Source organism: Stenotrophomonas maltophilia, assembly GCF_013464485.1.
In the GTDB taxonomy this organism is placed as follows: domain Bacteria; phylum Pseudomonadota; class Gammaproteobacteria; order Xanthomonadales; family Xanthomonadaceae; genus Stenotrophomonas; species Stenotrophomonas maltophilia_AW.
This window is the reverse complement of sequence record NZ_RAUX01000034.1, coordinates 1-102,500: the sequence shown is the minus strand read 5'-3', so window position 1 is coordinate 102,500 and position 102,500 is coordinate 1. Positions and strand designations below refer to the sequence as shown.

Genomic DNA, 102,500 nt, shown 5'->3' with positions numbered 1-102,500 from the left:
AAGGGTTTGACGCGGTTTTCTCAGGTGTCTATGGTAACCGGCGATCAGGCCCGCGCTCCCGGGCTGCCAGGAAAAAACCGCCGATGCACAATTCCGAACAAGGGCGCGCACGCAAGCAGCGCTTCCAGGAACGCCTTCACGTCCTGCACGACAACGCCCTGCATCGGAAGCTCAGGCAACACCTGCCAGCCGCCTTCAATGAGCGCTGGACCCGCCGCCATTGGATGCACGCCAGCCTGTTCGCGACCATCGGCGCCCTGGTGGCGACGATCGTCCCCGGTTTCTCGCACACCATCGATGCGCCCTTCGCCGACAGCCACACCAGCCTGGCGCTGCCGTTGCCGCCGCTGGCCCTGGCCCGCCAACAGCAGGTTCCCGGCGACAGCTGGCAGGTACTGCGGGTGCAACGCGGGCAGACTCTGAGCGATCTGTTCGACAAGGCCGGCATTCCTGCCACCACCCTGCACCGGGTGCTGGACCATCCCGGCGCGCGCGAGGCGCTGACCAAGCTGCGCCCGGGCGCCGAGATCGCCTTCGACATGCCGCTGTCCGGTGACCTGCGCAGCATCCGCTTCGACCGCGATGCCGACAACCGGGTGGAGCTCAGCCTGGCCGGCGATGACATCAAGGAGAAGGTGACCCAGCGCGAGACCTCCACGCGCACCGTGGTCACCAGTGGCGAGATCACCAGCTCGCTGTATGCCGCGGCCCGGCGCGCCGGGCTGTCGCCGTCGGCGATCGCGACGATGACCGACGACATCTTCAAGTACGACATCGACTTTTCCAAGGACCTGCAGCCGGGCGACCGCTTCAGCGTGGTGATGGATGAAACCTGGCGCGAAGGCGAGAAGGTGGACACCAGCAAGATCCTGGCGGCGACCTTCACCACCGGTGGCAAGACCTATTCCGGCTTCCGCTTCGACCGCAACGGCAAGTCCGAGTACTACGACATCAATGGCCGTTCGCTGAAGAAGAGCTTCATCCGCATGCCGATCCCGTTCGCGCGGCTGAGCTCGACCTTCGGCGCGCGCAAGCACCCGGTGCTGGGCAAGATGCGCATGCACAAGGGCGTGGACTACGCCGCGCGCACCGGCACCCCGATCATGGCCGCCGGCGACGCCCGCGTGCAGTTTGCCGGCGTGCAGCGTGGCTACGGCAACGTGGTGATCCTCGACCATGGCCGCGGCCACACGACGCTGTACGGGCACATGTCGCGCTTTGCCAACATCAAGACCGGCCAGCGCGTGGCGCAGGGCACGGTGATCGGCTATGTCGGCTCGACCGGCCTGGCCACCGGCCCGCACCTGCACTACGAATTCCGCGTCAACGGCGAGCACCGCAACCCGCTGACCGTGACCATGCCGCCGCCGGAGCCGCTGAAGGGCGCCGAGCTGGTGGCCTTCCGCGCGCAGACCGCGCCGGCGATGGCCCGCATCCAGGGCATGGAAAAGCTGATCTACGCCGATGCCAGCCCGGCACCGACCAGCCGCGACGAGACCGCCCCCGAGGTGGCCAGCGCCAAGGACAAGCAGGCGACCGGCCGCAAGCGCGGCTGAACCCCTGCGTTGACGAAGAAGGACGCGGCAGCCCAAGCTTGCCGCGTCCTTTTTTTATGCCCGCCATGAACACCACTGCCGACACTGACGCCCCCCTGTACCTTGGCCTGATGTCGGGCACCAGCGCCGATGGCATCGATGCCGCGCTGGTGCAGTTCCCCGACGGCGGTGGCTGCCGCTTCGTGCACGGGCTGACCGCCCGCTGGGAGCCGGTGCTGCGTGCGCGGCTGGTGGCGCTGGGCGAAGGCGGCCCGCTGGACTCGCTGGAGGAGCTAGGCGAGCTGGATGCGCGGATCGCGATCCACTTCGCCGAGGCCGCCAACCAGCTGCTGGCCGAGGCTGGCGTGGACCGCCGCCAGGTACGTGCGATCGGCTCGCACGGCCAGACCGTACGCCATCGCCCACTGGCCGACCCGGCGTTCACCGTACAGCTGGGCGATGGCAACCGTCTCGCCGAACTGACCGGGATCACCACGGTAAACGACTTCCGCCGCCGCGACGTGGCGGCCGGGGGCCATGGCGCGCCGCTGATGCCGGCGTTCCACCTGGGCATGCTGGGCACCGCCGACGAGGACCGTGCGGTGCTCAACCTGGGCGGTATCGCCAACCTGACCCTGATCCCGCGCGAGGGCGCCGTACGTGGCTTCGATACCGGCCCGGCCAACGCACTGATGGATGCCTGGTGCCAGCGTCACACCGGCCGCACCTTCGATGCCGATGGCGCCTATGCGGCCAGCGGCGCGGTGGACGACAGCCTGCTGGCCGGTTGGCGTTCGGACCCATGGTTCGCACTGCCGCCGCCGAAGAGCACGGGCCGTGAGCAGTTCCACCTGGCCTGGGCCGAGGCGCACATGGACGAAGGCCAGTACGCTGCGGCCGATGTGCAGGCCACCCTGTTGGAGCTGACCGTGGCAACGGTGGCCGATGCGCTGCTGGCGCAGCAGCCGCAGACCCGCCGCCTGCTGGTCTGTGGCGGCGGTGTGCGCAACCGGCAGCTGATGAAGCGCTTGGCGGCGCGGCTGCCGGGCGTACAGGTGGAATCCAGCGCGGTGCATGGGCTGGACCCGGAGTACGTGGAAGCGATGGGGTTTGCGTGGCTTGCGCAGCGGACGATGGACGGGCTGGCCGGCAACCTGCCGAGCGTGACCGGGGCGAAGGGCCCGCGGATCCTCGGCGCGATCCATCTGGCGTGAGGTGGCGTCATCCACGCATGACGTGGATCTACCGGGCAGCCGAGCGTGGGCTCGGCACTACAGCATTGCGGCGCGGCCGCTAATCGAAGCCCTGCCCTGCGGGCAGTGCCTGCAGGGCGGCGATGGCGTCGGAGAGCGCGTCCACCTCCGGATCGCCGAAGCCGGAGCGCACCTCCAGTTCACTGCTGAACAAGCCCTGCTCCAGCAGGGCGGCACAGGTCTGTTCGTGGGTCCAGCCGCGGGCGACCGCGACCCGTCGGATACGTTCCAGCAGCAGCGGGTCCACGTCCCGCAGCACAACGTCGGCCATGCTCACTTCCCCGTTCGCAAGGCACCGCCCCCTCGGCGCGTCGGGGCGATGATCCCGCAGACCGGGCGGGCAGGCAATCAGGCGGCCGGCGGCGGCCCGCGATCGGCGATGCGCGGCCAGAGCCATGCCAGCAGCAGCAGGGTCGGCACCACGGTGATCGAGCTGAGGATGAAGAAGGTGCTGTAGGACGTGGCTTCGACGATGTAACCGGAGACACCACCGACGAACTTGCCCGGCAGGTTGGCCAGCGAGACCAGCAACGCGTACTGGGTGGCGGTGAAATTGCGGTCGGTCAGCGACGACATGAAGGCCACCAGCACAGTGCCGGCAAAGCCCTGGAACAGATTGTCGGCACTGAGCGCGGCATAGAACGCCCACAACTTGCCTGGGTTGTGCGCCATCAGCAGGAAAGCAAGGTTGGACAGTGCCACGCCCAACGCGGCCATCAGCAGCATGCGACGGAAGCCGAACGCGGCCACGGCGATACCGCCCAGGAACGCGCCGCCGATCCCCATCCACACGCCGAACAACTTGGAGACGGTGGCAATGTCGGCCTTGTCGAACCCTGAGTCGAGGTAGAACGGCCCTGCCATCACGCCGATCACCTGGTCGGGGAACTTGAACAGACCGACGAAGGCGAGCAGCACCAATGCCAGTGCCACGCCGTTGCGGCTGAAGAAGCTGGTGATTGGCTGGACGAACGCTTCGGCAACGTCGATGCGGCGCTGTACGGCGGTAGCCGGGCGCTGCGGTTCGGCACACAGCAGAGTGGTGATGATCGGCAGCAGCATCAGCGCCGCCATCGCCAGATAGGCGACGATCCAGCCCTCGAACTGGGCCAGGTACAGCGCGCCAGCACCTGCCAGGATCAGGCCGATCCGGTAGCCCAGCGTATAGGTGGCGGCCAGCGCGGCCTGCGCGGCCTGCGGTGCGATCTCGATGCGGTAGGCATCGACCGCCGAATCCTGGGTGGCGCCGGCGAACGACGCCACCAGCACCCACATCACCAGCGGCCAGACGCCCTGCTCGGGCCGCACGAAGGCCAGCGCAACCAGACCGACCAGCACCATCAGCTGCGATACCAGCAGCCACGAGCGGCGGCGACCGAGCCCGCCCAGCAGCGGGAAGGCATAGCGGTCCAGCAGCGGTGCCCACAGGAACTTGAGCAGGTAGAAGAAACTGGCCAGGCTGATCAGGCCGATGCTGCCCAGGTCCAGGCCGACATCGCGAAGGCGCGTGGAAAGGGTCTGCGAGGCGATCAGCAGGAACGGCAGGCCGCTGCCGAAGCCGAGCATGGCCATGGTCAGCGCCGACGGCGTACCGAAGGCGCGCTTGATGCCTGCCCAGCCCTTGTAGCTGACCGGCTTGGCAGCCTCGGTCACAGGTCGTAGTCCACGGTGAACGGGGCGTGGTCGGAGAAGCGCTCGTCGCGGTAGATCGAGCAACTGCGCAGGCGGTCACGCAGGCCCGGGGTGATGAACTGGTAATCGATGCGCCAACCGACATTGTTGGCGCGGGCGGCGCCACGGTTGCTCCACCAGGTGTAGTCCTCGCCGGTGGGGTTGAGCAGGCGGTAGGCATCGGCCCAACCGCGGCCGGCGGCGACATCGGTAGCCTGGCCGTGGTCAGCGCACAGGGCGTTGAGCCAGTCGCGCTCTTCCGGCAGGCAGCCGGAGTTTTTCTGGTTGGACTTCCAGTTCTTGATGTCCAGCGCCGAACGCACGATGTTCCAGTCGCCGCACAGCACGTAGTCGCGGCCGCTGCGCGCCCACTTCTCGAGGATCGGCCGCAGCCATTCCATCACTTCGAACTTGAAACCCTGGCGCAGGTCGCCCGAGCTGCCGGACGGGATGTAGAAGGAGACCACGCTGAGGTTTCCGTAGCGCGCCTCGATGTAGCGGCCTTCGTCGTCGAACGGGGCCCAGCCCAGCGAAGTGATGACCTGGTCCGGCTCGCGCTTGCTGTAGATCGCCACGCCGCTGTAGCCCTTCTTGGTGATGGCATCGCGGTAGAAGCAGTGGTGGCCATCCGGGCGGAACATCGGGTCGGTCAGCTGGTCTTCCTGGGCCTTGGTCTCCTGGATGCACAGGACGTCGGCGTCCTGGGCACGGAACCAGTCAAGGAAGCCCTTGGTCGCGGCGGAACGGATGCCATTGGCGTTGAAACTGATGATGCGCATGCGGGGACCTGCGGCGGGAAACCGGGCAAGCATACCGGTTGCCTGCAGGGCTGCGCAGTCCGCCAGGCAGGGCCATGGTGGCCTTCACATGGGCCCGGACGAGCGCGAAACGCCCAGCTGGATTAGGATTTGTGCTCCAAATGAAGATGAATCGAGTTTTGATGAGCGACCACCGCCACCGTTTCCTGCAGCTGGCCCTGACGGCCGATGCCCTTCGCTTCGGCCAGTTCACCCTCAAGTCCGGCCGGCTGAGCCCCTATTTCTTCAACGCCGGTCGTTTCGACTCCGGTTCGCTGCTGTCGCAGCTCGGCGCCTGCTACGCCGATGCCATCGATGCCACCGGGATCAAGTACGACGTGGTGTTCGGCCCGGCCTACAAGGGCATTCCGCTGGCCACCGCGATGGCCTGCGAGCTGGCCCAGCGTGGCCGCGACCTGCCGCTGTCGTTCAACCGCAAGGAAGCCAAGGACCATGGCGAAGGCGGCCAGCTGATCGGCGCCGACATGAATGGCAAGCGCGTGCTGATCGTTGATGACGTGATCACCGCCGGTACTGCGATCCGCGAAGCGCTGGGCATCATCCGTGCCGCCGGCGGCACCCCGGCTGGCATCGTGGTGGCGCTGGACCGCCAGGAGATCGCTTCGGAGACCGACCGCCGCTCGGCGGCACAATCGGTGGCCGAGGAAGCCGGCATTCCGGTGATCGCTGTGGCGTCGCTGGCCGATCTGCTTGATTTCGCCTCCGGCAACCCGGAACTTGTGGGTTACCGGCAGCCGCTGGAAGCCTACCGGGCCCAGTACGGCGTCCGTTCGATCCGCTGACCGTCCAGGGGAAAGGTCATGTCCCGAGTTCCTGCTGTCCTCTTTGCTGGCTTGCTGCTGGCCGTGCCGTTCACCGTACCCGCGCAATCGCGGGGCGGCGACAAGGTGGAGAAGAAGCTGTACTGCTGGAACGAGGGCAAGGAGCGAATCTGCAGTGATTCGCTGCCGGCTGATGCGGTGAACCGTGCCCGCGAGGAGTTCAACGCGAAGAGTGGCCTGCGCAATGCGCAGGTCCAGCGCGCGTTGACCGACGAAGAGCGCGCCGCCGCCAGCACGGTGGCTGCGCAGCAGCAGCTGGACCTGATGGCCGAGCAGACCCGCCAGCGCACCGAGCAGGCAATGCTGACCACTTACGCCAGCGAGGATGACCTGCGCCGGGTGTTCGCCGAGCGCCAGGACGTGCTGGACAACAACCTGAAGACCGCCGAGTACAACGTCACCAGCCTGCGGGAGTCGCTGGTAGCCCTGCTGGCGGCGGCGGGAGATCGCGAGCTGGCCGGCGCCAAGGTGGCAGACAAGCAGGCCGAGGCGATCCGCCAGCGGCACGTGCAACTGCAGTCGCAGCAGCGCCTGCAGGCCGGATTCCTGCAGCAGCAGCAGGCGTTGAGGGCGGAAATCGAAAGTACCCTGCAGCGCTATCGCGAGCTGAAGGGCGTGGCGCCGGCTGCCCCGGCGGGCTGACGACGCTCCTGCCGCCGGGCATGGCCCGGCGCTACCCGTGGCCTGGTTACGGGTTGGCCCATCGAATTTATGCACTCTTTACGCGTCGGCCCGGTCCGGCGCGTAGTGCGTTTATGGGGGGCAGGACGACGATGGCGGCCTGAGGTGGAGGGGTTCCACCAGGACGCTATTGCAATGTCCCCCTGGCTGTCGTTGTTGTGTGGCGTGCTGGTGCTGGTCGCCGCCGCTTATCTTCTCTATGTCGTGCTGCGGCCCGAGTCGTTCTGAGCGGAGCCTGCCATGACTGAGATGCTTGTGATTATTGCCGCCAGCCTGCTGCTGGCGTGGCCGCTGGGCCTGTACCTGGCCCGCGTGATGCGCGGTGCGCCGATGAAGGTGGACGTGTTGTTCCACTGGATCGAAAAGCCGCTGTACAGGACGTTCGGTGTCGACCCGTCGCGCTCGATGTCCTGGCGCGGCTACGTGCTGGCCTTCGTGCTGAGCAACGTGGTGGTCGCGGTGCTGACCCAGGCGGTGTTCATGACCCAGGCCTGGTTGCCGTTGAACCCGGACCAGATCCCGAACATGCGCTGGGACACCGCGCTGCACACGATGATCTCGTTCCTGACCAACACCAACCAGCAGCACTATTCGGGCCAGGCGCAGCTGTCCTACCTCTCGCAGATGACCGGTATCACCGGCCTGCAGGTGGTGACGCCGATGATGGGCCTGGCGCTGGCGGTGGCGACGCTGCGCGCGTTGTTCTCGCGTGCGCCGCAGGCTGCGGCGGCCACCGGGGCCGGCGATGACCGTCAGGTGGCGGTCGGCAACTACTACGTGGACGTGGTGCGCCTGTGCGTGCGCTTCCTGTTGCCGTTGTGCCTGGTGTGGACGCTGGTGCTGACCAGCCAGGGCGTGCCAGCAACGATGGCGGGCGGGCCGCAGGCCACGCCGATCGATGCCAGCGCCGGCATGGCCGAGCAGAAACTGCCGCTGGGCCCGGTGGCGGCGATGGTCGCGGCCAAGCAGCTGGGCGCCAACGGTGGCGGCTGGTATGGCCCGAACAGCAGCTTCCCGCTGGAGAACCCGACACCGCTGTCGAACGCGCTGGAGATCGTCGGCATCCTGCTGGTGCCGATGGCAGTGATCTTCATGATCGGTGCTTTCACCGGCCGGCGCCGCTTCGGCGCACTGGTGTTCAGCTGCATGCTGGGCATGTCGCTGCTGTCCACTGGCGCCATGATGTGGAGCGAGGGCCATAGCGCCAGCGCGGCCACCCCTCTGCTGATGGAAGGCAAGGAGGTGCGCTTCGGCGCCGATGGCACCGCATTGTGGGCCGCGGTGACAACGCAGGTCTCCAATGGCTCGGTGAACGGCATGCACGATTCGCTGGCGCCACTCAGTGGTGGCATCGCGATGGTCAACATGCTGGTCAGCGCCATCTGGGGTGGCATCGGCTGCGGCCTGCAGCAGTTCATCGTGTACCTGCTGCTGGGCGTGTTCCTGGCCGGGCTGATGACCGGGCGCACCCCGGAACTGTTCGGCCGCAAGCTGGAGACGCCGCAGGTACGCCTGCTGGCCCTGCTGGTGCTGCTGCAGCCGATCACCCTGCTGGTGTTCACCGCGATCACCCTGGCCGTGCCCGGCCTGGCCGGCACCTCCAACCCCGGTTTCCATGGCATCAGCCAGGTCTTCTACGAATACGTCTCGGCCTACGCCAACAACGGCTCGGGCTTCGAAGGGCTGGGCGACGCCACGCTGTGGTGGAACCTGAGCTGCTCGCTGGTGCTGCTGCTGGGCCGCTTCCCGCTGTTGATCATCCCACTGGTGGTTGCCGCACAGCTCGCCGCGAAGCGCCAGGCGCCGGAGTCTGCCGGCAGCCTGCAGATCGAAACCCCGACCTTCGCCCTGACCCTGGTCTCGGTGATCGTCATCCTGACCGTGCTGCAGTTCATGCCGGCGCTGGTACTCGGCCCGATCGCCGACCACCTGAGCCTGGGACTGCACTAAGGACACCCCGATGAGTACCCAAGCAAGTTCAACCCGTAGTTCCCACGCAGCGCGACCTGCCCTGCTCGATGGCGCCGGCTTTCGCCGTGCACTGATCGAAGCGGTGCGCAAGCTGTCGCCGATGCACCTGGTACGCAGCCCGGTGATGGCGGTGGTGATGGCTGGCACGATCGTGGCGGCCATCGTCACCCTGACCGGCACCGCGCCGCTGGGCTTCGGCCTGGCGGTGACCGCGATCCTGCTGGTAACCGTGCTGTTCGGTAATTTCGCCGAAGCCGTGGCCGAAGCACGCGGCCGTGGCCAGGCCGCCTCGCTGCGCCGCGCCCGCCAGGATCTGGTGGCGCGCCGTCTGGCCGCACCACAGCCGGGTGCTGCCGAAACCCAGGTGCCGGCCGCGGAACTGCGCCCGGGCGACCATGTGATCGTCAGTGCCGGTGAACTGGTACCGGCCGATGGCGAGATCGTGCAGGGCCTGGCCACCATCAACGAAGCGGCGGTGACCGGCGAATCGGCACCGGTGCTGCGCGAGGCTGGCACCGACCGTTCCGGCGTGATCGGCGGCACCAAGGTGCTGTCCGACCAGATCATCGTGCGGGTGACCGCCGAGCCGGGCCACAGCTTCCTGGACCGGATGATCGCGCTGGTGGAAGGTGCCAACCGGCAGAAGACCCCGAACGAGATCGCGCTGACGCTGCTGCTGGCGGCGATGACGCTGACCTTCCTGGTGGTGGTGGCAACGCTGCCGGCCATCGGTGCGGCAGTAGGCGTGCAGGTCGACCCGCTGCTGCTGATCGCGCTGCTGGTGTGCCTGATTCCGACCACCATCGGTGGCCTGCTGCCGGCCATCGGCATCGCCGGCATGAACCGTGCGCTGGCCGCCAACGTGCTGGCCAAATCGGGCAAGGCGGTGGAAGTGGCCGGCGACGTGGACGTGCTGCTGCTGGACAAGACCGGCACCATCACCTACGGCGACCGCCAGGCCAGCCACTTCCATCCGTTGGCCGGTATCGATGCCAGCCAGCTGCGTGAAGCAGCGCTGCTGTCTTCGCTGGCCGACCCGACCCCGGAAGGCAAGTCGATCGTGCGCCTGGCGCGCGAACAGGGCTGCGCCACCGCCGAACCGGACCATGCCGACTACCTGGCCTTCACTGCCCAGACCCGCATGTCCGGCGTGGATCTGGCCCAGCCTGGTCAGGAGCCCGGGCGGCAGATCCGCAAGGGAGCCGCGGATGCGATCCGTGCCCACGTGCAGGCGCTGGGGGGCAACGTGCCTGCGGAACTTGCCGGACGCGTCGAGCAGGTGGCACGCAATGGCGCCACCCCGCTGGTGGTGGCCGAGGGCCGCCACGTGCTGGGCGTGATCGAGCTTTCGGACGTGGTCAAGCACGGCATGCGCGAGAAGTTCGCGCAACTGCGGGCGATGGGCATCCGCACGGTGATGATCACCGGTGACAACCCGCTGACCGCCGCCGCCATCGCTGCCGAGGCCGGCGTCGACGACTACATCGCCGAGGCCCGCCCGGAAGACAAGCTGGCGCGCATCCGCCAGGAGCAGGCCGGTGGCCGACTGGTGGCGATGGTGGGCGACGGCACCAACGACGCCCCGGCGCTGGCCCAGGCCGACATTGGCCTGGCAATGAACTCCGGCACGCAGGCGGCGAAGGAAGCCGGCAACATGGTCGACCTCGATTCGGATCCGGCCAAGCTGCTGGCGGTGGTGGAAGTGGGCAAGCAGCAGCTGATCACCCGCGGCGCGCTGACCACCTTCTCGCTGGCCAACGACGTCTCCAAGTACTTCGCGATCCTGCCCGCGCTGTTTGCCGCCGCGGTGCCGACCATGGCCGCACTGAACGTGATGCAGCTGTCGAGCCCGCGCAACGCGGTGCTGGCGGCGCTGATCTTCAATGCCCTGGTGATTCCCGCACTGATCCCGCTCGCCCTGCGTGGCGTGCGCTTCCGCCCGGCCACCGCGACGGCGCTGCTGCGCCGGAACATGCTGGTGTACGGCCTCGGCGGCGTGTTGCTGCCGTTCGCGGCAATCAAGCTGATCGACCTCCTTCTTGTCCTGGTATTCGGCGCATGAACCGTTCTGCTTCCACCTCTTCTTCCCTGTCCCGTGAACCGAAGGCCGAGGCCCGCGTGGCCAGCTTGCAGGACGGTGCCAGCTGGCGCCCGGCGATCGGCCTGGGCCTGGCTACCCTGCTGCTGGCCGGTGCGGTCTACGCCGGCATTGCAACCGGCTTTGCCGGCCTGGCATTCCCGGGACAGGCCGAAGGCAGCCTGCTGCGCGATGACCGTGGCCAGGTGCGCGGCTCGGTGTGGCTGGCGCAGCCGTTCACCGGTGATGGCTACTTCCAGGCGCGGCCGTCGGCGGCCAACTACGATCCGATGGCGGCGGCCGGTTCCAACATGGCGCGCAGCAACCCGGCGTTGGCCGAGCGCGTTGCCGCCAGCACTGCTGCGGTCGCGGCGCGCGAAGGTGTCGCGCCGGCGCAGGTGCCGGCGGACCTGGTCACCCAGTCCGGTGGCGGCCTGGATCCGCAGCTGTCTCCGGCCGCCGCACAGCTGCAGGTGGCGCGCGTGGCGCGTGCGCGGGGGCTGCCGGTGGAGCGCGTGCAGGCACTGGTGCAGGCGCATACCGCAGGCCGCCAATGGGGCCTGTTCGGGCAGCCGCGGGTGAACGTGGTGACGTTGAACTTTGCGCTGGACCATGCAGCCAAGGCACCGTGATGCCGGCCGGCACCGGCTGCGCGCACAATGGCGGCCATGACAGCGGCTCCCATGACTGATGCACGTACCCGCCAGGCCGATGCCCTGGTCGAAGGCCTGCAACGCGAAGCCGGCGGCAAGCTGACCGTGTTCCTCGGTGCGGCGCCCGGCGTGGGCAAGACCTACGCCATGCTGACCCGCGCGCAGGAGCAGCTGCGCCGCGGCGTCGACCTGGTGGTCGGGCTGGTGGAAACCCATGGCCGTGCCGATACCCAGGCATTGCTGGAGGGCTTGCCGCAATTGCCGCTGAAGGACGTGGCCTATCACGGCCACGCCCTGCAGGAGATGGATCTGGATGCCGTGCTCGCACGGCATCCGGCGTTGGTGCTCGTTGACGAGCTGGCCCATCGCAATGCACCGGGCAGCCGCCACGAGCGGCGCTGGCAGGATGTGATGGAGCTGCTGGACGCCGGCATCGACGTCTGGACCACGGTCAACATCCAGCATCTGGAAAGCCTCAATGATGTGGTGATGCGCATCACCGGTGTGCGGGTCAGCGAGACCGTGCCCGATGTCGTGCTCGACCGCCTGCACGACATCGTGCTGGTCGACCTGCCGCCGCGCGAGCTGATCGCGCGCCTGCAGCAGGGCAAGGTCTATGTGCCGGAACAGGCCGCGCAGGCCCTGCAGGCGTTCTTCTCGCCGGCCAACCTGACCGCGCTGCGCGAGCTGGCCATGCAGGAGGCCGCCGACCGCGTCGACAGCAGCCTGCGCGAGGCACGCGCTGCCCGTGGCGAGAGCAACCTGCCGCTGCGTCGCGGCGTGCTGGTGGCGATTGATGGGGGGGGCCAGAGCGAGTACCTGGTGCGTGTGGCACGCCGCATCGCCGAACGCCGTGACGCACCGTGGACCGTGGTGACCGTGCAGGGCCGGCGCCAGGACGAAGCGACCCGGCGCGAGATCGATGCGGCCTTCGCACTGGCACGGCGCTTGGGCGGCGACGCCGAACTGCTGCACGGATCGAGCATCGCCGATGCGCTGCTCGACCACGCCGCGCACAACGGCGTATCGACCCTGGTGCTGGGGCGCACCCGCGAGCGGCCGCTGGCACGGATGTTCAACCGCACGTTGACCCAACAGCTGATCCAGCGCGGCGCGCATTACGAGATCACCATCATCAGCACCCCGCAGGCCCGTGCGCGCTCGCGCCGCGAGGGCCTGCTGCCACCTGTACGCGGCATCAGCTACGAGCCGGTGCAGGCGCTGGTCGCCACGGCGCTGGCCTGTGCGGTGGCATGGCTGGCCGAGCGCTGGGTGGGCATGGCCGACCTGTCGATGGTGTTCATCGTGGCGGTGGTGCTGGTGGCTGCACGCACCCGTGCCAGCGTGGCGGTGATGGCGGCAATCCTGTGCTTCCTCGCCTACAACTTCCTGTTCATCGCACCGCGCTTCACCTTCGCCATCGGTGCGCGCCAGGGCGTGATCACTGTGTTCCTGTTCCTGGCCGCGGCGCTGGTGGCCGGCCGCCTGGCCTCGCGCCTGCGCATGCAGGTGATCGCACTGCGCGCGGCCAACCGCCATGCGCGTGCACGCCAGCAGCTGGGCCGGCAGCTGGCCAGCGCGGCCGGCAACGGCGAGGTGGCGCAGGCCGGGCGACATGCGCTGGAACAGGCGATGGATGCCCCAGCGTGGCTGCGGATCGGTGCCGACACCGCCACCGGCGGCCGCAGCCAGCCGGGTGATACCGACTTGGCGGCTGCCGACTGGGCGCTGCGCCACGGGCAATCCAGCGGTCGCTTCACCGATACCCTGGCCGGTGCGCAATGGTGGTTCCTGCCCTTGCTGGATGGCGAGGATCGTGCGATCGGCGTGGCTGGCCTGTACCTTCCCGGCGCACAGGCGCGCCTGCTACCCGAGCAGCGGCAGCTGGCCGAGGCGATGGTCGACGACATCGCCCAGGCCGCGCTGCGTACGCAGCTGGTGGCCGAACTGGAGCAGGCGCACGTCAGCAACGAGACCGAGCGGTTGCGCTCGGCCCTGCTTTCTTCGGTATCGCATGACCTGCGCTCGCCGCTGGCGGCAATGATCGGTTCGGCCGACAGCCTGGCCAGCTATGGCGCAGCGATGGATACGGCTGATCGCCGCGCCCTGCTCGATACCATCCTGGTCGAAGGCGAGCGCCTGGACCGTTACATCCAGAACCTGCTGGACATGACCCGGCTCGGCCACGAAGGCCTGAAGATCAACCGAGACTGGATCGGCGTGGACGAGCTGATCGGCTCGGCGGCGCGGCGCCTGCAGCGCTACCAGCCGAAGGTACGGCTGGAGCTGGATATTCCTTCCACGCTGGCGCCGATCTGGGTACACCCGGCACTGGTCGAACAGGCGGTGTTCAACGTGATGGAGAACGCCGCCAAGTTCTCGCCGCCCGACGCCGCCGTGCAGGTGCAGGCGCGCGAGCTGGACGGGCAGCTGCGCATCGACGTGATCGATGCTGGCCCCGGCATTCCCGACGACGAGCGCGCACGCATCTTCGACATGTTCTACAGCGTCGAGCGCGGTGACCGCGGCCGCCACGGCACCGGCCTGGGCCTGACCATCTGCCAAGGCATGATCGGTGCGCATGGCGGCAGCGTGCAGGCGCTGCCCGGACGCGACGGTCGCGGTACCCTGATCCGCATCACCCTGCCCCTGCTCAAGCCAGCGTCCCATGATGAGCCCGACTCCGACTGATGCCAGCGCGCCGGCCCCGCGCGTGCTGGTGATCGATGACGAAACCCAGATCCGCCGGTTCCTGGACATCAGCCTGCGCGCGCAGGGCTACCAGGTGCGTCAGGCCGCGACCGGCCAGGAAGGCCTGCAGATGGCGGCCAGCGAAGACATGGACCTGGTGATCCTGGACATCGGCCTGCCGGACATGGAAGGCCATGAGGTGCTGGAGCAGCTGCGGCAGTGGAGCCAGGTACCGGTGATCATGCTCACCGTTCGCGCCGGTGAGACGGAAAAGGTGCGGGCGCTGGACAACGGCGCGAACGACTATGTAACGAAGCCGTTCGGTACCCAGGAACTGATGGCAAGGGTGCGGGCACTGCTGCGCACGCGCAGTGTGCCGACCGACGGCACGCCACCGGTGTTCGACGATGGCCACCTGCACGTGGACCTGGTGCGCCGCGAAGTGGCGCTCGATGGCGAGCCGGTGGCGCTGACCCGCAAGGAATACGCGCTGCTGTCGCTACTGCTGCGCAATGCCGGCCGTGTGGTGACCCAGCCGCAGATCCTGCAGGAAATCTGGGGCCCGACCCACCAGCACGACACCCACTACCTGCGCATCCTGGTCGGCAAGCTGCGGCACAAGCTGGGCGATTCAGCGCTGGATTCGCGCTACCTGTTCACCGAACCGGGCGTGGGATTGCGGTTCAAGGGGTGAGGGCGTGCCGACCAACGGTCGGCATCCACCAAAGCGATTTCGGAAGAGCATCCACGCATGCCGTGGATCTACCGTGTCGACCAAGGTCGACACCTACCAAAAGCCGCAGGAATCCGTCAGAGGTGGGGCGCTGTCAGAGGTGGGGCGCTGTCGGAGTGCGGGGTGTCAGCCGCATGGATGCGGCTGCCAAGCCCCCAGGGACGGGTTTACGGCGTCCCCGCACTCCGACACCGCCCCACCATCCCACGGAATGCCCGCTTTTGATGTTGATGTTGATGTTGCATCGGCGGGTGCCGGGCGCAGCCCGGCCCCGTCTCAGAAACCCAGCGGGGCGTCGCCCAGCACCGGCTGAAGCTGGCTGCGGAACAGCGCCTGGATGCGTTCCAGTGCCGCCTCGTCGTTGCCTTCGAAACGCAGCACCAGCACCGGCGTGGTGTTGGAGGCACGCACCAGGCCCCAGCCATCGGGAAAATCCACGCGCAGGCCGTCGATGGTCGACAGGCGGCCGCCCACATACGGGTTGTCCGGCGACTGCGCCGCCGCCACCAGCATCGCCACCAGCGCATGCGGCGTGCCTTCGGCCACCGGCACCTTCAGTTCCGGCGTGGCCACCCTCTCCGGCAGCTCGGCCAGCACCTCGTCCGGGGTTTCCTCGCGCTGGGCCAGGATCTCCAGCAGGCGTGCGGCCGCATACAGGCCATCGTCGAAGCCGAACCAGCGTTCCTTGAAGAAGAAGTGGCCACTCATCTCGCCGGCCAGTTCCGCATCGGTCTCGCGCATCTTCGCCTTCATCAGCGAGTGCCCGGTCTTCCACATCAACGGGCTGCCGCCATTGCGCAGCACGTGGTCGGACAGCGTGCCGGTGCACTTCACATCGTAGATCACCATCGCACCCGGATTGCGCATCAGCACATCGGCGGCGAACAGCATCAGCAGGCGGTCGGCATAGATGATCTTCCCTTCACCGGTGACCACACCCAGGCGGTCGCCGTCGCCATCAAAGGCGACGCCCAGGTCGGCACCGAAGCGCTTGACGGTCTGCACCAGGTCTTCCAGGTTGGCCGGTTCGCTGGGGTCGGGATGATGGTTGGGGAACGTACCGTCGACATCGCAGTACAGCGGAATGACGTCGGCACCGATCGCCTCCAGCAGCTGCGGCGCAAGTGCACCGGCCACACCGTTGCCGGCATCGGCCACGACCTTCAGCGGACGGTCCAGCTGCACGTCATCGGCAATGCGCTGGATGTAGTCCGCGCTGACATCGCGCTGCTGGTAGTCACCCGGTTCGGCCGCCTGCACCAGGCGCCCTTCGACAATGCGCTGGTAGAGATCGGTGATCGCATCGCCAGACAACGTCTCGCCGCCGATGACCACCTTGAAGCCGTTGTACTCGGGCGGATTGTGGCTGCCGGTGACCGCCACGCAGGTGCCGGTACGCAGGTGGAAAGCCGCGTAGTACACCACCGGGGTCGGCGCCAGGCCGATGTCGATCACCGCGCAACCGGCGCGGCGCAGGCCTTCGGCCAGGCCCGCCGCCAGCTCCGGGCCGGACAGGCGGCCATCACGGCCGATCACCACCTCGCGCAGCCCCTGTTCCAGCGCCACGGTGCCGATGGCCTGGCCGATCAGCGCGGCGGACTTCGGCGTCAGTTCGCTACCGGTCACGCCACGGATGTCGTAGGCACGGAAGATCCCGGCCGCCAGCTCCTCGGCTGGCACCGGCGGCGGCGGCGGCGGCGGCGCGCTTTGCTCGCTGGCGACGGTGGCCACTGGTGGCGGCGCCATCTGCAGGCTCTCACTCAAGGTCGGGCCATGATCGGCCTCGGCCACAGCGGCGCGGCGCGGCAACGGCAGGGTCTTCGGCAGGCGGCCACGACCGACCACCAGCAGCACGGCAATGAAGGCCAGCAGCAGGGCGACGATGGCGCTGGCCAGCGAACCCAGGCCCAGTGGGCCGGCTTCGACGTTGGGTACGGCGGCCACCAGTCGCAGCGGCGTGCCGGCGACCGGTCGTGCCAGCGCCTCGGCGCTTTCGGCCAGACTGGCATCGCCCTGGGCAACAAGGTCATGCGTGCCCTGGCGCAGGCCAAGGAAGCCCGAGGACGGCGCACTCACCTGGTCCAGCGGCGAGGTCAGGCGCAGCAACGGCTGGCGCACATACAGCACTGCCGGACCAAGGCTGCCCAGCTGCACGGCCGCGGCCAGACCAAGGCGGTTGCCACCGCCATCGCGGACCACGCGCAGGCTGGGCCTGCTGTCGGCCAACGCAGCTTCCAGCAGCGCCAGCCGGGCATAGCCGAAGGTGACAGGGTCGGCATAGGCATTGGCCAGATCGGCGGGCAGCACTTCGGCATGTTCGACCCCGGTCCAGCTCTCGCGCACCGCCAATGCCGCTGCGGCAGCGTCGCCGGCCTGCAGTGCCTGCTGCACGCGTTCGTTCTTCAACTGCTGCTGCAGCTGCTTCAGCTGGCCGGCAGCGGCCTCCTGCAGCCCCTGCACGGCCTGGTCACGCGCTTCTTCCAGTGCCTGGCCATCGGCTTCCTGCCGCCACTGCTGCACCGCGCTCCATCCGAACCAGCCGGCGAGCAGGACCAGCAGCACCCCCAGTAGTGGCGCACTACGTCCCAACGACCGTTCCCGCTGCCCTTCCCCGATGCCGCTCATCAATGCCCCCCGTCAACGCACCCCGGTATGGCCGAATCCACCCGTTCCCCGCACGCTGTCGGTGAAAGTATCCACCACCTGCAGGCTGACGCGGGCAATCGGCACGACCACCAGCTGCGCGATGCGATCGCCCGGCTCGATGGTGAAGGCCTCGCGGCCACGGTTCCAGACGCTGATCAGCAACGGGCCCTGGTAATCGGCGTCGATCAGGCCGGTGCCGTTGCCGAGAACGATGCCGTGGCGGTGGCCCAGCCCGGAACGCGGCAGGATCACCGCGCACAGGTGCGGATCGGCGATATGGATGGCCAGGCCGCTGGGCACCAGCGCGGTGTCGCCTGGCTGCAGGGTCAGCGCGGAATCCAGCGCCGCGCGCAGGTCCATGCCGGCGCTGGCCTCGGTGGCGTAGGCGGGCAGCGGCCAGCTGTCACCGAAACGCGGATCGAGCAGCTTGACCTGCAGCGGTTGGGACGTGAAAGCCTGGGTCATGCCTGGAGTCTCCGCGCGATCAGCGCAAGCAGTTGTTCGGCCAGCTCGCGCTTGGAGGTGGCCGGGAATACCTGTTCACCGTCCTGCCAGAAGGCCGTGGCGGCGTTGTTGTCACTCTCGAAGCCACCGCCGCTGATACCGACCTGGTTGGCGATCACCAGATCCAGGCGCTTGTCGACCAGCTTGCCGCGCGCGTACTTCTCCACGTCGTGGGTTTCGGCGGCAAAGCCGACCACCAGCTTCAGCGACTGCGTCTGTGCAGCGACCTCGGCCAGGATATCGGGCGTGCGCACCAGCTCGATCACCAGCGACTGGCTCTCGGCGGTCTTCTTCAGCTTCTGCGGAGCCACTTGGCGCGGCGTGTAATCGGACACTGCGGCGGCACCGATATAGATGTCAGCCGGCAGCGACTTCAGCACAGCATCGCGCATCTGCGCGGCCGAGCGCACATCGACACGCTGCACGCCAGGCGGCGTCGGCAACTGTACCGGGCCGCTGACCAGCACCACCTGCGCGCCCATCGTGGCGGCCGCTGCGGCCAGGGCGAAGCCCATCTTGCCGCTGCTGCGGTTGCCGACATAGCGCACCGGATCGATGTCTTCATAGGTCGGGCCGGCACTGATCAGCAGGCGCAGGCCCTGCAGCGCGCGGGTTTCCGGCGCGGCGTCGGCCACCTGCGGGGCACCCACGGCAGCCAGCGCGGCGACGATGTCGGCCGGTTCGGCCAGACGGCCGGGACCGGATTCGCCTTCGGCCAGCGGGCCATCAACCGGTCCGATCACCTGCGCGCCGCGCTGGCGCAGCAGGGCGATGTTGGCCTGGGTGGCCGGGTGCAGCCACATGCGATGGTTCATCGCCGGGCAGACGGTCAGCGGCGCGGTGCTGGCCAGGCACAGGGTGCTGACCAGATCATCGGCGTGGCCCTGGGCCAGTCGTGCCAGCAGATCGGCGGTACCGGGGGCAACCACGATGCGGTCGGCCCAGCGGGCCAGCTCGATGTGGCCCATGGCCTGTTCGGCGGCACTGTCCCACAGCGTGGTGCGGGTCGGCTGCCCGGACAGGGCCTGGAAACTGAGCGGGGTGACGAACTGCTGGGCACCGGCGGTCATCGCCACCTGCACCTGGGCACCGGCGTCGCGAAGGCGCCGCACCAGCTCCAGGGCCTTGTAGGCCGCGATCCCGCCTCCGACGCACAACAGCAGTTTCTGACCTTCCAGCGCGCGGGGCGGCGCGGGGGAAGCGTTGGGGGAGTCAGCCACCTGGAATTCCTGTGCAAACGAGGGCGCTAGCTTACCCGATGGCCGGTAATGTCCCGGTGCAGAGCGCACATAGCGGGCGGCTATCAGCAGATGGAGTCCGGCTGCGTTGCGCCGCGCTTCTCCCGGTATCGATTTCGGACCTTTCCTATACCCCCATGGGCCCGGGCTTTTGCAGAATCAGGTCTTGGCTGCTGCATGTGCTGGCCAGTTCGACCTTCGAGGAGCCGCATGCATCCACGCATCATCATTGCCGACGACCACCCCGTGGTCCTGCATGGCGTCCGCATCGTGCTGCAGACCCACCTGATGGACATCGTCGGCAGTGCGCCTGACGGCGCCCAGCTGCTGGAGCTGGTGGACCAGCACGACTGCGATGCGGTGCTGACCGATCTGTCGATGCCGGGTACGGGTCCGGACGGCCTGGAACTGATCGATGCACTGCACACCCGCCACCCTGGCCTGCCGGTGGTGGTACTGACCGGCGCCCGCCATCCCGGGCTGCTGGACGGCCTGCTGCGCGAAGGCATCAGCGGCCTGGTGGACAAGTGCGCCGATTTCGCCGACCTGCCCCAGGCACTGAACGCCGCACTGGCCGGGCAGGTGTTCGTCTCCCAGCAGCTGCGCCACCACCTGCAGGCCCGCGACCTGCTGTTTCCACGCGAACCTGCGCCGCTGTCGGCGCGCGAGCAGGAAGTGCTGGATCTGCTGGCAGCCGGCCTCAACGTGAACGCAGTCGCCGAGCGCTGCGGGCGCAGCCCGAAGACGATCAGCCGACAGAAGGCCGAGGCCAAGCGCAAGCTGGGCCTGCAGAACAACCACGAGCTCTTCGACTACCTGCAGACCCGGCGCGGCTGAGGCATCCCCCCACCCCAGCACGCGGCGTGCCCTGATGGGAGCCGTCATCGGCACTGGCGATGATGCAGACATGCCCATCCACGACTGGCCCGAACAGGAACGTCCCCGCGAAAAGCTGATCGCCCGCGGGCCCACGGCACTTTCCGACGCCGAACTGCTGGCCCTGTTTCTCGGCTCCGGGTTCGGTGGCCGCGATGCCGTGCAGACCGCGCGTGACCTGCTGCAGGCGCACGGCCCATTGCGCGTGCTGCTCGACCGCCCCGCCGCCGAACTGGCCCGGCTGCCCGGGCTCGGCCCGGCACGCAGTTGCACGCTGGCGGCCGGGCTGGAACTGGCCCATCGCTATCTGGCGGCCGAGCTGGAGCATGGCGAGGCGGTCGGCAACAACCCGGCAGCCGTCGGCCGCTACCTGCAGCACCGACTGCGTGGCCAGGCCAGGGAAATCTTCATGGCCCTGTTCCTGGACAACCGCCACCGCCTGATCGCCTGCGAAGAGCTGTTCCAAGGCACCATCAACGCCGCCCCGGTCTACCCCCGCGAAGTGGTGCGGCGCGCCCTGCTGCACAACGCGGCAGCGGTGATCCTCAGCCACAACCACCCCTCCGGCGACCCGGAGCCTTCCGGTGCCGACACCCGCATCACCGATGAACTGCAGCAGGCGCTGGCGATGGTGGACGTGCGCCTGCTGGACCACTTCGTGGTCGGCGAGGGCCGCCCCGTTTCGTTTGCTGAACGAGGCCTGCTGGCCCAGGCCCAGCCGCGCCTGTTCGGCTGAGCGCGGCCCCGCCAGGGGCCACCGGTCGCCCTCACAGGCATCTACCGGTCAGCGTGGCTGCGGGTATCTGCGCTAAAATGGGCGATTCCGCCGCTCATTCTCACAGCAGGCCTCGTGAAAAATCTCCTCCGCGCCCTGATCAGCCAAGGCATCGAAGCCTTGCGCGCCAATGGCACCCTGCCCGCCGACTCCCTGCCGCCGGACTTCGTGGTCGAGCGCCCGAAGACCCGTGACCACGGCGACTTCGCCACCAACGCCGCGATGCTGCTGGCCAAGGCCGCGCGCAGCAATCCGCGTGCACTGGCACAGGCGCTGGTCGAGGCGCTGCCGCGCAGCGAGGACGTCAGCAAGGTCGAGATCGCCGGCCCCGGCTTCATCAACTTCCACCTGGCCCCGGCTGCGTACCAGCGTGAAGCCGCTTCGGTCATCAAGGAAGCCCACGACTACGGCCGCAACCTGTCCGGCAATGGCCGCACGGTGGGCGTGGAGTACGTCTCGGCCAACCCGACCGGCCCGCTGCATGTCGGCCATGGCCGCGCGGCGGCGATCGGCGACTGCGTGGCGCGCGTGCTCGATGCCAACGGCTGGAACGCCAAGCGCGAGTTCTACTACAACGACGCCGGCGTTCAGATCGAGAACCTGGCGCTGTCCACCCAGGCACGGATCAAGGGCATCGCGCCGGACCAGGACGGCTGGCCGGAAGGCGGCTACCGCGGTGAATACATCGCCGACGTCGCCCGTGCCTACATGGCCGGCGCCAGCGTCGACCTGGAAGGCAGCACCGTGGTTGGCGCCAAGGACCCGGACGACATGCAGGCGATCCGCCGCTTCGCCGTGGCCTACCTGCGCAACGAGCAGAACCTGGACCTGGCCGCGTTCGGCGTCGACTTCGACATCTATTTCCTGGAAAGCTCGCTGTACGCTGACGGCAAGGTCGCCGAGGCGGTGGCCAAGCTGCAGGCCTCGGGCCACACCTACGAGGAAGGCGGCGCGCTGTGGCTGCGCAGCACCGACTTCGGTGACGACAAGGACCGCGTGATGCGCAAGTCCGACGGCACCTTCACCTACTTCGTGCCGGACGTGGCCTACCACCTGTCCAAGTGGCAGCGTGGCTACGAGCGCGCGATCACCGAGCTGGGCGCCGACCACCACGGTTCGCTGGCCCGCGTTCGCGCCGGCCTGCAGGCGATGGAAGTGGGCATTCCGCAGGGCTGGCCGGAATACGTGCTGCACCAGATGGTGACCGTCATGCGCGGCGGCGAGGAAGTGAAGCTGTCCAAGCGTGCCGGCAGCTACTTCACCCTGCGCGACCTGATCGAGGAAGCGGGCCGCGATGCGACCCGCTGGTTCCTGATTGCGCGCAAGCCCGATTCGCAGCTGACCTTCGACATCGATCTGGCCCGCCAGCAGAGCAACGACAACCCGGTGTTCTACGTGCAGTACGCGCATGCCCGCGTCTGCAGCCTGCTGCGCCAGGCGCAGGAGAAGGGCCTGGTGTACGACCAGGGCAACGGTCTGGGCAACCTCGGCCGCCTTGCCGACGACGCCTCGATGCTGCTGATGAACGAGATCTCGCGCTACCCGGAAGTCGTGGAAGCTGCTGGCGTGGCACTGGAACCGCATCTGGTGGCGCAGTACCTGCGTGAATTGGCGCATGCCTTCCACACGTGGTATCACGGGACGCCGGTACTGGTGGACGACGCCGCCGATCGCAACGCCAAGCTGACACTGGCCTGCGCGGCGCGCCAGGTACTGGCCAACGGCCTCGAACTCCTGGGCGTCAGCGCCCCGGAAAAAATGTAAGCATCAGGAGACGCAGTACACATGGCAGCACGACGCGGCAAAAGCCAGGCACGACGCAACAGCGGCAGCCAGGGCACACCCGGATGGGTGTGGCTGGTGGCCGGTGTAGCGATCGCGGCCGTGGTGTTCCTGGCGGCGCCGAACCTGTTCAAGGGCGAAGGCGATGGCTTCCTGCGCGCCGGTCCGCAGCCGAATCCGAACGCACAGCCGGCCCCGGTCGCTGATGCCGACAGCGATGTCGGCACCCAGCCGGCCGCGCAGCCGGCCACGCCGAAGCCGGCCGAACCGGAAAAGCCGGCCGCCACCCAGTACGACTTCTATACCCTGCTGCCGGGCAAGGAAGTCGAGATGTCCGACGCCGAACTGGCCGCCAGCGCACGTGCCGAAGATCAGCGCCGAGCCAAGGCCGAAGCATCACGCGCGCAGGCTGCGCTGGAAGGCAAGCCGGTTCCGCCGGCGGCAGCCACCACGCCGACGGCTACGGCCAGCGTGGCCAGCACCGCGCCGGTGACTGCCACCAGCCGTCCGCTGCCAGCGCCACTGAGCGAGCGCCCGGCCGCGGCGACGCCGCCGGCCAGCACGCCGGCAGCCTCGACCAGCGCTGCCGCCGCGGCCCAGCCGCCGCGCACGGAACCCGCACCGGCGGCCAGCACTGCGGTCGCTGCCGCACCGGCCACTGACAACGCCCGCTACATCCTGCAGGCCGGTGCCTTCGGTGCCTCTGGCGATGCCGAGGCAACCAAGGCCAAGCTGGCGATGATGGGCCTGGCGGCGCGCGTGGAATCGGCGCAGATCAACGGCAAGACCGTGTACCGGGTGCGCATGGGGCCGTATGGCAGCGCCGGCGAGTTGTCCGAAGCCAAGCAGAAGCTGGATGGCACCGGCCTGCAGGCGATGGCGATCAAGGCGCAGTAAATGAGAAAGCCGGGCAATGCCCGGCTTTTCTGCTTTTGTAGAGTTGAGGCATGCTCGACGCTACAAACGACCGTCAGCCCTCGCGGGCCACCTGGAAGCCGGCAAACGACTGGCTGACCGGCATCAGTTCCAGGCGATTGATGTTCAGGTGCGGCGGCAGCGTGGCCACCCAGAAGATCTGCTCGGCGATGTCCTCGGCGGTCATCGGGTTGGCACCGCTGTACAGCTTGTCCGAGGCGTTCTGGTCGCCGTGGGTGCGCACCACGGTGAACTCGGTTTCGGCCATGCCCGGCTCGATCGTGGTCACGCGCACCCCGGTGCCGTGCAGGTCCGAGCGCAGGCCCAGCGAGAACTGGCTGACGAAGGCCTTGGTACCACCATAGGCGTTGCCACCGGGATAGGGGTAGACACCCGCCACCGACGAGATGTTGATGATCGCGCCCTTGCGCTCCACCAGCTGCGGCAGCAGGCGATGGGTCAAGGTGACCAGCGCGGTGATGTTGGTGTCGATCATCGTGGTCCAGTCCGACAGCTTGGCGCCCTGTGCCGGCGCGGTTCCCTGCGCCAGGCCTGCGTTGTTGACCAGCAGATCGATCTCACCGAACGCCGGCGGCAGCGCCAGCAGGGCCGCTTCCATCGCGACCGCATCGCGGATGTCGAAGGCGGCGGCATGCACCACGTCCTTGCCGTATCGGTCGACCAGTGGCTGCAGGCGCTCGCCACGACGGCCGGTGGCGATCACCCTCCAGCCCGCCTGGGCGAAGCGGTGGACAGCGGCGGCGCCGAAGCCGGACGTGGTGCCGGTAATCAGGACGGTGCGGGTCATCAGGCAACTCCAGGGGAAGAAAAAGCAGACCCCCATTCTGGCACCGTCGGCCCGCCCCTGCGTTGCCGATACCGGCTGACCACGCCCGCAGCGGGCGCGGCTCAGCGCACGCGGAATACCCGGGCCTTGGGCAGGTCTTCATCGACCTGCAGGAACCAGCGCCCTGCGATGCCAGGAATCACGGCGATCTGCGGCGACTGCAGAACCTTGCGCAGCTTCATCTGCCCCTTCATCACCTGCCATTGCTGGCCGTTGTCGAGCGTGAACAGCGTGCCCGGCTGCCAACCACTCACTTCACCCACCACGTGGGCGTTGACCGGCCCCTCTTCCAGGCCCAGGTGCATCGCCGCCGGCGCCGGCACGTTGGCCGGCAACGCGGCGGGCGCGTTGGCCACTGCCGTGGCGGGCGAAGCGCTTTCGGCCTCGCGCAGCACCCGGTTCAGCACCTGCAACTGCGCCGGGCTGAGCCCGACCTCGGCCAGCTGGCGCGCACTGAGGCGCTGTTCGACGGGCACGAATCGATCCTGGGCGAATGTGGCAAAGCTGCTGGTGAACAGCACTGCGGAAAGCAGGTACCGGCGCATGGAAAGGCCTCAGCGGAAGTGCGGCCACGATGCTGCAGTTCGATGACAGCCCGGTGACACGCGATGGGCCGGTACAATGGGCCATGATCAACAACGATGTCCTGCGCAGCGTGCGCTACTCCCTGGACCTGGGTGACCACCACGTGGTGACCCTGTGCCAGATGGCCGACCCGGCCTTCGCCGTGGATGCCGAACAGGTGAAGGCCTGGCTGCGTCGCGAGGATGAGGCCGGTTTCGAGGCGATGAGCGACAGTGCGCTGGCGCACTTCCTGGACGGCCTGATCGTGCACCTGCGCGGTCGTGATGAGAGCCAGCCGCAGCGCGCGGTGGAAACCCGCATCGACAACAACCTGGTGCTGAAGAAGCTGCGTGTGGCGTTCCAGCTGCGTGACGTGGACCTGATGGAGATCTTCGCCAGCGCCGGCTTCAACGTCTCCAAGTCGGAGGTCGGCGCACTGTTCCGCCAGCCCGGCCACGCCAACTACCGACGCTGCCTGGACCAGATGCTGCGCAACTTCCTCAAAGGCCTGAGCCTGCGCCTGCGCGGCTGAGTACGGCCTCCACGAACGCCCGTGCGGCGGGCGTCGGCAACCGTTGCCAGACCAGGTGCACGCGGCGGGTCGGGGTCGGCTGCAGCGGAATCCGCACCACGCCTTCGAAGCCTTCGGCGATCAGTGCCGGCACGATGCCGACCGCCAGCCCATGGCGGACGAAGCGCTCGACCAGTTCCATCAGATTGACCTCGAAGCGCACCGTATGCGGCAGGCCGGCGGCGGCGAACGCATCGTCGGTCTGCCGGCGCGCACCGGTGCCGCGCGGGAAGTCGACCAGCGCCTCGTCCTGCAATTCGGTCAATGGCAGCCGTTTGCGCCGCGCCAACCGGTGCGACGGGGCCAGTACCGCCACCAGGTCTTCTTCCTGCAGCATCCTGTGACAGACCCCGTCCAGCGCCGCAGAAGGCGCCAGCCCCACCAGCGCCACGTCCAGTCCGCGCGACTGCACCTGTGTGATCAGGTCCTCGCTCTTGTCCACCCGCAACTGGAATTCCACCTGCGGATGCACCTGCTGGAAGGCGGCCAGCATCGCCACCACGTCAATGCCGGTCAGCGAGGAAATCTGCCCTATCGCCAGCAGCCCGCGCACCTCGCCGCTCACCGCCGCCACGTCGGCGCGGAGGTGGCGCAGGCTGGCCAGTACCTGCCGCGCATGCACCAGCATGGCCTCACCGGCAGCGGTCGCCCGCACCTGGCGCGGCAGGCGTTCAAACAGCGGTGTGCCCAGATCCTGCTCCAGTGCGGCGATCTGGTGGCTGAGTGCTGACTGCACCACGTGGCAACGCTCTGCGGCACGGGTGAAATTGCCCTCCTCGGCAAGGGCAACGGCAAACTCGAGCTGCTTGAGGTTCACCCGACTATCTCATTTTAAGATGGCAGGGATTATGATGATTCATTTCCATCATCACTGCAGCAGGCGGACACTGTACGACCCGCATCGTGGACTGCAGCGTGAACCCCTCCCTTCCCCCTTTGCACCGCTGGCAGGTGCTGTTGATGTCGATCGCTACCGGCGTGGCGGTGGCCAGCAACTACTATGCGCAGCCACTGCTGCACACCATCGCCGATGCCTTCGGCGTGCCGTTCGGCCAGGTTGGCATGGTGGTCACCGCCGCGCAGCTGAGCTACGCCGCCGGGCTGATCCTGCTGGTACCACTGGGTGACCTGTTCGAGCGCCGCCGCCTGATCGTGGTGATGAGCCTGCTGTCGGCCGGCGGCCTGGTGATCAGCGCCTGCGCGCCGTCGCTGACCTGGCTGCTGGTGGGCACCGCGATCACCGGCCTGTTCTCGGTGGTGGCCCAGGTGCTGGTGCCGTTCGCGGCCACGTTGGCTGCCCCCGAGCATCGCGGCCGCGTGGTCGGTACGTTGATGAGTGGCCTGCTGCTGGGCATCCTGCTGGCACGCACCGTGGCTGGCCTGCTGTCCAGCCTGGGCGACTGGCGCCTGGTGTACGCGATCGCGGCCGGCACCCTGGTGGTGACCGCACTGGCGCTGCAGCGCGGCCTGCCGCGTTTCCACCACAGCGCCGGCCTCGGCTACTTCGCACTGCTGCGCTCGATCGGCGTGCTGTTCGTGCAGGAACCGGTGCTGCGCCAGCGCACCCTGCTGGGCGCCTGCAGCTTCGCCATGTTCGCGATCTTCTGGACACCGCTCGCGTTCCTGCTGGCGCAGCCGCCGTACGCCTACAGCGACGCCACCATCGGCCTGTTCGGCCTGGTGGGCGCGGCCGGCACGCTGGCGGCCGGCCTGGCCGGGCGCATGTCCGACCGTGGCCAGACCGGTCGCGCCACCGCCATCGCACTGCTGCTGTTGCTGCTGTCGTGGCTGCCGCTGGGGCTGTCGGCGCACTCGCTGCTGGCACTACTGGTGGGCGTGGTGGTGCTGGACCTGGCCGCGCAGCTGCTGCACGTCAGCAACCAGAACCTGATCTATGCACTGCAACCGGCAGCGCGGAACCGCCTCAATGCCGGCTACATGACCGGCTACTTCATCGGCGGTTCGCTGGGTTCGCTGCTGTCGGCACAGGTCTACCAGCGCTTCGGCTGGACCGGCGTGTGCATGGCCGGCGCTGCGGTGGCCGTCCTGGCGCTGCTGCTGTGGCTGCCCGGCGCGCTGCGTGCACGCCAGGCGTCGATGGCCGATTAGAAGCTGCCCTGCAACGCCAGCTCCCATCGCCCACCGGCGTTGCCGGGGAACAGGCGCTTGGCTGCGTTGTCCGTGTCGTGAACGGTGGCACGCAGTTCCCATGCCGGGGTCAGCGAGGCGACGGCACTGAGCTGGCCATGCAGGTAGTCGGGGCCCTGCGCGGTGGCCAGCCAGTACTGGCCGACCGCCGCTTCCAGGCGGAACCGTTCGTGCAGCGGCACCCGCACGCCCAGCTGGGCATAGGTACCGCGATGGCCGCCGGCCAATGCATCGTTGGAATGCGCGACCTGCAGCCAGGCGCGCTGCTTCCAGGTCAGCGTGGTGTTGAGTTCGGTCCAGTCCAGCGCGCGGCCGGTGCCTGGATACAGGTAGCGGGTCAGGTTGGCATCCAGCGTCCAGTCCGTGGCCAGCGCGCCCGACCAGCCGGCAACCAGATCGAATTCGCTGCGCGCGCCGTTGTCCGGCTTGAACGAAACATTGGAACCCCACACGCTGGCATACCAGCCCGATGCCGCCGCCACCTTCGCGCCCGCCTGCACGGCCGGGTCGCCATCGCTCTGCGAGCTGCCACGCCACACGTAATCGCTGGTCAACGCCATGCTGCCGCTCACCTGCGCCTGTGCCTGCGCGCTGCCGATGCCGAGCAGGCCTGCGAGCGCGGCCACCACCGCCGCCATTGTCCCCTTGCTGTTCACTGCACTGTTTTCCTCGTCGAAGGCGGTCACGCCGCCGGGACGGCAGTGTCGAGGGCGGGGCCGTAACGGATCGAGGGCGTAGCCCGGCCTGCGGCGCAAATTCGGCGTAAATCCTTCGGATCGGGGCCACGCGCCAGCGGCGCGGTATCATGGCACCCTGTTTCCAGAGACCAACCGCGTGGACGCCATCCTGACCCCGGTATCGATCGGCGAGCTGATCGACAAGATCACCATTCTCGAGATCAAGGCCGAGCGCATCGACGATGCCGCCAAGCTGGCCAACGTGCGCACCGAACTGGAAGGCCTGCTGCCGTTGCTGCAGCAGCAGCTGCAGGCACAGCCGGCACTGGCCGCGCTGAAGCAGCAGTTGAAGGCGATCAACGAGCGCATGTGGGACATCCAGGACCAGCTGCGCGACAAGGAAGCAGCCCAGGTGTTCGACGACGCGTTCATCCAGCTGGCGCGCGGCGTCTATGGAACGAATGGCGAGCGCGTGCAGGTGAAGAACGAGATCAACCGGGTGGCCGGCTCGGCGCTGGTGGAAGAGAAGCAGTACCAGGGCGAGTAGTTGCCCCTCAATCCGCTTCGATCAGATGGCGGAAGCGGAACAGCTCGCTATCGTTGCGGATGCCCAGCTTGCGATAGGCCGCGCGCTTCTGCGTGCTGATGGTGCTGGGCGAACGACCGCAGCGGCGTGCCATCTCGCCGGTACTGCCCCCACGCAACACCCACTGCAGGACCATTCGTTCGCGCATGCTCAATCGCAGTGGGCGCATGGACTGCTGGCGCTGCCGGCGTGACTGGTTCAATTGCGCTCGCAGTTCCGGCGGCACGAAGCGTCCGCCGCGGCCCACCACGCTCAATGCCCGCAGCAGCATCTGCGGGGCGCAGGTCTTGGACAGGAACCTGCGCGCCCCCGCCTGCAGCGCCCTGGCTACCACACCTGCGTTGCAGTGCGCAGACAGCACCAGAATCGGCATTGCCGGCCAATGCAGCGATACGTGGCGCAGCAGTTCAAGGCCTTCTCCGCTGTCGCCGATCGGCAATGCATCAACCAGCAGCAGATCGATCGCAGCCTCCTGTTGCCGCAAGCGTTCCAGCAGGTCGATGCTGCAGCCATAGCTTCCTTCCACGTGCAGGCCCGCCTGCTTCGCCAGAAGTTCCTGTACGCCATGCCGCAGCAGTGGGTGCGGATCCAGCAGCAACAACCGGCGGGGAGGATCGCGGGGCGACTGGAACGTGGGCATCTTTGCATTCCTGCAGAACAGGCCACTCACCCTAGGGTGCAGTTGGCGCGTGCGGAATCCAATTCGTTGCAATGCCGTCGCCCCGGCGTGACTCGGTCAGGTGGCGTTTGCCCGGCCGGATACGCAACAGGCCCGGCATGGGCCGGGCCTGTCGAGGCATCTTCAGCGCGCAGGCACGCCGAGGAAGCAGTTACCAGCTGAAGCGCGGGCCGACGGTGTATTCCTTGTCGCCATCGCGGTTCATCTTCAGCTCGCCATTGATGCCCCAGTTCTGGTTCAGCTTGACCTGGCCACCCAGGCGACCGTACCACTGGCCTTCCGGGTTGATGCCGTGCTTCTTCGAGAAATCTTCGTAGCCGACCATGCCGTAGACTTCGGCGTGCGCACCGAAGGCGGTGCGGATACCGGCTTCAGCGCTGTAGCCGTTGAAGTCCAGGCCGTGCTTCTGGTCGCGCTTCTGGTAGGCAACGCGGGCAACGAAGTCGGTGGTCGGGGCGATTTCAACGTTGTAGCCGGCACCGACCTTCCACTGGTCCAGCTTGATGTTGGTGTTGTCGATTTCCTGGCGGCTGTACTCACCGAAGGCGTGGAAGTTCGGCAGGAAGCCGTACGAGCCCTTCACGCCCCAGCCGTCGGCCTTGAACGCGTCGATGTCGGTCTTGGCGTAGTCAGCTTCGGCGTAGTTGTACGACAGGTTCTCAGCAGCCGAGGCGGTGAACGGCAGGGCAGCGGCCAGAGCCAGAGCAATCAGCGAATTCTTCATGGGGGTACACCTTTTACTTTCTTATGGTCTGCAGCAGCGCCAGGGCGCCATCGCATCGGGAATGTAAATTCTCCGTTATTCGCCACAACGCTCCCTGAAAACAGCAGTCTTCGCATTGCTGAATTTTTTGGCTTGATTCAGGCTCTCTCTGGCATACGCGCGCCGCGCGCGTGCATCTGTGATCCACCGACAACAGCAACAGGAGGTTGCCTTGCTCGTTTCCGATCCGCTGCGGATGTTTGTTGGCACCGCCCTCCTGGCCTGCGTCGGGCTGTTGTCAGCGCACAGCGCACACGCGCTGCAGGCTGTCGATTATCAGCGTGCCGAACGCGTGCATGACAGTCATCTGCGCGGTGCACTGCGCAATGCTTCGGTGCTGCCCCACTGGCTGGACGATGGGCGCTTCTGGTACGAACGCGAAGATGCACAGGGCCGGCGCCAGGCGGTACTGGTCGATCCAATCCAGGCTACGCGCCAGATCCTGTTCGAACCCGATGCGCTGGCCGCCGCAGTTGCACCGCTGGGTGCCAGCGGGCCACGCCTGCACTTGAACAGCGTGCAGGTACTGGATGATGGCCTGCGCCTGCAGTTCAACGGCGAGGCGGCGATCAACTGCCAATGGCCACGCCTGCAGTGCACGGCCGCACAACAGGCGTTGCCGCCGGCTGATGCACTGCCGTCGCCCGGCGGTGATGCCTGGCTGCGGGTACGCGACCACAACCTGTGGCTGCAGCGCTCTGGAGCGGCGCCGCGGGTACTGACCCATGGCGGTGAAGCTGGGCATGGCTATGGCGTACTGCCGGACTTCGCCCTGCGGGGCATTCCACGCCGCCAGGGCCGGTTGCCGGTACGGCCGTTCGCGGTCGGCTGGTCACCCGATGGGCGCTACGTGGCCGGTATCCGCTACGACGAACGTGCGTTGCTGGACTACCCCTATCTTGAAAGCACGCCGGCCAGCGATGCGCGCCCACGCGTGCACACGGTGAAGCTGGGCGTGCTGGGTGATGCGCAGCAGGTGCGTGACAGCCTGTATGTGATCGATACCGGCAGTGGCCAACAGCATGACATCGCGCTGCCCAAGGGCTGGAACGTCCTGAGCGAGGCCGGCATCCTGGGTTGGGACGGTGCCCGGCTGTACGCCGTGATCGCACACTTCGAGGCCCCGCGGCGCCTGCGACTGGTGGAAATCGAAGCCGACAGCGGCACCGTGCGCACCGTGCTGGAGGAAGCCAGCAATACCCGCCTGCAGCTCAACGTGTATTCGTACAACCGGCCGGCGGTAGCGATCCTGCCGGGGCAGGACAGCGCGGTGTGGTTCTCGCAGCGCGATGGCTGGGGACATCTGTACCGGGTGCGCCTGTCCGATGGCAACGTGCTGCGCCAGCTCACCCGCGGCAAATGGGTGGTGCGTGACCTGCTGGGTGTGGACGCTGCGGGTGGCTGGGCGTACTTCAGCGCCGGTGGCGTCGACGGTGGCGACCCCTACGTGCGCGGCCTGTACCGGGTATCGCTGCAGGGTGGACCAGTCCAGCGCCTGGCCGCCGACGGCAACGACCATCTGGCCGATGCCGGCACCGGCGCGTTGTTCGGCGGGCGTGCGCCCCAGGCGCTGTCACCTGGCGGTCGCTATCTGGTGGATACCGTTTCCCGTCTCGACCAGGCACCACGCACCGTGCTTCGGGCCAGCGATGACGGCCACGAAGTGATGGTGCTGGAAACAGCCGATGACAGCGCGATCGTTGCTGCCGGCTGGCGCCCACCACGGCGCGAACGGCTGCTGGCCGCCGATGGGCGCACCCCAATCTTCGCCACCGTCTACCTGCCCCGCCACTATCGCGATGACGGCAGCTTCCCGGTGATCGATGCGATGTACGGCGGCACCTTCATCAGCAATGCGCCGGTGACCTACGCCGAGGCGGTGTCTGCCTTGAATCCGGTATCCCGCGCCAGCCTGGCCGAGCTCGGCTTCGCGGTGGTCAGCATCGATGGGCGCGGCACCGGCGGCCGCGACAGGGCGTTCCATGACAGCAGCTTCCTGCATGGTGCCGATGTGCAGCTGGATGACCATGTGGCTGCACTGCACCAGCTGGGCGAACGCTACCCGGGCATCGACCTGCAGCGGGTCGGCATCTACGGGCATTCGTTCGGCGGCTACAGTGCGGCGCGTGCACTGCTGCGCTACCCGGCGTTCTACAAGGTGGGCGTCGCCTCGGCCGGCAGCCACAATCTCCAGGGCATGTACGGCGGCGCAGTGCACGGCATGGACCGGCTGTTCGGCGGCGTGCTGCCGGCCACGGCCATGGCGGAAGGCGTGCCGGCAGCCTTTGCCGGACTCGACAATGCGGCACTGGCGGACAATCTGCGCGGGCATCTGCTGCTGGTCTATGGCGAACTGGACGAGAACGCGCCACCGGCGCTGACCCTGCAGCTGGCCGCCGCCCTGAACAAGGCCCAGCGCACCTACGACCTGCTGTACCTGGCCCGGCAGGACCACGAACTGTTCCGCAATGACGCCACCTACACGCACCGCATGTGGGACTACTTCGTACGCCACCTGGCCGGCCAGCAACCACCGGATACCGTGCTCGCACCGCTGCCCGGTGGCCCGGGCTGAACAGGCGCACACAGGATGTCGATCCACGGCGCCCTGGTTCGTCGGGTATTTGAAGGCCGTGCATGCGGCACGGTCCATCCGGAGGCAGGCAATGAGCTACATCGATGGTTTCGTCCTGGCGGTACCCACCGCCAACAAGGAGAAGTTCCTCGCCCATGCACGTGAGGGTGATCCCGTTTTCATCGAGTACGGCGCGCTGCGCGTGGTCGAGTGCTGGGGTGACGACGTACCGCACGGCAAGACCACCGATTTCTTCGGCGCGGTGAAGGCCACGCCGGATGAGACGGTGGTGTTTTCCTGGATCGAATGGCCGGACAAGCCGACCCGGGACGCCGGCATGGCGAAGATGATGGAAGACCCGCGGTTGGATCCAACCAGGAATCCGATGCCGTTCGACGGCGCACGGATGATCTACGGCGGCTTCGCGCCGATCTACGAGCTGACGCGCTGAACCCGGCGGACGCGCTCAGCGCGCGTCCGTTTCATCGCTGGCGGCAGCATGGCCGGCGCCCAGTGCGGCGCCGGCGCCGACGCCCATTCCGGCGCCCATTCCACCACCACCGCCTCCACCGCCACGACCGCCCTTGGCATCGGTGTCGTTGCGGCCCTTGCCGCCAGCGCTGGCGCCAGGCCGGGTCGGCCCTTGCGGAGGGATCTGCAGATCCGCCGGGATCGGCGCAAGATCCAGTGCCTCGCGCACGAAGTCGCGCAGCGAGACCACCAACTCGTGGGTATGTACCGGCCGCCCCTGCGCCAGTTCGTTGGCAGCGCGCGCGGCCAGGCGCACCTGTTCGTCGGTGCCCAGCAGCAGGATGTCCGACAGCGCGGCCTCGACGGCATCGCGGATGCGGCGCGTGCGGTCCGAGCGTGGTTCGGCAATGCCTTCGGTTTCTTCGCGCTGGCGCAGGTCGCGACGATGGGTGGGGTCCACGCCCAGCTCACCGGTGAACGAGCCGCCCAGGGTCTTGTAGGCCGCCATCAGCGTGCGCAGCCGCTCGTTGATCTGCCGGTTCTCGCGCTCGCGGCGCTGCTGCAGGGTCTGCATCACCAGCAGGCGGATGCCCACGCCCAGCAGGGTGATCAGGACCAGGCCGGCCAAGGTGGACAGCACGCCCTGCCAGGAACTGAAGTCGATACCGCGCATGCCCGGGGCTCCGGCGGAAAGAATCCGCATCTTGCCCCAGGGCGTGTCCCATAAACGCGAAAGGCCCCACCACCCGGTGGGCGGCAGGGCCTTCGGTCACGGCGCGATTACTTGCGCTTGGCGACCTTGCGCACGGCCTTGGCCGGGGCCTTCTTGGCGGCAGCCTTCTTGGCCGGCGCCTTCTTGGCGGCAACCTTCTTCAGCGGTGCAGCCTTCTTGGCCACGGTCTTGCGGGTCGCGACAGCCTTCTTGCCGACAACCTTCCTGGCAGCAGWGGTCTTCTTGGCAACGGCCTTCTTGGCGACGGCAGCCTTCTTGCCGACAACCTTCTTGGCAGCGGCGGTCTTCTTGGTGGCGACCTTCCTGGTGGCGGCAACCTTCTTGCCGGCAACCTTCTTCGCAGCCACGGCCTTCTTGCCGGCGACCTTCTTGGCGGCGACGGTCTTCTTGGCCACAGCCTTCTTGGCGGTGGCGACCTTCTTGCCGACAACCTTCTTGGCAGCCGCGGCCTTCTTGGCGACGGTCTTCTTGGCGACAGCGACCTTCTTGGTGGCAGCCTTCTTCACGGTAGCGACCTTCTTGCCGGCAGCCTTGGTGGTCTTCTTGGCAGCAGCAGCCTTCTTGGTCACGGCCTTGCCTGCCGCCGCCTTCTTCTTGGCCACTTCCTTCTTCAGGGCAGCGGCTTCGGCCTTGGCGTTCTTCTTGGCGGTTTCCAGCTTCTTCTTGGCCTTGGCGACGGTCTTGCCGACGGACTTGGCAGCCTTCTCGGCCTTCTTGGCAACGGTCTTCTCGACCTTGGCCACGGCCTTCTTGGCCTTGGCAACACGGGTACCGGCAGCCTTGGTGGCGCGCTTGACGGTCTTCTTGACCGACTTCACTGCGTCTTCGGCAGCGTGGGCGATGGTCTCGCCAACGTTGGTGGCGGCTTCTTTGACGTTCTCGACGGCGTCGGTCACGACCGACACACCATTACCGTTGCTCATGTTGCCCTCCTGCGGGCCTTAAGTATCAAAACGGGGCGATGCTATACCGACATTGACGATCGTGGAACGGGGCAAGCGCCAGCAATCGCATCTGCTGCGACGGTGATGGTGTAGTTCACCACCCCTGCCGGCGCGGCAGGTTTTCAGGAAACCCCTTTTTTTAAGGACTGCGCGCCGCGAACCACCACGTTGATCGTCGTCGCTGCGCGTACCTGCGCACGTGCAGCGACAGGCATGCGTTGTGGCGCAGTGCGGCACCTCCCTGCGCGGAACTGCGCAAGTATCCGTCCGTGTCCGCGCAGCGAACGGCGACCGTCGGTGGTGTCCCGATCGCGTTGGCACGTGTCACCGCAGGTCCGGTGCCACGCTCCGGACCCACCGTTCGCGCGCGTGCTTTTCATGGCGCATTTATCCAGATCGCGACACACTCATTCAGCTTGTTTTACCGTAGAGCCGAACCGCCCCCATCCCCGCCTGCGAACCGACTCCCATGCGACCGCTACCTACCCTGCTCACGCTCGCAATCGCCGCCGCCTTCGGTGGCTTCGTTGCCACCGGCATCAACGCCCACCTGGACAACCGTGCCGATGCCGCACCGCTTCCGGCGGTGGTGCCAACCATGGCGGCACTGCCGGCCGCAGTGGCCGGGCAGCAGGTGCCGTCATTGGCGCCCATGCTGGAGAAGGCGATGCCGGCCGTGGTCAGCGTCAATACCAAGCAGGTGGTGCGCGTGCGCAACCCCTTCTTCAACGATCCGTTCTTCCGCCGCCTGTTCCCGGACATCCCGCAGGAACGCATCAATGAATCGCTCGGCTCGGGCGTGATCATCGACGCCAGGGAGGGCCTGGTGCTGACCAACCACCATGTCATCGAGAATGCCGATGACGTGCAGGTGACGCTGGCCGACGGGCGCACGGTCAAGGCCGAGTTCCTCGGTTCGGACCGCGACACCGACATCGCGCTGATCCGCATCCCGGCGCAGAACCTGACCGACATCAAGCTGGCCAACAGCGACCAGCTGCGCGTGGGTGACTTCGTGGTGGCCATCGGCAATCCCTTCGGTTTCAGCCAGACGGTCACCTCGGGCATCGTCTCGGCGGTGGGCCGCAGCGGTATCCGTGGGTTGGGCTACCAGAACTTCATCCAGACCGACGCATCGATCAACCCGGGCAATTCCGGCGGCGCGCTGGTCGACCTGCAGGGCCAGCTGGTCGGCATCAACACCGCCAGCTTCAATCCGCAGGGCAGCATGGCCGGCAACATCGGCCTGGGCCTGGCGATTCCGTCCAACCTGGCACGCAGCGTGGTGGACCAGCTGGTCAAGCATGGCGTGGTGGTGCGCGGCACGCTGGGCGTGGAAAGCCAGAACCTGACCGCGCAGATCGCGCAGGGCCTGGGGCTGGGCGAAACCCGTGGCGCACTGATCACCCGCGTGCTGGCCGGCTCGGCCGCCGCCGCAGCAGGGCTGAAGCCGGGCGACGTGGTGGTCTCGGCCAATGGACAGCGCGTGGACAGCGCCGAAGCCCTGCACAACGTGGAAGGCCTGGCCGCAGTGGGCAGCCCGTTGACGCTGGACGTGCGCCGCGAAGGCAAGCCGCTGCAGATCAAGGCGACGCTGAAGGAGCAGGCACGCGCGGTCACCGGCGACAGCCTGGACCCGCGCCTGGGCGGTGCCACTTTCGTCGATCTGCCCGAGTCACTGCGCCAGTCCGGCGTCGGCGGCGTGCTGGTCAGCGAGGTCAAGCGCGGCAGCCGGGCGGCCAGCAATGGCCTGCAGCAGGGCGACATCATCACCAATGCCACGGTAGGCGAGTTCGCCGACCTGGCCAGCTGGCGCGCCAACTTCCAGCAGCGCCCGCCGACGCTGGTGCTGCGCGTACTGCGCAACAATGGCCAGCAGCAGGGCCAGCTCGTGATGCGCTGATCGCCCTGCCGTAACACCCCCTATACCCCGGCAGTGTTATTGCTGTCAGTCCAGGTCGGCAGCGCCGACGCCCGTTCCCCCATCGCAACAGGAGTGATTCGATGAGCCCCACCAATACCGAGAACCTGAAGGAACACCTGGGTGAAGCCGGTTCCCACCTGAAGCAGGCCGCCAGTGCCGCCGGCGGTGCGATCAAGGGCGCAACCGGTGCAGCGACCGACGAGCTGCGCATCGGCAAGGCCAACGTCAAGGCTGAACTGTCCGACAGCGCGCTGTCCGGCCTGGCCGCTGCCGAGTTCGGTGGAGCCGCCGCCAAGGAGCAGGTCGATGCGTTGATGGACAAGGGCAAGGACCTGATCGACAGCGCCGCCGAGTTGATCCGTGAGCGTCCGCTGGCTTCGTTCGGCGTTGCCTTCGCTGCCGGCTGGATCATTGCCAAGCTGGCCCGCGGCAGCAGCGACAAGTAAGCCGCAGCGTGAGCGAAGACAACGCGCAAGCGCCTGATCCAGCGGCCACCCCGCCGCTGGATGAGAGCATCCGCCAGGTCGGCGCGGCCGGTCGTGCCGCTGCCGATTCGGCCAAGCACACCGTGCGCTCGCTGCGCAGGTTGGCCTCGGCCGACTTCGCGATGGCACGCAGTGCGTTCGGTCGTGCGCTGGCCTGGGCCGGCGTGGCGATCGTTTTCGGTGCCTCGGCCTGGCTGCTGATGGCCGCCACCCTCATCGCCCTGCTGCAGAGTTGGGGCCTGAGCTGGCTGCAGGCCCTGCTGATCACCTCGCTGCTGAGCCTGGCCGTCACCGGCTATGCAATCTGGCGGGTGTCCTACTTCTTCCACCACACCGGCATGCACGCTACCCGGCGCCAGCTGTCACGCCTGGGCCTGTTCGACGAGCCCAGCGAAGACGATCCCGATGCCGGGGTGCAGCTGCCTGAGGGCAAGCCATGAAGTTCGGTGCGCTGCAGCGGCGGGTGAAACGCTGCGAACAGGTGGTGACCGTGCGCCTGGGTGAGACCCAGGACCATTGGTCCACGCTCAGCCAGGTGTGGCGGCAGGGTTGGTCGCCGCTGCGCATCGTGGTGGTCGGCCTGGCCGGTGGCTTCATCGCCGGCAAGCTGGAAGTGCCAGGCAAGGTCAACGGTGCCCGCTGGCTGCAGATGGTCGGTTCGGTCTCCAACCTGTTCGCCAGCGCACAGGCGGCGTTCGCCACGGCGATGGCGGCACAGGCGGCCGCCTCCGCCGATGATGCGGCCGAGGAAGCCGACGAGGCCAGCGAGCAGGCGCAGGCGGCAACCGCCGCCCGGCCGGCACCAGCACCGGCAGCACAGTCCGCGCCCGAACCGGAACTGCGCGAACCGCGCCCGGCCGAAGCGGCCACCGAGCTGTCCGAACGTTGATCCATGGAATCCGCCGCGCCGATCGCGGCCGGCGGATAATGCGCTCCCCTTCCCGGTTGATGCGTCGATGAGCGAGTCCCTCCTGTCCCCGTCACCGGCCGGTCCCGAACAACCCGACGTACCACTGCCCCCGCCGTCGCGTCCGCGCGGGCCGATGTCGCTGGTGGTGCTGGCAACCCTGGCAGTGGGCTACACGCTATGGGCCGCGCAGGACATCATCCTGCCGGTGCTGCTGGCGATGTTCTTCGCGCTGGTCGGCAATCCGATCCTGCGCCTGCTGCAGAAACTGTGGATTCCGCGTGCGCTGGGCGCACTGCTGGTTCTTGGCGCCGGGCTGGGCGTGACCGGTTCGCTGGCGGTGCAGCTGATCGGCCCGGCCATGGACTGGGCGCAGGAAGCCCCGCAGCAGCTGCGCAAGGTCGCCCGCCAGGTGCAGGACCTGACCAAGCCGGTGCAGCAGGCCAACCAGGCGGCGGAGAACTTCGCCCGCGTGGCCGGTGGTGACAGCAACCACAAGGTGCAGGTGATCCGTACCCAGCTGGACGACCCCTACCGCATGCTGACCCGCGCACCGCGGCTGGCCGCTTCGGTGCTGGCTGTGGTGCTGCTCACGCTGTTCTTCATGATCTATGGGCAGAGCCTGCAGCGCGCGGCGATCGCGCTGTTCCCGAACCGCCAGCAACAACGCTTTACCACGGACATCCTGCGTTCGATCGAACGCGAGGTCTCGCGCTACGTGTTGACCATCAGCGTGATCAATACGCTGGTCGGGCTGGTGTTCGCCGGCGTACTGATGCTGCTCGGCATCGGTCTGCAGGAAGCGCTGTTGTGGGGCACAGTGGCCGCGCTGCTGAATTTCGCGCCCTATGTGGGCCCGCTGATCGGGGTGGCACTGATGCTGCTGATGGGCTTCGTGGAGTTCCGCGATCCGCTGCAGGCACTGCTGCCGGCCGCCGCCTACCTGGCCCTGCACACGCTCGAAGGACAGCTGGTGACCCCCATCGTGCTGGGCCGGCGCATGAAACTGTCGCCGCTGGTGCTGATCCTGGCATTGATGGTATTCGGTTGGGCCTGGGGCATGATCGGGCTGCTGCTGGCGGTGCCCCTGCTGGTCTGCATCAAGCTGGTGCTGGCGCGGCTGGACGGCATGCAGGGCTGGGCGCGGCTGCTGGAATAACGGCATCAGTAAATGATGGACACAGATGGCGGAACCCGAATCGGGGACGAAGTGGCAGACTATGGCCCCCATTTTTTCGGATGGATCCGTTCGGATGATCTCTTTCGCCACGCGTTGCCTTGCCCTGGCCTGCCTTGCTGCTCCCGCGTTCGCCGCTGCGCCCCCCACGGCCGAGCAGGCGCGCACCCAGCTCGCCGAAGCAGTCACCTGCAAGCGGCACCTCACGACCAGGCAGTTCGACGCCATGGCCCGGCTGCTGGCACCGGCCCCGGCGCGGGCGCAGAACGGCGAATCCAACGGCGAGTTCCGGCTGACCACGCCCTTGATGGTGCTGGGCCAGCCGGTGAACCAACTGCAGTCCTATGACGGCGACAGCGGCGAGGATGGCATCGACAGCTTCACCGCGTACTTCAGCACGGCCAGCGTCGAACAGATCGCGGCCCTGGCGAAGATGTCCAACCCGGTGGCCGGCACTTATACGAAGGAAGTGGGCCGGCATAATCTGGACGTGCAGCAGTTCGACGGCCAGACCCTCATCGCCTGCGCGTACGACCTGCGCTGACCTGGCCCAGCCCAGCGCCCCTCCCGCCCGCCGCGCCGCATGAAAGCCCGCGCGGGCAGGGGTAGAATGGCGGGGTGAATTTCCCCGTCCAAGCCATCACCCTCGACCTTGACGACACGCTGTGGCCGTTCGCTCCGATCGGCGCCCGCATCGAACAGGTCCTGCACGCATGGATGTGCGAACACAGCCCGGCCACCGCTGCGATGTATCCGGTGGCGGCGATGCGCGAACTGCGCGAGCGGCTGTACCACGCCCATCCGCACCTCCACCACGACCTGAGCGCGCTGCGCCGGCTGACCCTGCACGAAGCGCTGCACGCCAGTGGTGCCAGCCTGGAACTGCTGGAGCCGGCGTATGAAGTGTTCTACGCCGCGCGCAACCAGGTGGAGTGCTACCCCGACGCGATCGATGCGCTGGCGCGCATTGCCGCGCGGGTACCCGTGGCCGCACTGAGCAACGGCAACGCCGACCTGGAGCGGATCGGGCTGGCCCATCATTTCGCCTTCCAGCTGGGATCGCGCGAACACGGTGCAGCCAAGCCCGACGCCAGCATCTTCCATGCCGCGTGCACCCGCCTGGGTGTGGCGCCGGCACAGGTACTGCACGTGGGCGACCACGCCGAGATGGACGTGGCCGGGGCGATCGCCGCCGGCCTGCGCGGCTGCTGGATCAACCGCGATGCAGCCACCTGGACCCATCCGCAGCTGCAGCCGGACCTGCAGTTCGACACCCTCACCGGCCTGGCCGACTGGTTGGACGCCAACCTCGACGCCGCCGCACCCCGGAGTACCTGACGCATGAGCGAGATCACTGGTTTCACCGCCGACACCACCGCAGCGCTGCCGCTGTACGTGCTGGACCGCGTGCAGTTCGCGGCATGGAAGGATGGCCAACCGGCCGCCATCCAGGCGTGGCTCGCATCGCAGGGCTTCACCGCCGGCGCCTTCAGCACCGTGCTGCTGCCCGGCACCGATGGCCTGGCCGGCGCGGTGATGGGCGTGGGTGATCGTGCCGATGCCTACAGCTATTCGCATGCGCCGCACGCGCTGCCGGAAGGCACCGTGTGGCAGCTGGCCAGCGACCTGCCCGCCGCCGAACAGGCACTGCTGCAGCTGGGCTGGGGCCTGGGCAGCTACCGTTTCGACCGCTACCGCAAGCGCCACCGGGCGCCGGCGCAGCTGGTGGCCGCGCCAACCGGCGAAGTGGCTGACCTGATCGCCGCCAGCCTGCGCGTGCGCGACTGGGTCAACACCCCGACCGAAGACATGGGCCCGCAGCAGCTGGAAGACGCCGCGCGCGCCCTGGCCGATGCGCATGGTGCACAGGTCGAAGCGATCACCGGCGATGAACTGCTGAAGCAGAATTTCCCGGCCATCCATGCCGTGGGGCGCGCCTCGCACCGTGCGCCGCGCCTGGTCGTGCTGCGATGGGGCAAGGATACCGATCCGTCACTGGTGCTGGTCGGCAAGGGCGTGTGCTTCGATACCGGCGGCCTGGACATCAAGCCGGCCGACGGCATGCGCAACATGAAGAAGGACATGGGCGGCGCCGCACACGCGCTGGCGCTGGCCGGGCTGGTGATGGCGCGCGGCCTGCCGGTGCGCCTGACCCTGCTGGTTCCGGCCGTGGAAAACGCGATCGGCCCGGATGCATTCCGTCCGGGTGAAGTGATCGCCACGCGCAAGGGCCTGAGCGTGGAAATCGACAACACCGACGCAGAAGGCCGCGTGATCCTGTGCGACGCGCTGACCTTCGCCGGCGAACAGAAGCCGGACCTGGTGCTGGACTTCGCCACCCTCACCGGTGCCGCGCGCATCGCGCTGGGCCCGGATCTGCCGGCACTGTTCAGCAACGACGATACGGTGGCCCAACAGTGGCTGCAGGCCGGTGACGCGACCCGCGACCCGGTCTGGCGCATGCCGCTGTGGCGCCCCTACCTGCGCTACCTGACCAGCGGCATCGCCGACCTGGCCAACGCCGGTTCGCGCATGGCCGGCTCGGTGACCGCCGCGCTGTACCTGGAACGCTTCCTGGAAGACGGCCAGCGCTGGGCACACTTGGACGTCTATGCCTGGAACGATGGCGAACGCCCAGGCCGTCCGGCCGGTGGTGAAGCCCTGGCGCTGCGCTCGGCGTGGGCGATGCTGAAGCAGCGCTACAGCTGAGGCACGCATGCCCCGCCCCGGCCCGACCGCCGGGGCAGGGACGGGCACGGGCAAGGTAGAGTCGACCGTTAGTCGACTACTCTTGAATCCGACTGCTATTGAATCCGACTGCTCTTCAATTGGAACCGGCCGCAAAAACCCCGCGCCGCGCGCGATAGTCGACTGACAGTCGACTCTACCCAAACATTCGGCGCGCGCTGGAAGTTTGACGAAAAATTGAATTTCGGCCCCGGCCGGGTTCTGCGAGGATGTGTGGGTCGACCACCCACACGCTCCGTGAAGGCAGGACTCCGACCATGTCGCTCTTCCGCTACACCCGCGCGGGCCAGACGCCCGGTGCACCCCGCAGGCATTCGCCGCTGCTCTGGATCGCACTGATCGCGCTCATCCTGGGTGCCATCGCGCTGACCTTCGCCTGGCTGGCCGGCTGGATTGGCAGCCGCCTGACCGCGCAGCGCTTCACCGACACCATCGAAGCCACCGGCCCGGCCCATCCTGGCTTCCGCCGTGCGCACAGCAAGGGCATCTGCGTAAGCGGTTGGTTCGAACCCAGTGCGCAGGCCCCCACCCTGTCCAGTGCACGGGTGTTCTCGCAGCGCCGCGTGCCGGTGATGGGCCGGTTGTCGATCGGCGGTGGCGATCCCTACGGCGCCGACAACACCGCGCGCGTCCGCAGCATCGCGGTGCAGATGGTCAGTGATGATGGCCAGGAATGGCGCATGGCGATGAACAGCTTCCCGTTCTTCGCCGTGCCCAACGCCGAGGCGTTCTACGAGCAGACGCGTGCCTCCATTCCCGACCCGGCCACCGGCAAGCCCGACCCGCAGAAGATGGCCGCAGTGCTGGCGAAATACCCCAGCGCGCAGGCGTTCCAGCAGTGGGCCAAGACGGCGCCATGGACCAGCAGCTGGGCCGACACCACCTTCAACAGCGTCAACAGCTTCTGGTTCACCAACGCACAGGGCCAGAAACGCGCGGTGCGCTGGCGCTGGCAGCCACAGGCGGCTGTGGTGGAGATGGATGCGGAAACGCGCAAGCAGGCCAGCGTCGATTTCCTCAGCCAGGAACTGAAACAGCGCCTGGCCAATGGTCCGGTGCGCTGGAACCTGGTCGTCAGCACCGCCGCGGCGGGTGATGCCATCGATGATCCGTCGGTGCCGTGGCCCGCGTCGCGCGATGAGGTGGTGGCCGGCGTGCTCAGCCTGGACCGCATGCAGTCGCAGGAGGAAGGCGCCTGCGGCCAGATCAACTTCGATCCGCTGATCCTGCCCAGTGGCGTGCGCGGCAGCGACGACCCGATCCTGGCCGCCCGCTCGGCCGTGTACTCGCAATCCTTCAACCGCCGCGAACGCGAGCGTGCCAGCGGCAACGTCGAGCAACCGAAGGAGGCTGCGCGATGAACACCGGCAACGGCCACTTCAACCTGCTGGCGCGGGTGCTGCACTGGTCCATGGCGCTGATGATCATCGCCATGCTGTTCATCGGCGTGACCATGGTCGCCTCGCTGCACCTGCGGCCGATGCTGATCGACCTGCACCGACCGCTGGGCATCGCCATCGGCGTGCTGGTGCTGCTGCGCCTGTACAACCGGCTGCGTCATCGCCCGCCGCCACTGCCGGCCGACCTGCCGGTGTGGCAGGTGGTGGGTGCGAAAGCCTCGCACTGGATGCTGTACGCGCTGATGCTGGCGATGCCGCTGATCGGCTGGGCCATGCTGTCGGCCGGTGGTTACCCGATCGTGCTGGGGGGCGGCCTGCGCCTGCCGCCGATCGTGCCGCACACCCCGGCGTTGTATGCCGCCCTGCGCAACGCGCACAGCCTGCTGGCGTACGTGTTGTTCGCCACGGTACTGATGCACGTGGGTGCGGCGCTGTTCCACCTGTGGGTGCGCCGCGATGGGGTATTCCAGGCGATGGCGCGCGGGAAGAATTGAAAGGGTTCGCCGGGAGTTCCCGGCGGATCGTTTCCGCGACTGCGGAGGGGTGTCACTTTCTTTGCGCGCAAAGAAAGTAACCAAAGAAACGCTCCGCCGGCCGCGAGCCGACGTGCTTCGCACTCCGGTGCCCTGCGCTCCTCGATCCGTCGAGGGACGGCGCGGGGACTCGCTGCGCTCAGACACCCGCGCCTCTTCGCCCTCGCCGGACCTGCGGTGCTCGGCTCGCTCAAGGCGGACTTGAAGATCAAGATCAATGGCAACAGCATCCGCGCATGGCGTGGACCTACGGGGTGCAACATCGACTTTTGACGTTGGGTCCGCCTTTTAGCGAGCCGAGCATCGCAGGGGAATCAGGGGCGAAGAGGCGCCGATGTCTGAGCGCAGCGAGTTCGGCGCCGTCCCCTGATTCACCGAGAAGCGCAGGGCACCGGCGCGCAGCGCCGGCTCGCGATCTGGCGGCGTGTTTCTTTGGTTACTTTCTTTGCACGAGCAAAGAAAGTGACACCCCTCCGCGGTCGCGGAAATGACATCACCGGGAAACGCAAGGCGCCCCTACAACCACCCCTTCTGCCGCGCCAGCCGGTACGCCTCGATCCGGTTGGCCACACCCAGCTTGCCGATGCACTCGGACAGGTAATTGCGCACCGTGCCGTGCGACAACCCCAGCTGTTCGGCGATCTCGCTGGCGGTACGACCCTCGCCCGCCAGCCGCAACACGCGGCGCTCACGGTCGGTCAGCGGGTCGGCCTGCGACCAGGCGTCCAGCGCCAGCTGCGGGTCGATCGCGCGGATGCCCTGCTTTACCTTGCGCAGGGCCTCAGCCAGATTCTCCGCCGGCGCATCCTTCAACAGGTAACCCAGCACGCCCGCTTCCAGCGCACGGCGCAGGAAACCGGCGCGGGCGAAGGTGGTCACGATCACCACCTTGATCGGCAACTCATGGCGCGCGATGCGCTGTGCCAGTTCCAGCCCCGACAGGCCCGGCATCTCGATGTCGGTCACCAGGATGTCCGGTTGCAGCTGCTGCAGCATGCGCCACGCGGCTTCACCGTCGGCGGCGCTGCCCAGCACCTCGATATCCGGCTCCAGGCCCAGCAGCGCCGACAACGCACCGCGCACCATCGCCTGGTCTTCGGCCAGCAGGATGCGGATCATGCAGCGCCCTCCTGCGCCAATGACGCTGGTGACAGCGGCGTGGTCGCCGCGGGCAATGGCACGCGCACGGTCAGCACCGTGCCTTCGCCTCGGGGGGACTGCAGCGTCAACTGGCCACCCAGCGCCGCTGCACGCTCACGCATGCCACACAGGCCATTGCCTTCGGCCTGCACGCCACCGCGGCCGTCATCGCGTATCTGCATCGACAACTGTCGCTCATCAAGCATGAAATCCACCTGCACGCGGGTCGCCTGTGCATGGCGCACGATGTTGGTTGCCGCTTCGCGCAGCACCAGCGCCAGTCCGCGTTCCACTTCAACTGGCATGGGCGGCGCCGGCGTGTACTGCAGGTGCACCTGTTGGCACTCCAGCAACAGGCGCGCCGATGCCAGCTCGCCGGCCAGGTCGCTGGCGCGGATGCCGGTCACCGCGCTGCGCACCTGCGCCAGCGCCTCCCGTGCAATGTCCTCGGCTTCGCCGATCTCCTGCCGCGCGCGCGCATCTCCGCGGTCGTGCAGTTTGCGCGCCAATTCCAGCTTCAGCGTGATCAACGACAGGGTGTGGCCCAGCAGATCGTGCAGGTCGCGGCCGATGCGTTCACGCTCGGCGGTGGTCGCCAGGCGCCGCACCTCATCCTGGGACAGCTGCAGGGCAACGTCCCGCTGCTGGCTCAAGGCCTCCACGTTCACCACCAGGCCGACAATGAACGACACTGCCGGCATCCACACCATGGCCTGCCACGGATAACCGAAGTACAGCGCGGTACCGCAGAACAGCAGGTTCAACACGGTCAGCTGCAACAGGTACAACCACCAGCCGCCCCGGCCGCTCATGCGGATCATCACGCAGCCGAATACGAAATAGCTCAGTCCCGACGGATACCAGGGCAGCAGCACCAGGGCCATCACGATCATGCCCAGTGCGTAACGCCACGCATGGTGACGAGGTGCCAGCATCACCTTCGCGTAGAACAGCAGGAACAGCGGATAGCTGATCAGGGTCAGCAGCAACCAACGCAGCGTGAAGCCATTGCCCAGCACCGGCGTGAGGAAGATCCACACCGACCACAGCAGGTGGATCGCGCCACTCCAGGGCGATTTTCCACGCCGCAGCAGTTCGGCCACGGCCGAATCCGGCGCGGGACGCAGCAGGGAGGCAAGCCAGCTCGGCGGCACGGGAGGATCCAGGCGGGGACGATCGCTGCCGATCATGCCAGTTCAGCCGATCCGGCGCAGGCGGCGCCGTGCCAGCAGCAACGCCACAACGGTGACCGCCAGCAGCACCAGCAGATGGCCGGCGACGCTGCCCACCGACGGCAGCCCCACCACCGGCAACGCCAGCTGCGCCAGGTGCCAGGTGGGCCACAGCGGTGCCATCATCGAAAACAGCTTGGGCAGCGCCGACAGCGGCAGCCACAGGCCAGACAGCAGGGCCAGCGGCAGGTAGACCAGGTTGACCATCGCCGGTGCGGCGCTGGCACTGACATGGCTGCCGATCAGCAGACCGATCGCGCCCAGCGGCAACGCAGCCAGCCCCGCTACTGCCAGCAGTTGCAGCATCTGCACCGCCGACAGCTGCACACCACCGAATACACGTGCCACGCCGATCAACACCGCCGCCACCAGCAGCGCGAACATCACCGCCATCGCCAGCCGTGCGAGCAGGGGTGCCGCCGCCGGCATCGGCAGTGCCCGCTTGAGCGTGAGCAGGCCGCCCTCGCGGTCCAGCGCCAGCTGCACGCCGAAGCCGAACAGGGCCGGCGCCATCGCACCGAACACGCAGTAGGTGGCCAGCAGGTACAGCGGCGCATGGCCGCGGCCCAACAACACGCCGAACAACAGATAGAACAGCACCGGGAACAGCAGCGAGGGTACGGCGAAGGCAGGCGTACGCCAGGCGCGGCGCAGCTCGGCCTGCAGTTCGGCACGGTACGGGCGCAGCGCGCGGCGCCAGGTCGATACCGGACGCGCAGCGGCGGCGGTCGGATTCAGGGTACTCATGCGGCCTCCCGGGTCAGGTCGAGGAAGGCGTCGGCCAGCGCCGCGCCCTGTACTTCCAGTTCACGCAGCTGCGCATCGGCCGCCAGCAGGCGCGCCACCACCGGCTCGGCCGGGCTGGCCAGCAGCTGCAGGTGCTCGCCGTCGCGCTGCACCTGCTGCACGCCCGGCCACTGCTGCACGTCCTCAATGGGCAACCCACTACGGCAACGGATGCGGCGCGGCCGGTCGGCCAGGCGCAATGCCGCCAGCGGTGCATCGGCCAGCACCCGGCCCTGCTCCAGCACCACCACCTGCTGTGCCAGCGCTTCGGCCTCCTCCAGGTAATGGGTGGTGAGCAGCACACCGCAGCCTTCGACCACCAGTTGCCGGATTGCCTGCCACATCGTCTGCCGCGCCTGGATGTCCAGGCCGGTGGTGGGTTCGTCCAGGAACAGTACGCGCGGGCGGCCACACACTGCGATGGCGAACTGCACGGCACGCTGCTGGCCGCCGGACAGCTGGCCGTAGCGACGACGCGCCAACGCCTGCAGTCCAGCACGCTGCAGCACCTCGGGCAACGGCATCGGGTCGGGATAGCAGGCGCTGGCCTGCGCCACCAGTTCATCCACCTGCAGCATGGGTGGCAGGCTGGTGCTCTGCAGCATCACGCCCAGGCCGAGGCGGCTGGCGCGCTGCTGCGGGTCGCCGCCGAGCAGCTCGACCTGGCCGCCATCGGCGCGGCGCAGGCCCAACAGCACGCTGATCGCGGTACTCTTGCCGGCACCGTTGCGGCCCAGCAATGCCAGTACCTGGCCAGCGCGGACCTGCAGGTCGATGCCGTGCAGGGCGGTATGGTCGCGGTAGCGGACCTGCACCTGCTGCAGGCGGGCCAGCGACGGGGCGATCGGATCCATGGGCGGTACCGGTAGCGGGGACGTTGCCATCCTGTACCGCCATGGTCACATTTCGCAGTTGCCGCCGTCAGTGACATCGGATGACAGCTGTCACTGCCGTCATCGCTGTGCCTGCCTGCATGCTGTGCCGCACGCTCCACCGCCGGAACCGCCGCCGTCCGCCCTTCCGGTCACACCCGCCCGAACGCCTGTGATGGAACGAATGAACGCTTCTGCCGAGCTGTTGAAGGAACTCCGTATCGAACGCAAGTCGCCACCCTCTTCCTCCGGTGGTGGGGGTGGCAGTGGCGCTGGCCGCCACTGGCTGTGGATCGCGGTTGTCGTGATTGCCGTGCTGCTGGCCGCCGGCGCCTTCGCGCTGTTCGGCCGCACCCCGGCCGTGGAGGTGGAAACCGCACCTGCAGTGGCCATCCAGCAGGGCAGTGCCAGCAGTTCGGTGCTCGACGCCAGTGGCTACGTGGTCGCCCGCCGCATGGCCACGGTGTCGGCCAAGATCACCGGCAAGGTGCGTGAGGTGATGATCGAGGAGGGCATGCGGGTCGAGGCCGGCCAGGTGATGGCCACGCTGGACCCGATCGATGCCGATGCGCAGCGCAGCCTGTCGGCATCGCAGGTGCACGCGGCACGTGCGCAGGTGGCCGGGCTTGAGGCGCAGCAGCGCCAGGCCGCCGCCGAAGCCAGCCGCCTGCAGGCCCTGGTGGGCCAGCAGCTGGTCTCGCGTTCGCAGTACGACCAGGCCGTGGCCCAGCGCGACAGCCTGCGTGCACAGCTGGAAACGGCCCAGCGCAACGTGAAGGTGGCCAACGACCAGTTGGCGATTGCCGATCTGGGTGTGGACAACAACATCGTGCGCGCGCCCTTCTCCGGTGTGGTCACCGCCAAGGCGGCGCAGCCCGGCGAAATCGTTTCGCCGCTGTCGGCCGGTGGTGGCTTCACCCGTACCGGCATCGGCACCATCGTCGACATGGACTCGCTGGAGATCGAAGTCGAGGTTGGCGAGGCCTTCATCGGCCGCGTGCAGCCGAAGATGCCGGTGGAAGCCACGCTCAACGCCTATCCGGACTGGAAGATTCCCGGCGAGGTGATCGCCATCATTCCCACCGCCGACCGCGGCAAGGCCACGGTGAAGGTGCGCGTGGCGCTGAAGGTGAAAGACCCGCGCATCGTGCCGGAGATGGGCGTGCGGGTCAGTTTCCTGGAACAGGCCCAGCCGCAGGCCGCCACCAAGCCGCAGGGTGTGCGCGTGCCCGGTGGCGCCGTGGTCCAGCGCGAGGGCGCTTCGGTGGCCTTTGTGCTGGGTGACGAGAACCGCGTGCAGCAGCGCACGGTCGAGGCCGGCCAGGCGATGGGCAAGGACCGCCAGATCCTCAAGGGCGTGAGCGCGGGTGAATCGGTGGTGGTGAACCCGCCGGAGACCCTGCGCGATGGCGCCAAGGTGCAACAGAAACAAGCGCAGTAACGGCCTGGCGCCCGCGGGCGCCGCCGGCAGCACCGCTCGACGCACGCCCGCGGCCGCCGCGGGCGCATTGCCCCGTTTCCCGCCTTCCGTGGAGAACCACCCATGTCGACCCTGGTTTCACTGCGCAACATCACCAAGACCTACCAGCGTGGCCCCGAGAAAGTGCAGGTTCTGCACGGCATCGACCTGGACATCGCCCGCGGCGACTTCGTCGCGCTGATGGGCCCGTCCGGTTCGGGCAAGACCACCCTGCTCAACCTGATCGGCGGCCTGGACAATCCCAGTGGCGGCGAGATCAGCATCGAAGGCGAGCGCATCGACCAGATGAGCGGCGGCCAGCTGTCGACCTGGCGCAGCCACCACGTCGGCTTCGTGTTCCAGTTCTACAACCTGATGCCGATGCTGACCGCGCAGAAGAACGTGGAGCTGCCGCTGCTGCTGACCCACCTCAATGCCGCGCAGCGCCGCCGCAATGCAGAGATCGCACTGACCCTGGTCGGCCTGGCGGACCGCCGCAACCACCGTCCGAATGAGCTTTCCGGCGGCCAGCAGCAGCGCGTGGCGATTGCCCGCGCGATCGTCTCGGACCCCACCTTCCTGATCTGCGACGAACCCACCGGCGACCTCGACCGCCAGTCCGCCGAAGAGATCCTGGGCCTGCTGCAGCAGCTCAACCGCGAACACGGCAAGACCATCATCATGGTCACCCATGACCCGAAGGCGGCCGAGTACGCCACCCACACGGTGCACCTGGACAAGGGCGAGCTGGCCGACGCGCCGCTGGCTCACTGACGGAGGGCACGGCGATGAAATATTTCTCGTTGGTGTGGGCGCAGCTGTTCCGCAGCCGCACCCGCACTCTGCTGACCCTGCTGTCGGTGGTGGCCGCGTTCCTGCTGTTTGGCATGCTCGATTCGGTGCGGGTGGCGTTCGCCTCCGGTGGCAGCGTGGAAGGCGCCAATCGCCTGGTGGTGGCCTCGCGGCTGTCGATCACCCAGTCGCTGCCGATCCGCCTGGAAACCCAGATCCGCCAGGTGGCCGGCGTGCGCGACGTGGCCTACGGCATGTGGTTCGGTGGCATCTATCAGGACCCGAAGAACTTCTTCCCGAACTTCTCGGTCTCGCCCAATTACTTCGACGTCTACCGCGAACTGCAGATCGATCCGGCGCAGCTGGAAGACTGGAAGCAGACCCGCACCGGCGCCATCGTCGGCGAAACCCTGGCCAAGCAGTTCGGCTGGAAGATCGGCGACACCATCCCGCTGCAGGCAACGATCTTCCCGCGCGGCGGCAGCAACGACTGGCCGCTGGAGCTGAAGGGCATCTACCGTTCAAAGGACCGTGCGCTGGCCGCCAACGAAGAACGCCAGTTGATGATGAACTGGAAATACTTCGATGAATCCAACGACTACATCAAGAACCAGGTGAGCTGGTACACGGTGACGCTGGACAATCCGGACCAGTCGTCGCGGGTGGCACAGGCGATCGACGCGATCTCGGCCAACTCCGACCACGAGACCAAGACCCAGACCGAATCGGCGTTCCAGCAGGCCTTCGTCAAGCAGTTCGCGGACATCGGCATGATCGTCACCTCGATCATGGGCGCAGTGTTCTTCACCCTGCTGCTGTTGACCGGCAACACCATGGCGCAGGCCGTGCGCGAGCGGGTTCCAGAGCTGGCCACGCTGAAGACGCTCGGTTTCAAGGACAGCACCGTGCTGACCCTGGTGATGGTGGAGTCGGTGCTGCTGATCGGCCTGGGTGGCCTGATCGGCATGGGCCTGGCCGCACTGATCCTGCCGGCGATCAGCCCGAAGAGCATGGGCATGCTGCCACCACACGTGCCGACCCCGACCTGGCTGATGGGGCTGGGCCTGATCGCGGTGATCGGCATCATCGTCGGCCTGCTGCCGGCGCTGCGTGCCAAGCGCCTGAAGATCGTCGACGCACTGGCCGGCCGCTGAGGAGAACTGCAGATGAACAAGTTCAAGAAGTGGGCCGGCAACGCGTTGACCGTGCTGCTGCTGGTGATCGGCCTGGTGCTGTGGATCAGCCTTCCCTGGATCGGCGTGCTGGCCGTGGCCGTGCTGGTAGCGCTGTGGCTGCTGCTGACCCGGGGCGGGCGGCTGGCGCTGGCCGCTACCCGCATCGGTGTGGCCAGCCTGCCGCAGCGCTGGGGCGCCTCCTCGGTGATCGTGGTCGGCATCGCCGGCGTGGTCGGCGTGCTGGTGGCGATGCTGGCGATGGGCGAAGGCTTCCAGGCGACGCTCAACAACACCGGCGATGACACCACCGCCATCGTGCTGCGCGGCGGCTCGCAGGCCGAGACCAACTCGGTCATCACCCGCGAGCAGGTGCCTACGCTGTCCACTCTGCCCGGCATCACCCGCGATGCGCAGGGTCGACCGCTGCTGTCGCCGGAACTCTCGCAGGTGGTCAATCTGGTATCCAAGGCCGATGGCACCGACGTCAACGCGCAGTTCCGCGGCGTCGGCCCGCAGGCGTGGGCCGTGCATGACAAGGTCAAGATCGTCGAAGGCCGAAAGTTCGCCGCCGGGCTGCGCGAGATCGTGGTCGGCCAGGGTGCCAGAAGCCAGTTCCGCGATATGGATGTCGGCAAAACGCTCACCCTGGGCAACCAGACCTGGACGGTCGTGGGCATCTTTGCCACCGGCGATGCGCATGATTCGGAACTGTGGACCGACGCCGACACGCTGGCCACCACCTATCAGCGCAGTGCCTGGCAGTCGATCAGCGTGCGCACCGACGGCAAGGCCGGCTTCGAGCAGTTCAAGGCTGCTGTCGCCGCCGACCCGCGCCTGAAGCTGGACGTGGAAACCACCCGCGTCTACTACAGCAAGCAGGGCGGTGGCCTGACCAAGCTGATCGACATCCTTGGCAAGGTGATCGGCACGATCATGGCGGTGGGCGCGGTGTTCGGCGCACTCAACACCATGTATGCGGCGGTGGCCACGCGGGCACGTGAGATCGCCACCATGCGCGCGATCGGTTTCCGCGGCCTGCCGGTGGTGACCGCGGTGATGCTCGAGACGATGCTGCTGGCACTACTCGGCGGCCTGCTCGGCTGCGCGGTGGCGTGGCTGCTGTTCAACGGCTACAGCGTGTCCACCATCGGCAGCAACTTCAGCGCGGTGGTGTTCAAGTTCCATGTGTCGCCGGAACTGCTGTGGACCGGCTTGAAATGGGCACTGGGCATCGGCCTGGTCGGCGGCCTGTTCCCGGCGCTGCGCGCGGCCCGTTTGCCGATCACCACGGCGTTGCGCGAAACCTGAGCATCACGCACGGATTGAATGGACGTTATGCAGGGGGACGGAGCGAAGGCTCCGTCCCTTTTCTTTTGCACGCCATCCACGCATGGCGTGGATGGATGCCTGCGCACACGCGCTGCTACAGATCGCCGGAAATCCGCCGCTATCGATGCCTCTGCCCAACGCAAACGCAACGCGCGTGACGTCGCGCACATCGCATCTGTGGATTGTTGGTTGCGATTCATGTTCGCGCTCATTCAGCAGCATGGCGACAAACAGTTACGAATGGAAACATTCTAGAATCGCGCCCCCACGTTGGTTTGCAGCACCCCACGCGCCCACAGAACGGGCGCCTGTTTTTTCTGAAACACGAGATTTCACGGATGTCCCTGAGAACCAATCCGCTGCGCAACGCGATCGTCATCGCGCTGGCCGCCAGCTGCACCACCCCCGCCTTCGCACAGAGCGCCGGCGATACCCCGACCAACCTCGACCGCATCGAAATCACCGGCTCGCGCATCCGCCAGGCCAGTGTCGAAACCGCACAGCCGGTGGTCGCGCTCAGCCGCGCCGAGATCGAGAAGAAGGGCTACATCAACGTCGCCGACATCCTGCAGGACGTCACCGCCGCCGGTGCTCCGAGCCTGAGCCGCTCGTCGTCGCTGAGTTCTTCGCGCGACTTCGGCGGCACCTACGTCAGCCTGCGCAACCTCGGCCCGGAACGCAGTCTGGTGCTGATCGACGGCCGCCGCATGGGTGTCAGCGCCGGTGGCTACTCCGACCTGGCTTCGATTCCCTCGGCGATTGTCGAGCGCGTTGAAGTGCTGACCGACGGTGCATCCGCGCTGTACGGCTCGGACGCCATCGCCGGTGTGGTCAACATCATCACCCGCAAGAACTTCGACGGTGGCGAAGCCAGCGTCTACGTCGGCCAGTACGGTGAAGGCGACGGCCAGAAGCGCTCCTACAGCGCCACCTTCGGCAAGACCTTCGATCGCGGCTGGTTCAGCGTCGGCGCAGAGCGCACCAAGGAAGACGAGATCCTCGGCAGCGAGCGCGAGTTCAGCCGTTACCCGGGTGGCCCGCGCCACGCCGACGACGTCGACGCGCTGAGCCCGACCACCCAATGGGGCACCGTCACCGTCGGCGGCAAGCCGCTGACCGTGGGCCCGGGCGGTGATCCGAGCCAGGCTGGCAACTTCCATACCCCGGACCCGGCTGATGGTGCCAACGCCAAGACCAACATGAGCCTGCTGAGTGGTCTGGAGCGCACCTCGGTGTTCGCCAACGGTGGTTTCTCGATCACCGACAACCTGCGCATCGTGGCCGACGCGCTGTACAGCAAGCGCGAGTCGACCAAGCACCTGGCCGGCTACCCGTACTCGGTATCGGCCGCACAGGCCCGCAATGGCACCCGTGCTGCCCTGTCCAAGGACAGCACCTTCAACAAGTGGGGCCAGGACGTCCTGTTCTCGCACCGCACTGAAGAACTGCCGCGCAGCACCGAGAACAACCTGGACACCAAGCGCGCCAGCATCGGCCTGGAAGGCAGCTTCGAAACCGGTTCGCGTTACTGGGACTGGAACGTCAGCTACATGTACAACCGCAATGAAGGCGAGCGCATCGGTACCGGCAGCATGTACCAGCCGCACGTCGACCTGGCGGTCGGCCCGTCCTTCATGGATGGCACCGTGGCCCGATGCGGCACCCCGGGTGCGGTGATCGCCGGCTGCGTGCCGTGGAACCCGGCCGCACCCATGGGCTATGCGGGCCCTGGCTCGCTGAGCAACCAGGACGTGCAGGACTACCTGTTCACCCGCTTCGTCGACAAGATGGAGAGCACCACCAAGGTCGCCAGCGCCAACATCTCCGGCTCGCTGTTCACCCTGCCGGCCGGTGACATCATGGGTGCGATGGGCTTCGAGCACCGCAGCGAAGAGGCCAGCTACACCCCGGACCTGATGGTGCAGAAGGGCCAGATCGCCGGCACCACCGGCCAGCCGACCCGTGGCGATTACTCGCTCAACGAGGTCTACCTGGAAATGCAGGTGCCGCTGCTGGCCGACATGCCATTCGCGCGTGAACTGTCGCTGGACCTGGCCGGCCGTTACACCGACTACAACACCTTCGGTTCGACCACCAACAGCAAGTTCGGCCTGAAGTGGAAGCCGATCGACAGCCTGCTGGTGCGCGCGACCTACGGTACCGGCTTCCGTGCACCCACCGTGGACGATCTCTACGGCGGCGCCGTGTCCAGCCGCGATTCGTTCACCGATCCGTGCGATACGAAGTTCGGCATCGCGGCCAGCAGCCCGACCGTGGCAGCACGCTGCAAGGCGCTGAATGTGCCCGCCAACTTCCGTCAGCAGACCGGTGCGGACGGCAACCTTGCCAACCGCCCGGGCCAGCAGGCCACCTCCGATTTCAACTCGGGTTCCAACCCGGAACTGAAGCCGGAAACCGCCAAGACCTGGACCGTCGGCCTGGTCTACAGCCCGGAATTCGTGCAGGGCCTGGACGTCAGCCTGGACTGGTGGAAGATCCGCATCAACAACGCCATCGTCGGCGAGTCGGCCACCGACATCCTCAACCAGTGCTACGTGCAGGGTGTGGATTCGGCCTGCGGTCGCTTCACCCGTTCCACCGCTGCGGCCACCCGTGGCCAGGTCTCGGCACTGGATCGTTCGCTGGTCAACGCTGGCTATCGCGAAACCGCCGGCTATGACATCGGTGTGCGTTACCGCCTGCCGGAAACCGCGTACGGCAAGTTCGCCATCAACTGGAACACCACCTACACCGACTATCTGGAGCAGCGCAACGACAGCGCCGCCACCACGCCGGTGGAGCAGAAGACCGGCTGGCAGGGCAACTTCCGCGTGCGTTCGACCTTCAACCTGGATTGGCAGTACGGCGATTTGGGCATCGGCTGGACCGCCCGCTACTACTCGGGCATGAAGGAAGCCTGCTCGTATGACCTGGCCGGTGGCCCGGACTGCAACATGGCCGGCTTCGCCTCGCCGTACACCGATGCGCAGCCGAGCCGCAAGGTGGGCTCCAACACCTTCCACGACCTGCAGGTGCGTTACAGCCTGCCGTGGGACGGCACCGTGTCGCTGGGCGTGAACAACGTCTTCGATCACCAGGGTCCAATCATGTACAGCCAGCCGAACAGCAGCTTCACCTACTACGGTGGCTTCGACATCGGTCGTTTCATGTACATGAAGTACCAGCAGCGCTTCTAAGCCTGCAACCGCGTTCCCGCCCCGGCCAACTCTCTCCTGGCCTTGGATGGAAGCAGAACGGCGCCCCTCGGGGCGCCGTTCTTTTTTGGAGAAGCGGGGTCGGATCCCTTCGCCGTCAGCGCTTGCGCATCGTGCGGATATTGTCGCCGACGAACAGGATCAGGCCGGCCCAGATCGCCGCGAAGCCGATCGCCTTCGCGGTGTCGAATGCCTCGTGGAAGAAGAACACACCCAGCAACAGCTGCAGGCTCGGCGCGATGTACTGCAGGATGCCAACCAGCGACAGCGGAATGCGCTTCACACCGTAGGCGAAGCCGATCAGCGGCACGGCCGTCACCACGCCGCCGAAGATCAGCAGCAGGTCATTGCGCCAGCCCCAGCCATGCAGGAAGGCACCGCCATGGCCGTTCTCGGCCCAGATCGCGAACGCCAGCGCTGGCAGGAACAGGTACAGGCTCTCCACGCCCAGGCCGGCCACCGGATCGACCGAGACCAGCTTGCGCAGCAGGCCATACAGGCCGAACGAACAGGCCAGGCCCAGCGCGATCCACGGCGGCGTGCCGGCGTCGATGGTCAACCAGGCCACGCCCACCGCCGCCATCGCCACCGCCACCCACTGCAGACGGCGCAGCCGCTCCTTCAGCACCAGCACGCCCAGCAGTACGTTCACCAGCGGATTGATGAAATAGCCCAGGCTGGTTTCGATGACGTGGCCAGCGTTGACCGCCCAGATGTACAGTCCCCAGTTGAACGCGATGGTCAGGCTCGATACCAGCAGGATCGGCAGTGCGCGCGGTTGCGCGGCGATCTTCTGCCACCAGCCCAGGCGCGAACTGAGCAGCAGCCAGCCCAGCACCAGCACCGTGCTCCAGATGATGCGGTGGGCGATGATCTGGAACGAGGGCACCTCGTTGAGCAGGTGCCAGTACACCGGCACCAGGCCCCAGATCACGAAGGTGGACGCAGTGACCAGCAGGCCCCGGCGTTGCTCTTTCTCGTCCATGCTCATTGCTTTCGTGTCCTTGCCATCGTCAATACCACCACGCCCAGAAGAATCACCGCCATCGCCAGCAGGTCGCGCCAGCCGAAACGCTCACTGTTGAGCAGCGCACCCAGCAGCACCGCAATGACCGGATTGACGTACGCATAGCTGCCGGCCAGCGCGGGGCGCACGTTCTGCAGCAACCAGACATAGGCGGTGAACGCGACGATGGAGCCGAACACGCACAGGTAAGCCATCGCCAGCAGGCCGCTGGTATCGGGCAGCGTGGTGGGGCGCTCACCGACCGCCAGGCCGATCAGCACCAGCAGCACGCCGCCACAGATCATCTGCCCGGCAGCCGTCATGAATGGGCCCGGCAGGTCCAGCCCGCGTGACCACACCGAACCGAAGGCCCAGCCGACCGGCGCGATCAGCAGCAGCACCAGCCCGGTTGGCGAGGCGGTCAGGCTGCTGCCGGCATTGAGCCAGACCACGCCGAGGAAGCCGATGGTGATGCCCAGCCACTCACCGCGGCTGGCATGCTGCCCGCGCAGCGCCGAGAACAGCGCCATCCACAGCGGCACCGAGGCCACCGCGGTCGCGGCCAGGCCCGAAGACACCTCGCGCTCGGCCAGCACCACCATGCCGTTGCCCAGCACCAGCATGGTCACGCCCATCACCACCAGGTTGCGCCATTGCCGCAGGGTCGGGTTCGGCAGTTTCCAGAACAGGCGCAAGGCCAGGAACATCAGGCCGCCCGCAATGATGAAGCGGCTGCCGGAGACCATCGTCAGCGGCAGCGCGCCGCCGTGCAGGGCCTTGGCGATGCCCAGGTAGGTCGAGCCCCAGACCACGTAGACCAGCAGCAATGCCAGCGCGACAAGGCCACCCCGGGGGGCAGCCGCAGACGAAGAGGGGGGAGCCGACATGACACACCAGGGAGCCGGGGGAAGGCGGATTCTAGGACGTTTTGAGTATGGTCCGGGACCCCATACGGTGGCACGCTGTCATCCATCCATGCACCCTGCTCTGGTCTGCTACCCCGTGTTGACGGCCCATGCAGTACCAAGAGGGCTGCCCGGCCGCGCCGCCCCAAGGCTGGGCGCCGTTTTCCCTGCGCACGGACGCGCCGCATCGAGGATTCCCACCCAGATGAGCACCACGTCCCAACCTGCCGTACCCGCGAACGACCGCGCCGCCCTGCGGCGGTCGATCTCCAACACCCTCAAAGGCTCCGCCGGCAACCTGGTGGAGTGGTATGACGTCTACGTGTACTCGGTATTCGCCGTGTACTTCGAATCGCAGTTCTTCTCGCCGGACGACAAGAACTCCACCATGTACGTGTGGGCGATCTTCGCCGCCACGTTCCTGATGCGCCCGATCGGAGCCTGGTTCTTCGGCCGCTTCGCCGACCGCCACGGCCGCCGCCTGGCCCTGACCGTCTCGGTCACGTTGATGGCGCTGTGCTCGTTCCTCATCGCAATCACCCCCACCGCCGCCAGCATCGGTATCTGGGCCGCCGTGATCCTGCTGTTCGCGCGCCTGCTGCAGGGCTTCGCGACCGGTGGCGAGTATGGCGCCAGCGCCACCTACATGTCCGAGGCCGCCATTCCGGGCCGTCGCGGCTTCCTGTCCTCCTTCCACTACGTCACCCTGGTCGGCGGCCATGTGCTGGCCCAGCTGACCCTGCTGCTGATGCTGACCTTCTGGGGCAAGCCGGAAATCTCCGAATGGGGCTGGCGCATCGCCTTCGGCATCGGTGGCATCGCCGCGGTGGTGGTGTTCTGGCTGCGCCGCGGCATGGACGAATCGCTGTCGGAGTCGTCGATCGAGGCCGCACGCGAGGGCAAGGCCCAGAAGTCAGGCTCGATGTACGAGCTGTTCGTACACCAGTGGCGGCCGCTGCTGCTGTGCTTCCTGATCACCGCCGGTGGCACCGTGGCCTTCTACACCTACTCGGTGAACGGCCCGAAGATGATCCAGAGCGCCTTCGCGGGCAACGACCCGATGACCGGCACCCTGATCAACCTGGGCGTGCTGGCGTTCCTGATGGTGCTGCAGCCGGTCGGCGGCTGGCTGTCGGACATCATCGGCCGCAAGACCCTGCTGGTGTTCTTCGGTGTCGGTGGCGTGCTGTACAGCTGGTACCTGATCACCCAGCTGCCGCACCAGCATGACGCCACGCTGGCGTTCCTGACCCTGGCACTGGCCTTCGTCATCCTCACCGGCTACACCTCGATCAACGCAGTGGTGAAGGCCGAGCTGTTCCCCACCCACGTGCGTGCACTGGGCGTGGGCCTGGGCTATGCGCTGGCCAATTCGCTGTTCGGCGGCACCGCCCCGCTGCTGTACCAGGGCGCACTGAAGACCGGCCATGTGGACTGGTTCGCCATCTACGTCACCGCGACGATCGCGGTCTCGCTGGTGGTCTACATCTTCTTCCTGACCAACAAGGGCCCGAACTGGCTCGACGGCACCCGCAAGTAAGGGCGCTGTAGTGATCGCGGCCACCGGTGCAATGCCGGTGGCCGCTGTGCAGTAACGACGGCGGGGTAGAGTCGACTGTCAGTCGACTGCTCTTCGAGCAGATAGCGAAAAACCCCGCGCTGTGCGCGATAGTCGACTGACAGTCGACTCTACCATCGCCCCATCGCCCCATCAGCCCACCGTCGCATCGGCCCATTGATCCGACGATCCATCGCCCGTCATTCCGCCGTCGTTGCCCCATCAGCGACGGGCGGATTCGCTCTTGTCACGCGCACCGCGGAACTCCGATTCCTTTTCCCACGTCGGCCAGCGTCGGCTGTTGGCCAGCTCGGCGCCCAGGTCGTAGACCAGCAGGGTGTCGGCGGCATGGCCGGCCGGGTCCCAGCTTGGGGTCCAGGCATCGCAGGCCTGGTGGTAGCAGTCGGCGAAGTACTTCTCGCGCAGCGCACGGCCGGCTTCAACGCCGCCTTCCAGCTTGTCCAGGCCCGGGCCGATGGTGATCGCCGGCACGCCCAGGCGGGCGAAGGCGAAGTGGTCGGCGCGATAGAAGAAGCCGGCTTCCAGGTTCGGGTCCGGGCTGTAGCTGCGGCCACGAGCCTTGGCCACGCGTTCCAGATCCCCTTCCAGCGAGACCCGGCCCTTGCCCCACGATGCGATGTCGCGGGTCGCGCCATCGGGGCTGAACATTTCGATGTTCAGCACCGCGGCGGTCTTGTCCAGCGGCGCCAGCGGGTGCGCGGCGTAGTAGCTGGCACCCAGCAGGCCCTTCTCTTCAGCGGTGAGGGCCACGAAGTACAGCGTGCGCTGCGGCTGCGGGCCGGCGGCGAACACGCGGCCCAGCTCCAGCACCGTGGCCACGCCGGTGGCGTTGTCGATCGCACCACGGCGGATGCGGTCACCCTTGGCATCCGGCTGGCCGATGCCGAACGCATCCCAGTGCGCGGAGAAGATCACGGCCTCGTCAGCATGTTCACCACCGGGCAGCTTGGCCACCACGTTGCGGGTCACCACCTGCTCGCGCTTGAGCGCGAAATCCACGCTCAGCTTCGCGTTGTCCAGGTCCACCGGGCGGAAGTCGGCACGCATGGCCTTGCGCTTCTCGGCATCGAAGTCGAGGCCGGCGTCGGCGAAGATCGCTTCGGCCAGCTCGCGCTGCATCCAGCCGCGCAGCGGCGTGTGCTGCGCCATCGCTTCAGCCTGGCCGCGCTCGATGTCGAACAGTGGCGAGGTGCCCGAGCTCTTCACCGTGGCCCAGCCATAGGCGGCCGGTGCGGTTTCGTGCACGATCAGCACGCCCTCGGCGCCACGGCGTGCGGCTTCCTCGAACTTGTAGGTCCAGCGCCCGTAGTAGGTCACCGCCTTGCCGTCGAACGCGCCCGGCGCATCGGCTTCGAAATCAGCGTCGTTGATCAGCACCACGGCGATCTTGCCGTGCAGGTCCACGTCCTTGTAGTCATTCCACTGGCGTTCCGGTGCGTCGATGCCATAGCCGACGAACACCAGCGGCGCATCCTTGATCTGCACGCGCTTGCGCGGCTGCAGGCTCTGCAGGGTCACGTCTACACCGTTGGCCAGCGCGCGCTTGCCCTGCTTCAGCGACAGGCTGGCCGTGGCCGCGCCTTCCAGCTGCGCACGCACCAGCGGCACCGGCTGCACCCAGCTGCCGTCCACGCCACCCGGCTGCAGGCCATAGCTGCGGAACTGCTCGATCAGGTACTTCACCGTGCGCTCTTCACCTTCGGTGGCCGGCGCGCGGCCCTCGAATTCATCCGACGCCAGCACACGCACATGCCGCGACAGTGCCTGCGGATCGATGCCGCCACCCGGCAGGTCGTTGGCCGCATGGGCCAGGCCACCGACGAACAGGCAGGACGACAGCAGCAACACGCGCATCGGATTCACGGCAATACCACGGCAGGCTTGGAAGTCACCAGAGTGTAACGTGGTCGCGACATTGCGGTGCGGCTTGGGCCTGCGTCATCCACGCATGCGTGGATCTACCTGCTGATGCGGTCCAGCCAGCAGGCCAGGCCCTGTGCGTTGAGCTCGATGTCCATCGCCAGAACGGCGGTCACCGCCGCATCGTCCAGCGCACAGCCATGCAGCTGTGCACGTTCCAGATACAGCGCCTGCAACGCGGCCAGCAGGCAGCGGTGGCGGTCCGGCCGGCCATCGCACTGGCGGCCGATGGCGGCCATCGCATCGATCTGCTCGAACAGGTCGTCGGCCAGTTTCTCCACCTGTTCCACACGACCGTAGTGGGTCAGGTACATCGCCTGCGGGCTGTAGCCCAGCATGCGCTGGATCGACGCCTTCATCGCCTCGGGGTCGAACTGCACCGGGGACGAGGTAGGGAAGATGAAAGCGCCCTGCGCGCTGTCCAGCTCGCGGTAGGAGATGCCGAAGGTATCGCCGGTGAACCAGCTGCGGCTGCGCCCGTCCCACACGCAGTAGTGGTGCAGCGCGTGGCCCGGGGTGTGCAGCAGCACCAGCTCACGACCAGCCAGGTCGATGCGGTGCCCGTCTTCGGCCACCACCACACGGTGTTCGGGGATGGCTTCGATACGACCATAGCTGCGCGCGATCTCTTCGGCGCCGTACACCGCGGTGGCACCTGCAATCAGCCGGGTCGGGTCGATCATGTGCGGTGCACCGCGCGGGTGCAGCACCGCCTTCGCGTTCGGCAGCTGCTGCATCAGCAGACCGGCGCCGCCAGCATGGTCCAGGTGCACGTGGGTCAGCAGCAGCCAATCCACCGCTTCCACGCCCAGGCCAGCGTCCACCAGCGCCTGCAGCATCGCCGGCACGGACAGGCCGGTGCCGCAGTCGACGAAGGCGGCGCGGCCGTTTTCAACAATCAGGTAGGCCGCGTCGAAGTCCGGGCGCTGGAAGCCGGTATCGATGGTATGGATGCTGGGGTCGGCGGTCATCGGCACGCACCTGGCAGGATCGGGAACAGACGCCCATGGTAGGCGCGCGGGCGGCCCCGGTTCGATGCGGCTTTGGTCGGAGGGCGCTCTTCTGTAGAGCCGAGCCCACGCTCGGCTGCCATTCTGTCAGGCATCAGCCGAGCATAGGCTCGGCTCTACAGAGGCACGCGAAGTCGAGCATGGCTCGACTCTACAAAGGCGGGGCTACCGGTCCAGCCATCGCGGCCGCAGCAGCACCGCCAGCACCAGCACCGCCAGGAATGCGCCGTAGGCGTACAGCACCGCCAGCACCTGCGGCCAGATAGGGCCGGCGCCGGGCTGTGCCATGCCCAGGCGATACCCCCACAGCATCGATACGATGCTCAGGGCGAAGGCCAGCAGCAGGGTGGCGCCATCGAACAGTCGCCGCCGCGCAGTACGCGGCTGGCGCGGGAACAGCCAGTACAGGCTGCCCAACAGCAGGAACCAGGGCAGGAACAGCAGCAGCGACAACCAGGCCATCGCAGACTCCATGTCATCGCGCCGGGGGCGCGCGGACATCATGCCATGGCTGCTGTGCTCCCCTGTAGAGCCGAGCCCATGCTCGGCTCGACTCTACAAAAGCAAAGCCGAGCGTGGGCTCGGCTCTACATCCATCACTCGGCGCGCAGCGCAGCCAGGGCCGCCAGCACCGCGTCCACCTCGGCTTCCAGCTTGAACAGTTCACTCTGCAGCTGGTCGCCCTGCTCGGCCTGCTTGATCACCGCGATCAGCTGGCCGGCATCGCGCGGCGAATCGAAGCCTTCGCTCTGGATCAACAGCGTGCCGTCGCCGGCGTTCAGCTTGAAGTAGAAACGGCCGTCCTTCTCGCGGTACTGCTTGAACAGCGGCGGTGCCACGCGGGCCACGCCGGCGTCCTCGCTGGCGATGTCGCCGGCAGTGGACAGGTCGCGCAGGCCCACGGCATGGCGCAGTTCATCCAGCAACGGGGCCGCCAGCTGCTCGCGCAGCTGCTGGCCACGGCGCTTGAGCAGCGCTTCGATCTTTTCCGGCTCGGCCATCAGCGCGTTGTAGCGCTCGCGCAGCGGCGACAGCTCGCTGTCGATGCGCTCGAACAACTGCTGCTTGGCATCGCCCCAGCTGATACCGGCGGCGAAGGCCTTGGCGAATTCCGCGGTCTGTTCCGGAGTGGCGAAGGCCTGGTACATCTGGAACAGCGCAGAGCCCTCGGTGTCCTTCGGCTCGCCCGGCACACGCGAGTCGGTCAGGATCGAGAAGACCAGCTTCTTCAGCTCCTCGCGCGGCACGAACAGCGGAATGGTGTTGTGGTAGCTCTTGCTCATCTTGCGGCCATCCAGGCCCGCCAGCGTCGCCACTTGCTCATCGATCACCACGTCCGGCAGCGGGAAATACTCCTTGCCGTACACGTGGTTGAAGCGCTGGGCGAAGTCGCGCGCCATCTCGATGTGCTGGATCTGGTCGCGGCCGACCGGTACCTGGTTGGCCTTGAAGATCAGGATGTCGGCGGCCATCAGCACCGGGTACATGAACAGGCCGGCGCTGACGCCTGCATCCTCGTCCACGCCTTCCTCGCGGTTCTTGTCCACCGCCGCCTTGTAGGCGTGCGCGCGGTTGAGGATGCCCTTGCTGGCGATGGCAGTCAGGAACCACATCAGCTCGGTGGTCTCGCGGATGTCGCTCTGGCGGTAGAACCACACGTGTTCCGGGTCCAGGCCGCAGGCCAGCCAGCTGGCCGCGATCTCCAGGGTCGCGCGCTGGGTGCGCTGCGGGTCCTGCGATTTGATCAGGCTGTGCAGGTCGGCCAGGAAGAAGAAGCTCTCGATCCCCGGCGCGCGGCTGGCCGCGATGGCCGGACGGATGGCGCCAACGTAGTTGCCCAGGTGGGGCGTGCCGGAGGGGGTGATGCCGGTAAGGACTCGGGTCGTCATGACTGCGTGGGGTAACCTTCGATGAACGGGGCCAGTTTACCTTGCACTCCACCAACCCCGTCAGGGCCCGCGGCGCGTTCATTCACGCAACCCCGCTGGAGACGCCCGATGAAACGCCTGCTGCCCCTGCTGCTGATCCTGCCCTTGGCCGGCTTCCGCCCGGCTCCCATGCCGCCGCCGGTCTACGAGGGCGGCCCGGTGCGCATCTCCCTGGTCGACCGCGACCGCGGCACCGAACTGCGCAGCTACCCCGCCGAAGGCCAGCGCTGGGTGGCCGGCGAGCGCGGCCACCGCTACGCCGTGCGCCTGTACAACGACAGCCCGCGTCGGGTGCTGGTGGTGCTGTCGGTGGACGGCGTCAACGCCATCTCCGGCGAGGACGCTGATCCCTCGCAGACCGGCTACGTGCTCAACCCTGGCCAACGCGCCGACATCACCGGCTGGCGCAAGAGCCAGGACGAGGTGGCGCAGTTCGTGTTCAGCAGCCCCAGCGGCAGCTATGCCAGCCGCACCGGCCGCCCGGACAACATCGGTGTTGTCGGCGTTGCGGTGTTCGAGGAAGCGCGTCGCTGGCGCCCGGACCCGATCCTGCGCCGGAGTCGGCCGCTGCCGGCACCGGCCGCGCAGGCCGAAGCCGCCGCCGACGCCAGCGCCAGCCGCATCGAAGGCTACGCCAGCAAGTCGCAGGCCCCGGCGCTGGGCACCGGTCATGGCGCACGCGAACAGTCGTCGGTGCGTGATACCGACTTCGAGCGCGCCAGCCGCAGTCCGGCCCAGGTGCTGCAGCTGCGCTACGACAGCGCCCGCAATCTGCGTGCGCGCGGCATTCTGGTGGATTCGCCCTCGCGCCTGCCGCGCGAACCGCAGGCCTTCCCCAACCGCTACGTGCCGGACCCGCCGGCGCGCTGACTGCAGACAGCACAACGCCCGCAACCTCGCGGTGCGGGCGTCGTGCTGTGGGGGAAACCGTGGTGCTTACCTGTAGTCCGGGTAGTCTTTGCTCACCGCATCCTGGAACTCACGCACTTCCTTCTCGGCGCGGTCCTTGGCCCAGCCATAGCGTTCCTGCAGGCGACCGGCCAGATACTCGGCATTGCCCTCGGCCACATCGAAATCGTCGTTGGTCAGATCGCCCCACTTCGCCTGGGCCTTGCCCTTCAGCTGCGACCACTTGCCGGAAATGATGTCTTTGTTCATTGCTGGGAATCCTTGGCTGCAACGGCGTTCTTACCGTGGCTCCAGCTTCGCGCAGCGGCCGTTGAGGGCCGGTCAACCGGCAATGAAATGGATGCTCACCTGCTTGAATGGTTCACTACGCTTCGACACGTGCGCTGCAGAAAACGCGCAACAGAAAAGGCCGGGGAAGTCCCCGGCCTTCTTCTTTCCGTTCCACTTCAGGCTCAACGGCCCTTGGCGGCATCCTCAACCTTTTCGCCAGCCTTCTGCACGTCCTTGCCGGCACCGGCAACGGTGTTGCAACCGGCCAGCAGGGCCACCGAGAACATCGACAACAGCATCAGGGCAACTACGCGCTTCATGGGCTTCTCCTTGGGTTCGCCGCTATACCGCTTCATTCGCGGATGGGGTTCGGTCGCTCGGCGGAAGAAGCCAATGCCACTGCCGCCGCGTGAAGTGCAATCTGGCGGCAGGGGCGTGGAGCGGGTGTGAACGAAACAGCGTTCCGTTCAGGCGCAGAGCTCAGTCGCGCATCAGGGTGGACTTGCCAAACAGACTTTCGACCAGGTCCACGGCCAGCTCGGCGGTGGCGTTCTGCTTGTCCAGCAAGGGGTTGAGCTCAACGATATCCAGCGAGCCCATGCGCCCGGTGTCGGCGATCATCTCCATCACCAGCTGCGCCTCACGGTAGTTCACGCCGCCCGGCACCGTGGTGCCCACGCCCGGCGCGATGCTCGGGTCGAGGAAGTCCACATCGAAGCTGACATGCAGATGGGTGTTCTCGTCGATGCCGGCCAGCGCCGCTTCCACCGCGCGCTTCATGCCGTTCTCGTCGATGTAGCGCATGTCATAGACATCCACCTTGTGGGTCTTGATCAGGCGCTTCTCTTCCGGGTCCACCGAGCGGATGCCGATCTGGTGCATCTGCGCCGGGGTGATCGCCGGTGCGCTACCACCGAGCTGGGTCAGCGCATCCGGGCCCAGGCCGCACAGGCAGGCCACCGGCATGCCGTGGATGTTGCCCGACGGGGTCACGTCGCTGGTGTTGAAGTCCGAATGCGCATCCAGCCACAGCACGCGCAGGGTCTTGCCCTGCTCGCGGCACCAGCGCGCCACCGCAGTGATCGAACCAATGCCCAGGCAGTGGTCGCCGCCGAGCATGATCGGCATGCGTCCAGCCTGCAGTTCGGCGTAGCTGGCTTCCATCAGCGCATGGTTCCACGCCACCACTTCGTCCAGGTGGCGGTAGCCTTCCACCGGCGCGGTCCACGGGTTGCGCGGGCCATCCAGGTTGCCGAGGTCGCGCACGTCCACGCCTCGCGCTTCCAGCGCCTCCGGCAGCCCCGCCACGCGCAGCGCTTCCGGTCCCAGCCGGGCACCGCGATGGCCCGCACCCACATCGGTGGGAACGCCAATCAGGGATACGGAGATGGGATGGGCCATGGGTGCCTCCTGCGGGGGAAAAAGAAGCACAGTCTAGCCAGAGCTGTGTGACACCACTCGCGGCGGTGCAGCAGTGAATTGGCATGGCATGATGCCGCGCGGACCCGCCCCCGCTTCATGGAAGATTGCAATGTCGCCCTTCATCAACACCGCCTGGCCCCGCTTTTTCATGGCGGCGCTGCCCATCGCCGTTTTTGCGGTTCTGTTGAGCAACTCCATCGATGCATCGCCGAACGGCTGGCTGATGCAGGCGACGCTGCTGCTGACGCCCTTCTCGTTTCTGCTGTTCCTCGGGTTGGGTTGGCAGCGCCTGCGCAAGGCGCACGCTGAATACCCGATCCTGAAAAGCGAACTGCACCGCATGCTGGCGGCGTTGATCGGCAACGTGAAGGTGGCCGCGCTGTGGTTCGGCCTGACCGTCGTCGGCATGTTCGCCCTGATGCTGGCGTGGGTGCTGCTGCGGAAGAGCGGCGGCTGACAGCGTGGCCCCGAACCCGCGGATTCAACTGCCGCGTCGGCGAACCGGCGTCACGCTCTGCACCTGGCCGTTGTTGCGCATCATGCACAGGAAGCGGCCATCGGGGTAATCGATGATCAGTTCCTGGTAGTCACTGCCTACCGGCATCTGGGTCACCAGCGCACCCTGCGCGCCCTTGCGCATGTTGCAGGCGCCCAATGCGGTATCGCCTGCCGGCGCCGGGGTAGTCACCGAGGACACATTGCGGAACACCGCGCGGCACCCGCCATTGACCCACACCGAATGCCGCGCCAAGCCCCAATTCCTGCCTTCCTCGCAGCGGGTGCGGCTGAGCTGACGCACGATTTCCACGTTGCCGCGGGTGTTCAGATCGCATGACACCTGCTGCTGGCCGGTGGATTCACAGGTGACCTCGCGCGGCAGCGCGGCATCCCCGGCGGCAGCGTCGCGAGGGCCTGCGCTGTCTGCGGCGGACGCGGGCGTGCCTGTGCTGCTGACCTGGCAGATGCCATTGGCACCGCCTCGGCCGGTGTAGCTGACCTGCGGCGTGCCGTCATCGTTGCTGCTGATTGACAGGGTGATGCCGCTGTTGGCGTCGCGGGCTTCGAAATAGCGGTCGTTGAAGCGCTTCAACGCCGTCTCGCGGCCCTGCACGTAGACCGGCCCGCCCTCATCGGCGTGTACATCGATGCCGCCCGGGCAACTGGCGTTGAAGAACGGCACGGCCGCCATGGCCGGGGCTGCGAAGGCGGTGGACAACAGTGCGGCGGTGAGCGGCAGAGCGTGGCGGCGCATATGCAGTTCCCAAAGGGTGTGTGCCCGCAGTATGCGGCCGGGTGCCCGGCGCGGGGCGTGAGGAGAATGATGCGCCGCGCGGCGGGTTTTGGCGTTCGCATTTGGTATGGTGGTTATGGCGCCTTGCCCGCGCTGTTAAGCCAGCTTTACTTCGCGGGCGTTTCAAGGCCTCGAAACAGTGCTGATTCCGGTCAAACTCCAGCGAATGACTGCGCTGCGCGATATGTCGTTTTCGGCATTGCAGCGGCTGAAACAAGCCAATCGCGATAATTCATTTTTCCTTTCATATCACCCGATGCCATCGAAACAAACGACTGGCAGGCGGGTATTTCGCGTGCGCATGATGAATCGCCCCCTGCAAAGGTGGCCGGGACTTCCAAGCCCGTGTTGTCAACGATGTGTACGCTTGCCAGCCGGCGCCGTCCTCCCAAGAGCGGCGTCGGCTGGCAATCCGTTAGCCGATCGACGGCGGGCGGTGCGTGGGGGCCTCGTGCCCGCCGATTCGTTGACCCGGTCTTGGAAGCCACGCATCGTCCGCCACCCTTCTCGGGTGGCACCTCTGTTCCCGCCGAGGATGCCCGCATGTCCAAGACCCTCTATCCGTACCTGACCGCCACGCTGGGCGACGACGCCCTGCATCTGCCGCTCGAACTGGCGCAGCCCCTGGAAGCCGCCTTCGCCGCCGCGAACGACGCACCCACGCCTATCAATCTTCCCGTGTGCCTGCGGCAGATCCAGGCTGGCGATGCCGCCGACGGACAGCCGTGGCAGGGGCCGGCCAGCACGCCCGGCCAAGCGGTGGACGCCGCGCGCAGGGACCGCGCCGCCGCCGGTCTGGTATCGGTGCTGGAGCTGTACCACGCCGCCGAGCGCGTTCGCGTGGATGGAGAAGAGAAAGACGATATCGGCGATGGCACGCGCGAAGGGTTGATGCTGGCCTGCCGGGGGCTGGCAGAGTATGTGGCGTTGCAGGTTCGGGGGTAAGACTGCGTAGCTTGCAGTTCCAACGGCGAACCTCGAACGACCTGCCACACTTCATGTTTCCGGTGCCTGATGCGGTTGGCCGCAAGGAAGCGCAACTTTCCTCATTGAGCCCGACTGCCAAGGTCGGCTCCAATCACTTGAAGCTCGTTGCCCGCTTATCGAATCAATGCAACAACCCCAGTCATCAATGATGATGAAGGACCGGTTGCCGAGATGCTCCGTCCGCCATATCATGGCCTCACTACTCCTCCCTTGCTGCGTCATTAGGTTGACTCAACGGCTTGGGACGAAAAAACCGCCGAAAGGCGGTTTTTTCACATTTGCAGGAAGCAAATGATGTCTATTGCGACCGCTGTTTACGTCGATGGCTACAACCTCTACTACGGTCGTATCCGAAACACATCATTCAAGTGGGTCGATCTCTTGCGGCTCTTCGAGATTGTCCTCAGGGATCAGGATCCTGCCAGCGATCTTGAGCACCTGCATTACTTCACGGCCATGGCACTTGGGCGATTTTCTATCCATGGCGGGGCATCGGTAATCGCTCTCTAGAACGAGCCAGTGATTAGAGATACAGTGAGTTCGTCAAGGAGGGGCAATGGGGTGAAATGTCTGCTGGCGATTCGTAGGGGTGCTGGGCCTGTGCCTGGCCCTCATGGCTGCATCAGCTTGGGCGACCACGTCCACTCCCCAGGAAACAACGCTACGCCTCCTGCTGCTGCAGCCAGAAGGTTCTATCGATTTGGCAAGCGCCAAAGTCGCGATCGACCGAATGATTGATCCTTCCATCGACCCTGACGCTACGTTGCGCGAGGTCGATCAGTGGGCAGCGAAGGCGCGGGCCAGGTTTCCAGCCGATGCGTCGAACAAGGTCAAGATGAACCTGCTCATTTCGACACTCTACGAGCCGGGTCCTTGGAATGACCATCGACCATTCGGCTACGACTACACCGACCCGTTCGGCCAAGACGTAAAGAAGGGCTTGCTGTCGCACTACTTCTCCACCCGCAAGGGCCAGTGCGTCATCATGCCGATCGCCTTCTTGATCATCGGCCAGCGGCTCGGCTTGCCATTGACCATGACCACGGCGCCGTATCACTTGATCGTCAAATACGGCGACGAAGAACAGGGCCAATGGACGAATTTCGAGGCCACCAGTGCCTTGTTCCATCCGGATAGTGGCTACGAACAGGCCATGAGCATTCCACCCGAGGCGACGCGCAACGACACGTTCCTCCGCCCTTTCTCGCAACGGGAAACGGTGGCACTGTTCGCAACCGCTTCCCTATTGCCCCACTACCGGGAGAGGAAGCAGGCCGAACGCATGTTGGCGGCGAGCGACCTGGTCCTTGCGGTCAACCCTAAGGATGTCAACGCAATGACATTTCGTGGGGATGCTTACTACCTGCTCATCGAACAGTGGTTCAAGGCTAAGTATCCGAAGGCAGAACAGATACCTTTGGAGCTTCGCGCCGAGTATCTGGATTACAGTAAGCAAAACTTGGCCTGGTACGAAAAGGCCGAGTCCTTGGGCTGGCGTCAGTGGGGACCGGCGGAAAGGCAGCGCTACTTGCACCACTTCAACAACATGAAAGACAAAGGCCAAGGGGGATCGTGATGCGCGCAATTCTGACGGGTAGTGTGCTGTCGATAGCATTGGTGGCGACCACCGCTCATGCCTCGACCGATCCCGTGAAGGCTAGTCCGAACACGGGTGCCAGCTTCAATCGCTATTCCTACGCAGCGAACAACCCCTACAAGTTCGTTGACCCCGATGGCCGCGATATCAAGTGCGCCGGCAACACCTGCCAGCTGGTGCCGATTGGCGGCGGCTTGCCCACCGTGAACTTCCCGAGGCCAGAAGGTTTTCCCGCGATTATCAGCCCGCAGGATTCCACATTCCACCACGTGTACCGTTTCTCTGATTCGGCCGGTAGTGGTGATGCCGCTTATGGCCAGCGGTTGAACAATCAGTTAGTCAACAACCCAACCCCCATGCAGAACCAGCCCGCCACTTTGCAGGGCAACAAGATCGACGTGAACGCTAACAACGCGATCAGCAGGTTCACGGGGCAGGACAACGTGATGTCGTACCAAGTACCGCTCCAAAACGGCGGCAATGCAGTGTTGAATGTCACGACCGGCGACCATGCCGCAACCTGGGGCATCGTGCTGCGAACGACGGAGTCCGGAGCTGGCGGTGCCCAGAACATCATTACGTATGGCGAGGGTGACTCTTTCCTGCAACGCGCCTTTGACCCCAAGAACAACCAGTCCAGGGAAGTGTGGTCTCAGAGTGCGGAAGAGATCACGCGGAGGACCCAGCAGCCATGAAAGCGCTGGCTCCCATCGCTCTATTGCTATCCCTGGCGCTCTACCTCGCCCAGATCTTCCTTTACACGAAGGATCAAGAAATTCTCGTGTATGGCGTGTTCGGCGCATTGTGGTTCCTGGCCATGCACCTCAATGCGTTCAGTGCCCAAGTCAGAACCACACTTACTGGCATTGTCGTTCTTTCCGGTCTGGCCGCATGTGGCTTGGGGTTCGTTCCCCATCGCCTGCGTCTTGGTCCAGGGGCCGACATCTACGTGACCCTGTTCCCGGTGATCCACTTCTTGGCGACGTTCACTTTTCTGTCAGTCCGACGAAAGGCTGCTAACTAAAGCCGCCTCTACATTTTCGCTTGGCCATGGCTACCGACCTGAAAGCCTGCCCTCACGAGTGGTTACAACTGCTGCAACGCGAACTGCAAAGCCCCCTAACGCCGCTCTGGCTAGGGAACGAATGCCTGGAGCAGCGCGCGGCCGGGCTCCAGCCGAAGTCCAGAAAGAGCAGCGCGAAGGGGCGCTGACTACGAGGGATGGTGCCGCTTATCCGAATCGAACGGATGACCTACTGTTTACAAGACAGTTGCTCTACCAACTGAGCTAAAGCGGCATGGGTGGTGCACCGGCGGCAGCGCCGCGGTGAGGGGATTCTAGCGCAACCGCGCGCATTCCAGCGACCGGCTCTGGGCCGCGCCGCTGCGCTGCTGGGCCTGGGCCGGCTGCGTACCTGCCGCCAGCTGGCCTTCCAGCCACCACTGGCCGGCGTCGCCGCTGGCCACCAGGCGCGGCTGGAAGCCGGCGGCCTGCACCGCTGCCACGCGGCGCTCGGCACCTTCGCGGTTGCGGTACTGGCCCAGTGCCACGGCGTTGATGTCCTCGCCCTGGCTGATGATGTAGTAGTCGCTCAGGCCGGCGGCGACGATGCGCTTGACCGTGGCCTGCGCTTCTTCGCGGTTGGCGGCAGCCGGCAGCAGCACGCGGTAGCGGGCACTGCCGCTGGCGGCGGGCTGTTCGCGCAGGCGCACCTGGCTGATGGCATTGCCGGCCTTGCCCTGCGCGGCGATCGCGGCGGCGCGGTCGGCAAACGGGCCCAGTGCGACACAGCGCGGCGGCTCCGGGGCGGCTGGCGGCGTCGCGGGCTTTTCCGCAACCGCTGCGGGCGCGGGCTTGGCGGCTGCAGCAACGGCCACGGGTGCCGGTGCAGGTACGGCCTCGGCCACCTGCGGCTTGGCCAGCTCGGGCTTGGCCGGCACCGCGGGCGCGGGCGTCGCTGCCACGGCGGTCTTCTCGGCCGGTTCGCGCTCCATCAGCGGTGCGGTCGGGGCGGCAGCGGTGGCTTCAGCAGCGGCATTCGCATCAGCCCCACCGGGCACCCAGCGCAGCTCGGCCACGCCGGCCGGTTGTGGCGGCGGCGCGGGCGCTTGCGGTGGATCGCGCAGCAGCCACCAGCAGGCGACGCCAAGATTGAGGATGGCCAGTACGACGATCAGGGCACGGGTCAGCATGCGCGGATACTAGCCTGCGGGCTGGTGCACCGCCCAGCGGGCGAGACCATCCAGCACCAGCGACGGGTGGTAGTCGGCGCCGGGCAGCAGCGGCATCAGCGCTGGTGCGCCACCGCCATGCACCAGCAGCGACGGAGCCACGCCCAGCAGCGCGTTCGCCTGCTGTGCGCTGCGTTCGATCAGCGCCACGGCCGCACCATCGCAGCCGGAGGCCAGCGCGTCGGCGGTGTCGTTGGCGAATTCGCTGTAGTCACCGCCCGTGGCCGGCAGCTGCACGGCACGGGCGTGCAATGCTTCGCGCATGGTGGTGGGCGATGCGGAAATGCGGCCACCGTGGTGTTGGCCGTCGGCGTCGAGCAGATCGATCGTCAACGCAGTGCCCACGCCGACAACCAGCACCGGACGCTGCGCCTTGGCCGCAGCCAGCAGCGCCAGGAAGCGATCAACACCGAACTTTTCGGGCTTGGCATAGGCAATGCGCACGCCGGCACATTCGGCGTTGGTGCGCACCACATGCACATGCTCGAAGCGGCGCTGCAGCTGGTCCAGCATGGCGCTGGTCAGCGACGGTGCGGCCACGCTGGCGACGAACGCGGTGCTGCCACTGGGCAGGCTGTGCGGCGGCTGCCCGGCCATGCCTTCGGCGCCATGCGCCCAGGCCTGCACGTCGCCGGCACGGTCACCCTGCAACGGCGCGAATTTGAAGCGCGAGTTGCCGAGATCGAACAACCAATCGCTCATGCTGCCCTCACGCTGACTTCGCCGGCATGCAGCAGGCGCTCCTGGCCATCGATGCGCACACGCAGTGCGCCGTCGGCGGCCAGGCCGAGTGCGGTGCCGTGCTGCCACTGCCCCTCCAGCTCCACCCGCACTTCGCGGCCGGCCAGCATGTCGAACGCGGCGTAGCGCGGCAGGAACGGCGCCAGGCCTTCGCGGTCGAATTCTTCCAGTGCCGGCAGCAGGCGCGCGAGTACGGCGGCGACCACGACGTTGCGGTCCACCGGCTTGCCGGCCAGCGTGTCCAGATCCACCCATGGCTGGGTGATCTGCTCGGCGAACGACGGTGGCATGTGCGTGTTGATGCCGATGCCGATCACCGCGCGCGCCGGGCCGGCGTATTCGCCACCGCCCTCGGCCAGCAGGCCGACCAGCTTGCGACGTCCATCGACAATCAGGTCATTCGGCCACTTCAGCTGCGCCTGGGTGTAGCCCAGGTCGTGCAGGGCTTCGGCCACGGCGATCCCGGCCACCAGGCTCAGCCCGGCCAGGCGGCCGAGGCCACCGGAGTACAGGCGCAGCACCGACAGGTAGACGTGCGCCGCCAGCGGCGAGGCCCAGGTGCGGCCGCGGCGGCCGCGGCCACCGGTCTGGCGTTCGGCCAGCAGGACGCTCACCCCGCGCAGGGGCGCGCTGCAACGCAGCAATTCGGCGTTGGTCGAGTCCACCGTCCAGGCCACCTGCAGGTCATGCAGCAGCGCCTGGGCGTCGGCGGGAAGGCCGGCGCGGATCGCGGCCGGATCCAGCAGATCGACCGGCCGGGTCAGGCCATAGCCCTCGCCGGCACGGCCTTCGATGTCTACACCGGCGGCTCTAAGTCCTTGAATACGCTTCCAAATGGCCGCCCGGGTCTGGCCCAGCTCACGGGCCAGGGCGTCGCCGGACAGGCGACCGGCAGCGAGTTTGGCCAGCAATTGGCGATCGTCCACGGCAGCTTCCACAAGGTCAGAACGGAATTATGCGGGAAAGCCATCAGCGACGCCCGCCACGCTGGGTTCTGCCGGGGCTTCCAACGAGGCGTCGGGTTCGGGCTAGAATCGGGAACTCACCTTCCCTTAACGTGGATGTCGTCAATGCGCCGTTATGCCCATTGCCTGATCCTGCTGATGATGCCCTTCGCGGCGTCTGCGACGGCAGCGCTGGACGACAGCCGCGGGGCATGTGTCTCCTCCAACGGTGATGCCGCCTCGCAGCGCGCGCCCACCGCCAGCGCATCGGCAGCAACCACCAAGCAGGCACCGGTGCGGCCAGCGGCCAGCACCACCACCGGCGGCGGTGGCAGCGACGACGACATGCTGCCGCGCATCCGCGCGCCGAAGTGGCACAGCTACCTGCCGGGAATGTTCCGCTGATCAAGTCGTTGCTGCAGTGGCTGCGGCCCGCGCCGCGGCCGATCGACGATGCACTGTGGGATGAGGCCTGCCGCCGCGCGGCCTGGCTGCACGGCCTGGATGACCAGCGCCGCGCACGCCTGCACGTGCTGGCCACGCGCTTCCTGCATGAAAAGACCATTACCCCAATTGGTGAGCTGCAGCTGCAGGCCAGCGATGGCGTGCTGCTGGCTGCGCTGTGCTGCCTGCCGCTGCTGGAATTCGGTGAAGTGGGGCTGGAAGGCTGGTCACAGCTGATCGTCTACCCCGATGCGTTCCGCGTGCACCGCAGCCACATGGATGCGGCTGGCGTGCTGCACGAATGGGACGATGAGTTGATTGGCGAATCGTGGGACAGCGGCCCGTTGATCCTGTCCTGGGCCGATGTGCAGGCCGACCTGGCCGCGCCGCACGAAGGCTACTGCGTGGCGGTGCACGAGATGGTGCACAAGCTGGATGCATTGGATGGTGCGATGGACGGCACGCCGCCGCTGCCGCGCGCATGGCAGCGCGAATGGGCCGGCACGTTCCAGCGCGCCTACGATGGCTTCTGCGCGCAGGTGGACGCGGGCGTGGAAACGCTGATCGACCCCTATGCAGCCGAGGCACCGGAAGAATTCTTCGCGGTGGCCAGCGAGTACCACTTCTCCGCGCCGGATCTGCTGCAGCAGGCACTGCCGGAGGTGGCCGCGCAGCTGCGGCGGTTGTATGGCGAGCCGCCGGCCATCAACGCGCGATAGTGCCGGCCGCTGGCCGGCAACCTGCCAATGCTGCCGAAGATCATGGGGTTGCCGGCCAGCGGCCGGCACTACCGGATTACGCACGCGTTGTGGCGTAAGGCGATGCCCGGCGGACGGGAACGCGCGCGATTACGGCCCCGGCGGCAGGCGCACTTCGAAGCGAGCGCCGCCCAGTTCGCTGGAACGGCCCACGGCCAGTTCACCGCGGTAGTCCTTGATCAGGTCCTGCACGATCGACAGGCCGATGCCATGGCCCTGCACGCGTTCGTCGCCACGCACGCCACGCTGCAGCACCTTGCCGATGTCATCCGGGGCGATGCCCGGGCCATCGTCGTCCACCGCCAGCAGCAGGCCGGCGCGGCGCGCGTTCGGTGCCGGCAGCGGCTGTGCGGTCAGCAGCACGCGACGGTTGGCCCACTTGAAGGCATTCTCCAGCAGGTTGCCGAGCAGCTCCTGCAGATCACCCGGTTCGCCGTGGAAGCGCGCGGCCGGGTCGATGTCGAATTCGCACAGCACGCCCTTCGAGGCGTAGACCTTTTCCAGGCCACGCACGATTTCCTCGGCGTTGGATTCAATCGGCAACGGCGCGGAGAACAGCTTGTGGCCCGACGACGCAGCGCGCGCCAGCTGGTACGAGACCAGGTTGTTCATGCGCTGCAGCTGCACGTCCAGTTCCTCGCGCAGGGCGCCATCGCCGGCGCCGCTGTCCATCTGCGTGCGCAGCACCGCGATGGGCGTCTTCAGGCTGTGCGCCAGGTCGGCCAGGGTGTTGCGCTGGCGCTCCAGGTTCTCGCGCTCGCTTTCAATGAAGGCGTTGATGCTGTCGGTCAGCGGTTCCAGCTCGCGCGGGTGGCGCTCGCTCATGCGCTCGGTCTCGCCGCGCTGCACCTTGGTCAGCTCGGTGATCACGCGGCGCAGCGGGCGCAGGCTCCACTGCAGGATGACGGTCTGCAGCAGCAGCAGGATCAGGCCGATGCCGCCCAGGTAGAACCAGACCCGGCTGCGGAACACGCGCAGCTGCGCACCCAGCGCGCGCGAGTCTTCCATCACGTAGATGGTGTACGGGAATTCGGTGGCGGGGTCGGCATCGGCGTCCCACACCAGGCCCAGGCCATAGCGGTACACCGAGCCCTGGCTGCCGTCGATCTGGATCATCGGCAGCGGGCCTTCAAACACTTCCTGGCGCGGCGCCAGCAGGCCGCCGCCAACGGTGGGCAGCATCGGGCCTTCGGCGGACATCGAATTGCCCTTGCCGTGCGGCATCACCACCTGCAGGTACAGGCCACTGCCGGGCACATCGAAGCGCGAATCCGGCGGCTGCTCGCGGATGTACAGCGAGCGGTCGCGGGTGAAGTCGATGCCGGCCGCATAGGCGGTGGCGTAGTTCTTCAGGCGCTCACGCAGGTTCGCCTTCGCCGTATCGGCGAAGGCGGCATCGAGCGCGTAACCGGCCAGCGCCAGGAACGCGACCAGGCCCACGGACGCGGCGAACATCTGGCGCGCCTGCAGTGAGCGCGGCCGCCAGCGTCGGAAGAACCACAGACGGCCGGACATCGTGCTATCGCCAGGGTAAGCCGGCTCAGCCCTCGTTGCGCGGAATCGCGAAACGGTAGCCGCGACCGCGCACGGTCTCGATCGGCTTCAGTTCGCCATCCGGGTCCAGCTTCTTGCGCAGGCGGCCGATGAAGACCTCCAGCACGTTCGAGTCGCGGTCGAAGTCCTGCTGGTAGATGTGCTCGGTGAGGTCGGCCTTGGAGACCAGTTCACCGGCATGCATCATCAGGTACTCCAGCACCTTGTACTCGTAGCTGGTGAGGTCGACATTGCTGCCGGCCACGCTGACGGTCTGCGCGGCGAGGTCCAGGGCGACCGGGCCGCATTCCAGGGTCGGCTTGCTCCAGCCGGCGGCGCGGCGCAGCAGCGCGTTGACGCGGGCCAGCAGCTCTTCCACATGGAACGGCTTGACCAGGTAATCGTCGGCGCCCTGCTTCAGGCCCTCGACCTTGTCCTGCCAGCTCGAACGCGCGGTCAGGATCAGCACCGGGAACTTCTTGCCTTCATCACGCAGGGCCTTGATCAGCTCCATGCCCGACATCTTGGGCAGGCCGAGGTCGATGATGCCGACATCGAACGGAACTTCACGGCCCATGTAGAGGCCTTCCTCGCCGTCCTGCGCCGCATCGACGGCAAAGCCTTCGCGCTTGAGCCGGGCTGCCAGGGTCTCACGCAGCGGGGCTTCGTCTTCGACCAGAAGGATACGCATGAACTCTCCCTAGTGTCCTGGGTGTGGCCCGGAGGCCTGTGGGGTACGGGTTGATAGCGACAACTATCCCTGTTCAGGGGTTATCGCCGCGTAGTGATGACATATCCGACCGCGGGGTGCGCGGCTGTGAACGCGACGGGGCGGGGTCGTCCATGTAGCGGACCCGGCCCCGATCGTCCATGTACTTCACCCGGTTGATGTCACGACCATCGAACGGCACGCGCTCGGCGCCGAGGATATGGCCGCCGGTGGTGCGCTGCACGCGGCGCACGGCATCGGACAGCGAACGCTCGTCGCCACGGTTGCCGCGCTCGCCCCGCTCCATCATCTCCGCCCGCCCCTGATCTCCGCGCGGCGGCTGCTGCGCCAGCGCCGAAGACAGCGGCACAGCCGACAGCACCACGCAGGTGGCCAGGGCAATGCGGCGATGGAAGGGAGCGGAAGACATCGATGCGATCCTAGCCGAGCTGGGCGATTCGTTCAAAAGTCGTAAATCCGGGAACCGGGTTCGGGACCCGGCGCTTTACAATTCCTTTGCAAATTCTTGGTTTGGAGCAGTGAATCCGGTCTGAACTTTTCTGGTCCTGCGCCCGCGTCGTTCAGCTAAGTGAACATTCGGGACGAATCGCCGCCCGTTGTCAAGTCAGGAATGTGACTGCGGTCACGCTGCGGCGCGATCAGCTTCGCGTTCGGTGACCGCCAGGGCCTGTTCGATCAGGCTCCAGCCGGCGCCCGGGCGGTGCGCGCCCTCGCTCAGCACCTGGCGGAATGCGCGACCACCGGGCTGGCCGTGGAACAGGCCGAGCAGGTGGCGGGTGATGTGCTTCAGCGCCAGGCCTTCGCTCAGGCACGCTTCCACATAGGGGCGCAGCGCGCGCAGCAGATCACCGCGGGTCTGCAGCGGGGCGCCGGTGTGCAGCGTCTCCAACTGATGCAGCAGATAGGGGTCGTGGTAGGCCGCACGGCCCAGCATCACGCCATCGACGTGCGCGGCCTGGGCCTGCACCGCCTCGATGCTGGCCAGGCCGCCATTGATCACCACCGGCAGCGCCGGGCGCTCCTGCTTCAGGCGATAGGCCCAGTCGTACTTCAGCGGCGGAACCTCGCGGTTCTCCTTCGGCGACAGACCCTTCAACCACGCGTTGCGCGCATGCACCACTACCATCGCCGCACCGGCGGCAACCTGGCGATCGACGAAGTTGGCAAACACGTCGTAGTCGTTGTCTTCGTCCACGCCCAGGCGGCACTTCACCGTCACCGGGATCTGGACCGCATCGACCATGGCCGCCACGCACTCGGCCACCAGCACCGGCTCGCGCATCAGGCAGGCGCCAAAACGCCCGGCCTGCACGCGATCGGACGGGCAACCGCAGTTGAGGTTGACCTCGTCATAGCCCCACTCGGCAGCGATGCGTGCGGCCTGCGCCAGCAGCGCCGGATCGCTGCCGCCCAGCTGCAGCGCCAGCGGCTGTTCGCTGGCATCGAAGCCGAGCAGGCGCTCACGGTCGCCGTGGATGACCGCGTTGGCATGCACCATCTCGGTGTACAGCCGCGCGCCCGGCGCCAGCACGCGATGGAACACGCGGCAATGGCGGTCGGTCCAGTCCATCATCGGGGCAACGGACAGGCGCAGGGAATCGGCGTAACGGGCGGTGGCGGACGTCATCGGAGTGTTGATCGTGGAGACTGGCATTGCCAGTGAGATCAATAGTTTACACCGGGTGGATGAATGGCGCCGGGGCGTCAGGCGGTGTGCGAAGCGCCGATGCCCCATTCCCGATGTGGCACACGCCCGTCACGCCATTAAATGCGAATGAGAAGTGATATCATTTTGGTGCCGCATAGCGATGTGCGCCATGGATGTCCCAAGCAAACGGAACATGTAATGCAGCAACGCACCTATATCGAACTGGTCCTGGAGCTGTTCGCCTTCATCAGCCTGTGCATGGCGATGACGACCTCCGGCACCCCGGTACTGGTTTTTGGTCTCACGACCATCCTGCTCACGGTATGGATACCCTTCCAACGGCGCGAGATTCATCGCTTCACCCGCGCCGTGTCGATTGCGCTGGTCATTGCGGCAGTAGCCAGGATGGTCATTCATTTCCTACCCAATCCATCCATCTAGGAATCAAATTCGATGAGGCTGTCCGATACGCCACTACGGTGGCGTTGCTGCTCTGTGCGCAGGGAGCGCACGCGCAGTTGAATATTCCGTGCGAAGGGTGTTCATACGCTCAGATGCAGGCAGCCGCGCTGTCGAGCAGTTGAATGCCTCCTTGCGCGCCAGCGGGTATGCGGCGAACACGACGTTCGTCAATTCGGTCAGGGGAAAGAACATCTCGCTGACTGCGGGCCGCCCGGCGCCCCCCCTGAACGTCGCCGATGGTTCCAGGATCAAGGCCTCCTACGACATCGAGATGAAAAGCTGGGCGCCTATTCCCGGCACCGGCCGCGACATTCACGGCAACCCGGTTCCAGAGACCAAAGCAGACGTTGCCAAGGACGGCAAGCCGGTGGTGTACGAGTTCCCCGGTGGCATCACCAGTGACGCCTACATGGACTTCAATCGCTACCTCTTCGATCTGGGCGTGCGCCCCAACATCGGGCCGGGCGACAACCAGATGATCTGCACCGGCGAAGTGATGGACACCGATATGCGGGTGGAAGTCAGGTGCATGGGCCGCAGGCACTGATGCAACAACGCCGGTGCTCCCTGCCGAAGCGCTTATGGACCCATGTTCCAGCGCAGATGGCGGCGATTGATGAGTGCGGACTCAGTGTCCGCCGCCGCGCCCACCCACCTGCTCGATCAGCGTCCGGCTGGCGGCATTGAGCCCCACCACCGTTACCTCGGCGCCATGCGCGGCCAGTTTTTCCTGCGCACGCTCCAGCGCGGCCACGGCGGTCAGATCCCATAGATGGGCATCGCGCAGATCAATCTGCACCTTCGGTGCCACGTGCTGGTAGTCGAAGGCCGCACCCAGTTGTCCCGCCGAGGCAAAGAACACCTGTCCCCGCACGCGGTAGACCTGTGTATCACCCTCATCCTCGCGCTGCACGTCCAGCATGCGGCCGACCTTGCGGGCGAAGAACAGGGCCGACAGCAGCACACCGCTGAGCACGCCCTTGGCCAGGTCGTGGGTGGCCACAGTCACTACAACGGTCAGCAGCATGACGGCCGACGAGCTGCGCGGATGGGTGCGCAGGTCGCGCAGCGAGCGCCAGCTGAAGGTGCCGATGCTGACCATGATCATCACCGCCACCAGTGCAGCCATCGGGATCTGCCGCACCAGGTCACTGCCGTACACCACCAGCACCAGCAGGAGCACGCCGGCCACCAGGCAGGACAGGCGGCCGCGGCCACCGGAGGTCACGTTGATCACCGACTGGCCGATCATCGCGCAGCCCGCCATGCCGCCGAGGAAGCCGGTGACCGTATTCGCCACGCCCTGGCCGACGCATTCGCGGTTGCGCTCGCTGGGCGTCTCGGTGATGTCCTCGACGATCTGCAGGGTCATCATCGATTCGAGCAGGCCGACCACCGCCAGCGTGGCCGACACCGGCAGCAGGATGCGCAGGGTGTCCCAGGTGAGCGGCACATCAGGAATGAGGAAGTGCGGCAGGCTGTCGGGCAGCTGGCCCATGTCGCCGACGCTGCGCACGTCGATGCCGAAGCCGATCACCACGGCGGTGAGCACCACGATCGCGACCAGCGGTGAGGGTACGGCGCGGGTGAAGCGCGGTAGCAGATAGATGATCGCCAGCGCGGCAGCGCACAGCACATACACCGTGGGACCTCGGCCGATCAGCTCGGGCATCTGCGCCAGGAAGATCAGGATCGCCAAGGCGTTGACGAAGCCGGTGATGACCGAGCGCGAAACGAAGCGCATCAGCGAGCCGAGCTTGAACATGCCAGCCAGCACCTGCAGCAGGCCAGCCAGGATGCTGGCCGCGAACAGGTACTGCAGGCCGTGGTCCTTGACCAGATCGACCATCACCAGTGCCATTGCGCCGGTGGCGGCGGAGATCATGCCGGGGCGGCCACCCGCGATGGCGGTGATCACCGCAATGGAGAACGCGGCATACAGGCCGACCTTGGGGTCGACGCCTGCGATGAGCGAGAAGGCGATGGCCTCGGGAATCAGGGCCAGGGCAACGACCATGCCGGACAGCAGGTCGCCACGGATGTTGCCGAGCCATTGCAGGCGCAGGGGATAGGACGTTTGCATGGGAATACTCCGCGCGCATGCGGGCGTAGCCGCATGGCGCTGCAGTGGAAAGACACGGGTTCCTGAGCCGGGCGGGCCGACTGCCGATGTGCGGCAAGGGTCAGGGTGGCGTGATCACTGCAGGCGGGTATGGGTACGTGGGAAGGGCGCAGTCTACGGGAAGCAGCGCGGCGGCTCAAATGGCCGCCGCGCAGGTGCTTCCGAGCCGAAGCGTTGGCCGGGCTAGTAGCCGGTTACGTCAAGCACCGCGATGGCTGCATTGTTCGCGGTATAGGTGTAACTGGTCGGTAGAGGCTGTCCGTAGTAGGGACCGTAGGTACGACGAACCGTGGGCGTCATGCCGAAGGTGATCGTGCCACCGTTCACCGCCCCTCCAGATACACTTACGTCCTCGTACTGCAGATACTCCTGTGGATCGCCCCATCGCCGGAACGTGTTCGCTGAATCGAATGCATCAACCAGAGGCATCACTGCCCACGCACGCCCTGGATCAAATTGAGCACTGCCCTGCCAGCCAGGCCGTGTTGATGCAGAACGAAGGCCGGACACCCGCGCAGCCTTCCTGCCTGCATCGAACATGAGTCGGCCAGCACCATCGCGGATGATCAGCCCAAAGTTGCTCGGCGGTTCCTGTGGGGGCGCATATACATACCACTGCACCACTGCGCCAGGCGGACCGAACAGGTAAAACCCTTTCGCGTATCCGTCGATCTGGTTGTAGTACTGGCTTCCAACCACCGAAGTCGAACGCACAGCCACGGTGCCAGCATGGTTGCCGATGTACCTGCTCCCCTCGCCATCCAGGGTGGTGGTGCCTTGAGCCAGCATCGCAAGTGTCGGAAAGGCATCGTCGATCAGCACGGTGCCCCAGTCATTGATGATCTTGATTCCTGCAGTCATGTCAGCGCGCCCATATTTCGACAATGCCGGGACTGCGATCCTTGGCGGGAACCTTGACGTGGCGCCAGCTGATGGTGCCGGAGACCACATCAATGGAGAAGTCCGGGGCATACCTGCCACGTGCGACCGCCGTAAGATCGGTATCTTCCGGTTGCCGGGAGAACGGTGCGCTGCCGTCGACCGTGCTGTACTGGATACTTGCCAGCACGCGGAACAGCCGGCCCTGAGGGTCATAGCCCAAACTACCATCAGCGTTGAATACTTGGATTCCCACTGGCATCACCACACCCCCATCTGCACGCGCAGAGTTCCTGCTGCATCAAATACTTGAATCACGTTGTTGACGATGGTCAGGTATCCACCGTTGTCCGGTCCGGTCATGGTCATTGCGCCGCTCTTGTCCAATCGCCAGCGTGGCTGTCCTCTCGCACCCAGCGCATTGGATTGGATGAAATCGCCAATCATTGCGTTCTGGATCCTGCCGTTTCCGATCAATGCCTGACTGATGAAGGTCTGACCGTTCTCCACCACGAAAGGCGTAGTGATCTGTCCGTTTCTTTCGTTGATCAGAGCGAAGCGATCGGCCTGCATCAGGATCTGGCTCTGGTAGCTGCCGTCAGGCTGCTGCTCGACACCCAGCCCCATGCCGGCCATATAGATCTGCCCAGCGCTGGTGATCTGGGCCTTGACCGTATAGGTCGCGCTGACCTTGCCATCCAGGTTGACCACCGCTTGCGAGACCTGCTGGACCGCCGCGCTGACGCCTTCGATCTTGCCCGGAACACCCTCGATGGATGCTTCGACCGTATCCACACGCCTGGCCAGTGCCGCGTCTTTCTCGGCCATCACGCTGTAGACGGTGATGGCGCCGGCACTGACATCGTTCTCGCCGACGTTGTAGTCCTCTTCACCGGCGGTGTGATCGCTGACCTGGGCGAACAGGCCATCGACCTTCTGCCCCTGCGCGGCTACCTTGCCATCAACGTCAGTGACGTCCAGTTCAAGCTGATCGACACGGCCGACGATGGCACCCGCCTCGGCGATGGCATCGCCGATGTTCTTCCAGTGGCTGCCTGGCGGCGTTTCATTGCCTGCGGCAGTGCCCTGCCAGCTCCAGATCCGACCATCATGGATGACGGTCTGGCCGGGGGTGTAGATTGCCTCGGCATCCCAGACCAGCGGCAGCACCTCGGTGACGCGCTCGATCTTGCCCCTAAGTTGCTGGCCCAACGCGCTCTCGTTGATGCGGCCGGCAAAGTAGGCGTCGTAGTCGCCCGGGTTGCTGCTCGATTCCCCCATCACCCCGGCTTGCGCCGGGTACCACGGGCCGATGTTTCCACTCCGGTCGACCAGCCGGCCCCAGAACCAGAAGCGCGCGCCAGCGGCCAGACCGTTCATCTGATGCTGGGCCTGCGGATAGGCGAAGTCGCCCAGCTTGATCGCGCTCTCGCGGTTGGGGCCGGCGCTGTACCAGAGCTCGGTCCGTTCGGTATCGGTTGCACCTTCGGGGAAACCCCAGGACAGTGCGATTCCAAAGGGGCGAGCGATGCTGGTCAACGATGCCAGCGCAGGAGGCGGCGTCGTCTTCCCTTCAATGCTGGTGAGAGCACTGAGCGTCGGCTGCGACACCGCGCCCAGCGCATTGACCGCACGTACGCGTGCCAGATACTCGCCCGCGTAGACGCCCCGCACTTCCAGGCTCTGCGTCCCGACGCGACCGGCGCGGACCCAGTTGAGATCACCACGGCGCCATTCCACGTCGTAGCCGATCGCCTTGTCCGCCGCATCCCACTCGATGGTGAGCACGGAGGTGGCGATGCCCTGGTCCACGACCACATGCGAGGCCATCCGCACGTTCGCAGGTGGTGGCTGCACGCTGGGCGGAATGATGCTGATCGGCGGCTGCTCCAGGCGCGTGCCATCGTCGATGGCGGCGTACTTGCCCGGAACATGCTTGAGTGCCGTGATCTGGTAGGTCAACTCTTCGCCTTCGCTGATCGACAGCACGCGATAGTGCTGCAGGGCCAGCTCCGGCGATTCCAGCGCCCAGACCGACTGCGCCACCGGTACTGCCGACCACGGCGCGGTGACGGTCACCGTCTCGCCGTCCACCGACTGCACCGTGCGTGCTTCGGTCTGCCCGCTGGGCAGGGTGGCGCGCAGGGTATCGCCGGCAGCGACCTGCTCCGGCACGCGATCCAGCACCAGGCTGCGCGTACCCGCACTACGGATGCGACCCGCATTGCGGCGGCCAGCGCGGTTCGGGTCGGCCACCTGGATCACGTCGCCAGGCATGCAGCCCAGCGCGTCCAGGCCCACCGAGAAGCTGATGGTCTCGGTTTCCAGCATCTCGGTATGCAGGATGTGGTTGCCCACGCGCTGCGCCTGCGAACGCGAATGGCAACCCACCGCCGTCACTTCGGTCTGGTTGATACCGTAGCGGGCCACGCCGGGCAGGTGTTGTACCACCTCGACCTTCTGCCGGCCGAAGTCATCCGGATCGATCCACGACACCAGCGCCACCGTGTGCCTCGCGGTGCGGCTGCTGCCGGCATAGTGGAAGCGCCCTTCGATGACGTTGGCCTGGCTATAGGTCAGCACCGGGTCCTTGGGCATGTCGGCCGAGGCCATCACCTGCCCCGCCGCATAGAAGCTGATGCCGCGGAACATGGTGGCGATGTCCTGCAGCACGCGATAGGCCTCGGCGCGGGTCTGCAGGTACAGGCTGCAGGTGAAGCGCGGTTCCTTGCCGCCCTGACCATCGCTGACGAGTTCATCGCAGTAACGCGCGATCTGGTACAGCCGCCACTTGTCCACCCAGTCCAGCGGAACACGATGGCCCAGGCCGAAGCGATCGTTGGTGACGATGTCGAAGAACACCCAGGCCGGATTGTTCGTCCACCCGCTCTTGAAGGTGCCGTCCCACACGCCGCTGTAGAGACGGCTGAGCGGATCGTAGTTGGAGGGGATGCGCACGATGCGTCCCCACAGCTGGTAGGATCGGGTGGGAATGTTCTGGAACTGGCTGGCATCGACCTGCACCGCCGCCAGCGCGCAGTTCGGATAGCGCAGCTTGGCATCGATGATCTCGGTCATCGACAGCACGTTGATGGTATCGGCGATGGTGCTGCTGTTGGCGTTGGCGGTCAGACGGCGGATGCGCACCTGCCACTGGTTGCCGGCAGGCAGATCGATGCGGCGGCTGCGCTCGTACTGGGTGGTGGTCTTGCCACTGAAGGCATCGGTCAGCACCGTGCTGAACGGGCCGCCGTCGGTGGACAGATCCACCGCATACATGATCCGGTAGCCTTCAGTGTCACCGTTCTCGGTGTTGGTCTTCTGCAGCGCGGGCACCGCGAAGCGGATGCGTACCGCCGACAGGTCGGCACCCGATACGGTGCGCACCACCGGCGCATCGCTGCGCAGCTCGACATTGACGCCGACTTCGTTCTCGATGGAGGGGAAGCCGCTGATGTGCTCCTGGTCCTGGGTGCCGGAACGCGTCTGCACGTCCACGCCTGAGAAGTTCAGCGTGCCGTCCGGATTCTCGATAGGCACCTGGTCCAGGTAGATCGACTGCTTGCCGGCAACCAGGCCACGGATCTCGCCTTCGCTGGCGAGGTCGATGATGCGGGCCACCGCCATCGAGTGCAGGCTGTCGGCGGTTTCCACCGGGGTTCGAGCGTTGCTCGCGCCTTTCTTGGCACCCACCAGTACTGGCGGGGCTGCACCGTGCGTGCGCGGCGTGGGATGAGTAGTCTGATTCAAAACTGGTCCTCCGCCAGAATGCCGCCGCTGATCACGGCCGAGCCGATGAACATGCCCTTGCTGTCATGGCCGCCATAGGCGACCGGTACGGGGTTGCCTTGCGCCTGCGTGTTGACGGTGCCGTTCATGCTGTAGCTGGGAGCGTTCTCGGGTGTGTCTTTGGCGCCCAGGCCTTTTGGCTGGGGGGAGAGCATCTGGGTGATCCCGCCGACCACCATGCTGACGCCGGTTGATACCAGTGCAGCTCCGCCAGCCCAAGATGTGTAGCTCCCCACAACGATCAGCACGATGCCAATGATGGTTTGCAGTACGCCGCCCCGCTTGCTCCCCACCATCACCGGCGCAATACGGATGTCATCCTGTCCCGGCGGGTCGTGTAGCTGATCCCTGGACAGGTTCTGCCGGCCGTTGAACACCGCAAATTCCATGCCCTTGGCCTTTGCGCCCATCAGGTACTGCTGGAAGCCAGGCAGCATCGTGCACAGCGCATGCACGGCCTCGGCCGGGCTGTTCACCGCCAGCCGGAACCTGCGCCCAAAGCGGGCGCCGAGCTTGCCGTACAGGCGGATGGTACGAAGACGGTCAGTCATGGTGCACCTCGCGATGGCGGACAATGCAACGGGTGCGCTCGGCCCACATGCCGCCGTAGGGCACGGTCTCAGACAGGCGGCCATGCAGGTGATGCAGCATCTGCCCGTCGCCGAGATAGACGCCTGCGTGGTTGGTGACCGGCGAGCGGATCTGCATCAGGATCATGTCGCCGCGCTGCGGTTCACCCTCGATCAGGTCGAAGCCCTCCGCGTGCAGCCGTTCAAGGCTGTACAGGTCCTGGCCGTGACTCCACCAGTCGTCTTCTCGCGCGTACTCGTTGAGCTGGATGCCCAGTTCGCGTGCGTGGAAATCGCGGACCAGGCTGTAGCAGTCAAGTACGCCGTGGGCGAACTGGCGGCCAACCAGCGGTGCCGCGTAGCCAGAGGGATGCAGCGTCTGCAGATCACCGCACAGCGGCGCCTCGCCGGCGACCTGGCCGACGCTGACGATGTGCCAGGTCAGCCCGCTGCGCTCGCACATGACCCGGTCGGCATCTGAAGGCGTTGCGGCAGCATCGGGGTGGCTGTGCACCACGGCCAGCACCTCGCCCGTGTCCTCGGCCACGGCATAGTCCTCAGCCGGCAGGCGGAAATGCTCGCTGGGCGTGGCGGCCATATTGCGGCAGGGAAGATAGCGTTCGTGGCCTTCAACGGCCACGATCAGCCCGCAGCATTCGCGCGGGTACTCGGCCACGGCGTGCGCCTGGATGGCCTGCAGGGTTGTCGGTTGCATGTTTCACCCATGAAAAAGGCCCGCGCGGGCGGGCCTGGGAAGTGGAATCGGGAAGGGGCCGATCAGGAGCGCAGCAGGCCCGCGGCGGGGAAGCCGCCATAGGGCAACGGCTTGTCCTGGCCGAAGCGCAGCTTGCAGCTGCGCACCCGGCCCCCGCATTGATCACGTGCCGGGTCGTCAGTGGCGACGTCATCGCTGTCGGCCACCGCTGGGCCGTTGTAGCCGCAGTACGCGCCACGATAGCCGCCACGTACCAGCCAGCCACACATGCCGGCGATGATCTGCCTGCCCGGCAACTGCTGGCCATTGAGATCAATCGCGGTGGTCAGCTCGAACTCGACCATCTGCTTGTCCTCGCCGATCTTGCGTTCAATGAACCAGACTTCGTCGGGGAAATGCTCGGCGGGGTCCGCGCGGGGATTGCCGTCCTCGAAGTTGGCGGCATCCAGATACTTGGCAAGCGTCTGCCGGCGGATGATGCGGGCACCGACCAGGTCATCGAACAGCAGGCACATGGCGGTGATGCGGCCATCGATGTTGCTCACGCGCAGCCGTGGATTCGGCGGCTGGTCGCTGCTGCGCTCGAAGCCGCTGGCCTCGATCGGCCAGGGGCCATACTCCTGGCCCTGCCACCAGATGACACCACTCTGCAGGTGTGCGTGGAAGAACAGTTTGTCGGCGCCAAAACTGCTGGCATCCAGTTCATAGACGGTGATGCGGCCACCCGGCTCAAGCTGCTGGGCATCGGCGGTGATCATGGGGTGTGCTCCAGTTTGGACCAATCGAATGTATGGGGCTCGGGAAGTACTGCGCGAACCTCCCCCCAGGTGGCCATGTCTGCTGGCCAATCCGCGGCGAAATCATCCAGCGCGACGCTGACGGCATCGCGCCAGGCGATCATGGCGCGAGCGTTCTGTGCATAACGTGGGACCGCACTGCTGATGTAGCTGCAACAGCTCTCGACGCTGTCATGACCGAGGCGGCGTGCATGGGCCGTCATCCACTCACGTGCAAGGGAACGCAGCAGCTGATGGCGTTCTTCCGAGGCCAGTTCCTGAAGGGATTCGACGGGCAGCGCCGTGTTTCCCGATGCCACCCACGCCTCGTAGTTGAACCACGTGCGGTGCCCCTTCGGTATGAAGGTGGATGACGCGGTACATCTGACGATATCGGGGTTACGTGTCAGCTGATACATCTCAGATCTCCGCATCCGATGTCCAATGCCACCACATTCCCCAGGCGCCGCCGGTGTTGCTGCCGTAGAGCGAGAATCCCGACTGTGAGGCGTCCTCGACGATGCCATTGATGTCGACGTTGTTGTTCTGGGTGATCTTCCCCGCCGCCCCGGATTCGGACGAGTAGAGCGTCACTGCCGCCGAGGTACGCTTGGGAACGCGGTACTGCTGGTAGAAGAAGTTCAGCGCGTTCACAGCAGTGGATTGCGCCGCACAACTCCGCCCTTGACGGGTAACCGTCCCTGGGGAGACCGATGCGGGATAGCTCTTCTCAAAGTAGCGTTGGCAGAGCGCCAGCTCGATCGTGTCCGGGCGCGCCTCGTACCCAGTTGGCACGCCCCCCCGTTCCAGCTGCATGCAGGTGAGGGAGAACGATCCTGATTGCGCGACAAGTTGCGTGCTGTACGCCGCCGGCGTGCAGAAGTCCACGATGACGTGGAGCTTGCTGTTCGGCCCGACCACTTTCCCCTCGATGCTGGGCAGGTCAGCGGTGAACTGGCGCAACGACGAGGCCGTTCCAATCTCCTGGGCCCCTGCATAGATCGTCACATCCGGAGACCCACCGGTTCCAAATGACTGGATGAAGCGCACACCGATCTTCCTTCCGGGTGATGCGGCCCATGCCTGCATGCTCAACGTGACCGTTGATCCAGAAAGCGTCTGCACGCCCTCCACGGGCTGTGTGCAGAAGGCTTCGGTGGCAGCCGTCACTCCGGATACATCGCAGTTCATGTAGCTGGCCACGCCGAATGCCGGGGTGGCGAATGCCTGCCGGCTTACTTTGACCTGACCCGCCCCCGTACACACGATCTGATATCTGTCTGGCACATAGACTGCAAGCGGAGCAGTTACGGTTCGGCTCGCGCCTCGTTGCCAGAATCTGAAGTCGCCATTGATCAGGGCGTTGCGTCCGGCCATCCTGCCGCCGAGTCCAGCAAGCATGGATTCGACATGACCCAATCCGTCATAGACCTCTGCAAAGTTCGCATTGATCTTGGTGAATGCCGGGCGCTGCGTTTCACCCCGCTTGCCGTTCGCTTGAACGGTATCGAGGTCGATGATTTTCATTGCCATTCTTGTTCCCTTGGCTGCAGACACCTGCGCCGATCCCGCGCTTGGCGCCACTCGCCGATATGAAGTTGTCCGTGAATCAGATTCCGACGTAGAGCCAGGTTCTGATGTACTCGGCCCTGCGACCGATGCAGGCCGCTATGCCCGGAGCGCTGCCTGCGGCGATGTTGCTCCCGGCGTCGGATAAGAGATGCCCGGTGCCATGCAGCAGGATGACGTGGTGTCCTTGGCGCAATGAAGCATTGGTTGTGAAGCAGGCCACGCGTGGCATTACGTCTGTAGCGGTTGTCATGGTTCAGAGCTCCGCATCGGCCTGCACCAGCACCTGCGACGTGGTCGACCACACCACCACCGCACCCGAGAGCTGCATGTTGTTCGGCATCGAGGCGATGACCGCCGCGTCGACGGTGGACTGCCAGCTGGGTGCTCCACCGTCGAAGTTGATCAGGTTGCCGGCATTGCCGAAGCCCACCAGGTTCAGCGCGACGGATGGCGAGGAGATTCTGGGTGCGACCCGCTTGCGCACCTTGAACGGAATGCACGCACGCGTGTCGCCGTTGGCGGTGTAGGTGATGCCGATGATCCGGTTCACATCCACCGTCTCGTAGTAGCGCTGGCACAGCAGCAGCTCCAGTGCTTCGGGCCGGCGATCGAAGTCGGTCGCGGCGTCGCCGTCCTCGATCTGCACTTCGGCCAGCTGCACGCTGCCACTCTTCTGCCCAGCGGCGAACGCGCGCCGGCCGAAATCAGCACCTGCGTCCAGCCAGAAGCTCAGTTGCAGGTAGCTGTCCGGACCCAGCATCTTGCCGGCAAGACCGGGGACATCCACGGTGACCTGGTGCCATCGCCATAGGGTATCGAGCACGGCCGAGGCGCCGATGCTGTCGCGCGCCGTGGACCCACCCGTTCCGTAGGACTGCTGCAGTTCCACACCGATGCGGAAGTCGTCCACCGAGGACCGCGCCTTGAAGCTGATGGTAACGGTGCGCCCGGCCAGGGTCCGGACGTCTTCGATGCGTTGTTGGACCAGCGCCATGTTGCCGGCAGCGGGCGCGCTCTCGACGTCCAGTCGAAGCAGGTAGCGCGATCCAGCCAGCAGTCGCCCTCCCTGGCCGCCACCTGCGGGTATGTCCTCGCGTGTGGCAGCCACCTTGGTGCCAGTGGCATTGACCAGCCAGCGATCGCCGATGTAGCGCGGGCCCGTCCCGGATGACAGCGACGTACCACGCTGCCAGACCTGGAACCCGCCATTGATGAGCCGGTTTCTTCCGCCCACGCGGCCCTCCAGGTGCATGAGCGCCGATTGCGCGTCGTCGAGGCCCGTATAGATCTCGGCGAAGTTGTCGTTGATCTTGGTGAATGCCGGTCGCTGGGTTTCGCCGCGCTTGCCGTTGGGCTGGACGGTGTCCAGGTCGATTATCTTTCTGGTCATTGGGATTCCCTTGCTGGAGCGGCAGAGCTTGAATCCATGCTGCAATTCTGCAGACACGTGACACGCTGGCCGAGAGTGACGTGGCACACCGGATGACGCTCAGTAGATCTCTGCATCCGCCGTCCAGTGGAACCAGCCACCCCAGCGTCCCGGTGCGTTGCCCCAGGAAACCTCGAAGACATTCGTCGCGATCGTGGGCACCGATGCGGGAGTCCGGCTGCTGTCATCCTGGTTGACGTATCCAGGTTCGACCACATTGTTGTTGGGCCTGATGACAATCGCCGGTGTCGCCCGCTTTCGCGTCTTGAATGGCACCGACATGTAGCTGGTTGCGCCGCTCGCGGCCGAGTTGCCCCAGCTGTAGCGACCGCTGTTGGTCGGAGTTCCCGGAACGACGTCATTGTCATAGGACTTCTCGTAGTAGCGCTGGCACAACTGCAGCTCGTGGGCCAGCGGACGCAGGTCGAATGCCGTTGCGCGGTTGCCGCGCTCCAGCTGCAGCATCGCGATGCCGAACTCTCCGTTCTGGCCGGAGATGACGCCGCCATAGGCATCTGCGCACAGATCCACCACCAGCCACAGAAAATCGCTGTCGGCGTTGCTGCCCAGCGTCTTTCCCTTCACCGATGGCAATCGCGCACTGAGCTGGAAGTAGGTCCAGGATGCGGCGGTGACCGCTACGGTTCCCAACTCCACACTGACTGAGGCGGACGGCGAACCACCGGTGCCAAAATGCTGGATCAGGCGAATACCGATACGTTTCCCCGGCGGGCCGTAGGCGAAGCCGGAAACCGTCACTTCGCCGTCGGACAGCGTCACGACGCTCTCGATCTTCTGTGCGACGTAGGCGCTGCTACCTGCACTGGTCTTTGAGACAATGCTGTTGAGGAAACGCCGCGATTCCGGTGCGGCGCCACCGGCAGGCAGATTGGCCCCGCGGTTTACGGTATGCGTGCAGCCCAGCGCTGCGACGGTCCAACGATCGGCCACATAGATCTCGCCGCCCTGGGTGGTGCCGGTGGTGGCCCGCTGCCAGAAATCGGAGTTGCCGTTGATCAGGCGGTTCCTGCCTGGAATTGCAGTCTGAAGCGCGCGCTCCAGTGAATCCACACGCTGTCCGATCGTGGTCACGCCCTCCAGCGCCCCATAGACCTCGGCGAAGTTGTCGTTGATCTTGGTGAACGCCGGGCGCTGGGTTTCGCCCCGCATGCCGTTCGGTTGAACGGAATCGAGGTCGATGATTCTTCGTGTCATTGCGGTCGTCCTGAAAGTCCTGGGGCGCCATCACAGCTCGGCTTCAGCCCACCAATGCCACCACCCTCCCCAACGGCCCGGATTGTTGGACCAGCTGACTTCATAGTTGCCAGGTGCCGCGTAGTTCACCGTGCACACGACACGCGAGATGTTGTCTTCCGCGATATGTCCATTCTGCTGAACGTTGTCCGCGGAAATGATCATCACGTAGGGATGCGCACGCTTGGGCGTCTGGAATCGAACGCTCTGGTAGTGCGCGATTCCGGGCGAGTTTGCCGAAAATGCCTCGCGCCCCTCATTGGTCTGCGTGTTGGGGGGTACATCGAGGTTGTAGCTCTTCTCGTAGTAGCGCTGACACAGTGCCAGCTCGATGCCTGGCGGTCGCCAGTCAAAGCGGGTCGCTGAGCGTCCGGATTCAACCTGGAACTGGGTGAAGCCGAACGAGCCGTTCTGGGCCACCAGCTCGCCCCCCTGGCCAGTGCCACACATGTCGAACACCACATAGAGATGATCGTTTCCATTGGTACCGATGACCTTGCCGCGCGTGCTTGGCAACGTGACGGTGACGCTCTGGTGCGTGGCCGAAGTACCCAGAGTGAGCACGCCCGCCTCGATCACCACCTCGCGCGCAGGCGAACCACCCGTACCGAAATTCTGGATGACGCGCACGCCCACCTTGCGCTCCGGTGCATCGCTGTTTGCCCACACTGAGATGGTGATGTCGCCGCTCGCGCTGCGTACCCCTTCGATCTTCTGCCCCATCCAGGCACCACTGCTGGCAGTTGCACCGGACACGGTGCATACCAGGATCGACCGCGTATCCTCCGGGTAGCCACTCTGGCCCTCGTAAGCGATGCGCTGTACGTCCTGACTGCAGACCAGGGCCGAGTTCGTGAAGCGGTCGGCAAAGAACGTTTCCGCCCCCAAGGTGCCTGACCCGGTGCCGACACGCCCGGACGTTCGGCGCTGCCAGAACTGCAGGCCACCGTTGATGAGGAGGTTCCTGCCCGGAATGCGCTCGGTGATCGCCTTTCCCACCGTCTCTGGAATCTTCGCCACATCCGCCAACGCATCATAAACTTCCGCGAAGTTCTCGTTGATCTTGGTGAATGCCGGGCGCTGCGTTTCACCTCGTTTTCCGCTTGGCTGAACGGAATCGAGGTCGATGATCTGTCGTGACATTGTTTCTGCTCCCTTATGGTTCAAGAACCATGCCCATGCCTACGCCTGGAAGGTCTGCTCGAACGTGGCGGTGATGGTTGATACCTGGCCGCCGAGATGGCTGTCGGTGTAGGAATCACACATGTACAGTCCCTGCCCCAATGGCCCCTTCCACAGGAAGCTGCGACCGGCATGACCATCCAGGAAGGCCACGATCTCGTTGATCGTGCTGCGGTTGCCGACGAACTGCAGCTGGTAGCTGCGCGAGGTGATATTCAGGCCATCGGCAACGGCCTGCGCATAGCCATCACCGAACTTTGCGCGCTTCACGGCGGCAGTGGTGGTACCGGTGCTCTGGCTGGTTGCCGGCCAGGTGAATGTATCGGTCATTGCATGGCACTCCTGCTGAGCACACCACCTGCCTTCAGGTCACGACTCTGCAGCTCGCGGTACTTGCGTTCCACAAACTGGCCGATCTCGTTGCCGAACTGCTGCAGCATGCTTTCGTTGGTGGTGACTTCCTTGCCACCGTTGTTGTCGATGCGGATGCTCACACCCACGCCACCGCCACCGCCGCCGCCATGTGCAGCCACCCCGAGGCGACCGTCCGGTCCGCGCCGCAGCGGCATGATTGCCTCCGGGCCAGCCTCACCAAACACGCCGGCGCCCTTTGCGAAGGCGAACAGTTGCGGGGTGTTGTAGACACCGCCGGAATAGGCAGAGAGACTGGGCGAGGCATAGACGCCGCCCAGAGCATGAGGCGTCATGTTGCCGCTGCTCAGCCAGCCGGTGTTGTTGCCGAAGCCGGCGGCGAACCCCGTCGAGGGGGCTGCGCTGGCACCCCCACCCATGCTTCCGGCGAAGGCGCCCACCACACTGTTGATGATGCCCATCAGCGCCTGCTGGGCTGCGATTCGAGCCAGGTCTGCGATGATCGAATCGGCCAGGTCGCTGAAGTTCAGCTTGCCAGTAAGAACGAACTTGGTCAGTGCATCTTCAGCGCCCTTGAATGCCTTGCTGAAGAGTTCCTGGGTCATGCCGGCCGTATTGGCGGCGGACTCGTTGTAGTCCTCAAAGGCACTGCGCGCCCCATTGCGCCAGTCGCCCATCTTCTCCATCCGGCGCCCCTGATGGTCCTGCTCATCATTCAAGCGGCGATCGCGGCTCGAGCGCAGCGCATCAGACTGATCGCGGAAACTCTGGCTGTTCTCGGAAACACCGCTGTTGCGCAGTGTCCTCATCGCCTGTTCGTACTCACGCTGGATGGCATTGACGCGGGTGAGCCGTGCAGTGGCTTCCTTACCGTGACCGAACCCCAGGAGTTCCTGCTCATTCGCACTGCGGCGCGCTTCTTCCGCGTCTCCCAGGGATCTGTTGAGCTTCTCGAGTTGGGCGGCAGCTGCAATCTCTTCCTTCTTCTGCGCAAGCGCTTTATCGCTGACCTCGAGGCTGTCACGTGCCGTTTTCAGGCGCATGGCGGCAGCCGTGTCGCCTCTCTCCTCCGCATTCGTCAGCGCAATCGTGGCTTCTTCAAGGAGGCGCGCGCTTGCGGTCTTCTTGTCGATCCCCAACGACTGGATCTCGTTCTGGTCGATCTGCTTCTGGATACGCTCGAACAAGGTAGGTTCGGCCGGCACAGAAGGGAGACGTGCAATTGCGGCGACGGGTGTCCCGCGCGAGGGCGGGGCTGCAGATGGTCGGCTGACAGGCAGCGTCGCTTCGATCAGGATGGGCTTGATGTTCCGCTGTACCGCGTGCAGCGCTTCCCTGGCTTCTTCAAGCTCCTTCTTGGCACGAGCATATTCGGCGAGGCTGTAGCTTGAGCCTGTGGTTCCGCCCAGGGTGGTGTTGCTCCAGCGGCGCAGGTTGGTTTCGGCATCTGCGATGTTCTTGCGCAGATCGTCGCCGCTGTCTGCTCTGAATGGCTCCTTCACCATGTCCCACAGGTCGGAGAAGACGATCTTCGCCCTGCGCCATGCGCTCTCCATCAACGTAGCGCTTTGGATGACCCGAGGTGCCACCTCTCCGATCCTGCCCGCATACGCCTGCATCAGCAGGGCCGAAGCGTCGGCCTGGTTTCCCTGTGCGATCAGTGATTGGATCTGCTTCTGCTGCGCGCCGGTAAGGACATCGGTCTGCTGCTCCAGCTCCCTGAGCGCAGCAATCGGGTCCTGCCTGATCTTGACGAACGAAGCGATGACGTCTTCCGCACTGCTGACACCGGCTTCCTGCCACTGCAGTGCAGCCTGCGCGACCATCCGCAGTTCGTCCCCGGCGAACTGACCTGTCATGGCGACCTGGTTCAGTGCTTCGGAGGCTTCACTCATGGTGATGCCGTCAATTCTGCTCATGGCCTGCGCATAGCCGGTCAGCTGAGGCACATTGGCGCTGAGCCGATCGCCGACGATCAGCAGCGATCGCTCGAAGGTCGCTGCCTCGTCACTGGCGGAGTTCCAGGCGACGGCTACCCCACCCACGGCGGCAGCCAGTGCTGCTGCCGCCGCCGCCATGGGATTGGCCAGCGCGGGGAAACGACCGACCAGCCCGGTAAGAACCTCGGCCGCATCGTCATAGGCACCCTTCAGCTCCGTCGCTTTGCCGATCTGGTCAGCGAACGTCGAGCCACCCGCACCGGCGCCTGGGTTTCCGCCCAACGCAGCCGTCGCGCTGCCCGTCGTGTTCGCCACCGCTTCGGCTTCGTTGCGATAGGCACGCAGCTCATCCCGCGCTGCGCGGATGGCGCGTTCATTGCTGGCCATCTGACGGGCCATTTCGTTGATCAGTACTGCGCTGGCCTTGAGTACGGCATTGAGCATCTCCTGCTCCAGCCGCATGCTGTCCACCTGCGCACTTTGCTGCAGCAGCATCTGCAGGCGCGCGCGCTCAGCCCTGTCCAGTTGCTGATACTGCTGCTGTGCGGAGGCGGTCATGTCGGCCAGGCTGCGCTTGGCAGCCTGCGTGGCGGCGCCGAGGTTGCTGTTGACCTCGATATCCACCCGCGCAACACCGAGCGGTGTCTCGCTCATAGGGGTTTCCTCAGGAAAAGTGACCCCGCCGGTTGGCGGGGTCGGTGTGAGCCATCAAGTGGCTCATTGACTGTGCATCTCGTCGAGGGCAGCCCGCTCTATCACGCGGATGCCTGCCATTACTTCTGCGTGCTTCTCGGCAGTAAGCCCCTCACGCTCAAGCTCCTGGTAGACCACGTTGTAGTCCAGACCCGTCGGGCCACCGGCGCCAGTGCGCCACTGGGTGGAGACCCGCGAGAAGATGTCGATGGGAAGTGCACATTCCGGCCAGAGTTCGACCTTTGGCGGCTGAAAGTGCTTTGCCTTCAGGCCGAGCTGATTCAGTTCGGCCTCGGTGGGGGCACGCCAGTACAGTGCCCCCACCGCCTCGATCAGTTTCCCTTGCGCGCTACCTGCAGGGCCTGCACGTAGCCACCTACGATGGCGCCGTCCAGGCCGATCTGCTGCTGAAGCGCCAGCTCCACACCCGCCGTATCCAGCGCTACATCTGCATCCCACTCAGAGACGATGTCCAGGATTGCCTGGGCGGGCGTCACTTCGCCAGCCGCCAGGCGCTGCAGCAGATCCGCATACGCAGCCTGTTGCAGGTGACGGTAGGTCAGGTTGAGCTTCTGCTCGCGGCCATGGCCGGCAATGGTCAGGGTGCTCTTGAAGGTCTCAGGTGCTTTGACCTGGAACATCAGACATCCTCCACCAGGATGGAGTCGGCCAACGCGGTGAAGGTCGCGGTGGTGCCCATCGGGGTGTTGGCGGCCATGGTCGGGTCGCCGTTGTAGCTGAGGTAGCCGTACCAGTACAGCACGTCGCCGCCGACCAGCTTGGCGCGCAGGATCACCGGCTCGCCCTTGGCATCAACGTTCTTCAGTGCCGAGTACCACGGCTTCTTGGGATCGTAGAACAGCGGCAGGGTAATGGTCTTGGCGTTCTTGAAGGTCGGCATCTGCACCTGGCGACCGGTCGGGTCTTCCAGCAGCGTGCCGCTCCAGTACTGCTGCTCGCCGCCGGCGGTGGTCGGGTCGCCCTGCTGGTCCAGGTCAACGAAGGCGCCGGCCTTGCGCAGTACGCCAGCACCACTGTTGCCCGGGAACAGCACGGTGTCGGTGGTGTCGATGCCCAGCAGTTCAACGCTGCCGGTGGCTTCAGCACCAGCGCGGGTGGCGCGGTTGTTCAGGGCCGGCCAACCCGGCAGCTCGATGACCACCACATCGCCGGTATCGACGCTGTTGGCGGCGACGCTGGCCAGTGCCGGCGCGGCCTTGGAGATCGCGCTGGTGGCGATGGCGGTGGAGACGACCGGTGCGAAGCCGAACTGGGTGCCCTTGGGAAGCTTGAGTGCCATGGTGTATTTCCTCATGTGGATTGAAATGAAAAACCCGGCGAGCGCCGGGTCTGGGGTGTTGCATGCAACGGTGAAACTACGGGTTGGCGTACCACAGCCCGAATTCGAGTCGTGCGCCATACTTCCTGATTGCCGGCTCATGTACGGCAATGGCGGCTCCGAACGATTCGGACTTCGGTAGACCTCCGCATACCTGATCCTCTATTTCCCGGATCAGGGTGTTGGCCTGGGCACGTGTATCTGCCCAGACGGTCAGCTGCACGCGGGCGTGCTTCTGTTCGGGAATGGACCCTTCGTTGAACCATACGGACTGTCCACCCACCTGCTGATAGATCGCGCAGGGATAGGTGACCGGTTCCGGCGGGACATCGGGATACAGCCGGCCCTGCAGCAGAGGACCCAGCAGCGAGTACAGCTTCACTTCGTAACTCATCGCAGTGTCCTTGCTCAGGCCATGCCTGAAGACTGTTCGGTGAACAGCACCGTGGTCTGGCGCCGGCTGAAGTCGGGGGCAACACCGGTAATGTCGAAGACGCGACCGTCATGCACGATGCGCATGCCGACCTGGATACCGACCTGCCTCGCGGCCGCCAGCCGTACATGGAAGCGCTGGCGGCGGATGGTGACCGGCAGGCGGCTTTCCAGCGTCAGCCGCTGCACGCCATCGGTGGCATCGGCGGTGATGGCAGCCCACAGTTCAGCCACCGGCAGCCACGCATCCAGTGGCTGCCCCCAGGCATCGAGCCGACCATCCTGGCGCTCGACGCGGACGCGGCGATTGAGGTGGCCGGCGTTCATGGCGTTGCTGTCGGTCGGTACGGATCCAGCAGCGCGGCCACGCCGAACGGCAGTTCCATTGCGATGGCAGCAGTGCCCGCCGGTGCATCAAGCGCCTGCGCGGAGACGACCACCGCTTCGCGATGGGCGTACAGATGGCCCAGCAGCAGGCGCACCGCGGCACGGATGCTGTCATTGGCCGGCATGCCCAGCAGCAGGCGTGCGCTGCGCGCAGTGGCCACGGCCAAGCGACGATCGGCCACATCGCGCATGGCCTTGGCTTTGGCCGCGTTGGTCTCGGCATTGGCGGCGGCAACCGCGGCTTCATGCCCGGTCACCGCCGCCGCCATGTCCTGCGGCAATTGATCCAGCGCCTGATCCAGCGCGGCCTGGTCGGCGTACAGTTCGCGGCCCAGGTAGGCCGCGGCTGCGTCGCTGGCTGCGGCCAGCAGGTCACCCAGGATGGCGTCGTCAAAGTCGCCGTCGATACGGCAGTGCGCGCGACACTGCTCAAGGGTCAGCAGGGGCATCGAATCCTCCTTCGTTGATGGATGTGAAGTGCCCCGACCCTGCGCACGCGGCTACGCCGCGCGCTCCCATCAGGGAGCGCGAAAAGGACAGGGTCGGGGCGGAAACAGAAGCGGCCCTGCCAGACAAGGCAGGGCCGCGAAGGGGATGACACGGCATTGCAGGCCGTGAACGCAAAAAAGCCCCCGGCGGTCACCGGAGGCTTCTATGTCATCGTGGTACAAACGATACGCTTCGGGTGTGCACCCGTCAATCCGCAAACGGTTACCAGTCTGGTGACTTTTCCGGGGCCTGCGCAGGTGTGGTCACGGAGACATGCAACGGGCTGGATAGAATGGTGCGGCACCGTTGCCGCAGTGCGCTCCCCGCTGGATTCCCGCATGCCTGCCACCACCGAACGTTTCTTTGATCCGCGCACTGAGCAAGGCGTGCTGCGCCTGTCCATCGCGGGCTCGCTGCTGCTGGCGGCAGCGGCGGTGGTGTTCGGCCTGCTGGCCAATTCGTCGCTGATCATCTTCGACGGTATCTATGGCCTGATCGATGTGGTGATGACCTGGCTGTCGCTGCTGGTCGCGCGGCTGATCGCGCTGTCCACCAGCACCGACGCGCTGCAGTCGCGACTCAACCAACGCTTCACCATGGGCTTCTGGCACCTGGAACCGATCGTGCTGGGGGTCAGCGGCACGCTGATGATCGGTGCGGCACTGTATGCCCTGGTCAATGCGGTGGATGCACTGATGTCCGGGGGCCGCCACATTGCGCTGGGCCCGGCCATCGCCTTTGCCGGGTTGTCGATCGTGGGCGAAGGCGCGCTGGCGTGGTTCATTCTGCGCGCCAACCGCCGCATCGGTTCGGAATTCATCGCGCTGGATGCGAAGAACTGGGTGATCGCGGCCAGCATGTCGGCCTGCTACCTGCTGGCCTTCCTCGGCGGTGTGCTGGTGCGGGGCACGTCGTTGGCCTGGGTCGGGCCCTATATCGACCCGGCCATTCTTGCTTTCGTCTGCGTGCTGGTAATGATCGCCCCGCTCGGCACCGTGCGCCGGGCGCTGTCCGGCATCCTGCTGGTGACCCCGCCGGAGCTGCAGGCACACGTGGATGCGGTGGCGCGCGGCATCGTCGCCAAGCACGGTTTCGTCGAACACCGCAGCTATGTGGCGCAGGTGGGGCGTGGCGAGCAGATCGAGCTGTTCTTCGTGGTGCGCGAGGACGACCCGCCGCGGCCGCTGGTGGAGTGGGACCAGCTGCGTGATGAGATCGGCGATGCGCTGGGCGAAGCCTCGCCGGACCGTTGGCTGACCATCATGTTCACCACCGACCGCGAGTGGACGATCTAGGCCCACAGGACGATCAATCAAGTTTTTCGTACGCATTGCAACCCAACGTACGCAAAAACCGGGCAAAGTAGGCTCCAACGCAACACCCACCCACCGACCAGGAGCATCCCGATGTCCATCGAAAAGGTTCTGTATACCGCCCAGGCCACCTCCACCGGCGGCCGCGAAGGCCGTTCCGTCTCTTCCGACAACGTGCTGGACATCCAGCTGTCGACCCCGCGCGAGCTGGGCGGCGCCGGCGGCCCGGGCACCAATCCTGAACAGCTGTTCGCAGCCGGTTACTCGGCCTGCTTCCTGGGCGCACTGAAGTTCGTCGCCGGCCAGGCCAAGGTCGCGCTGCCGGCCGACACCACCGTCACCGGCAAGGTCGGCATCGGCCAGATCCCGACCGGTTTCGGCATCGAAGCCGAGTTGACCATCAACGTGCCGGGCGTGCCGCGCGAGCAGGTGGAAGAACTGGTGCAGAAGGCGCACATCGTCTGCCCGTACTCGAATGCCACCCGCGGCAACATCGACGTGACGCTGATCGTTGCCTGATGTGGTGGTGGGGGGGGGGGGGGGGGGGGGGCCCCCCCCCC

The 102,500-nt window shown here is 66.4% G+C and carries 103 protein-coding genes and 1 tRNA gene; 48 read left to right on the top strand and 56 right to left on the bottom strand.

The window, feature by feature from the left end:
• Positions 1 to 83: 83 nt before the first annotated feature.
• Both D7Y61_RS16135 and D7Y61_RS16130 read left to right on the top strand, forming a co-directional pair.
• Positions 84 to 1,556 (top strand): M23 family metallopeptidase, encoded by a 1,473-nt coding sequence (locus tag D7Y61_RS16135; protein WP_180867722.1) that lies wholly within the window; start codon positions 84 to 86, stop codon positions 1,554 to 1,556.
• Between the two features lie 65 nt (positions 1,557 to 1,621).
• Entirely contained in the window at positions 1,622 to 2,749 is a 1,128-nt protein-coding gene (locus tag D7Y61_RS16130) for an anhydro-N-acetylmuramic acid kinase (RefSeq protein WP_180867720.1), read from the top strand.
• Positions 2,750 to 2,828: 79 nt separating this feature from the next.
• On the opposite strand, the gene D7Y61_RS16125 is transcribed toward D7Y61_RS16130, so the two are convergent.
• The 3 genes from D7Y61_RS16125 to D7Y61_RS16115 all read right to left on the bottom strand — a co-directional run bounded on the left by D7Y61_RS16125 (position 2,829) and on the right by D7Y61_RS16115 (position 5,238).
• Positions 2,829 to 3,059: a hypothetical protein gene (locus tag D7Y61_RS16125; RefSeq protein WP_180867718.1), complete on the bottom strand. Its 231-nt coding sequence runs from the start codon at positions 3,057 to 3,059 to the stop codon at positions 2,829 to 2,831.
• Between the two features lie 77 nt (positions 3,060 to 3,136).
• The gene (locus tag D7Y61_RS16120) at positions 3,137 to 4,441 is read right to left on the bottom strand and encodes an AmpG family muropeptide MFS transporter (protein ID WP_180867716.1); all 1,305 of its coding nucleotides are present in this window, start codon (positions 4,439 to 4,441) and stop codon (positions 3,137 to 3,139) included.
• Positions 4,438 to 5,238, bottom strand: coding sequence for an exodeoxyribonuclease III (locus D7Y61_RS16115; RefSeq protein ID WP_180867714.1), 801 nt, complete (start codon positions 5,236 to 5,238; stop codon positions 4,438 to 4,440). Before D7Y61_RS16115 ends, D7Y61_RS16120 begins: the two co-directional genes overlap by 4 nt.
• 161 nt (positions 5,239 to 5,399) lie before the next feature.
• On the opposite strand from D7Y61_RS16115, the gene pyrE reads away from it, so the two are divergent.
• The 8 genes from pyrE (at position 5,400) to D7Y61_RS16075 (ending at position 14,865) form a co-directional block, all read left to right on the top strand.
• Positions 5,400 to 6,059: an orotate phosphoribosyltransferase gene (gene pyrE, locus D7Y61_RS16110; protein WP_010486876.1), complete on the top strand. Its 660-nt coding sequence runs from the start codon at positions 5,400 to 5,402 to the stop codon at positions 6,057 to 6,059.
• A gap of 18 nt (positions 6,060 to 6,077) precedes the next feature.
• The gene (locus D7Y61_RS16105; protein WP_180867712.1) at positions 6,078 to 6,740 is read left to right on the top strand and encodes a hypothetical protein; all 663 of its coding nucleotides are present in this window, start codon (positions 6,078 to 6,080) and stop codon (positions 6,738 to 6,740) included.
• 174 nt (positions 6,741 to 6,914) lie between these two features.
• Positions 6,915 to 7,007, top strand: coding sequence for a potassium-transporting ATPase subunit F (locus D7Y61_RS16100; RefSeq protein ID WP_005407770.1), 93 nt, complete (start codon positions 6,915 to 6,917; stop codon positions 7,005 to 7,007).
• Between the two features lie 12 nt (positions 7,008 to 7,019).
• Positions 7,020 to 8,729: a potassium-transporting ATPase subunit KdpA gene (gene kdpA / locus D7Y61_RS16095; RefSeq protein ID WP_180867710.1), complete on the top strand. Its 1,710-nt coding sequence runs from the start codon at positions 7,020 to 7,022 to the stop codon at positions 8,727 to 8,729.
• Positions 8,730 to 8,739: 10 nt separating this feature from the next.
• Positions 8,740 to 10,812 carry a potassium-transporting ATPase subunit KdpB gene (gene kdpB, locus D7Y61_RS16090; protein WP_180867708.1) on the top strand — a complete coding sequence of 691 codons (2,073 nt, stop codon included), beginning with the start codon at positions 8,740 to 8,742 and terminating at the stop codon, positions 10,810 to 10,812.
• Positions 10,809 to 11,459 (top strand): potassium-transporting ATPase subunit KdpC, encoded by a 651-nt coding sequence (gene kdpC, locus D7Y61_RS16085; protein WP_180867707.1) that lies wholly within the window; start codon positions 10,809 to 10,811, stop codon positions 11,457 to 11,459. Before kdpB ends, kdpC begins: the two co-directional genes overlap by 4 nt.
• A gap of 51 nt (positions 11,460 to 11,510) precedes the next feature.
• A complete protein-coding gene (locus tag D7Y61_RS16080) occupies positions 11,511 to 14,171 on the top strand; it encodes a sensor histidine kinase (RefSeq protein WP_180867705.1) in 2,661 nt (886 codons plus the stop codon).
• A complete protein-coding gene (locus D7Y61_RS16075) occupies positions 14,152 to 14,865 on the top strand; it encodes a response regulator transcription factor (protein WP_180867703.1) in 714 nt (237 codons plus the stop codon). Before D7Y61_RS16080 ends, D7Y61_RS16075 begins: the two co-directional genes overlap by 20 nt.
• A 315-nt stretch (positions 14,866 to 15,180) precedes the next feature.
• Here the strand turns inward: D7Y61_RS16075 and D7Y61_RS22650 are convergent, their stop codons facing one another.
• From D7Y61_RS22650 to coaBC, 3 genes are read right to left on the bottom strand one after another with little or no spacing between them, the layout of a single operon-like run.
• The gene (locus D7Y61_RS22650; protein WP_258010398.1) at positions 15,181 to 17,529 is read right to left on the bottom strand and encodes a phosphomannomutase/phosphoglucomutase; all 2,349 of its coding nucleotides are present in this window, start codon (positions 17,527 to 17,529) and stop codon (positions 15,181 to 15,183) included.
• Between the two features lie 12 nt (positions 17,530 to 17,541).
• Entirely contained in the window at positions 17,542 to 18,015 is a 474-nt protein-coding gene (gene dut, locus D7Y61_RS16065; RefSeq protein WP_180867701.1) for a dUTP diphosphatase, read from the bottom strand.
• A complete protein-coding gene (gene coaBC / locus D7Y61_RS16060; protein WP_180867700.1) occupies positions 18,012 to 19,274 on the bottom strand; it encodes a bifunctional phosphopantothenoylcysteine decarboxylase/phosphopantothenate--cysteine ligase CoaBC in 1,263 nt (420 codons plus the stop codon). The genes dut and coaBC overlap by 4 nt, the downstream gene beginning before the upstream one ends.
• A 228-nt stretch (positions 19,275 to 19,502) precedes the next feature.
• On the opposite strand from coaBC, the gene D7Y61_RS16055 reads away from it, so the two are divergent.
• The 4 genes from D7Y61_RS16055 (at position 19,503) to D7Y61_RS16040 (ending at position 23,622) form a co-directional block, all read left to right on the top strand.
• Positions 19,503 to 20,129 carry a response regulator transcription factor gene (locus tag D7Y61_RS16055; RefSeq protein WP_180867698.1) on the top strand — a complete coding sequence of 209 codons (627 nt, stop codon included), beginning with the start codon at positions 19,503 to 19,505 and terminating at the stop codon, positions 20,127 to 20,129.
• Between the two features lie 70 nt (positions 20,130 to 20,199).
• Entirely contained in the window at positions 20,200 to 20,904 is a 705-nt protein-coding gene (radC, locus tag D7Y61_RS16050) for a RadC family protein (protein WP_180867696.1), read from the top strand.
• A gap of 114 nt (positions 20,905 to 21,018) precedes the next feature.
• Positions 21,019 to 22,707: an arginine--tRNA ligase gene (argS, locus tag D7Y61_RS16045; RefSeq protein ID WP_180867695.1), complete on the top strand. Its 1,689-nt coding sequence runs from the start codon at positions 21,019 to 21,021 to the stop codon at positions 22,705 to 22,707.
• Between the two features lie 21 nt (positions 22,708 to 22,728).
• Positions 22,729 to 23,622: an SPOR domain-containing protein gene (locus D7Y61_RS16040; RefSeq protein ID WP_180867693.1), complete on the top strand. Its 894-nt coding sequence runs from the start codon at positions 22,729 to 22,731 to the stop codon at positions 23,620 to 23,622.
• A gap of 73 nt (positions 23,623 to 23,695) precedes the next feature.
• Here the strand turns inward: D7Y61_RS16040 and D7Y61_RS16035 are convergent, their stop codons facing one another.
• Together D7Y61_RS16035 and D7Y61_RS16030 are read right to left on the bottom strand one after the other, a co-directional pair.
• A complete protein-coding gene (locus D7Y61_RS16035; RefSeq protein WP_180867691.1) occupies positions 23,696 to 24,448 on the bottom strand; it encodes an SDR family NAD(P)-dependent oxidoreductase in 753 nt (250 codons plus the stop codon).
• A 101-nt stretch (positions 24,449 to 24,549) separates the two neighbouring features.
• Positions 24,550 to 25,032, bottom strand: coding sequence for a hypothetical protein (locus tag D7Y61_RS16030; protein ID WP_180867690.1), 483 nt, complete (start codon positions 25,030 to 25,032; stop codon positions 24,550 to 24,552).
• Between the two features lie 83 nt (positions 25,033 to 25,115).
• On the opposite strand from D7Y61_RS16030, the gene D7Y61_RS16025 reads away from it, so the two are divergent.
• On the top strand, positions 25,116 to 25,583 hold the full coding sequence (locus tag D7Y61_RS16025; protein WP_111205138.1) for a DUF1456 family protein: 468 nt from the start codon (positions 25,116 to 25,118) through the stop codon (positions 25,581 to 25,583).
• Here the strand turns inward: D7Y61_RS16025 and D7Y61_RS16020 are convergent.
• A complete protein-coding gene (locus D7Y61_RS16020; protein WP_180867688.1) occupies positions 25,552 to 26,439 on the bottom strand; it encodes a LysR substrate-binding domain-containing protein in 888 nt (295 codons plus the stop codon). The genes D7Y61_RS16025 and D7Y61_RS16020 overlap by 32 nt on opposite strands.
• Positions 26,440 to 26,582: 143 nt before the next feature.
• Between D7Y61_RS16020 and D7Y61_RS16015 the strand changes: the two genes are divergently transcribed.
• Entirely contained in the window at positions 26,583 to 27,731 is a 1,149-nt protein-coding gene (locus D7Y61_RS16015; RefSeq protein WP_219627978.1) for an MFS transporter, read from the top strand.
• Here D7Y61_RS16015 and D7Y61_RS16010 read toward each other — a convergent pair.
• Positions 27,728 to 28,426 (bottom strand): TorF family putative porin, encoded by a 699-nt coding sequence (locus tag D7Y61_RS16010; RefSeq protein WP_180867729.1) that lies wholly within the window; start codon positions 28,424 to 28,426, stop codon positions 27,728 to 27,730. The two genes, D7Y61_RS16015 and D7Y61_RS16010, sit on opposite strands and share 4 nt — an antisense overlap.
• A 178-nt stretch (positions 28,427 to 28,604) precedes the next feature.
• Here D7Y61_RS16010 and D7Y61_RS16005 point away from each other — a divergent pair, with 178 nt between their 5' ends.
• On the top strand, positions 28,605 to 28,994 hold the full coding sequence (locus D7Y61_RS16005) for a DUF6165 family protein (protein WP_106550850.1): 390 nt from the start codon (positions 28,605 to 28,607) through the stop codon (positions 28,992 to 28,994).
• 7 nt (positions 28,995 to 29,001) lie between these two features.
• Here the strand turns inward: D7Y61_RS16005 and D7Y61_RS16000 are convergent, their stop codons facing one another.
• On the bottom strand, positions 29,002 to 29,673 hold the full coding sequence (locus tag D7Y61_RS16000) for a response regulator transcription factor (RefSeq protein WP_180867685.1): 672 nt from the start codon (positions 29,671 to 29,673) through the stop codon (positions 29,002 to 29,004).
• Positions 29,674 to 29,863: 190 nt separating this feature from the next.
• Complete coding sequence (locus tag D7Y61_RS15995; protein ID WP_180867683.1) at positions 29,864 to 30,436, bottom strand: Ax21 family protein; 573 nt, start codon at positions 30,434 to 30,436, stop codon at positions 29,864 to 29,866.
• A gap of 211 nt (positions 30,437 to 30,647) precedes the next feature.
• Between D7Y61_RS15995 and D7Y61_RS15990 the strand changes: the two genes are divergently transcribed.
• Together D7Y61_RS15990 and D7Y61_RS15985 are read left to right on the top strand one after the other, a co-directional pair.
• Positions 30,648 to 33,050: a S9 family peptidase gene (locus D7Y61_RS15990; protein WP_180867682.1), complete on the top strand. Its 2,403-nt coding sequence runs from the start codon at positions 30,648 to 30,650 to the stop codon at positions 33,048 to 33,050.
• A gap of 91 nt (positions 33,051 to 33,141) precedes the next feature.
• Positions 33,142 to 33,501: a DUF1428 domain-containing protein gene (locus tag D7Y61_RS15985; RefSeq protein ID WP_180867680.1), complete on the top strand. Its 360-nt coding sequence runs from the start codon at positions 33,142 to 33,144 to the stop codon at positions 33,499 to 33,501.
• A gap of 15 nt (positions 33,502 to 33,516) precedes the next feature.
• Here the strand turns inward: D7Y61_RS15985 and D7Y61_RS15980 are convergent, their stop codons facing one another.
• Both D7Y61_RS15980 and D7Y61_RS15975 read right to left on the bottom strand, forming a co-directional pair.
• Positions 33,517 to 34,194 (bottom strand): hypothetical protein, encoded by a 678-nt coding sequence (locus D7Y61_RS15980; RefSeq protein ID WP_180867678.1) that lies wholly within the window; start codon positions 34,192 to 34,194, stop codon positions 33,517 to 33,519.
• 107 nt (positions 34,195 to 34,301) lie between these two features.
• Entirely contained in the window at positions 34,302 to 35,177 is an 876-nt protein-coding gene (locus tag D7Y61_RS15975; RefSeq protein ID WP_180867677.1) for a histone, read from the bottom strand.
• A 490-nt stretch (positions 35,178 to 35,667) separates the two neighbouring features.
• On the opposite strand from D7Y61_RS15975, the gene D7Y61_RS15970 reads away from it, so the two are divergent.
• From D7Y61_RS15970 to D7Y61_RS15925, 10 genes are all read left to right on the top strand, one after another.
• Positions 35,668 to 37,101 (top strand): Do family serine endopeptidase, encoded by a 1,434-nt coding sequence (locus D7Y61_RS15970; RefSeq protein WP_180867675.1) that lies wholly within the window; start codon positions 35,668 to 35,670, stop codon positions 37,099 to 37,101.
• 101 nt (positions 37,102 to 37,202) lie between these two features.
• Positions 37,203 to 37,568: a hypothetical protein gene (locus D7Y61_RS15965; RefSeq protein WP_010486932.1), complete on the top strand. Its 366-nt coding sequence runs from the start codon at positions 37,203 to 37,205 to the stop codon at positions 37,566 to 37,568.
• Positions 37,569 to 37,576: 8 nt separating this feature from the next.
• Positions 37,577 to 38,047, top strand: coding sequence for a phage holin family protein (locus D7Y61_RS15960; protein WP_180867673.1), 471 nt, complete (start codon positions 37,577 to 37,579; stop codon positions 38,045 to 38,047).
• Positions 38,044 to 38,496: a protein sip-5 gene (locus tag D7Y61_RS15955; protein ID WP_180867672.1), complete on the top strand. Its 453-nt coding sequence runs from the start codon at positions 38,044 to 38,046 to the stop codon at positions 38,494 to 38,496. The genes D7Y61_RS15960 and D7Y61_RS15955 overlap by 4 nt, the downstream gene beginning before the upstream one ends.
• A 67-nt stretch (positions 38,497 to 38,563) precedes the next feature.
• Entirely contained in the window at positions 38,564 to 39,673 is a 1,110-nt protein-coding gene (locus tag D7Y61_RS15950) for an AI-2E family transporter (RefSeq protein ID WP_180867670.1), read from the top strand.
• A 94-nt stretch (positions 39,674 to 39,767) separates the two neighbouring features.
• Positions 39,768 to 40,235: a hypothetical protein gene (locus tag D7Y61_RS15945; protein WP_180867669.1), complete on the top strand. Its 468-nt coding sequence runs from the start codon at positions 39,768 to 39,770 to the stop codon at positions 40,233 to 40,235.
• A 74-nt stretch (positions 40,236 to 40,309) separates the two neighbouring features.
• Positions 40,310 to 41,029, top strand: a complete 720-nt coding sequence (locus D7Y61_RS15940) for an HAD-IA family hydrolase (protein WP_180867667.1) — start codon at positions 40,310 to 40,312, stop codon at positions 41,027 to 41,029.
• Between the two features lie 3 nt (positions 41,030 to 41,032).
• A complete protein-coding gene (locus D7Y61_RS15935) occupies positions 41,033 to 42,400 on the top strand; it encodes a leucyl aminopeptidase family protein (protein WP_180867665.1) in 1,368 nt (455 codons plus the stop codon).
• 296 nt (positions 42,401 to 42,696) lie between these two features.
• Complete coding sequence (locus D7Y61_RS15930) at positions 42,697 to 43,800, top strand: catalase family peroxidase (RefSeq protein WP_180867663.1); 1,104 nt, start codon at positions 42,697 to 42,699, stop codon at positions 43,798 to 43,800.
• On the top strand, positions 43,797 to 44,333 hold the full coding sequence (locus tag D7Y61_RS15925) for a cytochrome b (protein ID WP_180867661.1): 537 nt from the start codon (positions 43,797 to 43,799) through the stop codon (positions 44,331 to 44,333). Before D7Y61_RS15930 ends, D7Y61_RS15925 begins: the two co-directional genes overlap by 4 nt.
• A gap of 555 nt (positions 44,334 to 44,888) precedes the next feature.
• Here D7Y61_RS15925 and D7Y61_RS15920 read toward each other — a convergent pair.
• Genes D7Y61_RS15920 through D7Y61_RS15905 form a run of 4 tightly spaced genes read right to left on the bottom strand, consistent with a single transcriptional unit; the run spans position 44,889 to position 48,384 of the window.
• Positions 44,889 to 45,491, bottom strand: coding sequence for a response regulator transcription factor (locus D7Y61_RS15920; protein WP_025878350.1), 603 nt, complete (start codon positions 45,489 to 45,491; stop codon positions 44,889 to 44,891).
• Positions 45,488 to 46,702, bottom strand: coding sequence for a sensor histidine kinase (locus D7Y61_RS15915; protein ID WP_180867660.1), 1,215 nt, complete (start codon positions 46,700 to 46,702; stop codon positions 45,488 to 45,490). Before D7Y61_RS15915 ends, D7Y61_RS15920 begins: the two co-directional genes overlap by 4 nt.
• A gap of 6 nt (positions 46,703 to 46,708) precedes the next feature.
• Positions 46,709 to 47,491, bottom strand: a complete 783-nt coding sequence (locus tag D7Y61_RS15910) for an ABC transporter permease (RefSeq protein ID WP_180867658.1) — start codon at positions 47,489 to 47,491, stop codon at positions 46,709 to 46,711.
• Entirely contained in the window at positions 47,488 to 48,384 is an 897-nt protein-coding gene (locus D7Y61_RS15905) for an ABC transporter ATP-binding protein (RefSeq protein ID WP_180867656.1), read from the bottom strand. The genes D7Y61_RS15910 and D7Y61_RS15905 overlap by 4 nt, the downstream gene beginning before the upstream one ends.
• Before the next feature lie 202 nt (positions 48,385 to 48,586).
• Here D7Y61_RS15905 and D7Y61_RS15900 point away from each other — a divergent pair, with 202 nt between their 5' ends.
• From D7Y61_RS15900 to D7Y61_RS15880, 5 genes are all read left to right on the top strand, one after another.
• Entirely contained in the window at positions 48,587 to 49,843 is a 1,257-nt protein-coding gene (locus D7Y61_RS15900) for an efflux RND transporter periplasmic adaptor subunit (protein ID WP_180867655.1), read from the top strand.
• Positions 49,844 to 49,945: 102 nt separating this feature from the next.
• Positions 49,946 to 50,635 (top strand): ABC transporter ATP-binding protein, encoded by a 690-nt coding sequence (locus tag D7Y61_RS15895; RefSeq protein ID WP_053516547.1) that lies wholly within the window; start codon positions 49,946 to 49,948, stop codon positions 50,633 to 50,635.
• A gap of 14 nt (positions 50,636 to 50,649) precedes the next feature.
• Entirely contained in the window at positions 50,650 to 51,807 is a 1,158-nt protein-coding gene (locus D7Y61_RS15890; protein ID WP_180867652.1) for an ABC transporter permease, read from the top strand.
• Between the two features lie 12 nt (positions 51,808 to 51,819).
• Positions 51,820 to 53,136: an ABC transporter permease gene (locus D7Y61_RS15885; RefSeq protein WP_180867650.1), complete on the top strand. Its 1,317-nt coding sequence runs from the start codon at positions 51,820 to 51,822 to the stop codon at positions 53,134 to 53,136.
• Positions 53,137 to 53,495: 359 nt separating this feature from the next.
• Positions 53,496 to 56,354 carry a TonB-dependent receptor plug domain-containing protein gene (locus D7Y61_RS15880; RefSeq protein WP_180867648.1) on the top strand — a complete coding sequence of 953 codons (2,859 nt, stop codon included), beginning with the start codon at positions 53,496 to 53,498 and terminating at the stop codon, positions 56,352 to 56,354.
• A 115-nt stretch (positions 56,355 to 56,469) separates the two neighbouring features.
• On the opposite strand, the gene rarD is transcribed toward D7Y61_RS15880, so the two are convergent.
• Both rarD and yedA read right to left on the bottom strand, forming a co-directional pair.
• A complete protein-coding gene (gene rarD, locus D7Y61_RS15875; protein WP_180867646.1) occupies positions 56,470 to 57,363 on the bottom strand; it encodes an EamA family transporter RarD in 894 nt (297 codons plus the stop codon).
• A complete protein-coding gene (gene yedA / locus D7Y61_RS15870) occupies positions 57,360 to 58,265 on the bottom strand; it encodes a drug/metabolite exporter YedA (protein ID WP_180867644.1) in 906 nt (301 codons plus the stop codon). Before yedA ends, rarD begins: the two co-directional genes overlap by 4 nt.
• Before the next feature lie 223 nt (positions 58,266 to 58,488).
• Here yedA and D7Y61_RS15865 point away from each other — a divergent pair, with 223 nt between their 5' ends.
• Positions 58,489 to 59,823, top strand: a complete 1,335-nt coding sequence (locus D7Y61_RS15865; RefSeq protein ID WP_106549891.1) for an MFS transporter — start codon at positions 58,489 to 58,491, stop codon at positions 59,821 to 59,823.
• A gap of 240 nt (positions 59,824 to 60,063) precedes the next feature.
• On the opposite strand, the gene D7Y61_RS15860 is transcribed toward D7Y61_RS15865, so the two are convergent.
• From D7Y61_RS15860 to D7Y61_RS15845, 4 genes are all read right to left on the bottom strand, one after another.
• Positions 60,064 to 61,716: a M28 family metallopeptidase gene (locus tag D7Y61_RS15860; RefSeq protein WP_180867727.1), complete on the bottom strand. Its 1,653-nt coding sequence runs from the start codon at positions 61,714 to 61,716 to the stop codon at positions 60,064 to 60,066.
• Positions 61,717 to 61,820: 104 nt separating this feature from the next.
• On the bottom strand, positions 61,821 to 62,753 hold the full coding sequence (locus tag D7Y61_RS15855) for an MBL fold metallo-hydrolase (RefSeq protein ID WP_180867643.1): 933 nt from the start codon (positions 62,751 to 62,753) through the stop codon (positions 61,821 to 61,823).
• Between the two features lie 204 nt (positions 62,754 to 62,957).
• Positions 62,958 to 63,254, bottom strand: a complete 297-nt coding sequence (locus D7Y61_RS15850; RefSeq protein ID WP_180867725.1) for a hypothetical protein — start codon at positions 63,252 to 63,254, stop codon at positions 62,958 to 62,960.
• Between the two features lie 134 nt (positions 63,255 to 63,388).
• Positions 63,389 to 64,681 carry a tryptophan--tRNA ligase gene (locus D7Y61_RS15845; RefSeq protein WP_180867642.1) on the bottom strand — a complete coding sequence of 431 codons (1,293 nt, stop codon included), beginning with the start codon at positions 64,679 to 64,681 and terminating at the stop codon, positions 63,389 to 63,391.
• 108 nt (positions 64,682 to 64,789) lie between these two features.
• Here D7Y61_RS15845 and D7Y61_RS15840 point away from each other — a divergent pair, with 108 nt between their 5' ends.
• Complete coding sequence (locus tag D7Y61_RS15840) at positions 64,790 to 65,590, top strand: hypothetical protein (protein WP_180867641.1); 801 nt, start codon at positions 64,790 to 64,792, stop codon at positions 65,588 to 65,590.
• A 66-nt stretch (positions 65,591 to 65,656) separates the two neighbouring features.
• On the opposite strand, the gene D7Y61_RS15835 is transcribed toward D7Y61_RS15840, so the two are convergent.
• From D7Y61_RS15835 to rocF, 3 genes are all read right to left on the bottom strand, one after another.
• Positions 65,657 to 65,878: a CsbD family protein gene (locus D7Y61_RS15835; protein ID WP_180867640.1), complete on the bottom strand. Its 222-nt coding sequence runs from the start codon at positions 65,876 to 65,878 to the stop codon at positions 65,657 to 65,659.
• 203 nt (positions 65,879 to 66,081) lie between these two features.
• Positions 66,082 to 66,219 carry an entericidin A/B family lipoprotein gene (locus tag D7Y61_RS15830; RefSeq protein ID WP_005407710.1) on the bottom strand — a complete coding sequence of 46 codons (138 nt, stop codon included), beginning with the start codon at positions 66,217 to 66,219 and terminating at the stop codon, positions 66,082 to 66,084.
• A 160-nt stretch (positions 66,220 to 66,379) separates the two neighbouring features.
• On the bottom strand, positions 66,380 to 67,300 hold the full coding sequence (gene rocF / locus D7Y61_RS15825; RefSeq protein WP_049448235.1) for an arginase: 921 nt from the start codon (positions 67,298 to 67,300) through the stop codon (positions 66,380 to 66,382).
• Between the two features lie 130 nt (positions 67,301 to 67,430).
• Between rocF and D7Y61_RS15820 the strand changes: the two genes are divergently transcribed.
• Complete coding sequence (locus D7Y61_RS15820) at positions 67,431 to 67,778, top strand: hypothetical protein (RefSeq protein WP_049456593.1); 348 nt, start codon at positions 67,431 to 67,433, stop codon at positions 67,776 to 67,778.
• Between the two features lie 24 nt (positions 67,779 to 67,802).
• Here the strand turns inward: D7Y61_RS15820 and D7Y61_RS15815 are convergent, their stop codons facing one another.
• Positions 67,803 to 68,573, bottom strand: coding sequence for a DUF3011 domain-containing protein (locus tag D7Y61_RS15815; protein ID WP_180867639.1), 771 nt, complete (start codon positions 68,571 to 68,573; stop codon positions 67,803 to 67,805).
• A 582-nt stretch (positions 68,574 to 69,155) separates the two neighbouring features.
• Between D7Y61_RS15815 and D7Y61_RS15810 the strand changes: the two genes are divergently transcribed.
• The 5 genes from D7Y61_RS15810 to D7Y61_RS15790 all read left to right on the top strand — a co-directional run bounded on the left by D7Y61_RS15810 (position 69,156) and on the right by D7Y61_RS15790 (position 72,220).
• On the top strand, positions 69,156 to 69,557 hold the full coding sequence (locus tag D7Y61_RS15810) for a hypothetical protein (RefSeq protein WP_180867638.1): 402 nt from the start codon (positions 69,156 to 69,158) through the stop codon (positions 69,555 to 69,557).
• Between the two features lie 336 nt (positions 69,558 to 69,893).
• Positions 69,894 to 70,109: a hypothetical protein gene (locus D7Y61_RS15805; protein WP_180867636.1), complete on the top strand. Its 216-nt coding sequence runs from the start codon at positions 69,894 to 69,896 to the stop codon at positions 70,107 to 70,109.
• A gap of 103 nt (positions 70,110 to 70,212) precedes the next feature.
• On the top strand, positions 70,213 to 71,175 hold the full coding sequence (locus D7Y61_RS15800; RefSeq protein ID WP_219627976.1) for a transglutaminase-like domain-containing protein: 963 nt from the start codon (positions 70,213 to 70,215) through the stop codon (positions 71,173 to 71,175).
• Positions 71,175 to 71,891, top strand: coding sequence for a hypothetical protein (locus D7Y61_RS15795; protein ID WP_180867632.1), 717 nt, complete (start codon positions 71,175 to 71,177; stop codon positions 71,889 to 71,891). Before D7Y61_RS15800 ends, D7Y61_RS15795 begins: the two co-directional genes overlap by 1 nt.
• On the top strand, positions 71,888 to 72,220 hold the full coding sequence (locus D7Y61_RS15790; RefSeq protein WP_180867630.1) for a hypothetical protein: 333 nt from the start codon (positions 71,888 to 71,890) through the stop codon (positions 72,218 to 72,220). Before D7Y61_RS15795 ends, D7Y61_RS15790 begins: the two co-directional genes overlap by 4 nt.
• A 198-nt stretch (positions 72,221 to 72,418) precedes the next feature.
• Here the strand turns inward: D7Y61_RS15790 and D7Y61_RS15785 are convergent.
• The 4 genes from D7Y61_RS15785 to birA all read right to left on the bottom strand — a co-directional run bounded on the left by D7Y61_RS15785 (position 72,419) and on the right by birA (position 75,095).
• Positions 72,419 to 72,494: transfer RNA gene (locus tag D7Y61_RS15785), tRNA-Thr, on the bottom strand.
• A gap of 40 nt (positions 72,495 to 72,534) precedes the next feature.
• The gene (locus tag D7Y61_RS15780) at positions 72,535 to 73,389 is read right to left on the bottom strand and encodes an SPOR domain-containing protein (protein WP_180867628.1); all 855 of its coding nucleotides are present in this window, start codon (positions 73,387 to 73,389) and stop codon (positions 72,535 to 72,537) included.
• A gap of 9 nt (positions 73,390 to 73,398) precedes the next feature.
• Positions 73,399 to 74,130 (bottom strand): type III pantothenate kinase, encoded by a 732-nt coding sequence (locus tag D7Y61_RS15775; protein WP_180867626.1) that lies wholly within the window; start codon positions 74,128 to 74,130, stop codon positions 73,399 to 73,401.
• Positions 74,127 to 75,095 carry a bifunctional biotin--[acetyl-CoA-carboxylase] ligase/biotin operon repressor BirA gene (gene birA / locus D7Y61_RS15770; RefSeq protein WP_180867624.1) on the bottom strand — a complete coding sequence of 323 codons (969 nt, stop codon included), beginning with the start codon at positions 75,093 to 75,095 and terminating at the stop codon, positions 74,127 to 74,129. The genes D7Y61_RS15775 and birA overlap by 4 nt, the downstream gene beginning before the upstream one ends.
• Before the next feature lie 144 nt (positions 75,096 to 75,239).
• On the opposite strand from birA, the gene D7Y61_RS15765 reads away from it, so the two are divergent.
• Positions 75,240 to 75,518, top strand: coding sequence for a hypothetical protein (locus D7Y61_RS15765; RefSeq protein WP_180867622.1), 279 nt, complete (start codon positions 75,240 to 75,242; stop codon positions 75,516 to 75,518).
• Positions 75,485 to 76,276, top strand: a complete 792-nt coding sequence (locus D7Y61_RS15760; protein WP_180867620.1) for a zinc-dependent peptidase — start codon at positions 75,485 to 75,487, stop codon at positions 76,274 to 76,276. Before D7Y61_RS15765 ends, D7Y61_RS15760 begins: the two co-directional genes overlap by 34 nt.
• Before the next feature lie 129 nt (positions 76,277 to 76,405).
• On the opposite strand, the gene D7Y61_RS15755 is transcribed toward D7Y61_RS15760, so the two are convergent.
• From D7Y61_RS15755 to dusA, 4 genes are all read right to left on the bottom strand, one after another.
• Positions 76,406 to 77,830, bottom strand: coding sequence for an ATP-binding protein (locus D7Y61_RS15755; protein ID WP_094001618.1), 1,425 nt, complete (start codon positions 77,828 to 77,830; stop codon positions 76,406 to 76,408).
• Between the two features lie 25 nt (positions 77,831 to 77,855).
• Positions 77,856 to 78,539, bottom strand: a complete 684-nt coding sequence (locus tag D7Y61_RS15750) for a response regulator transcription factor (RefSeq protein WP_004136763.1) — start codon at positions 78,537 to 78,539, stop codon at positions 77,856 to 77,858.
• A 73-nt stretch (positions 78,540 to 78,612) separates the two neighbouring features.
• On the bottom strand, positions 78,613 to 78,987 hold the full coding sequence (locus tag D7Y61_RS15745; protein ID WP_049399851.1) for a hypothetical protein: 375 nt from the start codon (positions 78,985 to 78,987) through the stop codon (positions 78,613 to 78,615).
• Between the two features lie 213 nt (positions 78,988 to 79,200).
• On the bottom strand, positions 79,201 to 80,232 hold the full coding sequence (dusA, locus tag D7Y61_RS15740) for a tRNA dihydrouridine(20/20a) synthase DusA (protein ID WP_180867618.1): 1,032 nt from the start codon (positions 80,230 to 80,232) through the stop codon (positions 79,201 to 79,203).
• A gap of 192 nt (positions 80,233 to 80,424) precedes the next feature.
• Here dusA and D7Y61_RS15735 point away from each other — a divergent pair, with 192 nt between their 5' ends.
• A complete protein-coding gene (locus D7Y61_RS15735; protein ID WP_180867616.1) occupies positions 80,425 to 80,667 on the top strand; it encodes a hypothetical protein in 243 nt (80 codons plus the stop codon).
• 88 nt (positions 80,668 to 80,755) lie between these two features.
• Complete coding sequence (locus tag D7Y61_RS15730; protein WP_180867614.1) at positions 80,756 to 81,235, top strand: hypothetical protein; 480 nt, start codon at positions 80,756 to 80,758, stop codon at positions 81,233 to 81,235.
• Between the two features lie 81 nt (positions 81,236 to 81,316).
• On the opposite strand, the gene D7Y61_RS15725 is transcribed toward D7Y61_RS15730, so the two are convergent.
• From D7Y61_RS15725 to D7Y61_RS15630, 20 genes are all read right to left on the bottom strand, one after another.
• A complete protein-coding gene (locus D7Y61_RS15725) occupies positions 81,317 to 82,771 on the bottom strand; it encodes a SulP family inorganic anion transporter (protein ID WP_180867612.1) in 1,455 nt (484 codons plus the stop codon).
• A 222-nt stretch (positions 82,772 to 82,993) separates the two neighbouring features.
• Positions 82,994 to 83,671, bottom strand: coding sequence for a hypothetical protein (locus D7Y61_RS15720; RefSeq protein ID WP_180867610.1), 678 nt, complete (start codon positions 83,669 to 83,671; stop codon positions 82,994 to 82,996).
• A gap of 1 nt (position 83,672) precedes the next feature.
• Complete coding sequence (locus tag D7Y61_RS15715) at positions 83,673 to 83,951, bottom strand: hypothetical protein (protein ID WP_180867608.1); 279 nt, start codon at positions 83,949 to 83,951, stop codon at positions 83,673 to 83,675.
• Positions 83,951 to 87,343, bottom strand: coding sequence for a host specificity protein J (locus D7Y61_RS15710; protein WP_345776243.1), 3,393 nt, complete (start codon positions 87,341 to 87,343; stop codon positions 83,951 to 83,953). The genes D7Y61_RS15715 and D7Y61_RS15710 overlap by 1 nt, the downstream gene beginning before the upstream one ends.
• Before the next feature lie 92 nt (positions 87,344 to 87,435).
• Positions 87,436 to 88,029: a tail assembly protein gene (locus D7Y61_RS15705; protein ID WP_119007308.1), complete on the bottom strand. Its 594-nt coding sequence runs from the start codon at positions 88,027 to 88,029 to the stop codon at positions 87,436 to 87,438.
• Positions 88,022 to 88,762, bottom strand: coding sequence for a C40 family peptidase (locus D7Y61_RS15700; protein WP_180867605.1), 741 nt, complete (start codon positions 88,760 to 88,762; stop codon positions 88,022 to 88,024). The genes D7Y61_RS15705 and D7Y61_RS15700 overlap by 8 nt, the downstream gene beginning before the upstream one ends.
• 62 nt (positions 88,763 to 88,824) lie before the next feature.
• A complete protein-coding gene (locus tag D7Y61_RS15695) occupies positions 88,825 to 89,520 on the bottom strand; it encodes a phage minor tail protein L (RefSeq protein ID WP_180867603.1) in 696 nt (231 codons plus the stop codon).
• A complete protein-coding gene (locus D7Y61_RS15690; protein ID WP_180867601.1) occupies positions 89,517 to 89,957 on the bottom strand; it encodes a hypothetical protein in 441 nt (146 codons plus the stop codon). The genes D7Y61_RS15695 and D7Y61_RS15690 overlap by 4 nt, the downstream gene beginning before the upstream one ends.
• Position 89,958: 1 nt before the next feature.
• Positions 89,959 to 91,065 (bottom strand): hypothetical protein, encoded by a 1,107-nt coding sequence (locus D7Y61_RS15685; protein ID WP_180867599.1) that lies wholly within the window; start codon positions 91,063 to 91,065, stop codon positions 89,959 to 89,961.
• A gap of 298 nt (positions 91,066 to 91,363) precedes the next feature.
• Entirely contained in the window at positions 91,364 to 92,500 is a 1,137-nt protein-coding gene (locus D7Y61_RS15680) for a hypothetical protein (RefSeq protein ID WP_180867597.1), read from the bottom strand.
• 99 nt (positions 92,501 to 92,599) lie between these two features.
• The gene (locus D7Y61_RS15675) at positions 92,600 to 93,709 is read right to left on the bottom strand and encodes a hypothetical protein (protein WP_180867595.1); all 1,110 of its coding nucleotides are present in this window, start codon (positions 93,707 to 93,709) and stop codon (positions 92,600 to 92,602) included.
• A 75-nt stretch (positions 93,710 to 93,784) separates the two neighbouring features.
• Positions 93,785 to 94,936: a hypothetical protein gene (locus D7Y61_RS15670; RefSeq protein ID WP_180867594.1), complete on the bottom strand. Its 1,152-nt coding sequence runs from the start codon at positions 94,934 to 94,936 to the stop codon at positions 93,785 to 93,787.
• Positions 94,937 to 94,975: 39 nt separating this feature from the next.
• Complete coding sequence (locus D7Y61_RS15665; RefSeq protein WP_180867592.1) at positions 94,976 to 95,305, bottom strand: phage tail protein; 330 nt, start codon at positions 95,303 to 95,305, stop codon at positions 94,976 to 94,978.
• Positions 95,302 to 97,941, bottom strand: coding sequence for a phage tail tape measure protein (locus tag D7Y61_RS15660; RefSeq protein ID WP_180867591.1), 2,640 nt, complete (start codon positions 97,939 to 97,941; stop codon positions 95,302 to 95,304). Before D7Y61_RS15660 ends, D7Y61_RS15665 begins: the two co-directional genes overlap by 4 nt.
• A gap of 63 nt (positions 97,942 to 98,004) precedes the next feature.
• Positions 98,005 to 98,304, bottom strand: a complete 300-nt coding sequence (locus D7Y61_RS15655; protein ID WP_180867589.1) for a DUF1799 domain-containing protein — start codon at positions 98,302 to 98,304, stop codon at positions 98,005 to 98,007.
• 8 nt (positions 98,305 to 98,312) lie between these two features.
• Positions 98,313 to 98,621 carry a phage tail assembly chaperone gene (locus tag D7Y61_RS15650; protein ID WP_180867587.1) on the bottom strand — a complete coding sequence of 103 codons (309 nt, stop codon included), beginning with the start codon at positions 98,619 to 98,621 and terminating at the stop codon, positions 98,313 to 98,315.
• Positions 98,621 to 99,280 (bottom strand): phage tail protein, encoded by a 660-nt coding sequence (locus tag D7Y61_RS15645; RefSeq protein WP_180867585.1) that lies wholly within the window; start codon positions 99,278 to 99,280, stop codon positions 98,621 to 98,623. Before D7Y61_RS15645 ends, D7Y61_RS15650 begins: the two co-directional genes overlap by 1 nt.
• A gap of 76 nt (positions 99,281 to 99,356) precedes the next feature.
• On the bottom strand, positions 99,357 to 99,713 hold the full coding sequence (gene gp17 / locus D7Y61_RS15640; protein WP_180867583.1) for a tail completion protein gp17: 357 nt from the start codon (positions 99,711 to 99,713) through the stop codon (positions 99,357 to 99,359).
• Positions 99,714 to 99,727: 14 nt separating this feature from the next.
• Positions 99,728 to 100,078, bottom strand: coding sequence for a head-tail adaptor protein (locus D7Y61_RS15635; protein ID WP_180867581.1), 351 nt, complete (start codon positions 100,076 to 100,078; stop codon positions 99,728 to 99,730).
• On the bottom strand, positions 100,075 to 100,587 hold the full coding sequence (locus tag D7Y61_RS15630; protein ID WP_180867580.1) for a head-tail connector protein: 513 nt from the start codon (positions 100,585 to 100,587) through the stop codon (positions 100,075 to 100,077). The genes D7Y61_RS15635 and D7Y61_RS15630 overlap by 4 nt, the downstream gene beginning before the upstream one ends.
• Positions 100,588 to 100,965: 378 nt before the next feature.
• Here D7Y61_RS15630 and D7Y61_RS15625 point away from each other — a divergent pair, with 378 nt between their 5' ends.
• Together D7Y61_RS15625 and D7Y61_RS15620 are read left to right on the top strand one after the other, a co-directional pair.
• The gene (locus D7Y61_RS15625) at positions 100,966 to 101,922 is read left to right on the top strand and encodes a cation diffusion facilitator family transporter (RefSeq protein ID WP_180867578.1); all 957 of its coding nucleotides are present in this window, start codon (positions 100,966 to 100,968) and stop codon (positions 101,920 to 101,922) included.
• A gap of 111 nt (positions 101,923 to 102,033) precedes the next feature.
• Entirely contained in the window at positions 102,034 to 102,459 is a 426-nt protein-coding gene (locus D7Y61_RS15620) for an organic hydroperoxide resistance protein (RefSeq protein ID WP_004153735.1), read from the top strand.
• The last annotated feature ends 41 nt before the right edge of the window (positions 102,460 to 102,500 follow it).

What these genes read in the sequence shown, in the direction of transcription:
- D7Y61_RS16080 (WP_180867705.1), top strand. Translation starts at nt 11,511, where the DNA reads ATGACTGATGCACGTACCCGCCAGGCCGATGCCCTGGTCGAAGGCCTG.
- D7Y61_RS15695 (WP_180867603.1), bottom strand. Translation starts at nt 89,520, where the DNA reads ATGATCACCGCCGATGCCCAGCAGCTTGAGCCGGGTGGCCGCATCACC.
- D7Y61_RS15885 (WP_180867650.1), top strand. Translation starts at nt 51,820, where the DNA reads ATGAACAAGTTCAAGAAGTGGGCCGGCAACGCGTTGACCGTGCTGCTG.
- D7Y61_RS15985 (WP_180867680.1), top strand. Translation starts at nt 33,142, where the DNA reads ATGAGCTACATCGATGGTTTCGTCCTGGCGGTACCCACCGCCAACAAG.
- pyrE (WP_010486876.1), top strand. Translation starts at nt 5,400, where the DNA reads ATGAGCGACCACCGCCACCGTTTCCTGCAGCTGGCCCTGACGGCCGAT.
- kdpB (WP_180867708.1), top strand. Translation starts at nt 8,740, where the DNA reads ATGAGTACCCAAGCAAGTTCAACCCGTAGTTCCCACGCAGCGCGACCT.
- D7Y61_RS15950 (WP_180867670.1), top strand. Translation starts at nt 38,564, where the DNA reads ATGAGCGAGTCCCTCCTGTCCCCGTCACCGGCCGGTCCCGAACAACCC.
- D7Y61_RS15845 (WP_180867642.1), bottom strand. Translation starts at nt 64,681, where the DNA reads ATGACGACCCGAGTCCTTACCGGCATCACCCCCTCCGGCACGCCCCAC.
- D7Y61_RS15815 (WP_180867639.1), bottom strand. Translation starts at nt 68,573, where the DNA reads ATGCGCCGCCACGCTCTGCCGCTCACCGCCGCACTGTTGTCCACCGCC.
- D7Y61_RS15620 (WP_004153735.1), top strand. Translation starts at nt 102,034, where the DNA reads ATGTCCATCGAAAAGGTTCTGTATACCGCCCAGGCCACCTCCACCGGC.
- D7Y61_RS16030 (WP_180867690.1), bottom strand. Translation starts at nt 25,032, where the DNA reads ATGCGCCGGTACCTGCTTTCCGCAGTGCTGTTCACCAGCAGCTTTGCC.
- D7Y61_RS15745 (WP_049399851.1), bottom strand. Translation starts at nt 78,987, where the DNA reads ATGTCTTCCGCTCCCTTCCATCGCCGCATTGCCCTGGCCACCTGCGTG.
- D7Y61_RS15630 (WP_180867580.1), bottom strand. Translation starts at nt 100,587, where the DNA reads ATGCCCCTGCTGACCCTTGAGCAGTGTCGCGCGCACTGCCGTATCGAC.
- D7Y61_RS15865 (WP_106549891.1), top strand. Translation starts at nt 58,489, where the DNA reads ATGAGCACCACGTCCCAACCTGCCGTACCCGCGAACGACCGCGCCGCC.
- D7Y61_RS16135 (WP_180867722.1), top strand. Translation starts at nt 84, where the DNA reads ATGCACAATTCCGAACAAGGGCGCGCACGCAAGCAGCGCTTCCAGGAA.
- yedA (WP_180867644.1), bottom strand. Translation starts at nt 58,265, where the DNA reads ATGTCGGCTCCCCCCTCTTCGTCTGCGGCTGCCCCCCGGGGTGGCCTT.
- D7Y61_RS16040 (WP_180867693.1), top strand. Translation starts at nt 22,729, where the DNA reads ATGGCAGCACGACGCGGCAAAAGCCAGGCACGACGCAACAGCGGCAGC.
- D7Y61_RS15675 (WP_180867595.1), bottom strand. Translation starts at nt 93,709, where the DNA reads ATGCGGGGCGAAACCCAGCGCCCGGCGTTCACCAAGATCAACGACAAC.
- D7Y61_RS16130 (WP_180867720.1), top strand. Translation starts at nt 1,622, where the DNA reads ATGAACACCACTGCCGACACTGACGCCCCCCTGTACCTTGGCCTGATG.
- D7Y61_RS15645 (WP_180867585.1), bottom strand. Translation starts at nt 99,280, where the DNA reads ATGGCACTCAAGCTTCCCAAGGGCACCCAGTTCGGCTTCGCACCGGTC.
- dut (WP_180867701.1), bottom strand. Translation starts at nt 18,015, where the DNA reads ATGACCCAGGCTTTCACGTCCCAACCGCTGCAGGTCAAGCTGCTCGAT.
- D7Y61_RS15855 (WP_180867643.1), bottom strand. Translation starts at nt 62,753, where the DNA reads ATGACCGCCGACCCCAGCATCCATACCATCGATACCGGCTTCCAGCGC.
- D7Y61_RS15720 (WP_180867610.1), bottom strand. Translation starts at nt 83,671, where the DNA reads ATGACTGCAGGAATCAAGATCATCAATGACTGGGGCACCGTGCTGATC.
- D7Y61_RS15895 (WP_053516547.1), top strand. Translation starts at nt 49,946, where the DNA reads ATGTCGACCCTGGTTTCACTGCGCAACATCACCAAGACCTACCAGCGT.
- D7Y61_RS15900 (WP_180867655.1), top strand. Translation starts at nt 48,587, where the DNA reads ATGAACGCTTCTGCCGAGCTGTTGAAGGAACTCCGTATCGAACGCAAG.
- D7Y61_RS15635 (WP_180867581.1), bottom strand. Translation starts at nt 100,078, where the DNA reads ATGAACGCCGGCCACCTCAATCGCCGCGTCCGCGTCGAGCGCCAGGAT.
- D7Y61_RS15810 (WP_180867638.1), top strand. Translation starts at nt 69,156, where the DNA reads ATGTCCAAGACCCTCTATCCGTACCTGACCGCCACGCTGGGCGACGAC.
- D7Y61_RS16115 (WP_180867714.1), bottom strand. Translation starts at nt 5,238, where the DNA reads ATGCGCATCATCAGTTTCAACGCCAATGGCATCCGTTCCGCCGCGACC.
- dusA (WP_180867618.1), bottom strand. Translation starts at nt 80,232, where the DNA reads ATGCCAGTCTCCACGATCAACACTCCGATGACGTCCGCCACCGCCCGT.
- gp17 (WP_180867583.1), bottom strand. Translation starts at nt 99,713, where the DNA reads ATGAGTTACGAAGTGAAGCTGTACTCGCTGCTGGGTCCTCTGCTGCAG.
- D7Y61_RS16025 (WP_111205138.1), top strand. Translation starts at nt 25,116, where the DNA reads ATGATCAACAACGATGTCCTGCGCAGCGTGCGCTACTCCCTGGACCTG.
- D7Y61_RS15680 (WP_180867597.1), bottom strand. Translation starts at nt 92,500, where the DNA reads ATGACCAGAAAGATAATCGACCTGGACACCGTCCAGCCCAACGGCAAG.
- D7Y61_RS15910 (WP_180867658.1), bottom strand. Translation starts at nt 47,491, where the DNA reads ATGAGTACCCTGAATCCGACCGCCGCCGCTGCGCGTCCGGTATCGACC.
- D7Y61_RS15790 (WP_180867630.1), top strand. Translation starts at nt 71,888, where the DNA reads ATGAAAGCGCTGGCTCCCATCGCTCTATTGCTATCCCTGGCGCTCTAC.
- D7Y61_RS22650 (WP_258010398.1), bottom strand. Translation starts at nt 17,529, where the DNA reads ATGAGCGGCATCGGGGAAGGGCAGCGGGAACGGTCGTTGGGACGTAGT.
- D7Y61_RS15860 (WP_180867727.1), bottom strand. Translation starts at nt 61,716, where the DNA reads ATGCGCGTGTTGCTGCTGTCGTCCTGCCTGTTCGTCGGTGGCCTGGCC.
- D7Y61_RS15765 (WP_180867622.1), top strand. Translation starts at nt 75,240, where the DNA reads ATGCGCCGTTATGCCCATTGCCTGATCCTGCTGATGATGCCCTTCGCG.
- D7Y61_RS15775 (WP_180867626.1), bottom strand. Translation starts at nt 74,130, where the DNA reads ATGAGCGATTGGTTGTTCGATCTCGGCAACTCGCGCTTCAAATTCGCG.
- D7Y61_RS15660 (WP_180867591.1), bottom strand. Translation starts at nt 97,941, where the DNA reads ATGAGCGAGACACCGCTCGGTGTTGCGCGGGTGGATATCGAGGTCAAC.
- D7Y61_RS15800 (WP_219627976.1), top strand. Translation starts at nt 70,213, where the DNA reads ATGGCTGCATCAGCTTGGGCGACCACGTCCACTCCCCAGGAAACAACG.
- D7Y61_RS15970 (WP_180867675.1), top strand. Translation starts at nt 35,668, where the DNA reads ATGCGACCGCTACCTACCCTGCTCACGCTCGCAATCGCCGCCGCCTTC.
- D7Y61_RS15650 (WP_180867587.1), bottom strand. Translation starts at nt 98,621, where the DNA reads ATGTTCCAGGTCAAAGCACCTGAGACCTTCAAGAGCACCCTGACCATT.
- D7Y61_RS15780 (WP_180867628.1), bottom strand. Translation starts at nt 73,389, where the DNA reads ATGCTGACCCGTGCCCTGATCGTCGTACTGGCCATCCTCAATCTTGGC.
- D7Y61_RS15685 (WP_180867599.1), bottom strand. Translation starts at nt 91,065, where the DNA reads ATGAAAATCATCGACCTCGATACCGTTCAAGCGAACGGCAAGCGGGGT.
- rarD (WP_180867646.1), bottom strand. Translation starts at nt 57,363, where the DNA reads ATGAGCATGGACGAGAAAGAGCAACGCCGGGGCCTGCTGGTCACTGCG.
- D7Y61_RS15925 (WP_180867661.1), top strand. Translation starts at nt 43,797, where the DNA reads ATGAACACCGGCAACGGCCACTTCAACCTGCTGGCGCGGGTGCTGCAC.
- D7Y61_RS16105 (WP_180867712.1), top strand. Translation starts at nt 6,078, where the DNA reads ATGTCCCGAGTTCCTGCTGTCCTCTTTGCTGGCTTGCTGCTGGCCGTG.
- D7Y61_RS15905 (WP_180867656.1), bottom strand. Translation starts at nt 48,384, where the DNA reads ATGGATCCGATCGCCCCGTCGCTGGCCCGCCTGCAGCAGGTGCAGGTC.
- D7Y61_RS15835 (WP_180867640.1), bottom strand. Translation starts at nt 65,878, where the DNA reads ATGAACAAAGACATCATTTCCGGCAAGTGGTCGCAGCTGAAGGGCAAG.
- D7Y61_RS15625 (WP_180867578.1), top strand. Translation starts at nt 100,966, where the DNA reads ATGCCTGCCACCACCGAACGTTTCTTTGATCCGCGCACTGAGCAAGGC.
- D7Y61_RS15830 (WP_005407710.1), bottom strand. Translation starts at nt 66,219, where the DNA reads ATGAAGCGCGTAGTTGCCCTGATGCTGTTGTCGATGTTCTCGGTGGCC.
- D7Y61_RS15850 (WP_180867725.1), bottom strand. Translation starts at nt 63,254, where the DNA reads ATGGCCTGGTTGTCGCTGCTGCTGTTCCTGCCCTGGTTCCTGCTGTTG.
- D7Y61_RS15665 (WP_180867592.1), bottom strand. Translation starts at nt 95,305, where the DNA reads ATGACCGATACATTCACCTGGCCGGCAACCAGCCAGAGCACCGGTACC.
- D7Y61_RS15920 (WP_025878350.1), bottom strand. Translation starts at nt 45,491, where the DNA reads ATGATCCGCATCCTGCTGGCCGAAGACCAGGCGATGGTGCGCGGTGCG.
- D7Y61_RS15750 (WP_004136763.1), bottom strand. Translation starts at nt 78,539, where the DNA reads ATGCGTATCCTTCTGGTCGAAGACGAAGCCCCGCTGCGTGAGACCCTG.
- D7Y61_RS15670 (WP_180867594.1), bottom strand. Translation starts at nt 94,936, where the DNA reads ATGTCACGACAGATCATCGACCTCGATTCCGTTCAGCCAAGCGGAAAA.
- D7Y61_RS15935 (WP_180867665.1), top strand. Translation starts at nt 41,033, where the DNA reads ATGAGCGAGATCACTGGTTTCACCGCCGACACCACCGCAGCGCTGCCG.
- D7Y61_RS15700 (WP_180867605.1), bottom strand. Translation starts at nt 88,762, where the DNA reads ATGCAACCGACAACCCTGCAGGCCATCCAGGCGCACGCCGTGGCCGAG.
- D7Y61_RS15820 (WP_049456593.1), top strand. Translation starts at nt 67,431, where the DNA reads ATGTCGCCCTTCATCAACACCGCCTGGCCCCGCTTTTTCATGGCGGCG.
- D7Y61_RS15725 (WP_180867612.1), bottom strand. Translation starts at nt 82,771, where the DNA reads ATGCAAACGTCCTATCCCCTGCGCCTGCAATGGCTCGGCAACATCCGT.
- D7Y61_RS15930 (WP_180867663.1), top strand. Translation starts at nt 42,697, where the DNA reads ATGTCGCTCTTCCGCTACACCCGCGCGGGCCAGACGCCCGGTGCACCC.
- D7Y61_RS15915 (WP_180867660.1), bottom strand. Translation starts at nt 46,702, where the DNA reads ATGATCGGCAGCGATCGTCCCCGCCTGGATCCTCCCGTGCCGCCGAGC.
- D7Y61_RS15995 (WP_180867683.1), bottom strand. Translation starts at nt 30,436, where the DNA reads ATGAAGAATTCGCTGATTGCTCTGGCTCTGGCCGCTGCCCTGCCGTTC.
- D7Y61_RS15840 (WP_180867641.1), top strand. Translation starts at nt 64,790, where the DNA reads ATGAAACGCCTGCTGCCCCTGCTGCTGATCCTGCCCTTGGCCGGCTTC.
- D7Y61_RS15795 (WP_180867632.1), top strand. Translation starts at nt 71,175, where the DNA reads ATGCGCGCAATTCTGACGGGTAGTGTGCTGTCGATAGCATTGGTGGCG.
- D7Y61_RS15890 (WP_180867652.1), top strand. Translation starts at nt 50,650, where the DNA reads ATGAAATATTTCTCGTTGGTGTGGGCGCAGCTGTTCCGCAGCCGCACC.
- D7Y61_RS15755 (WP_094001618.1), bottom strand. Translation starts at nt 77,830, where the DNA reads ATGTCCGGCCGTCTGTGGTTCTTCCGACGCTGGCGGCCGCGCTCACTG.
- D7Y61_RS16100 (WP_005407770.1), top strand. Translation starts at nt 6,915, where the DNA reads ATGTCCCCCTGGCTGTCGTTGTTGTGTGGCGTGCTGGTGCTGGTCGCC.
- D7Y61_RS16000 (WP_180867685.1), bottom strand. Translation starts at nt 29,673, where the DNA reads ATGCCCACGTTCCAGTCGCCCCGCGATCCTCCCCGCCGGTTGTTGCTG.
- D7Y61_RS16035 (WP_180867691.1), bottom strand. Translation starts at nt 24,448, where the DNA reads ATGACCCGCACCGTCCTGATTACCGGCACCACGTCCGGCTTCGGCGCC.
- D7Y61_RS16015 (WP_219627978.1), top strand. Translation starts at nt 26,583, where the DNA reads ATGTCGATCGCTACCGGCGTGGCGGTGGCCAGCAACTACTATGCGCAG.
- rocF (WP_049448235.1), bottom strand. Translation starts at nt 67,300, where the DNA reads ATGGCCCATCCCATCTCCGTATCCCTGATTGGCGTTCCCACCGATGTG.
- radC (WP_180867696.1), top strand. Translation starts at nt 20,200, where the DNA reads ATGCCCATCCACGACTGGCCCGAACAGGAACGTCCCCGCGAAAAGCTG.
- D7Y61_RS15980 (WP_180867678.1), bottom strand. Translation starts at nt 34,194, where the DNA reads ATGCGCGGTATCGACTTCAGTTCCTGGCAGGGCGTGCTGTCCACCTTG.
- D7Y61_RS16075 (WP_180867703.1), top strand. Translation starts at nt 14,152, where the DNA reads ATGAGCCCGACTCCGACTGATGCCAGCGCGCCGGCCCCGCGCGTGCTG.
- D7Y61_RS16125 (WP_180867718.1), bottom strand. Translation starts at nt 3,059, where the DNA reads ATGGCCGACGTTGTGCTGCGGGACGTGGACCCGCTGCTGCTGGAACGT.
- D7Y61_RS15955 (WP_180867672.1), top strand. Translation starts at nt 38,044, where the DNA reads ATGAAGTTCGGTGCGCTGCAGCGGCGGGTGAAACGCTGCGAACAGGTG.
- D7Y61_RS16055 (WP_180867698.1), top strand. Translation starts at nt 19,503, where the DNA reads ATGCATCCACGCATCATCATTGCCGACGACCACCCCGTGGTCCTGCAT.
- D7Y61_RS15735 (WP_180867616.1), top strand. Translation starts at nt 80,425, where the DNA reads ATGCAGCAACGCACCTATATCGAACTGGTCCTGGAGCTGTTCGCCTTC.
- D7Y61_RS15965 (WP_010486932.1), top strand. Translation starts at nt 37,203, where the DNA reads ATGAGCCCCACCAATACCGAGAACCTGAAGGAACACCTGGGTGAAGCC.
- D7Y61_RS15805 (WP_180867636.1), top strand. Translation starts at nt 69,894, where the DNA reads ATGTCTATTGCGACCGCTGTTTACGTCGATGGCTACAACCTCTACTAC.
- D7Y61_RS15715 (WP_180867608.1), bottom strand. Translation starts at nt 83,951, where the DNA reads ATGCCAGTGGGAATCCAAGTATTCAACGCTGATGGTAGTTTGGGCTAT.
- D7Y61_RS15690 (WP_180867601.1), bottom strand. Translation starts at nt 89,957, where the DNA reads ATGTATCAGCTGACACGTAACCCCGATATCGTCAGATGTACCGCGTCA.
- D7Y61_RS15880 (WP_180867648.1), top strand. Translation starts at nt 53,496, where the DNA reads ATGTCCCTGAGAACCAATCCGCTGCGCAACGCGATCGTCATCGCGCTG.
- D7Y61_RS15945 (WP_180867669.1), top strand. Translation starts at nt 39,768, where the DNA reads ATGATCTCTTTCGCCACGCGTTGCCTTGCCCTGGCCTGCCTTGCTGCT.
- kdpC (WP_180867707.1), top strand. Translation starts at nt 10,809, where the DNA reads ATGAACCGTTCTGCTTCCACCTCTTCTTCCCTGTCCCGTGAACCGAAG.
- D7Y61_RS15705 (WP_119007308.1), bottom strand. Translation starts at nt 88,029, where the DNA reads ATGACTGACCGTCTTCGTACCATCCGCCTGTACGGCAAGCTCGGCGCC.
- kdpA (WP_180867710.1), top strand. Translation starts at nt 7,020, where the DNA reads ATGACTGAGATGCTTGTGATTATTGCCGCCAGCCTGCTGCTGGCGTGG.